The organism is Streptomyces sp. NPDC051664 (assembly GCF_044453545.1).
GTDB lineage: Bacteria > Actinomycetota > Actinomycetes > Streptomycetales > Streptomycetaceae > Streptomyces.
Genome location: NZ_JBITCU010000017.1, coordinates 56,829 through 145,404, shown reverse-complemented (window position 1 = coordinate 145,404; position 88,576 = coordinate 56,829). Strand labels below are relative to the sequence as shown.

The following is an 88,576-nucleotide window of genomic DNA, read 5'->3' as shown; positions in this document are numbered from 1 at the left end:
GCTGCGCCCCGCCCATACGCTACCGTGCTGGTGCGCGGGGGCTTATTATACTTATACGCGTGCTTAGGTGGGCGCCCCGCCACCGCGCCGGGGGCCCGGGCCTCACTGCGTGTCCTGGCGGTTCGACACCTCAGCGGGCCCGTGCCGCCTGCGCCGCCGACACCGAGGCCCAGGGCACGGGTCACCCCGAACCGCCCACCGCGGACTTCCGGCTGCTCGGGGTGGTGCTCTCACCCCACGTGCCCGGGGGAATCCTGGTCCGGCTCGCCCCGGCGGCCGTCCAGAATGCCGTCGACCACCTCGACGGCGAACCGCTTCGCGACTATGTCTCCTGACTCGGCTCGGCGAGCAGCCCGACGTGTGGCCACCCCGGCCGGGCGGCGGAACGGCCGCCTGCCGCAGGCCGCGAGGAGGTCACCCAGCCGTGGCGCACGCTCCACGTGCCACCGTCGGTGCTCGCGCCGCGCAGACCGTCCAGGACGTCTTCTCCGGCGAGCGCGAGCAGGCGGGTGTCCTGAAGTGAGGCGAAGGCAACCGTGCGGCCAGGGGCCCAGTCCGTGCTCCGGCGCAGGCGGCGGGCCAGTTGGGCGAAGCCGAGCGGGGCGGCTGCGACCACCCAGGCATCAGGTGTCTCACGGGTCAGCCTCGTCGCGGGGCGTAGCCAGGAAGCCGCCGACTCGGGCCAGTCGACCACAGCCAGGACCGTTCCGCCGCCGGTCCGCCAGGCGGCGCTGAAGGCTTCGGCCGCCGTTCCGGACGCGTCGTCGCGGCTGTGACCGACGGACACGGTCTCGATGCGGGACCCGGGGTACCTCAGCAGCCCGATGAGTGCGGTGAGTTCGGCCTCGGTGTGCGGGGACGGGAGCGGCAGGTCGCCGTACTCGGCGAGATCCGAGGCGGGGATCAGAGGTGAGCGGTGCTGCTTCCGCTCCTCGCGGGTGTCCATGGTGGATGCGCTCTCCCGGTTCTGTTTCCAGCGGGCGTACGTCGCGGGCAGGCATACCGCGCAAGGCCGGTATCCGGCCGTGATCGCGGTGGTCTCGTCCGGGAAGAAAACCCGACGCGCGACATAGTGGCCGCGGGCGATGGCCCGCAGGGCGGAGGGGCAGTCGAGCCGGCCGTACAGGCGTCCGCGCCGGTGCCCTCCGAGCGTGCCAGGGGTGGTACTCCGATACGGCAGTCCGTCTGCGCCGAGCAGGGTGTACACGCGCTTCAGGCGGCATCGTGGAAGACCAGGCCCAGTGCATGGCGGCGGCCGGAGCGGACGGTGCTGACCCCGTGCCGCATCGCACCTGCCGACCAGCCGCGTCTGGTGGCCACCGGGCGGTCGCGCGTGGTGAAGATCAGTCCATGGCCCTGATCGAGGACGTTCGTGGTGCCGCGTGACTGGGCGCGCGGACGCTGCTCGACGAGCAGGAACTCCCCGCCGGTGTAGTCGGTGCCGTACACGTCGAGACCGATCACGACCTGGAGAGGGAAAAGCATGTCGCCGAACACGTCGCGGTGCAGGGCGTTCCAGTCGCCTTCCTCGTAGCGCAGCAGGATCTGGGCCGAGCGGTTCTGCCCCGCCTCGTGACACATGGCCACCCATTCCTCCAGGGTGTCGGGCCAGGGTGCGGGGCGGCCGAGCCGAGCGGCCCAGTCGCGGGCGATGGCCAGCAGGTGCGGGTAGAGCGCGGCGCGCAGTTCGGCCACCGGCCGGGGCAGGTCATGGGTGAAGTAGCGGTACCGGCCGGAACCGAAACGATGGCGTGCCATGTCGACCGTCGTCCGGAACAGGTCTTCCTGGTCGTAGAGTTCGCTGATCTCGGCGCACTGGGCGCGGGTGAGGAGGCGTGGCGTGAGTGCGCATCCGTAGGCGTCCAGTTCCTCGGCGAGGTGCGCCCAGTCGGCCGTGTCCACTTGTCCGCGGGTGCGGGCGACGTCGGTCTCGGTGCTCATCGGTGTGCTCCGGTAGGGGTGTGGGCCGCGCTGCCGCCGTCGGCGGTGGCCGCCCGTCGTCAGATGAGCGTCGGCTGCAGTGCGCCCTCGTGCGTGAGGAGCTGCACCTTCCGCTCCACGCCGCCCGCGTAACCCCGCATCGAGCCGTCGGCGCCGATCACGCGGTGGCAGGGGCGCACCAGCAGCAGGGGGTTGGCGCCGACCGCCCCGCCTACGGCCTGCACCCGCTCACGCGGAAGGCCGAGCCGTTCGGTCAGCTTGCCGTAGGTGGTGGTGGCGCCGTACGGGATGGCATCCAGGGCGCCCCACACCTGCTGCTGAAATTCGGTCCCGGTGGGCGTGAACTCCAGCTGGAACATGGTTAGTTCACCTGCGAAGTACGCCCGGATCTGTCGTACGGCCTCGGTAAAGGCGGCGTCGTCGCACCGCCGGTCCTTGCGGACGACGGGAGCCTTCTTCATGCCCTGCACGGACAGTGAGGTGATCGCCGTGCCACCTGGTGCGGTGCCGGACTCCTCGCCCATCAGGAGCAGTTGGCCGAGCGGGCTGTCGATCACGGTGTGGACCCTCATGGTCGTGGTCCCTTCGTCTGGATGTTTCCGTTCTGCTCTCACAGCCTGAGGTTTTCGGGCGTGAGAAGCTGGCGGTAATCGGACGCCACGCTGGGAGCTGTCGTATGGGCCGAACTCCACGGCAGCGAAGGGGCTCGTCGCGACGCCCCTACATCGCTGTGCGATGCCACGCCGAGCCGACCCGCTTGCAATCGTCTGTGCCGTTTCAGCAAGAGGGCGGGCAACGAGATCGACTTCGGCGTCCCGTGGGTCTACAACCACCTCGGGCAGCCGTGGAAGACCCAGCAGGCCGTGCGCTCGGTCGCCACCACTCTCTTCAGCCCCACCCCCGACGGTGTCTACGAGGTTCCGCTGACGGTCCGTGGAACGGCGGACAAGGGTCCGCTGCACCTCTCCGCGATCGTGCTGGTCGCCCCCGCGGGCAGCCTGGCCGCCCCGTATGACAACACCGGTTCGTCCGACGACGCCGACCGCGGCCGGGGTGATTACGACGGGGACGGCAGTAGCTACTCCCGCCAGGCACTCGCTGCCGCAGGCCTCGACGGAGGGGCCCGGCTCGAGGCTGCGGGCACGTCCTTCGTCTGGCCGGCAGCCCCGCAGGGCAGCCCCGACAACGCGGTCGCAGCGGGTCAACGGCTCGAACTCACGGACCGGGCCGAGAACGCGGAGAAGCTGCTGTTCGTCGGATCCGCCACCCACGGTGACCAACGGGGTAGCGCGACGGTGACCTTCACCGACGGCACCACTGCTGCCACCGACCTGTCGTTCGGCGACTGGACGCTGCCGGGCGGCGGAACGGACCCGGTGTTCGACAACACGGTTGTGGCCCGGACCGATCACCGCAACGAGTCAGGGGGCCGCGGGCCTGCCGTGTATGTGTTTGCGACAGCGCCCTTCTCCGTGCCTGACGGAAAGCGGATCAGGAGTGTGACGCTGCCCGACAACGCCAACCTGCACGTCTTCGCCGTCGGACTCGGCTGAGCGGCGAGCGCCCCGTCGGTGAGTGCGGGCCGGGAAGTCGGGTGGGCCGTCGGCCCGTGCCGTGCCCGAGCCGCATGAAGTAGTGACGTGAAGGGCGCCTGGTGGGCATCGACCCAGGTCAGGCGCCCTTCTCTCACTCCTGGGCGCTGGACGACGAACCGTTGGTGCAGAGCCGGCGGGATGTCGTCAGGCGACCCAATGCGGCCGTCGGGTGGCGGACGAAGGTGGAAGGCCGTCGGCGAGCGCGGTGGCCATGCGGCGCACGGCCTCGCGCAGGGTGTCGGGAGGCGTTGTGTACGGGATACGGAGGCGCTGTTCGAAGATGCCGGGGTCGGTGGCGAAGTAGGCGCCACCCTCGATCCGCACCCCGTAGTCCAGGACGCGCTCGGCCAGCGGTGAGGCGATGGGCTCGCCCAGGTCGACCCACAGCGAGAGACCGCCGGGCGGCAGCTGCCAGGTCCACTGCGGGATGTGCTCGGTCAGGGCGGCAGCCAGCGCGGTGCGCTGCTCGCGCATGCGTTCCAGGCGTGGCGGCAACAGCTCCCCGGCCCGAGGCAGCAGGGCGAGGGCCAGGAGCTGGTCCAGGACCGAGCCGCCCATGTCGGTGGCGATCCGTTGGCCGGCGAGCTCGGTCACCAGCCGCGACGGGGCTCGCAGCCAGCCGATGCGCAGACCGCCCCAGTGGGTCTTGCTCATCGAGCCGATGGTGATGACCTGGCCGGTCCCACCGGGCGTGGCATGGGCGGCGAAGGGCAGCGGGGCCGGAACGTCGAGGGCGAGGTCGGCGAGGGTCTCGTCGATGACCAGCCACGTGCCGGAGCGCTGAGCGGCGCGCAGGATGCGGACGCGCTCCTCATCGGGCATGAGGCAACCGGTCGGATTGTGGAAGTCGGGGATCAGATAGGCCAGTTGGGGAACCGCTTGGCGCAGGGTCGATTCGATGATCTCGATATCCCAGCCGGTATCGGCCACCGGGACCGACACCGTGCGGAGGTGGGCGCGGCGCATGGCCTCCAGGGCGTTCGGGTAGGACGGATTCTCGACCATGATCCGGTCGCCAGGCCGGCACAGCAGCGCCAGGACCAGCGTGAGTGCGTGCTGGGCGCCGGAGGTCAGCAGGATCTGTTCGGGCACGGTGGCCAGGCCGCGCCGAGTGAAACGCTCGGCGATGGCGGCACGCAGTTCCGGAAGACCGTAAGGGTGGTAGCCGGGCGTGTGAGCGTGTTCGGCCAGCCGAGGGGCCACCTGGGCGAGGGCATCGACGAGCGTCTGTTCCGGCAGACCGGGGGCGGCTCTGGCCAGGTCGATCGCGGTGTCCTGCGGTCCGAGGAGTCGGGTGATGCCACTGGGTGTACGGCCTTCCGGCAGGGCCGTCCAGGTACCGGAGCCCTGACGGCTGTGCGCGTAGCCGCTCTCGCGCAGCAGGTCGTACACGGCGGTGACGGTGGCCCTGCTGATGTTCAGAGCGGTGGCCAGCTCCCGCTCGGCGGGCAGTCTGACGTGCAGCGCGATCCGCCCGTCCAGGATCAGCGCGCTGATCGCCCCCGCCAGGTGACGGTAGGCGGGCCTCATTCCCGTCGGGTCGGGCAGCAGCGCGGCGAGCTGTCGGCTCCCCAGGGTCCGGCCGGTGCGGTTCACCCGGTCCACTGGCTGGAACGCATTCGAATCGGCCATACCACTCTCCCCGGATTGGCCGTGTTGTCTGGGCCAATCACTGTACAGACTCGCCGCCTGTGGCCCTGAGCCACCCGAACTCGCTGGAGGCGACTGGTATGGAGCAGAAGAACACGGACCGCTGCGAGCGTGAACTCCGGCGCCGTCACGAGGAACGCACTGCCGCTCCACCGGTGCCCATGACGCGCCCGTCTCCGCCGTCCCTCACCTACGTCCCCATCGCTGAGCACCTGCGGGGGCGCCTTCCCCAACTGTTCGTCGGCCTCGCCCTGTACGGATTCAGCCTCTCGCTCATGGTCCGCGCCTCGCTGGGCGTCAACCCCTGGAGCGTCCTCAACGAGGGTCTGGAGCACCACACCTCCCTGAGCTTCGGCACGATCACGGGCGCCGTCGGTGTTCTCGTGCTCCTGCTGTGGATCCCGCTCAGGCAGAGGCCGACGTTCGGCACCGTCGCGAACATCGTCGTCCTGGCGTGCTCATCCGACCTCGGCCTCCTGCTCATACCCGAGCACCTCGGCCTCCCTGCCCGGGTCGGCCTGCTCGTCGGGGGTGTCTTCCTCAATGGGTTGTCCGTCGCCGTCTACGTCGGCGCGCGCTTCGGCCCCGGCCCGCGGGACGGGTTGATGACCGGCGTGTCCGCCGCGACCGGGCGTTCCATCCGGCTCATCCGCACCCTGATCGAGATCACCGTGCTCGGCGTGGGCTGGCTGCTCGGCGGGAGCGTGGGCGTCGGCACGGTGCTGTACGCACTCGCGGTCGGCCCGACCACGCAGCTCTTCATGCCGTGGTTCGCCTACCGGAGCACTGCCGAACGCGCTGCGGCAGAAGCGCGATCCGGGAGGGTGACGCCGACTGCACCGGTCAGGGCTTGAGAGGGACGCCCGGAAGCGCTGAAGAACGGTGACTCAGTGACTCCTGCTCGGGGCGATGCGCCGTATCTGTCGTCGCGCGCCCGCCGGGGATTACGGGACAGCCCATAGCCTGGAGCCCGTTGCGAGAGTGCGTGCCCGAGATTTCCTGGGGCGGCTCATAGACATGAATACTTCCTGGAGGCGTTGATGGCCGTTCGCCGTGTCGTGCCCAACATCCAGTCGGAGACCGTGCGGGAGAGCCGCGACTTCTACGGTCTGCTGGGCCTCGAAGAGGTCATGAACCACGGCTGGATCATGACGCTTGCCTCTCCGTCCGCTCCGACGGCACAGGTCAGCTTCATGACGAACGACAAGACCGCACCGGTCGTGCCCGACATGAGTGTCGAGGTGGACGATGTGGACGCGGCCTACGCGGTCGTGCGTGACAGCGGTGCGGAGATCCTGCACCCATTGCAGGACGAGGAATGGGGAGTGCGCCGGTTCTTCGTCCGGGACCCCAACGGTCGGGTCGTCAACGTGCTGGGCCACCGATAGGGGCATCGCGGCTGCCGCTCCTACGACCGAGCGGGTCGCCCCGAGGAACTGCCGCACCACGGAACCGGTGCTTCCCCGGCGCACGGTCTGCCGCAGCCAGTGCCCTTCCTGGCCCGTCGGTCTGCGAACCCGGATGGACCAGCATCGTTCGCGTCGGCCGCCGGCAGGCATTAGGACAGAGATGACGGGTGGCAGGGAGGAGTGGGCCGGGATGCAGATCGTTGTCGACCTCAATCGCTGCCAGGGGTATGCGCAGTGCGTCTTTCTCGCACCGCAGGTGTTCGAGCTGCATGGCGAGGAGGCCCTGATGTTCACGCCGACCGTGCCCGACGATCAGCATGAGCGCGTCCGTCGGGCCGCGGTGGCCTGTCCGGTACAGGCCATCCTCGTCGGCGAGCCGGCGGGCGACGGCGCTCCGTGAGCGGCGTCGGCCGGATCGTCGTCGTCGGTGCGTCGCTGGCCGGTCTGCGCGCCGCCGAGACGTTGCGTGACGAAGGCTTCGCCGGATCGCTGACCCTTGTGGGGGAGGAACCCCACCCTCCTTACGACAGACCACCGCTGTCCAAGCAGGTGCTGCTCGGGCGGGTGCACGCGCATGACGTCGGGCTGCCGAGCCGCCGCGAGGTGGACGCGCGATGGAAGCTCGGTGTCCGTGCCGTCGGGGTCGACCCGATCGCGAAGCGGGTGATCCTCGCCGACGGCGAAGAGCTTCCCTTCGACCGGCTGCTGATCGCCACCGGAACCCGGGCCCGACCGTGGGCGAACTCCGACGAAGCCCGCCTGGACGGCGTACTCACCCTGCGTACGAATGACGACGCGGCCCGCCTCGCCGAACTCCTCGACGCAGGACCGCGCCGGGTCCTGGTGATCGGCGCCGGATTCATCGGCTCGGAGATCGCGTCCGCCTGCCGGGAGCGTGGTCTCGAGGTAACGGTCGCCGAACGCGGACCCGCGCCTCTCGTCGGCGCGCTCGGCGGGACACTCGGCAGTTATGCGGGGCGGCTGCAGCGTGCACACGGGGTCGACCTGCGCTGCGGCGTGACCGTCACCGCTCTGAAGGGCAGCGACGGCCGGCTCACCGGCGCCGAGTTCTCCGACGGCCGCCGGATCGACGCCGATGTCGCCGTGGTCGCGTTGGGAGCCATCCGCAACACCGAATGGCTTGACGGATCAGGCCTGGCCGCGGGCCCTGGAGGCGTCGCCTGCGACGCGGGGTGCCGCGCCTTCGACATGTACGGGATCGTCACCGACGATGTCTTCGTCGCCGGAGACGTGGCACGCTTCCCGCATCCCCTTTTCGAGTACCAGATGCTCTCCCTCGAACACTGGGGCAACGCGGTTGCACAAGCCGAAGTGGCGGCCCACAACATGATCAGCCCGGGACCACGCAGGCGCCCGCACCTGTCGGTGCCCGCCTTCTGGTCCAGCCAGTTCGGCCTCAACATCAAGACCGTGGGCGTACCGACCTTCTCCGATCAAGTGGTCATCGCCCAGGGCTCGTTGCGCGAGGGCCGGTTCGTTGCCGTCTACGGGTACCGGGGACGTGTCACCGCGGCGGTCAGTGTGAACCGCGCCAAGTGGCTGGAGCACTACGAGTACCTCATCGAGTCGGCGGCACCGTTCCCACCCGCCCCCGGTGCCGCCGACCGGTCCGGTTCGCCCGCGCCCGTCCCCTCCGACGTGCCGTCCCCTCAACTGCTCTCGCACGGTCCGACCGTGGCTCTCACCGGTCATCTGCCGGACCGGCACCTGATTCTGGTGCGGGCCGAATCACCCCCGACCGCCGCCCACGCTCGATGAGGAGCCCCACGCATGCCCCCGGACACGCTCTTTGAACGCATCACCGACTACGCGAACCGCGCCGACCCGTATCCGCTCTACGCAGAACTCCGCGAGAACGGCGTGTCACGACAGGGCGACGGCAGCTACCTGGTGGGCACCTACCACGAGATCGCCGCCCTGCTCCACGACCCGCGGATCAGTTCGGACCTGCGTAACCGAACGGATCCGGACCCGCTGCTGGCGAGGTCGGACGACATGCCGCCGGCCTTCATCGGCGTCGACGACCCCGAACACGACCGGCTCCGCCGCATCGCCATGCGTCCTTTCGGTCCGCCGCACTCCCCGGGACGGATCGACGCCCTGCAGGGCGACATCACCCGGATCGCCGAGGAACTGATCCAGGCGTTCCGGGGAAAGGACCGGATCGACCTCGTCGACGACTTCGCCTACCCGCTGCCCGTCACCGTGATCTGCGGGCTCCTGGGCGTGCCCCAGGAAAATGTGCCCCGCGTCCGTGCCTGGACGAACACGATCATCGCCGGCTTCGACTTCAGCCACGGGGAGGACCCGGAGCAGCGTCGGCAGGCGGCCATGGAGGCGCGGGACGCGATGGCGCACTATCTGGGGGACCTCGCCGAGGAGCGGCGTGGCCACCCGTCCGGCGACATGCTCTCCGCCCTGGCCAACGACGAAGGACCCGAAGGCCGTCTCACCCAGCCGGAACTGATGGCCACAGCTGTACTGCTGCTCATCGCCGGGCACGAGACGACCGTCAACCTGATCACCAACGGCATGCTCACCCTCCTGCGCCACCCCGACATCCTGGCGAAGTTGCGCGCCGCGCCCGAACTCATGCCGAGGGCCGTGGAGGAACTGCTGCGCTACGAGCCCCCTGTCCAGTTCCTCCCGCAGCGCTCACCGCTCACCGACATCGACGTCGCGGGGGTCACCATCCCCAAGGGTGCCTCTCTGATCCTTGTGCTCGCCTCCGGCAACCGGGATCCCCTGAGGTTCGACGACCCGGACCGTTTCGACCTGATGCGTGATGACAATCAGCACTTCGGCTTCGGCAGCGGCATCCACAACTGCTTCGGCGCCCCGCTCGCCCGTGTCGAGGCACAGATCGCACTCAGTGCGCTCGTGCGCAGCCTCGACGACCCCCGCCTGGTCGAGGACCCACCCCCGTACCGGCGCAGTCCCGTGCTGCGCGGTCCCCGCCATCTCGTGATCCAGCACGCCGCAGGAACGTAGGCGGCAGGTCGCTGTGGCTCAGGCGGAGCAGTGATCGTGATTGTGGGCACGGGGTACCGGAAGCGCTCATGCCACCAGGGGGCGGTCGCTCGGGGCGACGGGGGCCGGCAGCTCTGTGGAGCCGCTCAGATAGCGGTCCGCTGCGGCCGCGGCGGACCGTCCCTCTGCGATGGCCCACACCACAAGGGACTGGCCACGTCCCGCGTCGCCGGCGATGAAGACCCCGTCCCTTCCGGCACGGACCATCCGCTCGGGGCTCCGGGCCCGCTCCGCCGTTTCGGCGGCGAAGTCGGCATCCCGGGCGAAGTTACCCCGGTCGTCCAGCGTGAGCGCGAGCTGCTTCATCAGACCGGTGCCCCGTTCGGGCCCGTGGAAGCCGAGCGCGAGCAGCACCAGATCCGCCGAGATCACGTGCTCGGTGTCCGGCCGCGGCCTTCTGTCCTCGAGTTCCACTTCCGCCAGGCGCAGGCCGCGCACGTGGCCGTGCCGGTCCCCTTCGAGACGGAGGGTGGCGGAGGAGAAGATCCGCGGATCCGTACCCTCCCGCTCCCGGCCCTCTTCATGGGCGTGGGAGATCCGGTAGACCTTCGGATACGTGGGCCAGGGCTCGGTGTCCCGCCGGACCTCGCCGGGCTCCGGATTGATGTCCAGCTGCACCACTGACGTCGCGCCCTGACGCAGGGCGGTGCCCAGACAGTCCGAACCGGTGTCCCCGCCTCCGATGATCACCACGTGCTTGCCCTCGGCTGTGACGGGGGACGATACGTAGTCGCCCTCCCCGACCCGGTTGGCGAAGGTCAGGTAGTCCATGGCCTGATGAATGCCGTGCAGCTCACGGCCAAGGACAGGCAGCTCCCGCTGTCCCCTGGCTCCGACGGCCACGACCACCGCGTCGTGACGTCTTGTGAGCTCGATGGCGTCGAGATCGCCGCCGACGTCCACACCCGTGCGGAACTTCGTGCCCTCCGACCGCATCTGCTCGATGCGGCGGTTCAAGTGCTGCTTCTCCATCTTGAACGCGGGTATGCCGTAGCGCAGCAGTCCGCCGACGCGGTCGGCGCGCTCGTAGACGGCGACGGTGTGACCGATGCGGGTGAGTTGTTGTGCTGCCGCCAGTCCGGCCGGTCCGGAGCCGATGATGGCGACGGTCTTCCCGCTGAGCCGCTCGGGCGGTCGCGGTGGCGCGTATCCGCGCGCCCAGATCTCGTCGGCGATCGCCTGCTCGACGTTCTTGATCGTCACCGGATCGGCATTGATGGTGAGCACGCAGGCGTCCTCACATGGGGCCGGGCACAGCCGCCCGGTGAACTCCGGGAAGTTGTTCGTCGCGTGCAGTCGCTCGGCGGCTGCCCACCAGTCGTCCTTCGCCGCGTACGCGTTCCACTCGGGGATCAGATTCCCCAGCGGACAGCCGCTGTGACAGAACGGTATGCCGCAGTCCATGCAGCGCCCCGCCTGCTCGGACACGAGCGGAAGCCGTGCCTGCCCCGCATAGACCTCGTTCCAGTCGCCCAGCCGTTCCTCGACGGGGCGCGCCGGAACGGGCCGACGGGGAACTTTGAGGAAGCCGTGGGGGTCGGTCATGCTCCGCCTCCATCGCCCAATTGCGGTGTACCGGCGTTTTGCTCAGCCTACGCCTGGTTCATGCCTCTTTCATCGGGCTTGTGGTACGGCTACTCGAAGCGTGTGGTGTCGCCTGCTCCTCGGCGTAGGATCTCCGCTTCGCCTTCGGAGAAGTCGATGACGGTGGTCGGTTCGGTGCCGCAGTCTCCCGAGTCGACCACGGCGTCCACCACGTGGTCGAGCCGCTCCTTGATCTCCCAGCCCTGCGTCAACGGCTCGTCCTCGTCGGGAAGGAGCAGCGTGCTGGACAGCAGCGGCTCACCGAGCTCGGCGACCAGGGCCTGAGCGACAGCATGGTCGGGAATACGGACTCCGACCGTCTTCTTCTTGGGGTGCAGCAGCTGGCGCGGCACCTCCTTCGTCGCGGGGAGGATGAAGGTGTAGCTGCCGGGCGTGGCTGCCTTGATCGCGCGGAACACATCGTTGTCGATGTGCACGAACTGGCCCAGCTGCGCGAAGTCCTCGCACACAAGGGTGAAGTGGTGACGATCGTCGAGGTTCCGGATCGACCGGATGCGGCTGATGCCGTCACGGTTGCCCAGCTGGCATCCCAGGGCATAACAGGAGTCCGTCGGGTACGCGACGAGCGCACCGGAGCGGATGCTGTCAGCCACGCTGCTGATGGCGCGCCGCTGAGGATTGTCGGGGTGCACGTCAAAGTACTTTGCCATCCGCCGAGCCTATGCGATCCGGGCAGCCGCGGTCAGGGACCGGATCGCAGCGGCGAGGTGGCCGGCCCCTCCGGCGCTTGAGCTTTCACGCTCCCGGTGAGGACCGGCTGCTACCGTTGATGGCCTCCATCATCTTCACTTGCCCGTTCTTGCGGTTTGCCGGCTTCTCCGTCTGCCGGGAATTCCTCGATACGTGCCGCACATCGAGGAAGGCTTCCATGACGCGCCCAGCTCGCACGAACGCCCCGACGGGTGAATTCGCCCTGCCGGATACGATCACCCCGGCCCTCCCGGCGGCGGCGTCGTTCGCCGACCTGGACCTGCCGCTCGCCCTGCTGGAGACGCTCACCGGCCTCGGCGTGAACCACCCGTTCCCGATTCAGGCGGCGACGCTGCCGAACTCCCTCGCGGGCCGGGACGTCCTGGGCCGGGGGCGTACCGGATCGGGCAAGACTCTGGCTTTCGGCCTGGCGCTGCTCACGCGGATCGCACGCCGGCGTGCGGAGCCGAAGCAGCCGCTCGGGCTGATCCTCGTCCCCACCAGGGAGCTGGCCCAGCAGGTCGGCGAGGCGCTCACTCCGTACGCCCAGGCTCTGCAGCTGCGGATGGTCACAGTGGTCGGCGGCATATCGATCGGCAGGCAGGCCGGTGCGCTGCGCGCCGGGGCCGAGGTCGTCGTAGCGACCCCCGGACGCCTGCACGACCTGATCGAGCGCAAGGACTGCCGCCTGGACCGGGTGCGTATCACCGTGCTGGACGAGGCCGACCAGATGTGTGACCTGGGCTTCCTGCCCCAGGTCACCGAACTGCTCGATCAGGTGCGCCCCGACGGGCAGCGCATGCTGTTCTCGGCGACCCTGGACCGCGATGTCGACCTGCTGGTCCGCCGCTACCTCCACGACCCGGTGGTCCACTCGGTCGACCCGTCGGCGGGGGCGGTCACGACGATGGAACACCACGTGCTGACCGTCCACGGCGCCGACCGGTACGCCGTCACGACCGAGATCGCGGCCCGCGACGGCCGGGTGCTCCTGTTCCTGGACACCAAGCATGCGGTCGACCAATTGACCAAACACCTGCGGGCCAGCGGTGTCCGTGCGGCCGCGCTGCACAGCGGAAAGTCCCAGCCCCAGCGCACGCGCACCCTCGCCCAGTTCAAGAACGGTCAGGTCACCGCGCTGGTGGCCACCAATGTCGCCGCCCGGGGCCTGCACGTGGACGACCTCGACCTGGTGGTCAACGTCGACCCGCCCAGCGACCACAAGGACTATCTGCACCGTGCAGGGCGCACCGCCCGTGCCGGTGAGTCCGGCAGTGTCGTCACCCTGGTCCCTTCGAGCGGGCGCCGAGAAATGAGCAGGCTCATGGCTGACGCCGGCATCACGCCGAAGATCACCGCGGTGCGCTCCGGCGAGGCGGAACTGAGCCGGATCACCGGTGCCCGGACCCCCTCCGGCGTTCCCCTCGACGGCGGTCCCGCCGCAGCGCGCCCGAAGAGCGGCAACGCGCCGTTCCGCGGCATGGGGACCCCCCGGGGTGAAGCCGGGCGCACCGGTGGCGGGTCGCGCCGGGGCGGTGATGCCCGCAAGATGGCCGAGGCCCGCAGGGCCGCACGGGTACGCCGCGGCTCCGAGTAGGCGCCTGACGGTAGAGGTGCATGTCAGGCGCCACTATCGGGTCTGTAGGGGGCAGGGGAGCCCGGCTTCTTCGGGCAGTGCGACACGAGGAGATTCTTCGTCTGCCGGCGGTATATGTGGCGCATCCGCGCCGAGTGCGATAGGCGGCCGCTGAACGCGCTACGTCGAGTGACTCGGGCCAACCGTCAGTTCCAGAGCCGGTATGTCACTTCTCTCGGCATGTGCGGCGGCCTGTGGCCGGTGTAGACGAGGTGCAGCTCGGTGTAGTGCCGTTTCCCAGGATGCTTCTGCCATGACTCCGGGCGGTCGAGCCTGACGGCCACCGGGTAGGAGTGGAACTTGCCCGCAGCACAGTAGGGCCGGCAGTCGTTCAGCACGTTGAGCCCGCTGCCCGTCGCGAACTTCGGTTTCCAGGCCGACCACCGGAGCGCGGTGAGGATGCTGTTGCCGTCCCCGCAGGCAATCAGGAACGTGCCTGGGCGTGCTTGAGGGTCCGAGAAGCAGTCGACGACCACGGTGTCGGGCGACTTCGGCTTTGTGGAAGCCGAAGCCGGTACGACTGCTGTTGCGAGAGATACCACGGCACAGATCAGGACCGCTGTCTTCAGTTTGAGTCTCTGCATGTCCGCTCCCCAGCAGTCGCTCTCCGAGCCCATGAGGCCTCGCGTACGCCCGACCCGCTACGCGGTGCGGGCCGCGGAAACCGGAGCAGGCGCCTGACGGCTCTTCCGGCCTCTCCTCAACGGATGTTCCGCTATCGACGCTACGGCCGCGCCCGGGGACGCACCACCCACACAGATAACAACTTCGCAAAGTAGTAAATATGCACCCATATGCATCGGCCGGGCCTGGGAACGGGTCTCCCCGGCGGCCGGCCGACATGGGGACTGCAGATCGGACGGCGCTCGATCGTGTTCTGGCGTCCGGCTGAGGGCTGTCCGTGAATGACCTCCGAGTCATCGGATGACCTGCTCGTTCATCTTCCGCTCGACGAGCGGTGGCGTTGTGCAGGGGGCGATACCGATCAAGGTATGGGCGTATCCCGAATTCGGCCCTTGAACCTCCCGCGACGGGAGGTTCTAGCGTGGTCGACGTGATCGGGAAGGACGCCACCGGACGTCGGTGGAGCATCGGAGACCTTGCACACGCGAGCGGGCTGACCGTGCGCGCGCTGTACCACTACGACGAGATCGGCCTGCTGAGCGCAAGCGAGCGAACTGCCTCAGGGCATCGCCGCTACAACGAAGGTGATCTGCGGCGGCTGTACCGGGTCCGGGCGCTGCGTGCACTCGGACTGTCGCTGGAGCAGATCGCGGGCGTGCTCGAGGACTCGTCGGACGATCTGGTGACGCTGCGAGGCCTACTGACCACTCAGCTTCGCAACCTGCAGGAGCAGGCCGAACGCATCGACCGGCTCAGTAACCGGATTCACGGGTTGGTGCGTCAGCTGGACGAATCGTCGATGCCCGATCCGGATCAATTCATGACGACCTTGGAGATGATCTCGGTGTACGAGACCGGTTTCGCGCAGGAGCAGCGGGAGCAACTGGCCGAGCGTAGGGCCGAACTCGGCCCTGACGCCGTGGAGGCGGCCAAGAGCCGATGGGCGGAGCTGGTCGAACAGCTCCTCGGCCATGTGCGGGACAGCACCCCCGTCGATGATCCGCAGGTGCAGGACCTCGTCCGGTGCTGGGATGAACTGGGCGCCACGTTCCACGCCGTCGGCGAGCCGGGCGAACAGACCAAGGCCGCAGCGCGACGCATGTGGCAGGACAACAGCGCCGAACTCAGCCGGAGTCTGCCCTGGCCCGCTGACCGGATGACCGCTCTGGTCGACTATCTGGAACGGGCGCGGCAAGCTCGCTGACCGGTCGGCCCCGGCGACACAAGTGGCCGAATCCCAATGGCTCATAGGAGATACCGTCCACCCGGCCGACTTGCGCTGATTCTCAACCCTGCGTGCAGGGCGCGCGGGAAGGAGGACGTCAGGATCCAGTGCCACCTGCCGGAACCAATGTCAGGATCCCGATGAAAGATCGCATGCATGTCCTGGCACGGAACGGCGAAGACCGGCACGCTGGACGCATGACGAACAACACCGACCAGGCCACCATGCGCGCGATCAGTCAGGACGCCTACGGAACCCCGGACGTGCTCAGGGAAGTCCGGCTCCCCAAGCCCGTCCCGGGCCCGAGTCAGGTTCTGGTCGCCGTCCGGGCGGCCGGCGTCAACCCCACCGACTGGAAGCACCGGGCGAACCGTATGTTCCTCGACCGCCTTCCACTCGTTCTCGGCTGGGACGTCTCCGGGGTGGTCGAGGCCGTCGGCTACGGGGTCACCCTCTTCAAGCCGGGCGACGAGGTCTTCGGCATGCTGCCCTACCCGTACGGTGTCGGCTCCCACGCCGAGTACGTGACCGCTCCCGCCCGCGCCTTTGCCCATAAGCCGACCGGCATCGATCACGTCCAGGCGGGCGCACTTCCGCTCGCCGCCCTCACCGCCTACCAGGCACTCGTCGACACCGCCGAAGTCCGGGCCGGGCAGCGCGTCCTCATCCACGCCGCGGCCGGTGGCGTAGGCCACCTCGCCGTGCAGATCGCCAAGTCCCTCGGCGCGTACGTGATCGGCACCGCGAGCGCGCCCAAGCACGACTTCGTACGCGAGCTCGGTGCGGACGAAGTCATCGACTACCGCACCGTCGACTTCGCCGACGCAGTTCAGGACATCGACATGGTCCTCGATCCCCTCTCCGGCGAGACCCGCGCCCGCTCCCTCGACGTACTCCGCCCCGGCGGCATCCTCGTCTCCCTCCTGAACGGCGGCTCGCCGCAGGAGGCGGCCAAGGCAGCCGAGCTGGGCATCCGCGTCGAGACACTCCTCGTCGAGTCCGACCACGCGGGCATGAAGGCGATCGCGGATCTCGTCGAGGCCGGCTCTCTCCGCGCCCACATCGAGGCCGCCTTCCCCCTCACAGATGCGGCCAAGGCCCACGCGCTGGGGGAGACCGGCCGAACGACCGGCAAGATCGTCCTGGTCGTGGAGTAACCCAACGGGTCGGCCCGGTACTGCCGGGCCGACCGTGCTCGTCCTGTCCTTCAGGACGGCGGGTGCCGGTCCTGGTCGGTGTTCAGCCAGAGCCGGACGAGGTCACGGCGGCGCGCCGGCTCCGGGTGGTCCACGTACTCGGTGCGGCTGTGCAGGGTGACGTGGTTGTTCAGGAACTGCATGTCGCCCGCGCGCAGGTCCATGGCGAGTGTGAAGCGGCGATCGTTGTTGAGGCCGTCGAGCAGCTCCATCGCCTCCAGTTGCGCAGGGGTGAACGGTGGCACGTGGGCGCCGCGCAGCGCCGAACGCATGTAGTCGGGGCCGTAGGACGTGGACAGCCGCCCTGCACTGTCCACGGTGTAGACGGGGCTCGCATAGAAGCTGTCGGGGCCGTCTCCCGAGCGCCGGTCGCGCCACCACGGCCGGTACAGCACCTCAGCCAGGTCGGGGCGGGTGCGCACGACCTCGTTGTGCACCGCGACCGAGCTGACGATGCAGCTGAGCCCGCCGGACTTCGCCGGCCGGATGCACAGCAGCGCGACGACGTCGTTCGGGTCGGCGTGGTAGCCGAGCCGCCCGCTGTGCTGGTAGCTGTAACTCGTCGAGCCCGACGGGGCGACGCCCAGGTCGCGTACGTGTTGCACGTGCTTGCCAGGACCCTGTGGGACGGTGCGGCCGATGTGTCGGCCCACTCCCAGGGCGAGGATCTCGCATTGCTGCTCGCTCAGATCGGCGACGGGCGTGTCCTGCAGCAGCACGAAACCGCGGCCGTCCATCAGCTCGTCGACGAGGCGGTGGAGCATGGGGCCGAGCGTCGGCAACGGGAAGTCCTCGCGTGAGAAGTCGGCGAGTCCGAGGCCGGCGGACTCCACGGCGCCGACTGCGGCGCGCAGTTCGGCCTGATGGACGGCGCTGAGCTCGACCCGCCAGCCGTCGCTGGCGGCGACCTCGGCGCCGCACCAGCCGCCCGCTCCGCGCACTTCCGCGATCACTGTCATGCCGACCCCGATCCTGAACCCGGGTACCCCGCGGGCACTCTCCTCGACGCGTGCTTCCTCGTCGGCAACGATCGTAAAAGGCTCCGAGTGCCCTGGCGGCTCAGGTCGGCACCGGCGTCCGCCAGGAGGCTGACGAGCGTTCCGACGCCTGTACGCGGAGAGGTGGTCACCGGATCTTCCGGTGACCGCCTCCGACGCGTGGCGGAAGCGGCGGGCGAGAGACGGGGCGTCTGCGCGACCGGCGTGCCGAGCCGATCCGGCTGAGGGAGCATGCTGCTGGGGTCCGAAGACGAGCGATGATGTGACCGGCCGGCCGGTCGCCCGCATTGTCTTCCGGGTGATCTTCCGCCCGCGGACGGGTGTCGGAAACCACGCCCGGCCGGCCGGTGCACAGGCTGTTCGACCAGGATGAGTCGGTTCTCAACGGTGGCCGGAGCCGATCCGCGTCAGAAAGGAAATCTCCATGGATGAGCAAGGTGAGCGTTTCGACGTCGTCGTACTCGGAGCAGGCCCAGGCGGATATGTCGCCGCCATTCGAGCAGCCCAGCTGGGCAAACGCGTCGCCGTTGTCGAGGCCAAATACTGGGGCGGCGTCTGTCTGAACGTCGGTTGCATCCCGACCAAAGCCCTGCTTCGTAACGCCGAGCTGGCGCACATCGTCACCCGCGAGGCCAAGACCTTCGGCATCAAGGTCGAAGGGCAGGTTTCCTTCGACTACGGCGAGGCGTTCCGGCGCAGCCGCCGTGTCGCGGACGGCCGGGTCAAGGGTGTCCACTACCTGATGAAGAAGAACGGGATCTCGGAGATCAGCGGCCGTGGCACGTTCGTGGACGCGCACACGCTCGACGTGGCCCTCTTCGACGGCTCGACCCGGACGATCGGCTTCGACCACTGCATCATCGCCGCCGGAGCGACTCCGAAGCTGCTGCCAGGGACCCGTCGTACCTCACGCGTGGTGACGTACGAGGAGCAGATCCTTGCGGAGGACCTGCCTCAGTCCATCGTGATCGCGGGCGCCGGGGCCATCGGCGTCGAGTTCGCGTATGTCTTGCACAACTACGGTGTGAAGGTCACCGTCGTTGAATTCCTGGACCGGATGGCGCCGCTGGAGGACGCGGACGTCTCTGCCGAACTGGCGCGGCAGTACAGGAAGTTGGGCATCGATGTGCTCACCTCCACCCGCGTCGACTCGATCGACGAGTCCGGCCCGCAGGTCCGCGTCACGGTCATCGGCAAGGACGGCGCACCACAGGTTCTGGAGGCCGACAAGGTTCTGCAGGCGATCGGCTTCGCACCGAACGTCACCGACTACGGCCTGGAGAGCACCGGCGTACACCTCACCGAGCGCGGGGCGATCGATATCGACGGCCGCTGCCGTACATCCGTACCGCACATCTTCGCGATCGGAGACGTCACCGCAAAGCTGATGCTTGCGCATGCCGCCGAGGCCATGGGCGTGGTCGCGGCCGAGACCATCGCGGGAGCCGAGACCATGGAGCTCGACTACCCGATGATCCCGCGTGCCACGTACTGCCAGCCGCAGGTTGCCAGCTTCGGCTGGACCGAGGCGCAGGCACGCGAGAAGGGCTTCGACGTCAAGGTTGCCAAGTTCCCCTTCACCGCGAACGGCAAGGCTCACGGACTGGGCGACACGACCGGCTTCGTGAAGCTGATCAGCGACGCGAAGTACGGGGAGATCATCGGCGCCCACCTGATCGGCCCGGACGTCACCGAACTGCTGCCAGAGCTCACCTTGGCCCAGCAGTGGGACCTGACGGTCCACGAGGTGGCTCGCAACGTCCACGCGCACCCGACGCTGGGCGAGGCGGTCAAGGAGGCCGTGCACGGGCTCGCCGGGCACATGATCAACATGTGAGAAGGCGGCGTCACACGTTGCCCCCGGACTCCGTCGGCTCCCTCGCCAGGGGCCGGGGAAGACCATGAATCCGCCCCGGACGGCACCTCGCCCGGCGGTGGCTGCAGCATGCCCGCCTTCTGTAACCTCCCGGTCGGGCGCGGCGGCTCCCCGCCAGTCGTAGGCGTGGTGGCCGGAGCCGACTTCGTGCACCTGCCCTTCGGGGAGCCGGCGACTGTCCGTGCGACCCCGCGCCGCGCCATGCGGCCCACAACGCTTCGGGTGCCGCAGGAGCGCCTCCGGGATCAGAACCCGAGGTCGCTGAGACCGGGGTGGTCGTCGGGGCGGCGACCGACCGGCCAGTGGTACTTGCGGTCCGTTTCCTTGATCGGCAGGTCATTGATGCAGGCGTGCCGTACGGCCATCAGCCCGTTCTCATCGAATTCCCAGTTCTCGTTGCCGTACGAGCGGTACCAGTTGCCGGAGTCGTCGTGCGACTCGTATGCGAACCGCACCGCGATCCGGTTGCCGTCGAACGCCCACAGTTCCTTGATGAGCCGGTAGTCGAGCTCGCGGGTCCACTTGCGCCTCAGGAACTCGACGATCTCGTCGCGTCCCGTCACGAACTCCGCCCGGTTGCGCCAACGCGAGTCCTCCGTGTAGGCCAGGGAGACCTTCTCGGGGTCACGTGTGTTCCAGCCGTCCTCTCCCTGGCGGACCTTCTCGATTGCGGTCTCCCGTGTGAACGGGGGGACGGGCGGGCGTGCGGTCATCACTGCTCCTTCAGGACTGGGCGCTCTGACTTCGACGCTAGGGCTGCCTGTACCCGCCTGCCAGTCGACCGCACCCGCATCGCATGGCGATTCACGTCATCAACATCGTGCCGGCCGGCCTTGCCGGGGCCCGCCAGGGGAGTCATGGTGATCTGGGTGAATTCGGTACCGATACAGCATTGCGTGCTCGTTCACGCGCTGAGGACGGCTCCGGGGCCGTCAGCGCAGCAGACGGATCTCCGACAGCGGCAGGCGCCACTCGCCCAACAGCACGACAGGAACCGGCGACCCGAAATCGCGGAGGAGGGGCGCAGCGAAGCGCCCGGTGCTGCGCGTCGGCGTGGCGAAATCAGTTGACGGCCGGGCTCCTGGGGCATTTCTTTGGCGGATGGTCAAGATGCATGCTGATGAGACGGACATCGACGCAGACCTCGTCAGGCGGCTGGTCGGTGGACGGTTTCCGCAGTGGGCGGATCTGCCGGTCGAGCGGCTCACCTCCGGGGGCACCGTCAATGCGGTCTACCGGCTCGGCGACGCACTGACCGTCCGGCTTCCCCTCACGGAGGGCGGCGCCAAGGATCTCGATCGGGAGCAACGGTGGCTGCCCGAGCTCGCTCCCGGTCTGCCCGTCACTGTTCCGACCGTGGTCGCAATGGGGGAAGCCGCCGAGGGATATCCGTGGGCCTGGTCGGTGCATCGGTGGATCGAAGGCGAAAGTCCGGTCGAGGACCACCTCGACGAGCCCGAGCTCCTCGCGCGCGATCTGGCCGAGTTCATCAAGGCCATGCGAAACACCCACGTCGAAGGCGGGCCCCGCGCCTACCGAGGGTCTCCGCTGGCGAAGGTCGATGCGCAGACGCGCGCCGCGATCGAGAAACTGCGCCACACCGACGAAGATTTCGACGCCGGCGCGGCCGTGGCTGCCTGGCAGGACGCGCTCGCCGCGCGGCCATGGAGCGCAGCACCCCGCTGGGCACATTCCGATCTCATGCCGAGCAACCTGCTCGTCGCCCGAGGCAGGCTCACCGCCGTGCTCGACTTCGCCACCGTCGGCGTCGGGGACCCCGCCTGTGACCTGATCCCCGCATGGAACCTGCTTCCGTCCTCGGCCAGGGGCGCGTTCCGGGACGCCGTGGACGTCGACGACGCGACATGGGCGCGTGGCCGCGGCTGGGCCCTGGCCATGGCCGTCATCCAACTCCCGTACTTCCGCAACACAAACGCGATCATTTCTGCCAATGCCCGCCACGTCATCCGCGAGGTACTCGCTTCCCAGGGCGCTGATCGGCAGGGCACACGAAGGTGACGGACCCGCCAGGGACCACGTTGAATCATCCGTTTCGAGGCATCCACGAGCGGCGGCCGTCGAGTTGTGCGACCGATGCGACAGCAACCTGCTGCCCGGCCGTTTCGCCGCCGGAGGCACGACAGGGACTCTGCCGGCTCACTGACACCGAGTGCCTCGACCGCCTGCGCGAAGCCACTCGGACGAGATAGTCGCTGCGGGGATCCTCACGTTCGTCACCTGTCAGGGGAGGATGGAGTCGACGTATCCCCCGTCCGCGCGCACGGCGCCGCCGGTCGTGGCGGAGGCGAGGTCCGAGCTGAGATATACAGCCATGTGTGCAATCTCTTCCGGCTCGATCAGTCTCTGCAGGAGCGACTGAGGCCGGTGCTTGACCATGAACTCCCGCTGCGCTTCGTCCCAGGGAAGACCGGGGTCGACGAGTTGGTACACAAAATCCTCGACGCCGCGGGTGTGAGTCGGCCCGGCGATGATCGAGTTGACGGTGACTCCGGTACCGGCGGCGTCCTTGGCGAAGCCCCGCGTGACAGCGAGCAGAGCCGTCTTCGACACGCCGTAGTGGATCATCTCCACCGGGGTGACCACAGCCGCATCGCTTGCGACGTTCAGGACACGCCCCCAGGAGCGGTCCTTCATGGCGGGGAGATAGGTGCGGATCATCCTGACAGCGGACAGCACGTTCACGTCGAAGTACTGACGCCACGCATCGTCGCTGATCTCCAGGGCAGGGGTCGCCCCGAAGATGCCCAGATTGTTGACAAGGATGGCGACGTCCGGGGCTGCTTCGGTGACCTGCCGGGCGCCGTCGTCGGTGGTGATGTCGCCGGGCGCAGCGATGAAGGAGTCACGGTCCGTCTCCTGCCGCAGTTTCTCGATGGCATCGTCCACGGACTGCGGGCGGCGGCCGTTGACAGCTACGCGGGCGCCGGCCCGGGCCAGCCCCGAGGCAATGGCAAAGCCGATACCTTGCGTGGATCCGGTGACGAGCGCGGTCTTGCCGGTGAGATCGATGAGCACGGTTCCTCCTCGGACACGTGGGTGGTGCGACACGGCCCGCCGCCGACAGTCGGTGCGACGGTGTTCGGATGCCGGCAGCAGCCGGCGAGCGTGCGACGGGCGAACTCATCCGCCCAGGTGTTCGGGGGCGCCGCCCATCGGCCTTCACGTATCCGCTGATTGAAGCTGTCGGGGTCGGGGCCGGTTCGGGTGCCGCAGTCGAGGGCGGTGGTGACGGCGGTGGCGGTTTCCTCGTCCGGAATGCGGAAGACGCCGAAGCCGAGCTGCGGCATCACAACACCGTTGTCGAGCGTGACGTTCGGAGTGGGAATGCTCATGGCACCGATCCTTCCGCGTCGAGGATCGGCAACGGCGTCATGGCGCGTGCAGGGGATCGGGAAAGACCCTGAAGGGTGACGGCAGGCCTCGCTCAGGGCCACCCGCAGGACCCGTCGACCGGTCCCCGTGGCGGCCCGGCGGACCCGATCGCCTGATGGAGAGCGGTGTGTCGGCCCGTCGACGGGGCCGACACACCCTCGGACCATTCAAGGTGGGGTGAGGACATCGTCGGATCGCGGGGAGTTGGACCGAGATGAGTGTCGAGCGGGTGGGAGTCGTCGTCCACCAGGGCCGCCCCGAGGCTGTTGCCACGGCGCGCGTCGTACGCGATTGGTGTGCGGGTGAAGGCATTCCGTGCACGGACATCGACGTGTGGCGCGACGACGAACGTCGGCGTGGTGGGCGGGAGGAGGCCGATGTCGCAGGCAACCCTGATCTCATTGTGACGCTCGGCGGCGACGGGACGTTTCTGCGCGGCGCCAGGATCGCTGCCAAGACCGATGGCGCCGTTCTGGGGATCGACCTGGGCCGGGTCGGTTTCCTGACCGAGGTGCCGGCCGAGGACGTCGTACGGGCGCTCGACGCCGTCCACCGCGGAAGGGCGGCGGTCGAGGAGCGCATGCTGCTGACGATGAGGGCCTCCCGCGTACTCGAGGTGCCCAAGGACATCGACGCTCTGATGGGCTACGGACGACGCCCGATGCTGCCGCCACCTCAGGTCGACCGGGACGCGGAGGCCGGGGCGGAGGGCTGGGGCGTGGCTTTGGATGTCACCGCTCTCAACGACGTCGTCGTGGAGAAGCTGGCCCGTGACCGGCAGGTGAGTCTCGGCGTCTATATCGGCGGCCGGCTCCTCGCCTCGTACTCCGCCGACGCCGTCATCATGGCCACCCCCACCGGGTCGACCGCCTACAGCTTCGCCGCAGGTGGTCCGGTGGTCTCACCCCGCATGGATGCCGTCATCTTCACACCCGTCGCGCCGCACATGACATTCGACCGGACGGTGGTCGTAGCGTCGGATGAACCGATCGCGGTCCGGGTCCTGCCCCACTCGGGACAAGGCGCGGTGACGATCGACGGCCATCTGCGTGGCGTGCTGGACGCCGGGGACTGGCTCGGGGTGTACGCGGCACCGCATCGTCTGCGGGTCATCAGACTCGGCCCGCATGACTTCTACGGGCGGCTGCGCACGCGTCTTCGCCTCACGGATGCTCCGGCCACGGCCGCCTACGGGGAGAGCGCACCGCTCTTCCGTCCCGACGGCCCGGTTCCGCGCGACCTGGCCCATCTTCATTTGCCTCTGGCGGACAGGGACGCGGCGGGCGGTGGTTGAGGCGGGCCGGGGGACAGTCGTCGGGTGAACTCCCGGTGACGCGGGGCGGTGAGGCGTCAGTGGCAACCGGGGGTGTGGCGATTCGATGCAGACGAAGGCGAGAAAGGCTTCGGATTCCCGTTCGTCGCGGGGCGCGGGGCTTCTGACCGTCAGGTGAGGGTGCGTTCGACGAATCCGGGGTGCCGAACCAGCAGGACGACCTCGCGCATCGGGTGCCGCCTTCCAGGACCGCCGGGTGCTCTTGGCTTCCGAGGCAACACTCTCCTGTGCCGCTGGGCAACGCTGCCGGGGAGCCGCTGCATCAAGGCCGGCTTTCGGCCCGTCGGGATCACGCACGGTGACACATGCGGTCCCGACGGGCCCCGGATCGGCTCACGGCTGATCGATCTCCACCCGGGCGCGCCGAACGGCCGGCGTGGCGTCAGGACGGGGGCGTGGCCGCGGGTTCACCTGCTTCCGCGCGGGCTCGCCCGCTCGCGCCGTCGCACTCGAGGTCCCCGAGGTCGATCGAGTCCGCCATCGCCTGCATGCCCTTGTCGTTGGGATGCAGATGGTCCCCTCCGTCGAACGTCGGCAGCAGCCGCTGCGGGTTGTACGGGCTGCGCAGGACCTTGTCGAAGTCCGCCACCGCGTCCACCGCGCCGCTGGTGCGGATCCACTCGTTCACCTCCATGCGTACCGCATCCCCCTGCGGATCCCACTCCGACCAGCCCTGGTACGGGAGGACAGTGGCGCCGACGACGCACTTCCCCGCCGCGTGCGCCCGGTCGATGATCCGGCGGTAACCCGCCGTCAGCGAGGCCGCCGTGACACCACTGTGGGACTTGATGTCGTTGACGCCCTCGAACAGGACCACCGTGCGCACCCCGGGCAGCGACAGTACGTCGCGGTCGAGACGCGTGAGCGCGCTCTGCCCGGCGCCGTCCACCAGGACCTGGTTCCCGGATATCCCCGCGTTGGCCACACCCTGCACCGTGGAGCCCGGCGCCCCGTGCAGCCGGCGCGCCAGGAAGTCGGGCCAGCGCAGGTTCTTGTCGGTGGTGGACTGCCAGCCGTCCGTGATGGAGTCGCCGAGGGTGACCACGGCGCCGGCGCCGGTGTCCACGCTGACCGCGTCGAGGTAGAACCACGAACCGAGCTGTTCCGTGTACGCGCCGTCCCGTTCCTCGGCCGCGTGGTCCCCGGTGGTCGCGTACGACGTCTGCAGAGCCATCCCGTGCCCGGTGGCGGGACCGCCCGCCGTCCGTACGTACAGGCTGACCGCGAGATCGCTGCCGGCCTCGGTCCTCCCGGGCAGTGGATCGCTGTAGCGGATCTCGCCCGGCGCCAGGGTCACGGACGCCGCCCGGTCGAAGCGCAGCTTCCTGTTGGAGCCCGCGACCAGCCGGGCACCACTTTTGCGCAGCCCGGCGTATGCGCTGCCGATGACCAGTGGCCGGTCGCCGAACGCGTTGGACACCCGGATGCGCATTCCGCTGCCGCCCGCGCTGGTCCGTACGACCAGACGGTAGCTGCGGTCGGACGGGGCCTCGCCCAGCCGGTCCGCGCTGGCCGCCCAGGTGACCACCGACCGGTCGGGCACGGGAGGTGCCGCCGCGGTGGCGGAGGAGGCGTGGGCGGGGGCGAGAACCGTGGCGGTGAGGGCCACGACCGCGATCAGGGCGCGGTGCGCTGCGTGGCTCATCGGAAGTTCCGCAGCGTGATGGATTCCCCGGAGCGGAGGTCGACGTCGTGCGAGATGCCGCCTGCCGTCACCGTCGTCCTGCGCCCGCCGACACTGCGGACGGTGGCCTCGCGAACCCTGCCGTCGCGCCAGCTCAGGTCGACTACGAAACCGCCTCGTGCCCCGATGCCGGTGACCGAGCCGGACGGCGTCCAGGCTGCGGGCAGCGCGGGGAGCAGTTCGATGTGTCCGGGGCGCGAGTGGAGCAGCATCTCGATCACGGCGGCGGCAGTGCCGAAGTTGGACTCGATCTGGAAGATCCCACGGCCCTTCCCGGTCTCGTAGATGTCGAACAGATTCATCGCGCTGCCGTTGCTCCCGTCGACGGACGGCCGCAGATTGGTGACCACCAGCTGATACGCGTTTTCCGCGTGCTTCAGTCGCGACCAGCACAGGGACCGCCAGGCGTTCGCCCAGCCGAAGTTCTCCATCCCCCGCGCGGTGAGGAGTTCGGTCGCGCCCTTCACCAGGGCCGCGGGCGACGCGTCGGGCCGGATACGGTCGCCCGGGAACAGGCCCACCAACGGGGAGAGATGGCGGTGAGTGGTCTCGCCGAGGTTGTCCGGGGACATCCATTCCTGGAGCCAGCCGGTCGTCGGGCTGACCTCGGGCATGTACAGCCGCTCCTGGAGCCCGGCGATCGTCCTGCTGTACGCGGCGTTCCTGCCGAGCAGCGCACTGGCCTCGCGGTAGTGCGCGAAGAGATCCCGCACCAGTTCCTGGGCGTAGGTGATGCCCTTCGCGTCCTGAGGGCCGTGCTCCGGCGACCAGTCCTTGTCGGCGACGAGGACCTCACGTTCCTTGCCGGTGTCCGCGTCGGTGACCGTCATGGTCAGCAGCCGGGTCTCCCAGAACTCGCAGGCGCCGTGGAGGAGCGGGTAGATCTTCGCGAGATGCTGCCGGTCCTGGGTGTACTCGTAGTGCTCCCACAGGGTGTTGCTCAGCCAGGCATTGCCCGACGGGTGCCACCACCAGCCCAGGCCGCCGTAGATGTTCGTGGAGTACGCCACGGTCCAGCCGGCGATTTTGCCCGAGGAGTTGCGGAACCGGTTGCGCGGATCGTTGAACAGGCTCTGGGTGAGTTCCGTCCAGACCGGAAGCTGGGAGAGGCAGTAGTCGGTGAACGCGTCGAAGTTGCTGGAGAGCGCGGTCCGGTCCGCCATCCAGTAGTTCATCTGGATGTTGATGTCGGTGTGGTAATCACCCATCCAGTCCGGGTCGTTGCCGTCCAGCCATGGGCCCTGGAGGGCGACCGGAAGGCCGCCCCGAGAGCTGCTGATCATCAGATAGCGGCCGAACTGGAGGTACAGCGCTTCGAACTCCGGGTCGGGCTCGTCCTGCTGGGTACGCGCCTTCAGCCGCTCCCAGGTGTCGAGCGACCGCTGCTCGGCCGTGGAAGGGCCCAGCGAGATCTGCATACCGTCGAACTGGTCGCGGTAGTCGGCCACATGGGTGTGCAGCAGGGTGGTGGGTGAATGGCGCACGGCGGTCCGCACCTTGGTCCTGGCGAGTGCGGCCGGGTCGAGGTCCGGGTCCCGGTAGCCGGCCTGCGCGTCGGGGGAGTAGTTCGTACCACCGCTGATCACGACTGTCAGATCCGCGCACCGGGTGAAGACGATCTTCGAGCCCTGGGTGGTGACCGATCCGCTCATGCTGACCGCGGTGACCGCGGCGCCGTAGCGGAGCCCGTTGGTGAACTCGGCGCCGAAGGAGAGGCTGTCGTGCGCGCCGTCCGCCGATGTCGTTTCGTCGTGCGTGCCGTCGAGCGAAACGGTGCCGGTGTAGTGACCGCCACCGCGTTGGGAGAACTGCACGACGATCACGTCGTCCGGCTGACTTGCGAAGACACGGCGCTCGAAGGACACACCCGAGCGGATGTAGCTGGAGGTCACCAGGCCCTGGGCGAGATCGAGCTCGCGGCGGTAGCTGTTGACCGTGCCGAGATCGTGCTCCGGGATATCGACCGTCACATGCGCCAGCTGGGTGAGGCTGCCGAAATCGGTTCGCCCGTAGGGGAATTGCCCGTCCTGCTCCAGTACGTCATTGATCCCGCCGGTCCACATGGCGGCGTCGGAGACGAAGAGTAGTTCGTGCGAAGGGTCGTTGCCGACGAGAGCGCCGAGCCGGCCGTTGCCGACCGGCAGCGCCCGCTCCAGCATCGTCTTCTCGCCGGCCGGTGCGCGGTACCACATCCGCGTCGTCGAACCTTGGCCCTCGGCAAGCATCGGCGACGTGGTGGGGCGCTTCGGCGGGGCGGTGGCGGCGAAGGCGGGGAGGCCGCCGAGAGCGGTGAGCGATCCGACGGCGGCGGCGAGCGAGAGCACGCGACGGCGGCTGGTGCTGGTGCTGGGCTGCGCAGGGGTGTGCGGATGCTGGTCGTTCACGGGACTACTCCATTCCTGCGGACATGGGGGAGGGCGCGGTACGGCATCGGGAAGCCCGGGCGGGAGCGCGGACAGGGGTAGCACGGGACGGGGGCGCGCCGATCAGGACGCGCCCCCGGATGTGGTCGTGCGGCGGGACTACCGCAGCGGAACGTCGATCTTGTCGATGTCGGGTGAGTAGCCCGTACCGCTGTCGAAGGTGACGGTGTTGCTGCCCGCCTTCAGCGTGACCGGCACACTGATCGTGTCGGCGGCTCCCCAGCCACCGGTGGACGGGAACGCCGTCGCGACGGGCGCCTTGCCGTTCGCGGACACGCCGATCGACCGAGGATCGCCCGACGTGTAGGCGACGTTGATCAGGTAGCGGCCGGCCTGCTTGACGACGACCTTCGTGAACTGGAGCGTGCCGCCCAGATACAGATTGCCGATCTTCTTCGCGCCCGAGCACTCGGCGCAGTCGGCGACGGACGCGGAACCGGTCAGGACGTTCTCCGGGGACTCCGCCTCGTACGCCGTCGTCTTCAGCGCGGGGCCCTGCGGGGTGACGGTGAACAGACGCGAGCCGTGGGCGGGCAGGGCCTGGGTGATGCCGTCCTTGTACCGGCCGAGGTTCTCGCTGTTCCACACGTCACGTACGGATGCCTGGCCTGTGAAGCCGAGCGCCGTCCAGTCCGCGGTCACCGGGGCGGCGGAGTCACCCTGGTTGAACAGGGCGACGGTGTAGCTGCCGTCGGGGTTCTCGGACGCCCAGACCTGCTCGTCGCCGACCGAGGTGACGGGCTTGGCGGGCCTGCCCGGCTGCTGGTTGATCCTCAGCACGTCGCGGTTGGTCATCAGCGACAGGCCGTAGTCGTCGATCTGGGTGAGGTCGTCCCCGCTGAACAGCGGCGACTTGGCGATCGCCCACAGCGTCATGTAGCTCTGCCGCTCGGCCTTGGTCAGGCCGCTCATGGCGGCGCTGCCGACATTGACCGAGTCGAGGTCGTTCCAGCCTCCGGGGCCGGCGTACCGCGTCCACCCGGGAGTGTCACGCCACCGGTCCTCTACGGAGTTCTCCCACGACACCAGCGTGTTGCAGTAGCACTCGACATCCGTGTCGACGCGCCATCCGTTGGACGTCGCCTTCCAGTCCTTGGCGTAGTTGATGTCGAGCGACCAGGAGATCTCCAGATGGATGGGCCGCCCGGTGCTCTTTATGGCCTTCTGCCAGGCCGCGACGTCCGCGCGGTTGTCGTAGTTGTCGCCGCTCTTGAAGGATCCGGGACCCACGCCGTCGAGCTTGAGGAAGTCGTAGCCCCAGTCGGCGATCAGCTGCGCCTGCGAGTCGACATACTTCTGGGCGCACGGCTTCGAGAAGTCGATCTTGTACGAGCTGTCCCAGCCGTTGGTCGTCCGCAGATCGCTGTAGACGATGTCACCGGTCGTGCAGTTGTCGGTGTTCCAGATCGGCAGCTTGCCCTCGCCGTATCCCTCTTTCTCCAGACCGACGGGCAGATAGATGCCGGCCTTGAGACCCTTGCCATGGATGCGGTCGGCGACCGCCTTCATCCCGCTCGGGAAGCGTTCCTTGTCGGCCTTCTGTCGCCCGTACGCGTCGAACTCCGGCGTCCAGTCCCAACCGCGCCACCAGCCGGCGTCGATGTTGATGTACTCGTAGCCGTACTTCTTGAGCTTGGAGGCCAGGGCGTCCGTCTGCTTGTTGACATTGGCTTCGGTGAGATAGCTGTAGTTGCCGTTGGGGTTGATCCCCGGGTACGAGGTGGTCTGGAGGCTCCAGCTGCTCCAGCCCATGTACGGCTTCTCGGCCAGGCCGTCCTCGCCGGTGCCGGCCGCGCCGGCCACCGCGGTGGTGGCGACGGGGGAGGTGGCGGGGGTCTCGGACGGGGCAGCCTGCGCCGTCGGCACGGCGACTGCCAGGCCGGCGGTGACGGCGAGTACCAGCGCGGAGCGCAGGGCTCTCGCGGCGGGGCGGGTGGGTGACCGCATGAGAGGGGACCTCTTTGCTTTCTCGGCGAAGGGATTCGGCAGTGGTGCGGTGTTCCGGTTGCGTGCAGGGCAGGGCAGGGCTGCGCAGCGCGGGACAGGGTTCGCTACTTGCCCGAACCGAGGGTGAGCCCGCTGATGAACTGACGCTGGAGCGCGAAGTACACGAGCAGCGTCGGGATCGCGGTCATCAGTGCGCCGGCCGCGATGAGGTTGGGATTGGTGAAGTACTGGCCCTGGAGGTTGGCGAGTGCGGAGGTGATCGGGCGTTTGTCGCCGGTCTCGATCAGGGCGAGTGACCAGAAGAAGTCGTTGTAGATCCAGATCGATTCGAGGGTGGCGAGCGCCGCGAACGCGGGACGGCACAGCGGCAGCGCGATCTGGAAGAACTGGCGCCACACCGGGGCGCCGTCCACCAGCGCCGCCTCCGTGATCTCTTTCGGGATCGTCCGCATGTAGTTGCTGAGGACGAAGGTGCAGAAGCCGCACTGGTAGGCGATGTGGATGACGATGATGCCCCACACCGAGTTGTAGAGCAGGAACGAGTCGCTCATCCAGCCGGGCAGCGGGATCAGCAGGTAGAGCCGGTACAGCGGAGTGATCAGCACCTGGGCGGGGAGCAGGTTGCCCGCGGTGAAGAGCATCAGCAGGACGACGTTCCAGCGGAAGTCGAACCGGGAGACGAAGAAGGCCACCGCGGCGGAGAAGAGCAGCGTGCCGAGGACCGCCGGAACGGTGATCAGGACGGAGTTCCAGAAGAAGTGCGGCATCCCCGACTGGTGCCAGGCGTTGCCGAAGTTCTCGAAGCCGAGACTGTGCGGCAGGGAGAGGTAGCCGTGCCTGCTGGTGTCCGAGTAGGGCCGCAGCGAGGTGTACACGGCCCACAGCAGCGGAACGAGCCACAGGAAGGCGATCCCGCCGAGCAGCACATGCCGTCCGGTCTGTCGCCGCGGGCGCGAAGGCCCCGCGTCCGGGAGCGCCGCGCGGCGGCTGCGCGGGCCGGCGGCCGGCGGTGTGACGGTCGCGGTCACTGGTCCTCCTTGCGGAAGGTCTGGGCAAGGAAGGTCCCGATGGCGAGCAGCGAGACGATGAGCAGGACGACCGCGAGTGCGGAGCCGTAACCGATGTGGCTGGACTCACCGATGATGTTGTCGGTGATCAGGAGCGAAAGGAGCTCCATGCCGGGCTTGCTGCCGACACCACCACCGAGCACGTAGACGATGTCGAACGCCCGCAGCGACTCCATGACGGTGACGACGAGAATGATGATGTTGACCGGCTTGAGTGCCGGGAAGACCACCCTCAGGAACGTCTGGCGTCCATTGGCGCCGTCGAGCGAGGCCGCTTCCTTCAGCGCGGGGTCGAAGCCCTTCAGACCGGCCAGATAAAGGATCATGATGTAGCCGGTGTGCCGCCAGGCCGAGGCGATGAGGACGGCCCACAGATTGAGGTCAGGGTCGCCCAGCCAGTCGATGTGGTGGCCGGGTGCCACCCCGTTCAGGACGCCGTTGAGAAGTCCGTTGTCGGGGTTGTAGATGATCTCCCAGATGAAGCCGACCACGGCGAGCGAGAGCACCATGGGCAGGAAGATCGCAGTCTGGTAGAAGCGGGTGAACCTGATCTTCCGGTCGAGCTGGTACGCGAGGAAGATGCCGAACGGGGTGGGCAGCAGCGCCGTGAACAGCAGCCAGACGACGTTGTGCTGCACCGCGGGCCAGAACGGCGGGTAATTGGTGAAGATCTCCTGGTAGTTGTCCAGGCCGACCCAGCGGATGTCGCTCGGTTCGATGCCGTCCCAGCTGGTGAAGGACAGTCCGACGGAGGCCAGGGCCGGCAGCCAGACGAAGACCAGCAGGGCGAGCAGCGGAACGCCGACGATGACCGTGAGGAAGAGACGGTCACCGCGGCCGAGCCGCAGCGGCCGGGGGCGGGCACGCGGCGCGTCGGGGAGCGCCGGGGCGGGCGCCCGGGGAGGGGCGGCGGGAGGCGCCGAGCGTACGGAGGACATGGTGAACCTTCCCGGGTCCGGATCAGGCCGTGAAGAAGCGTGAGCGCTGGGACTCGATCTTCTTCAGCAGGGCCGAGCCGTCGTCGGGGTGGCTCAGCCACTGAGCCAGACCCGGCAGCACGACGGTGGAGACGAAACCCGGGTCGCTGTCGCGGTCGCCGAACTGCGTGATGTGTTTCGCCGAGGCGATGAGTTCCGCGGACTTCTTCTGCAGGGCGTTGTAGGAGCCGGTGTCCGCAGCGGAGTGGACGGCGACATTGCTCGGGTCGGCTCCCATGTACAGGTTCTCCGCCTGGGCGCTGCCGAGGAACTCGAGGAGGCGGGCCGCGCCCTTCTCGTTCTTCGGCTTGCGACTGAGCATGAACCCGTCGGTGGGTGCCTCGACCGTGTCCTGGCCGTGGGCTGCGTCGATCTCCGGGAAGGCGAAGAAGTCGATGTCCGCGCGCAGCTTCTCGTCGGTGATCTGCTGTCCCAGGAACAGCCCGATGACCGCCATGCCGGACTTCTTGTCGAGCAGTGACTGAGCGGCGTCCTGCCATGAGCGGCCGCCCGCGCCCTGCTGGTAGTAGGGGCTGAGCTCACGCCACAGGTCCAGGGTCCGGCTCGTACGGCGGTCGGTCCAGGAGACCTCACCCCGCATGAGCGACATGTGGAAGTCGTATCCGTTGGCCCGCAGATTCAGGTAGTCGAAGGCGCCGAGGATGGACCAGCTGTCGCCCCCGCCGTATCCGGAGGCGATCGGCGACAGGCCGTCCTTCTTCATCTGCTTGGCCAGAGCGGTGAATTCGCTCCAGGTGCGGGGCGGTTCGTACCCGCGCTCCTTGAACACGCTCTTGCGGTAGAAGACGGCCCACGGGTAGTTGTACAGCGGGACGAAGTAGTACTTGCCGTCCTCGCCCTTGGAGAGCTGCTTCGCGGCGTCGCTGAAGCCGGAACCTATGGTGTCCCAGACGTCGTCGAGCGGCCGGGCGAGCCCCTTCTTGGCGAAGTACTGCATGCGGTAGCCGGCGAACCAGGTGAAGACGTCGTCCGGGGTGCCCTGAAGATAGGTGGAGATGCTCTTCTGGAACGTGTCGTGGTCGACGGTGTTCGTTTTGACCTTGAGACCGCTGTCCTTGGTGAAGGCACTGGTCACCGCCGCGTAGGCGGACTTGGGTGTGGCATCGGCTCCGTTCGATCCGAAGGTCACCGTCTTCGGGTCGGCCGTAGGACCGCCGCCGCAGGCCGTCAGCAGCGGCGCGGCCAGTGCGGCGGCGCCGACTCCGAGCGTGCCCCGGACCACCGTGCGGCGGCTGGGATCGGTGACGGGCGACAAGATGCGGCTCTGCATCGTCATTACTGCTCCTCAAACGTGTTCTGTACCGATGAAGGACTGGATCGCGGTCGCCGCCGCCCCACGCGCCCATTCCTCGAAGGGCAGCGGACGTGTCATCACGTCGCACTGGGCGGCGGTACCGAAGGCGGCGGCGGCGAAGGTGTCGCGGATCTGCTCGGCGAACAGGTCGTACGCCGCCAGGCCCTCGCCCGAGATGATCACCCGCTGGGGTCCGAGGACATTGACGACGGCCCCGATGGCCCGTCCGATGGCCTCCCCGGCCCGTGCGTACACCTCCCGGGCCCCGGGATCGCCACGGTGCGCGAGTTCAAGGGCCTGCGCGGAGTCGGTGACCGGCAGTCCGGTCACCTCGCCGACCCGGCGGATTATGGCGGCGTCACCGGCGATGGCTTCCACGCACCCGGTGTTGCCGCAGTGGCACGGCGGTCCCTGCGGGTCGATGGACAGATGCCCGATTTCGCCGGCCACCCCATGCGCACCGGAGACCACTCTGCCGTGCACCACAAGACCGCAGCCGATGCCCGCACCGACGGTCACCAGTGCGAAGTCCGGCACTCCCACCCCGGCCCCGAACCACTGCTCGGCCACCGTCAGGGCCCGGACGTCGTTGTCGACCGTGACGGGCAGTCCCGTCACGGCCTGCGCCAGCTCGGCGAGCGGCACGTCGCGCCAGTCCAGGAACGGTGAGTAGCGGACAACTCCGGCGGCGCGGTCCACATCTCCGGACACCGCGAGACCCATGCCGCTCACCCGCACCCCGAACCCGTCGGCCTCCGTGAGGAGTTCCTGCACGAGCGCGGCGGTCGAGGAGAGCACGGCGCCGGGATCACGGGTGGTGATCCGGACGTGCCGGGCGACCCGGATGCGGCAGCACAGGTCGGTCAGGACCGCGATGATCTCGTCCCCGGTGACCTTGACCCCGATGAACAGCGCGCGGCCGCCGTCCACCCGTACGAGGTTGGCGGGCCGCCCGAGAGACGGCAGTGCCTCCTCGTCCACGCCCTCGACCAGATAACCGGCCGCCATCAGGGGCCGTACGGCCTTGGTGACCGCGGCCGGTGAGAGGTCGGTCCGCCGGCCGATCTCGGCCCGGGTGAGCGGGCCGTGGGACAGCGTGGTGGTGAAGACCAGAGAAGCGGCCGGCGTCGGAACCGGAACTGCCTCGGTAGGGGGCGACGAGTGCATGGCCGAAACGTAGAGGGTGTTCTTTTCTGCTGTCAATAAAAGAAACAGGCTCTTTCGAAATCTCAACTCAGCATGCGAGAAGCTTGCAAATCCCATACCGCCCCAGGGGGTTGACAGCTGATCAAAGGCACAGTTGGCTGCCGACTGCCTTCGCGGCGCAACCTGAACGTGAGGATCAATGTCTGTGATCGCCTTCGCCTCCGACACCGGGGTCTGGCTGCTCTCCACCCCGCACACCTCGTACGCGCTACGGATCGATGCGACGGGAGCGCCCTGCCACCTTGCGTGGGGACCCGCGCTGACGCTTGAGGAGGTCCAGGAGTTCGTCACTGAGCCGGCACCCCCGGCCAGCAGCTTCGAGGGACGGCCGTCCGTCGGTGACGAACTGCCCGTCGACGGCGGACCGCGGTACGGACCCCCCTCGCTGCAGGTCCGCTTCGCCGATGGCACCCGCGCCTTCGAATGGCAGGCCACCGGGCACCGCGTCCACGAGCCGGCGCCGGGCTCGGCCGAGCTGGTCCTGGAGTTCCGTGACCGCCTCCACCCCCTTCGGGTGGCACTCCACTACCGGGTCCACGATGACAGCGACGTCATCGAACGCTGGACCGTGCTGCGGAACGACGGCGACGCCCCCGTCGCACTCCAGCGCGCGGACTCCGCCGCCTGGACCCTGCCGCTCCGGGACGACTACCGGCTGAGCCACGTCACCGGCCAGTGGTCGGCCGAGACCCAACTCCGCCGGGACCCGCTGCCGTTCGGCGAGACGGTCCTCACGAGCAGACGAGGTATCACCAGTCACCACGCGAACCCCTGGGTGATGCTCGACGCGGGCGACGCGACCGAGAACCACGGTCAGGTGTGGAGCGCGGCGCTGGCCTGGAGCGGCAGCTGGCGCATCACCGCGCAGCGCACCCCCGACGGCCGTGCGGGCTTCACCGCCGGCGCAGGCCATGAGGGCCCGTCCCTCCCGCTCGGCCCCGGTCAGGAATACACCACCCCTGTCCACGCCGGCCTCTACTGCGAGGGCGGCTTCGGTGCGGCCAGCCGGGCCTGGCACGCGTACACCCTCGCCCACGTACTGCCGCACCCCCAGGAGATCCGGCCGGTCCTCTACAACTCCTGGGAGGCGACCGGGTTCGACGTCGACGAAGCGGGTCAGAAGGCGCTGGCCGCCCGGGCCGCGGCGCTGGGCGTGGAGCTGTACGTCATGGACGACGGATGGTTCGGGGCGCGCCGCAGCGAAGAGGCCGGACTCGGTGACTGGACGCCGGCCCCGGACCGCTTTCCCGGAGGGCTGGCCCCCCTGGCCGAGGAGGTGCACCGGCTCGGTATGCGCTTCGGCCTCTGGGTGGAGCCGGAGATGGTCAGCCCGGACAGCGACCTCTACCGCAAGCATCCGGACTGGGTGCTTCACTACCCTCATCGCACCCGGACCGAGCTGCGCAACCAGCTGGTCCTCAACTTCGCCCGTCACGACGTCGCCGAGTGGGCGTACGGCTGGCTCACCCGGCTGGTCGGCGACCACGGCATCGACTTCCTGAAATGGGACATGAACCGCGCGTTCAGCGAAGCCGGCTGGCCGGACCGGGCGGACGGGCCCGACGAGGTGTGGACGACGTACGTCCACCACCTCTACGACGTCATCGACCGGCTCCGCGCCGACCATCCCCGCCTCCGCATCGAGGCGTGCGCCGGCGGCGGAGGGCGGGTGGACCTGGGCATACTTTCCCGCACCGATCAGGCATGGCCCTCGGACAACACCGACGCCGCGGACCGCGTCACCATCCAGCACGGATACAGCCAGATCTACCCGGCACGGACCATGGCCGCCTGGGTGACCGATGTCCCCAACCAGCTCACCGGCCGTTCCGTCCCCCTGCGCTTCCGTTTCCATGTGGCGATGGCCGGAGCCCTGGGCATCGGCGGCGACCTCTCCCGTTGGTCCGACGCCGAACTGGCCGAGGGCGCCGGCCTGGTCGCCGAGTACAAGCGGGTACGTCACCTCGTACAGCACGGCACACAGCACCGGCTGCGGGCCCCGGTGGACGACGGACCGGCCGCGACGCAGTACATCGACGCCGACGGCAGCGAGACACTCCTGCTCGTCTGGCAGCGGACACCACGTCATGGCAGGCCGTCACGTCCGCTCCGGCTGGCCGGCCTCGATCCCGCCGCCCGCTACCGCGACGCCCGCACCGGCACGGTCCACTCCGCGACGGTGCTCCGGGAGTACGGGATACAGCCCGAGATGCCGCCCGGCGACTGGGCGAGCGTGGCGGTGCACCTGATCCGGGTTCCCTGACCGGTCAGCGGTGGGGGAGGGGCAGGCCGGTGACCTCCCATGCGGCTCCGGCATCGGTCAACCGGACCCGTCGCAGATGCCGTCCCGCAACGAGGCGGGGGGCCTGTCTCATTCCGGGGGCGCCGTCGTCATCAGGATCAGGGGGACGCCGTGGCAGGGGCGCAGTTGCAGCCCGCCGTGTTCGGCGCCGTCGGCCGAACCTGCCAGTACGGCCGCGAAGTCCGGGCCCTTGGTGAGCGATCCGACCAGGTGGTGGGGGTCGGTGGAGGCGGCGACCCGGCCGCGCGCGTTGACCAGGCGGGCGGGTCCCGGCAGGCGTTTGAGCAGGGGCATGGCGACCGCTTCGAAGCGCCGCAGGTAGACGTCGGCGGCGGCCACTCCCATGAAGCGTCCCCCGATCGTCACCGGCGAGGAGAGTGTGAGGCTGTACTCGTCGGAGCAGAGGTAGTCGACGTATGGTCCCGCGACCGCCCGCTGTCCGGTGTCGCGTGGCAGGGTGAACCAGTCCCAGTGGGTGTAGTCGGAGTACGCCGAGTGCTCCGGGTCCAGGTCGAGCAACAGCGGATGCACGGCACCGTCCACGGTGGTCTGCCACCACTCGAGCCACGCCGGTACGTCGTCGAGCAGTCCTGGCGCCGCCACGAAGCCGATCCCCGAGACCAGGTCGTACTGGGCGAGACAGGAGTGCAGGCCGGGACGGAGCGCGGCCAGATCGGCCGAGACCGGCCGACGGCCGTCCGCTACGGCCGAGGCGAGCACCGCCTCGGTGTCCGTAGCGGTCCTGCCCACAGCGTCGAAGACGCCTTCGAGCGCGTCTTTGACACGGGCGGCCGCGTCGGCGAGTGCCGGCTCGTCAAGTACCGCCGATCCGGCGCTTGCGAGACGGGGACTGCTGCCCATCGGGGCCCTCCTTCGGACGGGGACCGCGCGCACTGTCGGCCGAGCCGAGGCGGAGTTCGATCAGGCGCGCCATGGAGGCCTGCACGCACTGTTCGGCCAGGGCCCGGGCACGGTCATCCGCCCCATCATGCACGGCCGAGATTACGGCGCGGTGACGATCCGCTGTGTCCTCGAGGTGCCCGTCCTCGCAGAGTACGAGACGCAGAAGTGCCCCCACTTCGGTCTGGAGAGTGACCTCTTCCCTGGTCAGCCGGGCGGACTGGGCGGCGGCGGCCAGCTCGACATGGAAGCGCCCGAAGATGCGGCTGCGCGCCCCCGAGTCCTTGGCTTCCACCAACTCTCCCAGAGATCTCTGCAGTTGCTGCAGATCCTCGGGCTCGGTGCGCTGGGCCGCGAGCCGCGCCGCGGCACCCGAGACGGCTGCCCAGTGGTCGGCGAGATCGCGGAGTTCCTCGGTGCTCCAGTCGGAGAGGCGGGCGAGCAGCCGGTCCTCCGCAGGACCGTCGGGCACGGTGACGAAGCTGCCTCCGCCACGGCCCCTGCGGGTGGTGACCAGGCCCCTTTGCCGCAGTGCCATCAGGGCTTCCCGCAGGGTCACGGTGGAGACGCCGAGCTGGGCGGCGAGGTCGGACTCGCCGGGCAGCTGCTCGCCGTCGGCGAGCAGTCCGAGATCGATGGCGTCACCGAGCCGCCGCACGACGGCATCCACGCGGGCCAGGGTGTCGACGGGCGTGAAGACGACTCTGCGGGCGCCGGGTCTGTCTCGATTCATGATCACCACCTTGCCAGTTGACCAGGCTTTTACCTTAGCGGGGCCTTGAAATTAGAACTATGACTTCATATGTTTACGGCCAACTCCCGACAGCACCAGAAAGGTTCCCCCCATGGAGGGAATGGCCATCCGGTTGCAGAACCTGCGTAAGTCCTTCGGCCGGACAGAGGCTGTGGCCGGAGTCGACCTGGAGATCGCGGACGGCGAGTTCTTCTCCATGCTGGGGCCGTCCGGCTCAGGCAAGACCACAGTGCTCCGGATGATCGCCGGCTTCGAGGCTCCCACCAGCGGAACCATCGAGCTCGCAGGCTCCGACGTCACCCGTCTGGCACCCTTCGAACGCGACGTGCACACCGTCTTCCAGGACTATGCGCTCTTCCCGCACATGACCCTGGAGCAGAACGTCGCCTACGGCCTCAAGGTCCGCAAGGTGCCCAAGGCCGAGCGTCTGAAGCAGGCCAGGGAGGCTCTGGCGAGCGTACGTCTCGCGGACTTCGGGACGCGTCGCCCGTCCCAGCTCTCCGGAGGCCAGCGTCAGCGGGTGGCGCTGGCCCGCGCCCTGGTCGGCCGTCCGAAGGTGCTGTTGCTCGACGAGCCGCTGGGCGCCCTCGACCTCAAGCTGCGCGAGCAGATGCAGGTCGAGCTCAAGGCGATCCAGCGCGAGGTCGGCATCACCTTCGTCTTCGTCACGCACGACCAGGAGGAAGCGCTGACGATGAGCGACCGGATCGCGGTCTTCAAGCAGGGCCGCGTCGAACAGATCGGGACCCCGGCCCAGATATACGAACGTCCCGCCACCCCGTTCGTCGCGGGCTTCGTCGGTACGTCGAACCTGCTGACCGACGACGCCGCGGAGCAGGTCGTCGGTGACCGGGGAACGTACAGCATCCGGCCGGAGAAGATCCGCCTGCTCAAGGAATCCGCCGTTGCCGACGAGCCGCAGCACTCCAGTGCCACCGGAACGGTGGCGGAGGTCGTCTACCTGGGGGACGCCACCCGCTTCCTGGTGGACCTCGACGCAGGCGGCCGGCTCACCGCCCTCCAGCAGAACCTGGAGACCTCCTCCGAGGACGTCGCCGCCTTCCGTGGCTCCCGGGTCACGCTCCAGTGGCACCGACGGCACAACTTCCAGGTCCCCGAGGCCCGGTGAGCGCACACACCCGCACGACCCGTCCCCGCCCCTTCCCTCCCGTGGAGAACCCTGTGCGTCTGAACCGAACGTCCCGAGCAGCGGCCGCGCTCGGCGCCCTGCTCCTCGCCACTGCCTGCGGTTCCTCGGACACCGCCGCTACGTCGCCCGGCGGCAGCGACTTCACCCCGCCCAAGCTCACCGCGCAGAAGACCCTCGGCAAGACGGAGGGCCAGGTGAACCTGATCGCGTGGGCCGGATACGCCGAGGACGGCTCCAACGACCCGAAGGTCGACTGGGTCACCGACTTCGAGAAGCAGACCGGCTGTCAGGTCAACACCAAGACCGCGGGCACCTCCGACGAGATGGTCAGCCTGATGAAGACCGGTCAGTACGACGCGGTCTCCGCCTCCGGTGACGCGGCGCTACGACTGATCGCCTCCGGCGACGCCGCGCCCGTCAACACCGAGTTGGTGCCCAACTACAAGGACGTCTTCGCCGGGCTGAAGGACCAGCAGTGGAACTCGGTCAAGGGTGTCTCGTACGGTATCCCGCACGGGCGCGGCGCCAACTTGCTGATGTACAACACGAAGAAGGTCTCCCCGGCGCCCGACTCCTGGTCCGCGGTTTTCGACAAGTCCTCGGCGTACAAGGGGAAGGTCACGGCGTACGATTCGCCGATCTACATCGCGGACGCTGCCCTGTACCTGATGAAGACCGAGCCGTCCCTCGCTATCAAGGACCCGTACGCCCTGGACCAGAAGCAGTTCGACGCCGCCGTCGACCTGCTCAAGGAGCAGAACGCGGACGTCGGTGAATACTGGAGCGACTACCTGAAGGAGGTCTCCGCGTTCAAGAGCGGCGACTCGGTGGTCGGCACCAGCTGGCAGGTGATCCTTAACACCGCCCAGGCCGAGAAGGTCCCGGTCAAGGCCGTCCTCCCCAAGGAAGGCGCCACCGGCTGGTCCGACACATGGATGATCTCCGCCAAGGCCAAGCACCCCAACTGCGCCTACAACTGGATGAATTGGATCATCTCTCCGAAGGTGAACGCCCAGGTCGCCGAGTACTTCGGTGAGGCCCCGTCCAACGCGAAGGCCTGCACGCTGACCGCGGACAAGAACCACTGCACCACCTACCACGCTGCCGACGAGTCGTACTGGAAGGACGTCCACTTCTGGACCACGCCCATCGCGCAGTGCGTGGACGGGCGTACGGACACCAAGTGCGTGCCGTACACCAAGTGGGTCCAGGCCTGGACCGAGATCAAGGGCTGAGGGTCACCTGTCCATGACCACCACCGCGCCTGCCGCCGGACCCGTCCGGCGGCTCGCCGGGACCCTGCACCGCCGCCCCCGGCTCCAGCTGTCCCTGCTGCTCTCCGCGCCACTGGCCTGGCTCGCCCTGGCCTACCTCGGCTCGCTCACCGTGCTGTTCCTCTCCGCGTTCTGGACCACGGACTCCTTCACCTCCAACGTGGTGAAGATCTGGAACACGGACAACTTCACCGCGCTGTTCACCACCGACGTCTACCGTCAGGTCGCCCTGCGCAGCATCGGCGTGGCCCTCGCGGTCACCGCGCTGTGTGTAGTGATCGCCTTCCCGATCGCCTTCTACACCGCCCGCATCGCGAACCCCAGGCGGCGGCCGCTCCTCGTCGTGGCGATCCTCACTCCGCTGTGGGCCAGCTACCTGGTCAAGGCGTATGCCTGGCGGCTCATCCTCGCCCAGGGCGGTCTGCTCGACTGGGCGTTGAAGCCACTGGGACTCGAAGGGCCCGGCTACGGGCTGACCGCGACCGTCCTGGTGCTGACCTACCTGTGGCTGCCGTACATGATCCTGCCGATCCACGCCGGACTCGAGCAGCTCCCGGCCAGCCTTCTCGACGCCTCCGCCGACCTCGGCGCCCGCACCGGCCGGACCTTCCGCTCCGTGGTGCTGCCGATGATCCTGCCGTCCATCGCGGCCGGCTCGGTCTTCACCTTCTCACTCAGTCTCGGCGACTACATCGCCGTACAGATCGTCGGCGGAAAGACGCAGCTCATCGGCAACCTCATCTACTCCAACATCACCCTGGACCTGCCGCTGGCCGCCGCACTCGGCACCGTGCCCGTCGTGACCATCGTGCTCTACCTGCTCGCGGTGCGCCGTACCGGAGCCCTCAGCAGTCTCTGACCCCTCTCCTTCACCTCCGTATCACGCACAGCGAAGGCCCCCGATGAATCTCTCCCGCCCCGCGCGCGTCACACTGCGCATCGCCGCCGGGCTCGGCTTCGCGGTGATCTACGTCCCGCTGCTCCTGGTCCTCGTCAACTCCCTCAATCCGGACCGCAGTTCCGGCTGGCCGCCACCCGGCCTCACCTTCGACTGGTGGGTAGCCGCCTGGCACAGTTCGGGCGCCCGCGACGCGCTGTGGACCTCGGTCAGGGCGGGGCTCGGCGCGACCGCGATCGCCCTGGTCCTCGGCACGCTCATCGCCTTCGCCTGCCAGCGCTACAAGTTCTTCGGACGCGAGGCCATCTCCTTCGTGGTCGTCCTGCCGATCGCACTGCCGGGCATCGTCACCGGTGTCGCGCTCAACACCGCTTTCCGTACGGTCCTCGAACCGCTCGGCGTGGGTCTCGGAATGTTCACGGTGATCGTCGGCCACGCCACCTTCTGCATCGTGGTCGTCTTCAACAACGTGATCGCCCGGCTGCGCCGGATGCCCGGATCGTACGAAGAGGCCGCCATGGACCTGGGGGCCCACACCTTCCGCACGTTCGTCGACATCACCTTCCCGCTGGTGCGTTCCGCGCTGGTAGCGGGCGGACTTCTCGCCTTCGCCCTGTCCTTCGACGAGATCGTCGTGACGACCTTCACCGCCGGGCCCGGCGTCCAGACCCTCCCCGTCTGGATCTTCTCCAACATGGCCCGCCCCCAACAGGCCCCTGTCGTCAACGTCGTCGCCGCCGTCCTCGTCCTGTTGTCCGTCATACCGATCTACCTCGCCCAACGGCTGTCGTCGGACACCGCCTCCGGCAGCCGCATCTGACAGGAACGACCCCCATATCCCAAGGGATCACTGGACGTACGTTGGGATGCCGGCCGGGAACTACGCCCGGCTCAGCCCTCGCCCTGTCCGCGGTAGAGATCGAGTTCGCCGTCGAGTTCGAGGGCGAGGACGGTGGCGTATGGATCGCAGACGGTCGGTGCGTTGACACGGACGACGCCTGGTACGCCGCGGCTGGGGAATCCTCCTACGACCCGGTGGTCGAGCTGCTCGCCGGTGCCGAGTGCGGAGATGTTCTTGACGGTGTTGCGCAGGCCGCGGAGCTCGACGAAGACACGGGGCGCGTCGAAGCAGACGAGGAAGAGGGTGCGGCGGTCCTTGGAGAGCATCGACGGACCGTAGTGGTGTCCGTAGGGAAGGCCGGCTTCGGTGGGGTACACGGCCTCGCGGTTGCGGCGGATCCAGCGGCCGAGGCCCTCGAGTCGCTGGGCGTGATCAGGCCGGATTCTGCCGTCCTCCTTCGGGCCGGTGTTGAGCAGTAGATTGCCGCCGTGGCCGATGGTCTCCGCGAAGACACGTACCAGCTCGCGCACCGACTTGTGGTTGACGTCCTGGGGCTGGTATCCCCACATGTCGCCGATGGTGTAGCAGAGTTCCCACGGCCCTTCGGGCCGCACGATCGGCACGCCGAGCTCAGGGGTGGCGTAGTCGCCGTGGCCGAGCATCCGGCCGTTGAGCACGGTCCGGGGGTTCAGCCGAAGGATCTCCTCACGGAGTTCCTTCATCCGCCACTGCCGCTCGTCGCGCTCCCAGGTACCGTCGAACCACAGCAGATCGGGCCGGTATCCCTTGATCAGCTCGCGGATCTGCCCACGGTGCACGGTCTCCAAGTAGCGCTCCCAGCGCTCGGGGTCCTCCTGGCCGGGCGCCGGCATCGCACGGCGGTTGTCGACCCATGGCCTGTGCAGCTGCGCGGGCCGGACGCTGGGGTAGTCGGGATGGCTCCAGTCGTTGTGCGAGAAGTAGAGGCCGACGCGCTGGCTCTGACGGCGCAGTGCTTCGGCGAAGGGGCCGACCAGATCGCGGGCGGCCGGACTGCGCCGAACGACCGACAGGTCCGTCTGCCGGGTGTCCCAGAGCGCGACGCCGTCGTGGTGCTTGGTCGTCAGTACGGCGTACTTGGCGCCGGCCCTGGCAAAGAGCTTCGCCCAGTCGTCCGGATGGTAGTGCGATGCGGTGAAACCTCCCAGCTGCTCCATGTACTGCTCGTGAGAGATGTCCCCGCCGAAGAACGACCAGGACTCCGCGACCCCCTGGACCGCGTAGATCCCCCAGTGGACGAAGATCCCGAGCTTGGCCTCGGGAAACCAGGGTTGCATCGTCACGCCGTACGCTCCAACTCGTTGCGGAGCACCGGGTGGGCGAACGGCAGGCCGGCCGCGTACCGGGCGATCTCGTCGACCGCCGAGTCGGCCATCCGCTGCACCTCATTGCCGAAGGAGCCGGCGAAGTGCGGGGTGAGCAGCACATTGGGGAGTTCGTACAGAGGGGATTCTGCGGGCGGTACCTCGGGCGCGGTGACATCGAGCACGGCGTTCAGCCGCCCCGACACCAACTCCTCCGTGAGCGCCTCCTGTTCGACGAGCGAACCGCGCGCGGTGTTGATGAGTGTCGCGCCGTCCCGCATCAGACCGAGCCGGTGGCGGTCGATCATGTGGCAGGTCTCCGGTATCTCGGGGGCGTGCACACTGACCACGTCGGAGGTCTCGCAGAGCTCGTCGAGCCCGACGGAGAGGACCCCGAGCGCGGCGGCATCGGCAATGCTCAGATGCGGATCGTGGACGATCACCTCCAGGTCGTACGGGCGCAGCAGCTCGACCACCCGCCGGCCGATGCGAGAGGCGCCGACGATGCCGACGGTCCTGCGGTAGTTCCCGACGTCGGGGAAGGCTTTGCGCCAGTCGTGTTCCCCGCGGATCCGGCGGTAGGCCTCACGCACCTCCAGCAGGCGCTTGTTGGAGAGCAGCACCGCGGCCACGGTGAACTCGGCGACGGGCAGCGCATTGGCTGCCGCCGCCGAGGAGACGAGGATCCCGCGTTCCCAGCACGCCTCGGTGACATGCGACTTGACCGTGCCGGCCGCGTGGACCACGGCCCGCAGCCGGGGCGCTGCGGTCAGTACGTAATCGTCGACAGGAGGGCAGCCCCAGAAGGTCAGCAGCACCTCGGTGTCGCGCAGGGCCGAGAGCGCGTCTGCCTGGGAGAAGTCGTCGACGATGAGCCCCTGGTCCACCTCCGCCGTCTGCGCGAGCCGGCGAAGCGTGCGTGGACTGAGAAGCGTGGTGGTTACGGAGGGGTCCATCGCCAGCAAGGTGCGGGGGCGGCGGTGTGGCTGCGGACCCGGGAAGGGGGACTCGTCGGAGTCCGTGGTCGGGGCGGTCATGCGCCGACCCTAGGGATCGTCATTTCGATCGTCAAGATCGAATGATCGAAGAAGCGAAAATAGATTAGATCGATCTCCGTGATCGCCGGAGTAGTCTGACCTGTACGAATGACGTCCCTAACAGCGTGGGAGCCCGGTGTGCGGTTCACGGTCGACGAACGCCATGGGCGGATCCTTGAACTGGTCCGCCGGCATGGCAGCCTGCGGGTCACCGACCTTGCGCACCATCTGGGCATGTCCACGGTCACTCTGCGCCGCGATGTGGAAGCTCTGTCCACCGCGGGGCGGCTGGACCGGACGCGGGGCGCGGTCTCCTGGCCCGGCGCAGCGGCCGCCGCTTCCGTGCAGGGGCCGCATCTGATCCCGGAAGCGGGCCCGACGGACCTGGCCGACGGCGCAGGTGTCACCCTTGGCCTGGTGGTGCCGCAATCCCGGTACTACTTCGGAGAGATCATTCGAGGTGTGCGGGAGGAGGTCGAGTCGGCCGGCGGCCGACTCGTGCTCGGTTTCTCGGGCTATATCCCCGGTCAGGACGAGGAACAGGCGCGCAGGTTGCTGGACTCGGGCATCGACGGGCTGCTGCTGACTCCGGGCTGGATGCGGGACGGCTCCGAGGAGGACGCCCCTGACCTCGACTTCGGCGTTCCGACCGTCATGCTCGAACGCCGTGCGGCCGCCGGCACGCAGGCCGCCGAGTTCGACTTCGTCTGCTCGGACCACTACGCGGGAGTCGGGCTTGCGGTGCGTCATCTCGTCTCGCTCGGGCACCGCGACATTGCACTGTTGGCCGGCGGCAGTGCGACGGGGGTGCAGGTGCGGGACGGGTACGAGGCGGCGCTGCGGTCGGCGGGGATCGCCCGGCCGCCGATCGACCCCATTGATCTGTACGTGGGCGAGCTCGACACGGGCTACCTCGAGCGGGCGGCGAAGAAGCTGGTCAAGGCCGTCGACGCAGGGAAGGTGAGTGCGGCAGTCGTGCTCAGCGACACGGATGCCATCCTCCTGCTGCAGATCCTGCGCAGCCTCGAGCCGCAGCTCCGGATACCGCAGGACCTGGCGATCATTGCGTACGACGACGACGTGGCGGCCCTCTCCGACCTCCCGCTGACGGCGGTCGCACCGCCGAAGTACGAGGTCGGCCAGGAGGCCGTGCAGCTGCTTCTTCGGCGTGTGCGGGAGCGTCGGCAGGGGCAGCGGGCCGCTTCGAAACGGCACCTGGCCCTGCTGCCCGAGCTTCGTGTACGGCAGTCCTGTGGCGCCGAGTTGAAGAGCTAGTTAATTCGATCGAAATGATCGAAGGATCGAAACTTCGATCCTGACCCCTTGACTGCGATCGGAACGCTCGCCAGTATTCGGAACATCGCCGGAACGTCGGCGAAATTCGGAGCGCGCGGCGAGCCGCTCCTCTGCTCCCGTATCCCTCACGCGCCATGCCCCTTGGGCCGACGTGTGCCTCGAATCGGGCGCAGAGCACGCCGGACGCCATGGAGAGGGGAGCCGCATGTCGGTCGCAGTCAAGGAACCGGAGGCGCGCCGGCGAACACCGGTAGCCCTCGGCCGGCCCGGGAAGGAGAGCCGGCACACCGTCGGCCTCTGGACCCGGATACGCAGGGACCGCGCGCTCCTGCTGCTGATGGCGCCGGGTGTGCTGTTCTTCCTGGTCTTCCAGTATCTGGCGCTGTTCGGGAACGTGATCGCGTTCAAGGACTACATGCCGTTCCTGGGGGTGAAGGACAGCCCGTGGGTGGGTTTCGCGAACTTCCAGACGCTGTTCGGCGAGCCGGCGTTCTGGCATGCGGCGTCGAACACTGTGGTCATCTCGTTGGCGCAGCTCGTCTTCTACTTCCCCGTTCCGCTGGCCCTGGCCCTGCTGTTGCACAGTCTGATCCAGGGGCGGGTGCGCAAGTTCGTCCAGAGTGTGGTGTATCTGCCGCACTTCATCTCGTGGGTGATCGTGGTCGCTCTCTTCCAGCAGGTGCTGGGAGCGGACGGCGTCCTGAACGGTGCGCTGGGCGGATCCGACGGTCACTTGGTCGACGTCATCGGCAATCCGGACCTGTTCAAGCCCCTGATGGTGCTGGAGCTGATCTGGAAGGAGTGCGGCTGGGGCACCATCATCTTCCTTGCCGCGCTGGCCCAGGTCGACGGGGGTCTGTACGAGGCTGCGGCTCTGGACGGTGCGGGCCCGTGGCGCCGGTTCTGGCACGTGACACTCCCGGGGCTGCGTGCGGTGATCTTCCTGCTGCTGATCCTGCGCCTCGGCGACATCCTCTCGGTCGGCTTCGAGCAGATCCTGCTGCAACGCGACGCCTTCGGCCCCGACGTGTCCGAAGTGATCGACACCTATGTCTTCTACCACGGCATCCGCGACCAGAACTGGGGCGTGGCGGCCGCCGCCGCCCTGTTCAAGGGCGTGATCGGTGCCTGCCTGGTCTTCACCGCGAACAAGATCGCCCACCGGATGGGCGAGCAGGGGGTGTACCGCTGATGAGCGCTGCTGCTTCGGAGCACGCCGAGCGTCCGGCCTGGATGGAGAAGCCGAAGCCGGTCACCCAGGGGGTCAAGGGCCTGGCCCTGGTCGTCACCGTCCTGGTCGTGGTGGTCCCGTTCTGGGTCTTGATCGCCACCAGTTTCGCCCCGGACGAGCAGGTGATCGCCAACGGCGGCTATGCGCTCTGGCCGCACGAATGGACCTTCAGGGCGTACGAACTGGTCTTCTCCGGTGGGCAGATCCCACGGGCGCTCGCAGTTTCCGGGCTGGTCACCGTGGTCGGCACGGCGTTCAGCCTGGCGTGCACCGTGATGCTGGCGTACGCCCTGGCCCGGCCCGGTGTCGTCGGCGGCAAGCCGGTGATGCTGATGGTCCTGTTCACCTTTCTCTTCCCGGCCGGAATGATCCCGAGCTTCCTCGTGGTGAACGGCATGGGGCTGCGCAACACCTACTGGGCCCTGTTCCTCCCCGTCCTGATCAGCGCATTCAACCTGGTGGTGATGCGCGGCTTCTTCCAGGGCATCCCGGCCGAGCTCTTCGAGTCGGCCAAGATCGACGGCGCCGGTGAGCTGCGGACCCTGCTGACGATCGTCCTTCCCCTGTCCAAGGCGGTCGTCGCGGTGGTCGGACTCTTCTACGCGGTCGGCTACTGGAACGACTTCTTCCGCGCGATCCTCTACACCGACCAGGCGACGATGTGGCCACTGCAGACCTGGATGCGCACCTATGTGGTGCAGAGCCAGAACAGCCTGATCCAGGTCCAGGGCGGCGTCAGTGAGCAGATCCAGTTCGCTCCGCAGACCGTGAACATGGCTGTCGTGGTGCTCGCGACGGTGCCGATCCTCTGCGTATACCCCTTCATTCAGCGCTACTTCACCAAGGGCGTCCTCACCGGCGCCATCAAGAGCTGACTGACTCCCGCTCCCCCCTCACCGTTGACCCACCCCACCCCGCCCTGTTCGGGGCTCCTCATGAAGGATCGGTTCGTCATGTCCTCTGGTATCTCCCGCAGATCTGTCCTGCGCACGATTGGTATCGGCACTGCACTGGCTGCCACCGGCGTCTCGCTGTCCGCGTGCTCCAGCTCCAGCGGCGGCAGTGCTCTTGGCAACGAGGGCAAGAAGCTCGCGCCGTGGCCGACCTACACGCCTCAGCCCGATGCGCCGAAGCCGGACCTGGCCCCGACCGACAAGGGTGTGCAGCCGGGCTTCCTCTCGTATCCGAAGGAGCTGAAGCAGTCGGTCGCCGAGAAGCCGGGCGACGGCACCAAGGTGACGGTGTGGACGATCACGTGGGGTGCGCCGCCGAAGGCGAAGGAGAAGCACAAGCTGTGGCAGGCGTTGAACAAGGAACTCGGTGTCGACCTCGACCTGGTCGTGGTGCCCGCGATGGAGAGCAATCAGAAGTTCGCCACGCTCGTCGCCGGCGGTGATCTGCCGGACATCATTGCTGTGTCGGCCAACCTGCCCAACCCGACCGAGCTGATCGCCGCCAAGTGCCAGGACCTGACCGAGTTCGTCTCCGGGGACGCCATCAAGGAGTACCCGAACCTGGCCGCCATCCCCACCTACGCCTGGAAGGCCGCCGGCCGGATCGGCGGCAGGCTCTACAAGCTTCCGGTCGAGCGCTCCCGCATCGGGCACTCGCTCTCCGCCAACCTGGAACGCCTCAAAGAGGCCGGGATCTGGGTCCCCGAAATCGGCGGGATCGCGGTCGACGACTTCACCAAGGGCATGCAACAGATCTCCGGCCGCAAGAAGTGGGCCATGGGCGTGGCCGGCCTGGGTGCCTTCGGCTTCAACTCCATCGTGCCCGCCTTCGGCGCCCCCAACCAGTGGGCGATCAAGAACGGCCAGTTCACCAGCTACCTCGACACGGACGAGTTCAAGGCGGGCATCGAGCAGCTGGCCAAGTGGCAGAAGGCCGGTGTCTTCCGTGCCGACCCGCTCTCCCACGACGCCACGCTTGGCACCGACTTCCAGACCGGTATCACCGCCACGGTCTCCCGTGCCAACGCTGACTTCTTCGGCAACGCCGTCGCCATCAAGGACGGCTTCACGCTGGAGACCGTCCGCCCGTTCAAGCCGTCCAACGGCGCACAGCCCGGCCACTGGTTCTCGCCCGGCGCCGACTACCAGACCGTCCTGAAGAAGGCTCCCAAGGACCGCATCAAGCTGCTGCTGCGGGTCCTTGACTACCTGGCCGCACCGTTCGGCACCAAGGAGTACGAGCTGATCAACTACGGTGTCGAAGGAACCCACTTCGACAAGCGTGCCGCCGACGGCAGCCCGGTGCTGAACGAGCTTGCACTCAACGGCGACAACAAGGACACCCTGGGTGTCGGCTTCCTGGCCTGCCCCCAGCAGGTGATCTTCCTGCCCGCCTCCGTCCCCGACGGGGCCGACCTCGTGAAGCGTCGTCATGCCTTCCAGTCCGAGATCGCCGAGGTCGGCATCGCCGACCCGTCGGTGGGGCTGCTGTCCAAGACCTGGAACGCCAAGCTCAACGAGCTGATGCTGCTCAAGGAAGACACGATCAAGGCAATCATCATGGGCCGCAAGCCCCTCTCCGCCTGGGACGCCATGGTCAAGGACTGGAAGGCCAAGGGCGGCGACAAGGCCGCCGACGAATTCGCCAAGGAGTACGCCGCCGCCCAAAAGGCCTGACCCCGCAGACCAGGTGGGGCCCTCTCCCGACCCCCCTCCCCGATCGGGGGAGGGCCCCACCTAACCCGCTCACTCAGGTCCCCCAGAGGGCTGTCCGTGATGTCTTCGAACGGGCACGACCCCACCGTCACGCTCGTCGTCGCTCTCGGCTGAGCCGCCAAGGGCGAGGGGCCGGCCCACCAGGGTGGTCGGCCGCGATCTGAACGCCCAAATACGGCAGGCCCGTTCCCTCTACGGGCTCGCTTTCCCGCAACACAAGGAGGAGACAATGCAACGACGCAAGGTCCGATCCGTCCAGCACGCAGCCTTGAGCGCCCTGCGCATACGCACGTTGGCTGCCGCGGCAGGTCTTCTGGCGGCGACGCTCACCGTCCCAAGCGCCACCCCCGCGCAGGCGGCCGGTTTCGTCGATCCCGACACCCCGGTCGGCGTCCGGCCCAACGGCGGCAGCTCCCACGCAACACTCGTCTTCAGCGATGAGTTCTACGGCACCTCGCTCGACAGCTCCAAGTGGTCTTCGGTGGATTCGAAGCGCCGGGACGGCGAGTACTTCGACAGCTGGTGGAAGCCGTCGAACGTCAAGGTCAACCCCAACCCCAATTCCATCAACGGCGGCAACCTGTGGATCTCGCTGTCGAAGCTCAGCGACACCGAGTACGCCACGGGTGAGATCGAGGGCCGGGGAAAGTTCGAGTTCACCTACGGCACCGTCGAGTGGCGGGCGCAGATGCCGCCCAACAACGATCTCTTCGGCGCCCTGTGGATGATGCCCCCCGGCGGTGTCAACGGCGTGGACGGCACGGCCCGCGACGGTGGCGAGTACGACGTCATCGAAAGCACCTCCGCGTCGGACAGCTACGGCAACACCATCCACTACGACGGCTACGGTGCCGACCACAAGGCCTCATCGGTGTCTGTCAACTCCCCTGGCCTGCACAGTGGTTACCACACCTACACCGTCGAATGGCGGCCGGACCGGATCATCTACCGGTACGACAGCACCATCGTGCGGGACATCACCGACCCGAAACTCATCAGCCAGGTCCCCATGTTCCCGGTGATCTCGAGCGAGTCCGCCGAGTGGGCCGCCGGCTCCATCTACGACGCCCCTCTGGACTACCGCTCCAACATGTACGTCGACTACATCCGCGTCTGGCAGTAGCGCCAACCGCTTTGACAGCAGCGGCGGTGTGCCACGGACCGAAGCCCGTGGCGCACCACCACTGCTCGCCCCCAATCCCTTCGGAGGCCCACATGACAATGACGTCCTGGTCCCGCCGCGGTTTCCTCGGCGCCACAGTAGGTGCTGCCCTGGCGCTCACCCTCGTCCCGGCTTCTCCCGCCTTTGCCGCCGACGAGTACGACACCCTGCGTCTGAGATGGCGGGAGCTGCTCCTCGGCACCGGGATCGACGCCTCGGATCCGCTCTTCGTCTCCCGCCTGGCCACACTGGGCACGCAGGCCACCACGTACCGCTCGTCCATGGCTCCGTCGAGCACCTCGCTGTGGGTCGATCTGCCGTACTCCTCGGTGGGCGGGGACCCGGTCACGGGCAGCTTCAACCGGCTCAAGACCATGGCGCTGGCCTGGTCCCTGCCCGGCACCGGGCTGACCGGCCACGCCTCGCTCGCCTCCGACATCGTCGCCGGCCTGGAGCATGTGCACACCAATGTCTACAACGCCTCCTTCACCCTGCCTTCCAGCAACTGGTGGTGGAACGCGGAGATCGGCGCCCCGCAGGCACTGCTCGACGCCTGTGTGCTGATGTACGACAAGCTTTCGGCCGCGCAGATCGCCAACTACTGCGCGGCAATCGACCACTTCCTGCCCGAGTCCGAGCTGACGTCGTACTCGGGGCACAGCACCGGTGCCAACCGGGTCGACTTCTGCCGGGTCTTCGCCCTGCGCGGTGTGGTCGGCAAGACCTCCGCGAAGATCGTCTCGGGCCGGAACGGGCTCTCCCCGGTCTTCCCGTACGTCACCTCCGGCGACGGCTTCTACACCGACGGCTCGTTCATCCAGCACACCAGGATCCCGTACACCGGCTCCTACGGCGCGGTGCTGGTCAGCGGTCTGGCCTGGATATTCGCTCTGCTCAAGGGCTCCACCTGGGACGTCACCGACGGCAGCAAGCAACTGATGCTGGACGCGGTCGAGGACTCCTTTGCGCCGTTCCTCTACAACGGCGTATTCATGGACAATGTCATGGGCCGGGCGATCAGCCGGGGCCTGTCCGCCACCAGCACCAACGGCTTCCCCAGCAGCGACCACTCGCGCGGCCAGGGCGCCATGGCCGCCATCCTCATGCTGGGGATGGGTGCGAGCTCCACCGAGCAGGCCCGCTGGAAGGGCCTGGTCAAGGGCTGGCTGCAGCGCGACTACTTCCTCACCCTGGAGAACAACCTCTCCCTCGATGTCGCCTCGCTCTCCCGGTTGAGGTCGGTGCGCGACGACGCCGCGGTGGCGGCGGTGGCGGAACCGAGCGGGCACCGGCTCTTCGCGGCGATGGACCGCGCCACGCACCGCCGTCCCGCCTGGGCCGCCACACTGTCGATGTGCTCGGCGCGGACCGCGTTCTACGAGTTCGGCAACCAGGAGAACAAGCGCGGCTGGCACACCAGTTCCGGAATGCTGTACTGGTGGAAGGACGTCACGCTCGGGCAGTTCTCCGACGCGTTCTGGCCCACCGTCGACCCTTACCGGCTGTCCGGAACCACCGTTTCCAAGAAGGCCCTGGCCGACGGCGCGGGCGGTGACTTCGGCGGGCCGGCGCCGACCTCCAGCTGGGCGGGCGGCGCCACTGACGGCACGTACTCGGCCATCGGCATGGACATCCGCGGACTACAGTCCACCCTCGCCGGACGCAAGTCCTGGTTCTTCCTCGACGATTCGATCGTCTGCCTGGGCGCCGGGATCGGCTGCGCGGACGGCACCGGGGTCGAGTCCATCGTGGAGAACCGCAACCTCGGTGCATCCGGCACTCACACCTTCACCGTGGACGGCACTGCGCAACCGTCCACGCTGGGCTGGTCCGCAACGCTGACCGGCGCCAAGTGGGCCACTCTCGCCGGCATGGGCAGCTACGTCTTCCCCGGCGGCGCCACGGTCAAGGCGCTGCGCGCCGAGCGCACCGGCGCGTGGAGCGACATCAACAACGGCGGCTCCGCCACTCCACTGACCCGCCGCTACCTCACCCTGTGGTTCGACCACGGCACCAACCCCAGCGGCGGCAGCTACTCCTACATCCTCATGCCCGGCGCCGACGTCTCCGCCGGCTCCGCGCGGGCCGCTGACACCAACTGGCTGACGATCCTGGCCAACTCGGGCAACCAGCAGGGCATCCGGGTGCCCTCCCTCGGCTACACCGCGGTCAACTTCTACGGCACCGGCACGATCGACATGTTGACCTCCAACGGCGCAGCCAGCGTCATGACCCGGGAATCGGGCACCACCGGCACGCTGTGTGTCTCCAATCCCACCAAGACTGTGACCAGCCTCGACATCACCTGGAACCGGCCGGTCTCCGCCGTGGTTTCCAAGGACTCGTCCGTGACCGTCCTGGCCGCCGGATCCTCGCTGCAACTGCGTATCGATACCAGCGCCAAGACCGGCGCCACTCACAAGATCACCGTCACCCTCGCCTGACCCCCACAGACCGCGGTCACGCTGGGCGGAGGCAGGCCCTCCGCCGCGGACAGCGGCCCGACTGTCCGCTCCTCACCGACCGGCCCGGAGGAGTAACACCCCTGTCACTCATACAAGGAGGTCTGAGCGCGCACCCCTATGACGTTCACCGCTGCCGTCGCCGCAGGGCTGCTGGCCACCACACTGCTGTTCACACCGCCCGCGGACGCCCTCATCAGCCAGGTGCCGATGTTCCCGATGATCTCCCACGAGGCCGCCGAGTGGGCGGACGGCAGCATCTACGACGCCCACCTCGACTATCGCTCCAACATGTACGTCGACTACATCCGCGTCTGGCAGTAGAGAGCACCCCCTCACGTCAGCAGTATTCCCCCCACTCCAGGAGGAGGACTCTTGCAAAGTCGCACGGTCCGATTCATCCCCCGCGCCCTGCGCGCACGCCTGTCCCCACTCGCCGCAGGCGCCACCGCGATGATGCTGCTCACGGCGACGCCCGCCCATGCATCGGTCATCTGGGACGGTGACGCGTCCAATGGATCCGGTGTCTTCGCCGATGTTCTCTGCGACTCCCCGAACTACCTCTACACCACCGACTGGAATGACGGTCGCGGAGACATCTTCGGCTTCGTCAACAAGGCCGGCCAGGTGCGCTGCGAAGGACACAGCGTACGAGTAGGGGGTTCGGAGTACCAGTTCACCGGCGGCAAGACGTACTGGTTCGGCTGGGAGTCCCAGACCCTCACCGGCGACATGGGCACGGTCTTCCAGTGGAAGTCCAACGGCACCGGTGAGCAGCACCAGCAGAACTACCCCGTGATCATGATGGTCCTCGGGAACCAGCTCCGCGTCTGGTACGTCGCGCCGGGCGAGGAGTGGATCGGTGTCGGCAGCGGTGCCTGGACGCCCGGCGCCTGGCACAGGATCAAGCTGGGCATCAATGCGCAGTCGTCCACCACCGGTTCGTTCCAGGTCTATCTGGACGGCAGCCTGATCGTCGATCAGAAGAACGTGCGGACCTGGGACGACCTCGGCAACAAGCCCCGCTGGGGCTCGTACGACTCCAATGTCACCGACACCGACCAGGTCAACTGGATCAACGGTCTGAAGATGGGCACGACCAGCAGCGACGTCTAGGGCCTCTCGTTTGGATCATGCTGGGCTCGCCGGGTCTGGCACGCATATCTGCCGCGTTGTCGTCAGTCGCCGAGGCTCCGCGTGGGCTCGTTCCTCCGCCTTGCAGCTGCACGCACCAGACCTCGCTCCCTGATCCAGCCTGATCCAAACGAAAGACCCTGGCCCGAACCCCCAAGACGTGGGCCCGCCGTCGGCGGCGGGCCCACTCCACCCTCGGCACGTGTGCTCCCACCCGCGCCGTGGTTTCGACTTCCCACCGGAGGAAAGCCCGTGTCCAGATCCACCTCGCCGCGCCTGACCCGGATCGCCATAGTGGGCGCGGCCCTGGCGGGCACCCTCGCTGTGGCCGTGCCCGCACCCTCGTACGCCGCCGAACTCATCACCAACGGCGACTTCGAGCAGGTCGCCGCAGACGGCAGCGTTGTCGGCTGGCCGCAGAGTGAGAACAGGGCCAGCGGCCACGCCACGATCGTGGACGGCGCGGGCCCCGACGGCAGCCGGGCCCTCGCCCTCGACCTCGGCGACCCGGGCGACAAGGCCGCGGTCGGTCAGGACATTCCCATCGCCGACAGCACCACGTTCCAGGCGTACCGGATCACCTTCGACGAGCGCGCCGTCGGTCTCTCCGGCTACGGCGGCGACCTGTGGGCCCGCAACTTCGGCCACGACGCAATCGTCGGCCGGATCACCGGCAACACAGGCTGGCGCAAGGCCGACGCCGTCGTCCTCGCCCGGCCCGGCGCCAAGGCCGTCAACCTGCTCCTCGCCCTCGAGCAGACCACCGGCCGCATGCTCATCGACAACGTCAAGGTCGAGCACATCGAGGGCAACGCCGTGGGGGCCAACATCCAGCCCACCGGCGCCGTCCAGCTCACCTGGCACTTCGCCGCGATCGAGGACACCCCGGCCTCGTACCAGGTGCACCGATCGACCCACGCGGACTTCACCCCGAGCGAGAAGACCCTGATCCGCGAGGTCCCCAACGCGTGGACCGCAGAGGACGGTTCGGCCCGACCCGGTCAGCGCTACACCTACAAGGTCGTCGCTCTCGCCGCGGACGGCACGAAGCTGGCCACCACCTTCCCCGAGACCATCACCATGCCCTCGGCCTTCTTGGACGAGCAGCAGACGAATGTGCTGACGGCGACCGAGGACGGCGAGGGCGCTCGCCTCGCGTGGCGGCTCAAGGCGGGCGCCAGGGGCCCGGTGACGCTGTACGAAGGTGGCCCCGAGGTCGCCGACGGCAAGCTGCACAAGGCCCGCAAAGTCTGCACGTACGGCGGCCACGGAACCATCGGCGGTGTCACGCTGCGGGGCGGGGAGCGCCGCGGCGCCACCGGTTTCGCAGTCGTCGGACAGGGCGGCAAGGTCCTCGGCACCGCGAGCCTGGCGAGCCTGCAGCACCCGCGGATGGGGGTCACCGACGACAAACTCGTCGCCATCCGCGCCGCGATCCAGCAGGACGGTACCCCCAAGTCGACGTACAACAGCATCGTCAACCGGGTCGCCAAGGGCCTGCCTGGCTACAACTACCGCCCGGGCGAGGCACAGGCTTCCTGGGCCCAGGACGCCGCCCTCCTCTACCAGGTCAGCCAGGACCCGGCCTATGCCCAGACCGCCTACGACGCGCTCATCGAGTCCGGCCGGACCATGCCGTTCATCAACGGCACCGCGTACTCCGGGTCCGCGGCCCTGGAGACCGCCAACGCCGCAGGGCCGCTGGCCGCCACGTACGACTGGGCGTACCCGAGCTGGACACCCGAGCAGCGCGCCGAGGCACAGAAGGTACTGCAGCGCGTCGCCGCCTATCTGGAGGTCTCGTACCACCCGAACTTCGACCTGCCGACCAAGCAGAGCAACTGGACCGCCGTGGTGCGTGGCGCAGAGCTGTCCCTGCGGCTCGCCGTGCGCGGCGACGGTCCGTTCGATCTTCAGGAGTACCGGATCCCGCAGCTGATCGATGCGCTCGGCCGGCACCTGGACACCGCCTATACCGACGCGGGCTGGGACCAGGAGGGCGCGGACTACTTCAGTTACGGACTCGGCGTCGGAGCGCCCGCTGTCGTCGGCTCCATCGACGCCGGAATCGGGGCACTCAAGGCGAAGTGGCAGCGGCCCGCATTCGCGAATCTGGTGATGCACAGCGCCTCGGCGCAGGCCGACAACGCCCGGCTGCAGTGGGGTGTCTCCACCACCACCGGTGCGGTGCCCATCCCCGGCCTGATCTTCACTCAGGTGCCCGCCGATCAGCGGGCGGCGTGGCTGTGGCAGTACGAGAAGACGGTCGGCGGCGGTGGCGGTGCCTACGGCCTGCTCAATTACCCGTACGGGGTCACTCCGCGGGACCCCGACGAAGGCCCGGCGGCCGTGCGTTCGGCGCTCTTCGATGACCACAGCGGCTCGTACCTCTTCCGCAGCCGCTACCAGGACAAGGACGACGTCCTGGTCGGCGCTCAGAACCGCAACGACACCCATATCGGCTGGGGAGGATTCGACACCTTCGCTCTGTCGCTGGTCGGCCAGGACGTGACCTGGGCCCGGCAGCCGGCCAAGGACTACGCCAAGCGGGAGCTGTTCTCCAAGCCGCTGATCGACGGCTTCCCCGAGATGCGCAGCACGGACAGCATCGCGGGCAAGGGCGAGACCCTGGAGTCCCGGGCCTACGCCGGCCAGGGCGGCGGTTACGTCTCCCTCGACGGACACCTCAACTACGAGCTGGCCAAGGCTCACCGCGACCTGGCGGTCGATCTGCGCCCGGTCGGCGGGGCAGATTCCGTCATTGCCGTGCACGATGAGTTCGCGGACTCCGCCTCACACCGTTACGACTGGCAGTTGGCTCCCGAGGCCGGCACGACGATCACCTTCGGTGAGGCCGAGTCGGGTGCGAAGACCTTCCTCTTCAAGAAGGGGGAGGGGTACCTCAAGGGCTGGATCCTCGCCCCCGAAGGCGCTGAACTCTCAGTGGAAAAGGGCGCGTTCAAGGTGACCCGCAGTGGCACGGACTCCGACTTCAAGATCGTCCTGGCCGTCGGCAAGGGCACTCCGCCCACGGCCACCACATTCGGTGATGCGCTGACGCTCGGTGACACCACCTATGACCTCGGCAATCTCAAGGGTTTCAGTCCGGCTGGGGGCTGACCGAACTCCGCGGGAGCCGCTGGTACCTGACGATCGGCGGCTCCCGCGGTACTAGGCCGGCACGGTCTCACTGCGCATCGGCAGGTTCGAGGCGCACTGACACACAGGGGCTCGTTTCCCTCCACGTTCCACCGGCCCGCCGTCGGCGGCGGGCCGGTGTTCCCCCCTCAACCAAGGAGGACAGTTGCAGAGTCGCAGAGTCCGATCCCGGCTTCGCGCACCACGCATCGCGAAGCTCATCCGCAGCGTCGCGGTCCTTGCCGCAACGCTGCTCATAGGCGTGCTACCGGCCCTCAGCAGCCCGGCGTCGGCCGCGGCGAGCTTCCCCGTCTTCGTCAATGAACGTGGCGCGAACCGGCCGACTTTGGAGCAGTACGGCTCGACCCGCTCCACGGTCGTGTACGACGTCTTCGCCTTCACCTGCGACACGGCAGGCTGCTATTCCAACGGCGGGGCGCTCCCGTCCGAGGCCACGTACGAGGCCAAGGTCAAGGAGTACATGGGCGCGAGCCAGTTCGGTGGCGCGGCCACCGCTCCGGTCGTGCTCGACTTCGAGTCGATCGAGCTCACCCAGGTGCCTACGGGCCAGGCGGCGACCAACGCGTACAACCTGTGGCGGCAGCTGCTGACCTGGACCCACACCGCCGCGCCCTCGGCGCCGGTCTGCCACTACGGCTACGACTGGCAGACTCGCAACCAGGACCTGATCAAGCAGTTGCACACGGACAACCTGCTCAACTGCTTTGCACCGCGCGCATACTTCAACGACGGTCAGACATTGGCCAGTTGGGACAGCACGCTCGACAGCTCCATCGCCCGCGACCGGGCGATGGCACCGAGTCACCCGATCTACCCGTACGTCAGCCCAACGGCGTTCCCCTCCGAGACCTATGTGGCCGGCAACACCTGGGCGCACATGTTCGCGCAGGTGAAGGCCAAGACGGAGGGTGTTGTCATCTGGGAGCCCAGCGCCAGCAACGCCAATGCCTGCCCATGGATTTCGCAGCATTCATACGAGATGGGAGTCATCACCAACACCGGCAGCAGCGGCCCGCTCACGGCCACCGCGTCACCGCCGAGCGGCAACTGCACCGTGACCCGCGGGACCACCATCACCGTCCCGGTCACCATCACCAACACCGCCACGTCCACCACCGCCGCCACCCAGATGCAGAGCTTCGCCGACACCCTGGGCTTCTCCGGCAGCTGGCAGTACTGGAACGTGCCCTCGCTCGCACCGGGCGCAAGCTGGTCGACATCACTGCCCATGGCGATCGCATCGACCCAGACCGCCGGCACGGCGCTGCTGCACATCCGCACCGGCCTCAGCGACACCCGCTGGGCGGTGATCGTCCAGTGACCGTGGTCCGAAGCATCCGGTTCGAGAGGTAGGCGTTCGTACCGGACGTGACGGTTCCACCGCCACGAGCTCCGTTCAGATCTGCGGAGCTCGTGGCGCGTCGGGCGGCCGTCGGGCAAGGCCGTCTCGGGGCGCCCGGACCGGCAGTGGACAGAACTGCCGGCCCGGCCGGTCCAGCCGCGCGGCCGGCGTGGTCAGGCCTGACCGGTGTCGAACCGGCTGACCTTGCCGTCCTCGATCGTGAAGGCCCACGTGGTGCGCATGGCGCCCCAGGTGTCGTTGCGGTACCGGGCGACCAGGGACAGCCCGTCGTCCGTCTGGGACTCGACCTCCATATGCCCGTTGGAGGAGAAGACCTCCCGCTCGGTCCACTCGTCCAGGTCCCGCTCGGACCCGTCGTCGGACATAGTCGCGGCGGGGGCGAGAGCAGCCCGGAAGGCGTCCCGGTCATGTGCGTTGACCGCCTCCACGAGGGCGCGGACGGCGGGCTCGGTCAGCTGCGAGGTCGGGATCATGAGGTTCCTCATCCCTGTGTTTCCTGTTGTGCATGGGCATTCCTGTCATGCCTGGTCGTCGAGCCCCGCGCGGTACGCGATCCGCGCGGCCTGCACGCGGCTGTCCGCACCCAGTTTCGCGAGGATGCTGCTGACGTGGCCCTTGACCGTGCCCTCGGTCATGCCGAGCGCCGAGGCGATGTCGGTATTGGTCAGCCCGCGTGCGAGCAGCCGCAGCACCTCGTGCTCACGCGGGCTGAGGGAGGCGATTCTGCTCTCCTCTTCGGGGTCGGTCCGCGAGGCGCGGTCCGCCAGGCCGTCCACCAGACGGCGGGCCACGGGTGGGCCGAGCGCGGAATGACCGCCGTGCACGTCGCGGATGGCGCGTAGCAGGTCGTCGGGCGGCGTGTCCTTGAGCAGGAAACCTACCGCTCCGGCGCGTAGCGCGACCCGTACGGACTCGTCCTCGTGGAATGTTGTGAGCATGAGGATCCGTGGTGGGTGCGGGAGGTTCAGAAGGCGTGCGATGGACTCGAGTCCGTCGAGCCTCGGCATACGGACGTCGAGAAGGACCACGTCCGGCTGGAGCTCCCCGGCCCGGGTCACCGCCTCCTCGCCGTCGACGGCTTCGCCGCACACTTCGATGTCGGGGCTGGAGTCCATGATCCAGGTCAGCCCGCGGCGCGTGATTTCGTTGTCGTCGGCGAGCAGGACACGGATGGTCATGACACTCCTCGTCGATGGGGAATGAAGGCCGACACGAGGAATCCGTCGCCGTCCGGCCCCGCTGTGAGTGTCCCGCCAAGGAGCTCGACGCGCTCGGTCAGGCCGACGAGCCCGTGCCCGCCGCTCGGCAGGTCCGCCGACGGGTGACCGGTCGGCGCGCCGTTGCCGACGCTGACATGCACCCCGTCGCTCCGGCAGTCCACGTCGATGCGTACTTGAGCGCCCGGCGCGTGCTTCGCGGCATTGGTCAGGGATTCCTGGACGATCCGGTGCACGGCGCGCTGCACGGGCGCCGACAGGGTCTCGGGGTGGCCGTTGACCTGCAGCTGAACCGATTGGCCGCGTTCGGTCGCATGGGCCACGATCCCGGGCAGCTGGGCGACGTCCGGCTGCGGTGTGGTGGGGGCCCGGTGGACAGGATGGCCCACGGACAGCACGCCGAGAATCTCGCGCAGCTCCTCCAGTGCCTGGCGGCCGTCGGACCTGATGAGCTCGGCGGTACGGACCACATCCGGATGACCGGCCGCGGGGCCCACCTGCAGCGCGCCCGCTGCCAGCACCATGTTGCTGACCCGGTGGCCCACCACGTCGTGCATCTCGCGGGCGATGGCCGCGCGCTCCTCCGCCCGCGCCCGCTCGTCGAGGACGAGATGTTCGCGCTCCAGGTCGGCCACGCGTGCCTGTGTAGTGGCCGTCAGATCACGCCGCACCGCGACCACGTACCCGACAGCCAGCGGGCCGAGGATCAGTGCCAGTGAGTACGCCGCCTCGCGCACCCCGGCGTCCGGCAGCCCGCCGCGCAGTCCGGCGATGCCCGCGGCGAAGCCTGCCACGGTGTACGCGGCGAGGATCCGCGGTCGGCGATGCACTGTGCCGATTGTGTACATGGCGACCGCCAGTGCGGCCGGCGTGAACGTCATGACATACGCGACGAGCACCACGGCGGCCACCAGGTCGGGGCGGCTCCTGCGCCACCACAGCGTGGCGCCCACGGCGCCCGATGCAGCCGCGATCACGGGCGTCGGCAGCCCTGTGAGCAGCCCACTGGACGGCTTGACCCAGGAATCGACGACACCCAGGGCAATGGCTGTGACGGTGACCAGCGCATCCACGCGACGCGGCGACCAATGGGACCTTTCCTGCGCGCGCATGCCGTCACCGTAGATCGGCGGTGGCCCGTCCGGCTCGGCGACGAGCTGGCCCGTTAACCCGTTCGGGCCGTCGGCAGGCCCGCGGCGCGGTGCCGGGCGACGATGGGTACGTGAGGCACACGACATGATCACGGTTCTGCTCGCGGACGACGACCCGGCGGCACGGCAGGGGCTCCGCACGATCATCGACTCGAGCCCGGACACAAGGGTCGTCGCCGAGGCATGGGACGGCCGGTCGGCTGTCGACCAGGCACGGCGGCTGCTGCCGGACGTCGTGGTCATGGACGTACGGATGCCGGGGGCCGACGGTATCGCCGCCACCCGCGAGCTGCGCGAGCTGCCCACACCGCCCGCCGTGCTGATCCTTACGACGTTCGGCCTCGAGGAGTACGTGGAACAGGCGCTGAAGGCGGGCGCGTCCGGTTTTCTGATCAAGGACACGCCGCCCGCCGAGCTGCTGAGCGCCCTACGCGGCCTCGCCGAGGGACACGCCGTCTTCGCTCCCGAGGTCACCGGTCAGGTCATCGATCTCACCACCGGTGAAGTCCAGCCACCCACCGACTCCGAGTACGCCGAGCTCATCGCTTCCCTGACTGAACGTCAGGTTGCGGTGCTCCGCTTGCTCGCCCTCGGCCTGTCCAACGCGAACATCGCCACCGAACTCGGCATGACCGAGGGCACGGTGAAGGGGCATGTGACGCAGTTGCTCGCGCGGCTCGGGGTCACGAACCGCGTGGCGGCCGCCCGAATCGCCTACCGGGCGGGACTCTCCACAGGGGACGTCTGACCTCGACCCACCCCCGTCGAAGGTGAGGGGCGCACCCGACGAAAGGCGCGCCTGGGCACGATGTGCGCCGGGCGACGATGAAAGCGTTGCCCGTACGCGAGGTGTCTGTCCACCCTGCGCACGGCTGCCGGGCGGCGCTGCCCGGACCGGGGGAGACCACCTTCCCCGCGCGGAGTCGCCCCTTTCGCCCCGTGAGCCACACTGATGGAGACCTTGATATTGATGCAGCACCCTTCTGCCCAGATGGCGCGCAGGACCTGGTTCCTGGCCGTCGGCGCCCCGCTCTGTCACCACATGGCTGCCCTCGCGGCTCCCGCACTGGGGCGCACCTTGATGGTGCAGCGTGACGCCCCTGCCGCAGTGACCGAAGGCCTCGTCCTGTCTGGGCTCGACGCTGGATTCCTGCGGCCGACGGTCGACTCGGAACATGGCGTCGCGCATGTGGTGCGGGCCGTCGACCTGACGCAGGCGCTGGCAGTGCAGGAACAGGTGGCCGCCGTGCACGTCGTGTCACCCAGCCGGTGCGGGGCGGTGGCGGACATCCCTGCACTCGCCGAGGCTGCGCACTCGGCCGGAGTTCCGCTGATGGTCGACGAGACGTGGCGGGAACCTCTGTGCGGAGTCCACCCGGACCTTCCGCCCGGTGCGCTCGCACAGGGGGCGGACCTGGTCGTTGCCGGCCACGTCCCGTTCGGGGAGGAGACGTCGGGGGCGGTGCTGCTGCGCCTGGGGCAGGGTCCGCAGGCGCAACGGCTGGAGTCCTCGGTGGACAAGGCGTTCGACTTCGTGCGGTCCATGGCAGGCAGCGGGGATCCGGAGCGGGCCCGTGCGGTGCTGCCGCCGGCACGCGACGGGGTACAGGCTGCCATCGATTCGGCGGAACGGATCCGGGATGCGATACGTGGACAGGGGAGGTTCGCGCTCGTCGGCGATGGTTTCGGACGCTTCCCGGAGATCGCTGCCGCCGACCCGCTCCGTATCGCGGTCGACACCGGGGCTGGCGGCATCTGCGCGTACGACGCCCGCAGCAGGCTGGCCCACGGGCATCGCATCCGGGTCGAGGCCGTCACCGGATCGGTGATCGTTGCGTCGGTCGCCGCAGCATCCGCGTCCTGCGCGGAGCGGTTCATCGATGCCGTTCACGCACTGCCGTCGCCGCGGCCTGCGGCTCTTGCGGCGCTGCAGGTTTCCCCGCCCACCCCCGGACCTTCACAACTGACCGTCCGTGAGGCCTACTTCGCAAAGAGCCGGGCGGTTGCCGCGGCCGAGGCCGTGGGTCGGCTGTCCGCCTCCGCCGTGACGGCCTGCCCGCCGGGCGTGCCGGTCGTCCTGCCCGGCGAGGTGATCACCGCGCAGACGGTGGCCTTCCTGGCGCTGGTGGCGGCATCGCCGTCGGGCCGGGTCCTGGGGGCGGCAGCCGCCGATGCCACCTTGTTGCACGTGGTGGAAGAGTAGTTTCCGACGCGCTGCCCGCCGCCCGGCGTCCGGTGGCCCCGCGTATGTCGTCGGCTGACGCGCTCGCTCACGGTGTCCTGCCGCGGCTCGTGCGCTGTGGGACCGGACGACCGCAGGGCGGGACGGCTGGACGCCGCCCGCTGCTCGCTTACCTTGCCCGGCGCAGTGGACGCTCCCTCGCTGGTAGGTTTTCATCGTGCGTACCGCTGCCATGACCGGCTCCCTCGTCCAGGTGTGCCTGGACGAGCCACCCCGTGTGGCGAGCGTGGGCGTCGGCGTGCATGGGACCGGGAGCCTTCGCGACGTATTCCGGCTGCCGGATCTGTGGCAACTGCATCTGTACCGGTACGCAGGCGAGCTCACCGTCGACGGTGTGGTGCATGCGATCCGGCCGGGGCACGTGAGCCTGGCGCCGCCCGGTGCGTTGGTGCAGTACCGCTACCGGGGGCGATCCGAGCACCTCTATGCGCACCTGGAACTTCCTCAGTCCGGTGAGCAGTTGACCGTCCCCCTGATGCAGAACGCCGGTGCGGAGGCGCCGATGCTGTCCGGTCTGCTGCAGCAGGCCGTCGCGGTGGCTCCGCGCAGCCGGGCCCGGGCCTCCGCCGAGGTGTGGGCCGCCCTGTGGCGGGTTGCCGAGCTCGCGGCGCCCCGCGGCGGGGGTACCGAGCGGGCGCACAGTCCGGTCGCCGTGGCAGTCGCCCATGTCGAGGCCCACCTGGCAGGGCCGCTGTCCGTGCCCGAAGTGGCGGAGGCCGCCGGGGTTTCGCACAACCACCTCATCCGGTTGTTCCGGGCGGAGACCGGCGGCACCGTCGTCGCGTACATCCGGCGGCGCAGGATGGAGCAGGCCCGGCATCTGCTCCGCGAGTCGACGCTGTCGATCCCCGCCGTGGCGGCCTCGGTAGGCATCGGCGATCTGCAGGCCTTCAACAAGGCGTGCCGGCGCGAACTGGGCGCGTCGCCGCGCGCGATCCGTGCCGGCGGCTGACATCAGTCGCGGCCGGCGCCCTGGTACAGGTCCAGCTCGCCGTCGAGCTCCACGGCCAGCACGGTGGCGTAGTCGTCCACATCTGCGCCCGTGGGGGCGTCGATCCACTGAACTCCGGGCACTTCGCCGAGGCCGCCGATGACCCGGTGGCCGAGCTCGGTGCCCGAACCGACCACGCTCACACGCTTGACCGGGGTCCGCAGACCGCGGATGGCGATGGTCTCGCGCGGTGCGTCGAAGCAGATCAGATAGAGGGTGCGGCGGTCCGCGGACAGGGTGCTCGGACCGTAGTGATGCCCCGCTGGGAGCCCGGCCACCGTGCCGTACACGGCGCCGCAGTGCTTGGCGATCCAGCCGCCGAGCCCTTCGAGGCGCTCGACCTGCTCGGCCGGAATCGTGCCGTCCTCCTTCGGGCCGACATCAAGAAGCAGATTGCCGCCCATTCCGATGGTCTCGGCGAAATAGCGCACCAGCTGGCGCACCGACTTGTGGTTGTTGTCCTGGTGCTGGTAACCCCAGGAGTCGTTGACGGTCAGACACAGCTCCCACGGCCCGTCCGGGGTCTGCAGCGGCACGCCTTGCTCGGGCGTGGCGTAGTCCCCGTAACTGAGCATCCGCGCGTTGAGAACGGTGTCCGGGTTGCCCGCGAGGATCTCCTCGGAGAGCTCCCGCATCTTCCACTGTTCCTCGCTGCGCTCCCACTCGCCGTCGAACCACAGCAGGTCGGGGCGGAAGCGCTCGACGAGCTCGGTGACCTGGGCATTGCGGTACGCCAGGAAGCGTGCCCAAGCCTCCGGGTCCTCCGTGCCGGGCGCGGCCGAGGCGTAACGGTTACCGGCCACCTCCTCGTTCGGTGGGTCGGTGTGCACCGTGCTCGCGTAGTCGGGGTGGTTCCAGTCCGAGTGCGAGTAGTACAGGCCGACCTTGAGGCCCTGCTCGCGCAGCGCGTCGGCGTACCCGGCAAGGAGGTCGCGGCCGGCGGGCGTGTGCCGCACGACATTCAGGTCGCCCTGCTCGGTGTCCCAGAGGGCGACGCCGTCGTGGTGGCGTGCGGTCAGCACCGCGTACTTGGCGCCCACGCGCGCGAACAGGTCCGCCCAGGCCTTCGGGTCGTACTTCGAGGCGGTGAAGCGGTCGAGCTGCTTCATGTACTGCTCGTGCGGGACCTTGCCGGTGTAGAACGACCAGGACTCGGGGACGCCGTCGACGGCGTAGATCCCGTAGTGGATGAAGATGCCCAATTTGGCATCGGAGAACCAGGGCTGCATTGACATGCGATCACGCTAGGCAGGGGTGCCCCGTCCGCGCGTGGGGCGCAGTCACCATTACTGGTCTGTTTTCACCTTGTGAGTGACTTGCAGGAGCTCGCTCCGGGCTGCAGACTCCCGGCCGGATCGACTGGCCGGCCGGGTTCCGTGCCGAACGCCGTCCAGCCCTCTGTGCCGTAGCGGTGACAACGCCGCCGCGCTTCGGTGATGTCGGCCAGGACCTCTGACTGACGGCATCGGGCGTCCGGGCACGGCCGTCGCGCCGCCGAAAGGGCGGTGGCGCCGGCCGGTCCGGTCGACGACCGAGCTGTGCGGGATCACAACTTCCCGTTCCTGAGCGGCGAATTAATGCGACGTCAGTTGCCAAACTGACCATTGGTCTTGACCAATGACCTTGTTCGTCGAAACGATGACGGTCGATCCCACCCCCCATGTGACACTTCTGCGGGAGAACCCGAACCCATGCGCATATCCACGTCCGCCGCTGTCCTCACGCTCGGCGGATCCCTCGTCCTGGGCCTGGCCATGCCCTCGTCTGCCCAGGCAGCGCCCCGTGACGCGGCCGGCACCTGCTCCACCGATGCCTTCGGAATCGCCGCCCACTACGGCGAGTTCGTCCTGGGAGACGACACCCACACTCCCGATGCCGAAGGCGCAGTCGCGGTCGGCGGCGACGCCGACTTCACCGGCGGCTTCAGCATCGGCCACGAACTGACCGATGCCGAGCTTGCTGCCCTGCCCGGCCGCGCAGCGCTCGTGGTGCGCGGCACCACCGAGACGGGCTCCTCCTTCACCGTGGTGGAGCAGGGGAACGCCGTCGTGGGCGGCGACATCAACGGCGGGAACACCATCGAGTTGAAGAATGGCTCGCTGAGCAAGAATGCCCATTTCATCGACTTCGAAGGAGAGTTCGCGAAGCTTCGCGCACTGTCCACGGGTCTCGCAGCCGAGCCGATGACCGCGGACGCGAATGTCACCCCGAAGACCGACGGAGGCAACACTGCGCTGACGCTCACAGGCAGCCACAGCGACCGCAATGTCTTCACTGTCCCGGCCGTCGAACTGATGAAGGCCAAGGAGGTGTACATCCGGGTGCCGAGCGGTGCGACCACCGTCGTCAACGTCACCGGAGACACCTACGACATGGCGAAGGCAGGCACCACCGGCTTCTTCCTCGCCGCTGATGACGGAAAGTTCATCCTGGACGACAAGTCGCAGAGTGCGGGCAACGGCGCCGTGCGCGCCAATCTGCTGTGGAACTTCCCGGATGCCACAACGATCACCAAGCACAGCAACGCAGCCTGGCCCGGCACCGTCCTGGCCCCGCAGGCGCACTTCGAACTCGGTTCCGGTGCACCGATCAACGGCTCGCTGCTCGTCGCGTCGTTGCACGGCACGGGTGGTGCGGAGGCACACCACTACCCGTTCAACGGCTGCCTGGCGTCCGTCACTCCGACGTCGGCGCCGAGCGGGACACCGTCCGGAACTACGGCGGTCCCGGGGGCAGCGACCCCCTCGGACTCCCCGTCGCCGACCGGCTCGCAGACGCCCGGCGCCACCCCGTCCGCGTCCGTCAGCCCGCCCCCGGCCGACGGCGGGCTGGCCACGACCGGCGCGAACGGCACGGTCCCGATGACGATCGGCGCGGGCATCGTGCTGGTGGCGGGCGCGGGCATCGTCCTCGTCACCCGGCGTCGCAAGGCCGGTGCGCGCACCTGACGCGCCGCAGCCGTCCCGGCAGGGTGGGCGACCGCGCCTGACGAGGACGTCCACCCGCGGGGCAGGGCGCTCGGAGATCCGCTCCGGGCGCCTCACCCTCGTGCTCGATCCAGGCCTGTCGAGTTCGCTGCCTGAGCGTTCATGACTTGGCCCGCATGCCCGCCGGTTCCGCGTCCCGCGCCAAGCTGCGCCGTGCACAACCGTCCCGTGAAGGCGCTGACCGGCCTTGAGCAGCTGGTGCGCGCTCTCTTCTTCCGGCCTGCCGGCGTGGCCGGGACGACGACGCAGGAAGAGCCACCGCCGACGGGTCGTTCAGTGCCTTCGTACATTCGGTGCCGGGACCAGACGGACGACAGTGTTGAGTACATGGTCGATCACGTCGCGCGAGGGCTTGTCCGTGAGGTTGGTGAGCATCCGGGCCAGGGTGTTGAGCAGAAACGGCGATCCCATGACGTACCGGTTGAGGATCGGTTGGAAGCCCCAATGGCTGAAGACGACGTCGGCGGCCGCGTTGCCGAGACGGTAGAAGCGCCCCCAGCGGCGGTTCATCTCGACAGGGTAGCCGTGCAGTACTCGCTCCCGCCCGGGGCCCGCGGGAAGGGCGAGGGCGAGCGCGGCGCTCTCGGCTGCGACTTCGCCGGCTTCCATGGCCTGGCCGATGCCCTCCCCGTTCCAGGGGCTGATCATGCCTCCGGAGTCGCCGACCAGGAGGAGCCCCCGCGTGTAGAGGGGATGACGATTGAAACCCAGGGGCAGCGCCGCGCTCCGGACAGGGCCCTCGGCGTTCTCCTCACGCAGTCCCCAGGCGTCAGGAGTGCGGGCCAGCCACTGGTCCAACGTGGTCCGCAGGTCCGCGGTGCCGTGCCGCCGGTGAGGCAGCGCACCGAGCCCGACGTTGACGCGTCCGTCTCCCATGGGAAAGATCCAGCCGTACCCCGGGAGGTAGTGATCGCTCCTTGGGAAGCGGAGATCGGCCCACAACTCCAGGTACTCCTCCTGCGACCTTTCCGGGCTGCGGTAGTAGCGGCGAGCGGCTGTCGCGATCTGCCTGCTCCTGTCCCGCTGCAGGCCCATGGCGAGGGCGAGGCGGGCGGAGGCGCCGTCGGCAGCGATGACGATCGGTGCGTGGAAGGCCACCGGCTCCTTCGCTCCGGCCGTGGCGGTGACGCCGGTGATGCGGCCGGCGCGGTCGGTCACGGGTCGGGGCACCTTCACGCCGCTACGCAACCGTGCTCCGGCTCCAACGGCGTGGCGGGCGAGGATGTCGTCGAAGTCATGCCGACTCCGCGAGAGGCCGAAGTCCGGGTAGCGCCCCAGGGCCGGCCACTCGATGTGCACCTGATGCTCACCGGCCACCCATCGCATACCGCGTGAACGCGTCCACCCGGGAGCCTTTATGTCGATGCCCATCCGGATGAGCTGGTACACCGCCCGCGGGGTCAGGCCGTCCCCGCACACCTTTTCCCGGGGGAAATGGGCCTTGTCCAGGAGCAGGACATCGATGCCCGCCTTGGCGAGGTGGAAGGCTGCGGACGAGCCCGCAGGCCCCGCCCCCACCACGATCACATCGGCTTCTTCGCCCGAGCCGTGGACGGAGCGATCGTCCGGCGGGGACTGCTCTGGCGTCGTTTCCCGCATAGGGGACCCCTTTCTTGGGACAGCCGGTGCCGCACCGAGGACGGCAGCCCGGTACGTCATCATCGATCAGGACGAGCCGGTGCGGAACCTGGCCGGATGTCCGGCCGCGCCCCGGAACACTCCGGTTCACCTCGGCCGATCTCTTCGGCACACTCGCGATCTCAACGGCGTGACCACGACGACAACTTCGACCACTCCCGACCGGGCGGATCAGGTGTGCGCGACCCGTCCTCAATCATGAGGACGCCGGCACGATGGCGGGGCTCGAGATCGTCAAGTAGCGTGCCGGCGCCCCGCAGCATCAGGGCGAAGCACCACCATCGAAGCCGACGACGGGGGGACGAGCTCGTCGCGACGAACCGCAACGTCAGGCGCGTACGGTCTCGGCACGGACGTTGCGACCGGCTGCTTCGCCGGGCGCTGTTGCGATCGTTGAGTGCGGCGCGCGGTACCGGCGGCTCACTTGTCGTGAGGTGGTGGGCAGGGTCAGCTGTCCGGGAGCCGTCGGCGACCACCGAGGCGAGGAGCAGCCGGTCGGCGCAGAGGACCGCCGTTCGGGGTCAGCTCGCCGGGCGCCCCGACTCTTCCTCTCTGTGGATGGTCAGTTCGCCGTCGGCGACGTCGATCCGGAGACGGCTGTGGGGCTGCAGGCTGCCGTCGAGCAGCATGCGGGAGAGCCGGTTGTCGACCTCGCGCTGGATCGTACGGCGCAACGGGCGGGCGCCGTATTCGGGCTGGTAACCACGTTGGGCGAGCCATTCGACAGCAGCCAGGGTGACATCGACGGTGACGTCCTGGGCGCGGAGCCGGCGTCTCGAGTCGTCCAGCAGCACGTTGGTGATCTGCCGTAGCTGCTGGTCGGCGAGTTGACGGAAGATCACGATCTCGTCGATGCGGTTGAGGAACTCCGGCCGGAAGTGTTCGCGCAGTGGGCGCAGCACCCGCTCGCGGCGGGCCTGCTCGTCGGCGTCCGTGTCGCCGGCACCGAAGCCCATCGCGCCGCCGCGACCGGTGATGGCCTGCGAACCGAGGTTGCTGGTCATCACGATGACGGTGTTCTTGAAATCGATCGTGCGGCCCTGGGAGTCGGTGAGCCGCCCGTCGTCGAGTACCTGCAGGAGGATGTTGAAGACGTCGGGGTGTGCCTTCTCTATCTCGTCCAGGAGCAGCAGCGAGTAGGGGTTCCTTCGTACCGCTTCGGTGAACTGTCCGGCCTCCTCGAAGCCGACGTAGCCGGGGGGAGCGCCGACCAGGCGGCTGACGGTGTGCCGTTCCTGGTACTCGCTCATGTCGAGACGGATCATCCGGTCCTCGCTCCCGAAGAGCGCCTCCGCGAGCGCGCGGGCGAGTTCGGTCTTGCCGACGCCGGTGGGGCCGAGGAAGAGGAAGCTGCCGATCGGGCGGCTGGGGTCGGCCAGACCGGCCCGCGAGCGCAGTACGGCGTCGGCGACGGCGGTCACCGCTTCGTCCTGGCCGATGACGCGCTTGTGCAGATGTTCTTCCAGGCCCAGCAGCCGGTCCCGCTCCTCCTGGGTGAGGCTGCTGACGGGAATTCCGGTCTGGCGGGACACGATGTCGGCGATGTCTTCGACGGTGACCTCGGCGACATGACTGCGGGGTTGCTGTTCGTGGTTTCCCTCGGCGATCCGCTGCTCGAGGTCGGTGAGCCGATCGCGCAGCTCGGACGCCCGCTCGTACTGCTCGGCGGCGACGGCCTGGTCCTTGTCCCGCGTGAGTTGCTCCACTTCGCGTTCCAGGGCGCGGATGTTGGTGCCGCGGGTGGAGGAGCGCAGCCGGACCCGTGCGCCCGCCTGGTCCATGAGGTCGATCGCCTTGTCGGGCAGGTAGCGGTCGGTGAGGTAGCGGTCGGACAGCTCGACGGCGGCGAGCAGTGCCTCGTCGGTGTAGCGGACCTGGTGATGGGCTTCGTAGCGGTCCTGGAGACCCCGCAGGATCTCGACGGCGTCCGCCGGGCTGGGCTCGGGGATCAGAACCGGCTGGAACCGGCGGGCGAGCGCGGCGTCCTTCTCGATGTAGCGGCGGTACTCCTCCAGCGTGCTGGCTCCCACGACATGGAGTTCGCCACGGGCCAGGGCGGGCTTGAGCATATTGCTCGCGTCCATCGGGCCGCCCTCGGAGCCGCCGCCCGCCCCGACGACGGTATGCAGTTCGTCGATGAAGATGACGAGCTCGCCGGAGTGGGCGCGGATTTCGTCGATGAGGCCGGTGAGCCGTTCCTCGAAGTCCCCACGGAAGCGGGTACCGGCGACGACTCCTGAGAGGTCGAGCTGGATGACACGCCGCCCCAGCAGGATGTCGGGCACGTTGCCGTCCGCGATGCGCTGGGCCAGTCCCTCGACGATGGCGGTCTTGCCCACTCCGGCCTCGCCGATCATGACGGGATTGTTCTTGCTCCGGCGGGCGAGGACCTCGATGGTCTGCTCGATCTCCTCGTCACGGCCGATGACCGGGTCAATGCGGCCCTCCCGGGCCAGGTCGGTGAGGTCGCGGCCGAACTTGTCCAGGTTGGGGGTGTTCCGCTCGGCCGGGCCGTGACGCTGGCCGGTGCTGCCGGGTACGGGTGCGAGGCCGTCCCGGGCGCCGGCGGGCGGCGAGAAGTGCGCTGCGTTGAGCATCTGCCCCGCTGCGGAGTCGCGGTTGGCGGCGAGTGCCACCAGTACGTGTTCCGGGCCGATATAGGAGGCGCCGGTGGAGCGCGCGATCTCATGGGCGTCGAGGAGAGCGCGCTTGACCGCCGGCGTGACGGCGATGAAGTTGCGTGGCGGCCCGTCCCCGGCCTGCCGGTCGATCTCGGCGGCGAGCGCGTCGGGATCGGCGCCCGCCCGCGAGACCATGCGGCGCGTCGGCTCGGCGGAGAGCGCGGCCCGCAAGAGGTGCTCCGTGTCGAGGTCGGTGCTTCCGTGCTGGGCGGCATAGGACGCGGCGACGGTGACGAGTTGCCGTGCGGGCTCGCTCAACAGCCGGCTGAAGTCGATGCGCCGCGGGTCGGGTGGCTCGTCACCCTGTCCGCTGCCGAGAAAGTGCGAGAGGAAGTCTCCGAGGGGGTCCGGACCGTGGTCCTCGGGACCCTTCTGTCCGTCGGTCATGAGTATCCGTCCCCGTGGCCCGGCCGGACCGGGCCACGCTGTCTCAGTGCACGTGAAGCCGTGTTGGACGCGGTCCCGCAGGTCCGGCGTCACCTCAGATCGCCGCAACCCCACTTGCCCCAATTTAGACGATATGGGAGCTGTGTGTCGGCCAAGCGGACCAAGGGGCGGCGGGGCCGCAGGGGTGCCTGCCGCGTCTCGATCTGCTATTTCCGGTGCATGGGATGGTCGGCGTCCGAAGGGAGGACCCTTGGGGGTGTCCGCCCCCGCACCGCAGTGCATCCATCCGGAGGCGCGCCGCATTTCCTAATAGTGCACGTGTTCGAATGCGAGGTATGCTGCAGATATGGCATCGCACCAGCTCCAGGGATCCCTGTTCGATCAGAGCGACGACGTGCGCCTACGCCCACTGGACGGGCTCCGCAGAACCGAGCTCGGTGACGGAGCCTGGATCGACCTCCTCCCGGGTTGGCTTGGTGGCGCCGACGCCCTGTTCGAACAGCTGGCCACGGATGTTCCCTGGAAGGCCGAGCGGCGGCAGATGTACGAGCGGGTCGTGGACGTCCCGCGTCTGCTCGCTTTCTACAGTGCCGGTGAACCGCTGCCGCACCCCGTCCTCGACGAGGCGCGGCAGGCACTCTCCACGTACTACGCCGCCGAGCTCGGCGAACCCTTCACGACAGCCGGCCTGTGCCACTACCGCGACGGACGCGACAGTGTGGCCTGGCACGGGGACCGCATCGGCAGGGGGGCCCGCGAGGACACGATGGTCGCCATCCTCTCCGTGGGAGCGCCCCGCGACCTGCTGCTGCGCCCGTGCCGCGGCGGTGATGTCGTCCGGCGGCCGCTCGGACACGGCGACCTGATCGTGATGGGCGGCTCCTGCCAGCGGACCTGGGAGCATGCCGTCCCCAAGACCGCGCGGGCCGCGGGAGGGCGCATCAGCGTCCAGTTCCGGCCGCACGGGGTGCAGTGATCCGTCGCCTCGACGATGCCGGGCTTCAGGCGTGAGGGAACTGACGGTGTGCCCTCTTGCCGATGTCGTTCAGCCGACGCATCAGGCGACCTTGGATGTGGGGTGACCGAGGGCGCATCGAAACGCCATCACCTCGACCGAGGCCTGGGTGACTCGGCGTTCGTGCAGACGGGCTGACGGGAGGTCCGGTCCGATCGGTCAAGGTGTCCTGGACACCTTGTTCCAGCTCGTCCACGGTGTTTCGCCGTCTGCTGAAGGGCTCCGGCGATGCCGTCGTCGGAGCCCTGTCTGTGTGCAGGCGATGGACGGCCTGAGGGGCCGCAATTTCGTCAGCAGCCGGGCGAACGTCAGTGGGGGCACCGGCTGCCGGTTTCCAATGGTTGGCGGGTCAGGCGTCGGACTTGGAGCGGGACCGGGCGGCGGGGCGGCGCAGTTCTTCGTTGATGCGCTGGGCTTCGTCGAGCTGGTCTTCGAGGATGATGATGCGGCAGGCCGCCTCGACCGGGGTGCCCTGGTCGACGAGTTCACGGGCGCGGGCGGCGATTTTCAGCTGATAGCGGGAGTAGCGGCGGTGGCCGCCTTCGGAACGCAGCGGAGTGATGAGACGGGCTTCGCCGATGGCCCGCAGGAATGCGGGGGTCGTACCGAGCATTTCGGCGGCCCGGCCCATGGTGTAGGCGGGGTAGTCGTCGTCGTCGAGACGGCCGAGCGGATCTTCTGCGGTCATTTGCACCTCTGATCGGGGAACGCGTCAGGGGGCCCTGGTGCCGTACGGCACCAGGGCCCCGAGGGATTTGAACACCATCTGCCGGCCTACTGCGGTGCCGACCTGTCGTTTCCGCACCGGCACCCGGGAGATGGGGGCGAGTGCGGGGATCGCGGATACGTGACCGTGGGACCACCTTCCGTTCCGGGACTGCGGTACCCGGGCCGTTTACGTCCTCGCCCGGGCGATCCTGATGGCGTCTGCCTCCTTCTCGTCTTTCTGATCCATTTGCTTGCTACTGCGGTTTGCGTACCGCTGACGGCCCCGATGGGCCGCCCGGCCCGGCAATCAGCGAGGGGACCCCTGGATACTTCCGGCCCCGCCACTCCACTGCCGTGCCCCAGCCTCCTTCTGTCCTGCATACGCGCCAGTTCGTCTCTGCCGCGCTGTGCTGACTTCTTGGCTACAAGAAAGACGCTAACTCCGACAAGCGCGCATGTCTACTTCCGCCACGACAGATTTTCTACGCGGGGAAATGGTGGAGATCTATCCCTTGCGCCGACTCGAAACCGCAGCGGGAAGCGCGATGGAGGGGTGTGATGGCTGAGGGAGCGAGCACGCTGCCTGACACGGAAGGCTGTACGCCGATACAGGTGGTGCGTACGCGCTCCGGCCTGATCCGGGGCTGACATCCCGGGAGCATGCGCCGCCGCGGACGAGGGACACAATGAGGTATATGGGTGTCCAGCGCGCATCGATGGACCGCCTCCTGCAGCAGCCGTCGGGCCGCAGGCTGGTGGCGATGCCGCTCGCCCTGATCATAGTGATCACTGTGGTGGACATCCACTCGCCGGCCGATGTCCACCTGGGGCCGCTGCTTGTCATCGCGCCCGCACTCACCGCCTCCTTCGCCGGACCATGGCTGACTGCGGCAATCGGCGTTCTGGCTGTGGTCGCTCAGGTATTCATCGCTGTTCTCCACGGCGGGCTGGGCACGTCCAACCACATTGCGCAGATGGCCGCCCTGACCGTGCTCTCCGCTTTGGTGGTTTTCGTCTGCTACGTGCGGGAGCGGCGCGGTCGCCAGCTGAGCCGGGCACGATCGGTGGCCGAAACGGCACAGCGAGTTCTGCTGCGGCCTCCGCCCCGCCGAATCGGGCCGTTGCGCGTGGCCTGGCTTTATCTGGCCGCCGAGGACGAGACCCAGATCGGCGGCGACCTGTTTGCGATCGCCCGCACGGCCCATCCCGGCACGCGGGTGATCATCGGTGACGTCCGCGGTAAAGGCATGGCCGCCATCGGTGAGGCATCGGTGGTGCTGGGCGCGTTCCGTGAGGGTGCTCACCGGTGCGCAACGCTGCCCGATCTCGTGGCGGCACTCGAGGAGAGCTTCTGCCGGAACCTGGAGGATGTGGCCGATACCAAGCACGACCCCGGCGAGCACTTCATCACCTCCCTCATACTCGACATTCCCGACCACGGCTCACGGGCCCAGGTGATCAACTGCGGCCATCCCCCGCCCCTGCTGGTGCACGATCACCAGGTGACGGCCCTGGACTCGCGCCGCCCCGCACCCCCGCTGGGTATGTGCGGACTGCCCGTCTCAAGCCACCTCGTCGACCCGTTCCCCTTCGAACCCGGCGACATCCTCCTGCTCTACACCGACGGCGTCATCGAAGCCCGCTCACCGACCGGAGCCTTCTACCCGCTCGTCGAACGCGTCGCCTCCTCCTTCGCCACCAGCCCCGATGCCCTGCTGCGTGACATCCACGACGACCTGCTCGCCCACGTCGGCGAGCAACCCACCGACGACGCCGCCCTCCTGGTCATCGAACGCACCGCATCCCACCACCTCCACCGGCCGCATCTGGAGTGAGCCTGCACCGTGGGCTTCCCGGCCGGTCAGGACCCGCATCGTGGCGCCGCCCGCCGAGCGCGTAGGACCCTCGGCCGACGGGCCCATTCCCAGCCCCTGCGTCGGTCCGTGTGGCTGCCCGATTCGCGATGAGTCAGGTGACGCGCAGTCCGCCGTCGACGAACAGGTCGAGGGCGTTGACGCCGGTGTTGCGGAGGACGAAGTCGGTGGCATCGACGACCTCCGCCGTGGTCACGAGGCGTCCGATAGGGGTACGCGCCAGGTGGGGGTGCTCGGGTGCGTCGTGCCACTTGGCGCTGTCTCCCACGACGCCCGGGTGGATCGCATTGATGCGGTGGGGCGCGATTTCCACGGCCAGGGTTTTCACCAGGCCGGTGATGCCGCTGTTGAAGGCGGTCACCATGGTGGAACCGGGGTAGGGGCGTTCCTTGGCCAGGCCACCGAAGAGCACGACCGACGCGCCGGGGTTGAACCGCTCACGTAGGGCTCGCACGGTCTCGGTGTAGCCCACCAGTTTGGTGGTCACTGACTCGATGGCTGCGGCGATATCGAAGTCTGCGAGGGAGTTGACGCCCTGTTTGATGGCGGTGATCACCAGGTTGTCGACCGCGCGCACTTCGCTGAGCGCGGCGGCGATCGTCTCCGGCTGCGACAGGTCGACGGCCAGGCCTCTGGTCAGGCCGCCGATTTCGCCGGCCACCGTGTCGGCGTGTGCCGTGGTGCGGCTGGTGATGAGGACAGTGTCGCCACGGTCGGCGAACCGCTGGGCTACGGCGCGGCCCAGTCCGCTGCTTCCTCCGACGATGATCGAGGTGGTCACGATCCAGTGGTCCGTTCAGGTCGACGGGTGGCTGACAAGGATTCCGTACAAGCAAGGAGGCCCGGGACCGGGACGCCCCGTACGGGCTACGACGGCGGCCTCCTCAGGTAGTCGACGGCGGCGAGGTCGTCGTTGTCATGGCCGGCCGCGACGGTAGCTTGCAAGCGGTCCCGGACGGCCTGGAGCAGAGGGCTGGGGGTGGCGGCTGCCGCGGCCAGTTCGATGTCCTTGAGGGCGAGTTGCACCGCAAATCCCGGCGCGTACGAGGCGTCGTCCATGACGCCTACCTTTTGCAACTCGTACGGCATGGCGAGCGGGCCCGCCTCGAGCACCCGGACAAACGTCGCGTGGTCGACGCCGAGAGCGTCGCACAGTGCAAGGACGTCGCTCATGGCGACCGTCGAGGCAGCCATCCAGGCGTTGACCACGAGCTTGACGGCGCTGCCCTCGACCTCCGTCCCGACGTGGAGCACGGACGAGCCGAGGTCGTCGAGCAGGGGACGCGCCCGCGAGAGGACGTCCTCGGCGCCGGCAACCAGCCAGACAAGCTTGCCCTGCAGAGCGGGAGCGGTGCTTCCCGAGACCGGGGCGTCGAGGTAGGCAACACCGTGATCACGAGCCAGACCGGCCAGCGCGCCGGCGTACCTTGGCCCTACCGTGCTCGCCTGTACCCAGACGGCATCGTTGTCGAGCCGACCGATGGCATCTGACATGACCTGGGTGACCGCATCGCCGTCCCGGAGCACGGTGACGACGACGGACGCGCCGGAGACCGCGTCTCCCACCGCCCTCACTGCCGTGACCCCGGCAGCGTGGTCCGCCGCCGCACGAGCCCTCTCCTCCGTCCGGTTCCACAGACGTACCTCGTGGCCGGTTGCTCCGAGCCGCGTTGCCATCGCGGCGCCGAGCGCGCCTGCTCCGAGAACAGCGACAGTGGAAGCGTGAGACATGAAAAGCACTCCTTGCCTGTTTTCCCCCGTGCCCATGTTCCGCCGGCAACCCGAGTCCGTCCTGGCAAGGACCGTTGTCCAAGGGCTGTCCCGCAGATGATCCAAGCGGCTGCTCGCTGTGCGGCGTGCTCGGGACCGTGATAGGTGCGTCGCGGGCTCAGCTCACCGCCACGCCGTAGGGGCTGTCGCCGAGGGTGACAGTCGCGACGACCTTGTGGGAATGCGGGTCGATGACCGTGAGGGTGCCCGCTCCCTGGTTCGTGACATAGATCGCCTCGTTGGTGACCTCCAGGTTGAACGGGTCGGTGCCGGGAGGGCCCAGGGAGATGGTTCCCACGACGTGGTGGTTGCCGATGTCGATCACGGATACGTTGCCCGGGCCGAGAACGGCGGTGTAGGCGAAGCGGGCGCCGGGCCCGATGGCCGTGTCGAAGGGGCCCTCGCCGACGGGCACGGCGGTCGCCTTGCCGGAACGGGTTCCGACGACGAGGACGCGCGCTGCCACCTCGTCGGCGACGTAGGCCGACTTGCCGTCCGGGGTGATGGCGACGCCCACCGGGGAACGCCCTGCGGAAAGCTTCCGGGCGACCCGGCGCGTGCTGGTGTCGATGACCGACAGGTTGCCGGACCCGGAATTCGCCACGTAGGCCGTACCGCCGTCAGGACTGAACGCCACGTTCACCGGGGACTTGCCGACCGGGATGGTCGCGGTCACCCGGTTGGTTCGGGTGTCGATCACCGAGACGGTGTTCGAACTGCCGTTGGTGACGTAGAGGGACTTGCCATCGGGGCTGAGCCCGACACCGGTGGGGCTCTTCCCGACCGTCACGGTTTTGACGATCTTGTTGTTCTTGGTGTCGAGGACCGAGACCCGGGCCGAGCCGCTGTTGGCGATGTACACGTGCTTGCCGTCCTTGGCGACCGCGACGCCTTCGGGTGCCACGCCGGCCGGTACGGTTGCGACGACCTTGTAGGTAGCGGCGTCGATCACCGAGAGCGTGTTGTCCTGCTGGTTCGTGACATACACGTGGCCACTGGCACCGCCGTGAGTGGGCGCTGCCAGCCGAGGGGAGTCCTTGTGTACCGGGGCGGTGATGGGCGTACAGGAGATCAACAGGCCCCCGATGCCCGCCGCGAGTACCGGTCGGAGCGTTCTGCCGGGTCGCCGACGGCCGCTGCCGACTCGGGTCCGCTGGGCAGAGAACATCTCGCCTCCTGTGCGCGTTGCGATGGTTCGGTCCAGGGCCGGGCGAGGCGGCTTCTCGCCGACGCCGCCCGGTGACAGGGAAGGATCAGGCCAGGAGCCCGCGGGCGTAGTAGTCCTTCTCGTCCCGAACACCGGGCAGCGCGAAGAAGTAACCCCCGCCCCGTGGACTGATGTACGGCACCAGTGCCTCGCCTTCCAGCCGGGTCTGCATGGTGGTGTAGGTGTTCAGCTTCCGCTGGAAGCAGACGAATGCATGCCCCATGTCGAGTTCCGGCGGGTTGGGGCTCCGGTCGTAGTCGTAACTGCGACGCAGGATGGTGCTGGTCGCGAAGGTCTGCGGAGTCTGGGGATTGGCGAGGCGGATGTGAGAATTCAGCGGGGTGATCAGACCCTGCGGGTCGTTGGTGTAGATCGGGTCGAGGAGATCCGTGGCGTTCTCGTCGGCGGCGTACATGGGTGCGCCGCTCGCCTTGCGGCGGCCGAAGATCCGCTCCTGTTGAGCAACGGGCACCTTCTGCCACGCCTCGATGAAGAAGTGCACGATACGCACCACGTGGTACGTGCCGCCTGCGGCCCAGCCCGGTTCGCCGCTCTTCGGCTGGACCCAGACCACCTGATTCATCTGGGCCTCGTCGGAGAGGGTCGGGTTGGAGATTCCGTCCTTGAAACCGAACCAGTCACGCCGGACACCGACGGGACGCTCCGGATTGCGCTGGCCGTCAATGCGCCAGCGCAGCTTCATTGCTGATTTGGTGTGGGTCAGGATGTCGAGCAATGCGTGCACCGTCGTGTCACGGTGATCGGCGCAGATCTGGATCAGCAGGTCGCCCTGGCTCAGTTCGGGGTCCAGGCTGTCATGGCGGAAAGGTTTCATCGTGGTGAGCTGGACCGGCTTGCGCTTGCTCAATCCGTAGCGGCTGTCGAAGAGGGACGCGCCCACTCCGACTGTCAGGGTGAGACCGTCCGCCACGAACGTGGGTCCCATGATGCCGTTGTCCGACGGCGCTGCGGTCCGCGGCACCTTCGGTGGCCTGCCGCCCGCCGTGAGGAAACGGGCTCGCGAGGTCAGCGTGCGGAAAAGGCCGGTGAGCTTCGCGCGGCTGGAGGCGGTCACATCGAACGAGACGAAAATTGCGTCCTGCTGGGGCAGGGTGGCGATGCCTGCCTGGTGGTAGCCATGAAACGGAATCGTGCGGGATTTCGGTTCCGCCTTGATTTCGACCGTCGGGTCGGCACTCGCCGGACTGCTGCCCAAGACGGTCGCGCCCGCCGCTCCGGCCAGGCCCGCGGCGGCGCCGTGAAGAAACGACCGCCGGACAAACGCACTCGCCGGGCATCCTTCGCCGCTCCACCCTTCCTCCAGGGTCGCTGATGTCTCGTGAGCCATGGTTCCCCTCAGGCAAGGATCCAGGCGGCAAGTCGTGCGGTGCCGCCGCGATCGGATTCCGTGAGCCGGCCCCGGCCCACAAGGCGCGCGACCGCGGGCGGCAGCCCAACCAGCGTCGGGATTGCCGCCAGTTACATAAATGTTTCGTAAAAGGTAATTTATTGGACGTGCGCGCTCGCGCCACTGGAGAGAGGCCGTTCGGTCAACCCCTCCATCGCCGACACGGATCTGAGGTCGTGGCCCGTCGAGCGCTTGGCGGCGAGAGCAGCCCTGCTGGCGCGTTGAAGGCGTCGTAGTGCAGCGCGGCCGTCCGTGCCGGTAATGACGTCGGTCTGCTCGTCCAGTGCGGTGAAGATTTCCTCGGCCAGGCGCTCGGCCACTAGGGGTCGTGAGTCGGATCAAGCTGTCGACGACGCCCTCATAGGCGAGGTCGACCGAGCGGGTGGCCCGGCGATGGTGCGGTCCAGCGGCGTTCACAAGTCGCTCGCCCCGATTGCTTCGCCTGCCTGCCCCTCGTTGCCAGAGTCTGGATACCAGCCCGCTGACATGCGACACCGGACCGCGAACCGGGCGCTCGCCCGCGTTCCGGCAGACCGAAGCCACTCAGCGCAGTACCGCTGCCAGCAGGTCGGCCCCCAGCGCCGTCAGATCGGGCAGATTGAGCGTGTAACGGACGTAACGACCGTGCCGCCGGGCCGTGAGAAGGCCTGCGCGGCGCAGGACAGCGAGGTGGCGGGAAACCTCCGGGGGTGAAAGTTCCCAGGCGTGGGCTAGCTCACCGGTGGTGTGCGGGCCACGGGCCAGGGTGCGCAGCAGCCGCAGCCGTACCGGATGTGCGAGTGCCTCCAGCCGTAGCGTGACCGTTTCCAGCGATGCCGGCTCCGATGGACTCGGCTCGGCCACGGGGTACTGCACCACTGGCTGCCGGCCGGGCGCGTGGACCGCCACCAGGTGCGGGCGGCCGAAGACACTGGGGATGAAGGTGACCCCGGTTCTGTCGGCGGCGGTTGCCTTGTCCTGCAGCTTGTCCACGATGATGCAGTCGCCGTCCGGTGCCAGGGTGACTGCGCCGGAGACCGATGCGAGTGCCGCCCCGATGCCCTGGCGCTTCAGCAGGTCGTTCTTCAGGCGCAGGTCGGTGGCGAGTTGCACGGCGACGCCCGTCCAGGCGGCGTCGAAGAAGGCCTCGGCGCACTGTTCGAGGGTGTGGCGCACCCGCGCCCGCACGGCTGCGGGGTCCGCGAGCAGCCGTTCCGCGAAGGCCTCTTGGAGCGCGCCGCGGGCCTGGGCGAGGTCCAAGGCTCGCTCGCGCGCCGCCGCGTCGGCGAGCGGTGACGGCGCGGCGAAGTGGACCCGGTTGCTGCCGCACGTGGTAATGAGCGCGGCGGTCACATAGGTTTCATCATCGATCCGGTCTACATCGTCCAGCTCCTCGGCGAGGGTCGGCCGCGGACGAGCGGGGACCAGGAAGTCGGCTCGTGAGGAACGCCAGAGGAACTCCGCCTCCCTGAGCCGCTCGGCCAGCTCCGGCCGCAGCCCAGCCCAGACGTCCCCGGCCCAGCCGGCGAGCTGCGGGTGATGCGGGGGTTCGGCCAGCACGTGCAGCATCGCGGTCAGCTCGGCCAGCGGGGAGGCAGCGAACCGCAGGCGCCCGGACGGCAGGCCGCCGATATCGATCCTCAACGTCATCCCCTCATCATCGCTGGTCGGATGGCCGACGACCGCGTCGATTGACGGTGTCCGTCAACCGACATAGTCGGCCCGGCAGTCGAACGCACCGTTGACGCCATGGCAACCACCACCAAGCTCCAGCCGCGCGCCCTCGTCCGTGCCTCCGGAGGCCCCCGCTATGCCGTCGCCCTGGCCGTGGACGCGCTCGGCACCGGCTTGTTGCGGCCCTTTCTGCTGCTCTACGGGGTGTCCGTGCTGAGGCTGTCCGCGCCGGCCACCGGCATCGCCATGACGGTCGGCGTCGTCGTGGGTCTGGTGTGCATGCCTGCGGTGGGCCGCTGGCTGGACCGGGGCGCCCGCAGTGCGGTCGTGGCGGCGGCGATGCTCGTGCGGGTGCTGGGCGTGGCGCTGCTGCTGGCCACCCCGGCGGGGCACGCGGGGCTGTTCGCGGCGGCAGCGCTCTTCCTCGGCATCGGCAATCAGGCGTGGCCGGCCGCCCACGCGGCTGTCGTGGCCACGGTCGCCCATGGTCGGGAACGCGACGCCGCGCTCGCGGGAGGCCGCGCCCTGCGCAACGCCGCCCTGGGCGTGGGCGCCCTCCTAGCCACCGCGTGCCTGACGGGCGGCACCACCGCGTTACAGGCGCTGGCAGCCGTCACCGGGCTCGCCTACCTCACTGCGGCAGCCCTGGCATGGTCGGTGCACCTGCACACGCATCCGGCCGCTACCCCGGCCGAGGACAGGACCGATGGGCCCTCACCGCGGATGCGCGCGCTGCTGGCCGCCAACGTGGTCTACGTCTTCTGCCTCAACGTCCCCGAAATCGCGCTCCCTCTGGTCCTGGCAACCCAGTTGCACGCATCTGCGGTGTGGTCGGCAGCCATCTACGTGGCCAACACGGTGCTGGTGGTCACCCTGCAGGTTCCGGTCACCGTCCTGATGTCCCGCTTCTCCCGGCGGACCGTGCTGGCTCTCGCCGGCGTGGTACTCGCCGCGTCCTACCTCGGCTTCCTCGCGGCTACCTCACTGGGGCACGGCTGGGGTGCCCCGGCCGTCGCCACGGTGTCCGTGGTCTGCACCATCGGCGAGATCATCTATGCCGGCAACGCCACTGCGCTCGTCACCGCCCTCGCCCCGGCCCATGTCCTGGGACGCGCCCTCGCCCGCTTCCAGCTCTCCACGGGCTTCGGCCTCGCCGTCTCCCCGGCGGTCATCACCGCTCTCGCCTCCCACAGCTCAGCTGCCCTCTGGGGCAGCCTCGCCGCTGCGACGCTCCTCTCCGCCGCCGCCGTTGCCACCGAGAAGGATCAAAGAACGCGACTCAGCGGTTGCTGCCGCCGGGCGCGAGGAGGCTCGTGAGCTCGGCCATCGCTTCGGCCACCGAAGAGCGATTTGCTCGTCCAAGAGGGCCGCGCCTCCGTCCGAGTACCGGGTTGGGTGGGTAGGACGCAGAATTCGTTGCCCTCGGGGTCTGCCATGACCACCCAGCTTCGGTCTGAGCCCTGGCCCACATCCGCCTTGGTGACGCCCAGGCCGAGCAATCGGGTCACCTTGTCCTCGGTGCTGCCGCAATGAACAGCAGGGCGGGCGACATCTGGTGGGCCCGAACATCCTCAACGGTCGGCACCCAGGATCCGATCTCGACCTTGCCCTCGCTCCGGTCGATCACCTTGAAGTCCAGAACCTCGCACCAGAAGGCCGCGAGTCTCTCCGGATCGTGGCAGTCAACGGCCAACTCGGTGAACCTACTTGTCATGACTCTCAAAGCCCCCTGGTAGGAACAGGTCTGCGAAGAACTGGTTCCAGGCATCGAGAGGTTTCACGCGTTGTGCAACGCTGACCATGTAGACCTCCCTCGGTGATTCAATTTCCGTCGGTCGGCGACAGTGCTGTGACACGGAATTTTCCGTAGTTCCGTCACAGTTGGCGCTGCGGCAGGGATGACCAAATATTCCTCGTCAGTCTCCAGTTGACATGCAGTGTCCCGGTGGGAGGCTTGAACTGATTGCCCGGCGGGGCGTATCCGCTGCGCTCACTGATGCAGCCGGAGAGGCAACGGAACCGGTGCCGGATCAGCCATTGGCGTCGTAGGGCACCCCGTCGAGTTTCTCGCGTCAATTTTGAGTGAGTATTTTGCGAAACCCCTTGGATGCGTCGGGAAGTGCATACAAACGCTCTCATAGTCACAGGAGTTCTGCGTACGCGTTTCATGTGGCGCATGCAAGGTAATCGCAGTTGATTCATTCGTAAATTTTGTTCTTTCCCTCGACATTCGGAAAAGTCGGACAGGAGGAGAGAATCCCCATGAAGGCTCTGGTGTATGACGGGCCACGTTCGGTGAACGTGCAGGACGTGCCGGACGCGAGGATCGAGCGGCCGACGGATGTGCTGGTGAAGATCACTTCCACCAACATTTGCGGGTCGGACCTGCATATGTATGAGGGGCGCACGGACATGGAGACGGGGCGTGTCCTGGGCCACGAGAACATGGGGGAGGTCATCGAGGTCGGCGACGGCGTGGATCGTGTGCGGGTGGGGGACCTGGTCTGTTTGCCGTTCAACATCAGCTGCGGGTTCTGCCGCAACTGTGACAACGGTCTGACGGCCTTCTGCCTGACCACGCCGGTGGACCCGACGATGGCCGGTGCCGCATACGGCTTCGCGGGAATGGGCCCCTACAACGGCGGTCAGGCGGAGTTCCTGCGGGTTCCGTACGGAGACTCCAACTGCCTGGTGCTGCCGGAGGATGCGCGGGAGAAGCAGACCGACTACGTGATGCTGTCCGACATCTTCCCGACCGGCTGGCACTGCACGGAGCTGGCCGGCGTGCAGCCGGGCGAGACCGTCGTCGTCTACGGCGCGGGCCCGGTCGGTCTGATGGCGGCGCTGTCGGCAAATCTCAAGAGCGCGGCGCGGGTGATGGTCGTCGACCGTCACCCGGACCGGCTCGCGCTCGCAGAGCAGATCGGTGCGATTCCCATCGATGACTCCAAGGCCTCGCCGATCGACCAGATCAACGAGCTCACCAACGGTCTGGGGGCGGACCGTGGGTGTGAGTGCGTGGGCTACCAGGCGCACGACCTCCAGGGTGTCGAGCACCCGAACCTGACGCTCAACAACTTGGTGCACTCGGTGAAGTTCACCGGGACGATCGGGGTCGTGGGTGTCTTCGTACCGCACGACCCGGGGAGCCCGGACAAGCTCTACAAGGAGGACGGCGAGGTCGCCTTCGACTACGGCCTGTACTGGTTCAAGGGCCAGTCGATGGGGACCGGTCAGGCCAACGTCAAGGCATACAACCGACAGCTGTGCGCCCTGATAGAGCAGGGCAAGGCCAAGCCCTCGTGGATCGTCTCCCACGAGCTGCCGCTGGACCAGGCCCCCGCCGGTTACCAGCACTTCGACGCCCGTGACGACGGCTGGACCAAGGTCGTCCTCCACCCCGACGGCTCGAGCTGACCCACGGGCCACCCGTGGGCAAGGTCCGCCCGCCGACATCGGGCAGACGCTCGCATGACCGAGAGTCCGGTGCCAGGGCCGTCGTCGGCAAGATCATGACCATCGCCGACGGCGGCGCCCCTAGCACCGGACTCACCCGCCTCTGGCTGCCGTCGCACAGCTGAGGAGTGGAGGGCTCGCACGCGCGGTTGGCGGGACTGAGTGTCTCGTCGGAGGGGCGTATCTCGCGTCGACTGCGGGCGGATTGTCTTGGGTCGAAGGTGGGGCGAGCTGGTGCCGGACCGGCGGGTGTGCACCCGGGGCCGGACTCTCACTCCGAGTGGCGCCGGTGCCCGGGCCGGGGCGATTGTGGTGCAGAGGACCTGGTGAACGAGGACGCGCACCGTGATGAGGACGATCACGGCGGTCCTCCACCGCGTAGGCGAGGTGAAGAAATCATCTGCTGCCGTGGGTTCCGGGACAGGCCGCGTTACCCGCATTCGGCATGACCGCCGGATCCCGTGGACGGGAGAAGACCGATGAGCGGAAGGCTGACAGGCAGGAAGGCCCTGGTCACCGGTGGCGCACGAGGGATCGGCGCGGCTGTGGCGCGCAGGCTTGCCGCAGACGGGGCAGACGTGGCGATCAACTACCGCAGCAGCGGCGACGCGGCCGAAACGCTCGCCGCCGAGATCAGCGCCGACGGACGCCGCGTGGTCGTGATCAAGGCGGACGTCAGCGATCCGGATCAGATCCGGCGGCTGGCCGATGAGGCCACCGAAGCTCTTGACGGGCTCGACATCCTGGTCAGCAACGCCGGAATCGAGTACTTCGGCAAGCTGGACGATGTCACCCCCGCCGACTTCGACCGTGTCTTCGCCATCAACACACGAGCCCAGTTCTTTGCCGTACAGAACGCCGCACGGCATATGGGCGAAGGAGGGAGGATCGTACTGACGTCATCGCAGAGTGCCCACAAGGCGGTTTTCTACCACGCCCTTTATGCGTCGAGTAAGGCCGCAGTCGAATGCATCGCGCTCAACCTCAGTCCCGAACTCGGCCGGCGCGGCATCACCATCAACGCCATCGCCCCCGGGGGTACCGTCACCGACATGTCCGCTCACGCGGCTTCCCACTACGTCCATCCCGACGTCGACACTGATTTCCACACCCTTATCCGCACCGCCAGTTCACTCGGTCGGATGGCCGAGCCCTCCGAAATCGCCGCGGTCGTCTCGTTCCTGGTGTCGGACGACGCATCGTTCATCACCGGCCGGACCATCCAGGCCGACGGTGGCTGGTTCTGACCCAGGAAGGGCATGGCCGTGCGTTGGGGAGTATCAGGTGGTTGAGATCCACAGTGTCCGGCAGGTCGAGGGTGCTCATGCAAGCGGATGCCGTCTTCCAGGATTGAGGTAGAGCAATGACGTACGTCGCCCAGGACCGCCCACGGATCGGATGGGTCGGTGCCGGCCGCATGGGCTTCCAACTCGCCGCCCGACTGCTGGACGCGGGGCACGACGTAGCCGTCTACAACAGAACCCGGTCCAAGGCCGCACCGCTGGCGGAACGGGGAGCGATGCTCGTCGACCGACCGGCCGATCTGGCCGACCGGGATGTCGTCTTCACCATGGTCTCCGCCTCACCCGACCTGGAGGCGGTCACCACGGGCCCCGGCGGCGTGCTGAGCTCGCCGGATGCCGCTCCGGGGGTGCTGATCGACAGCTCGACGGTGTCAACCCGGATGTCCGCGCTGATCCGCAGCGAATCCGCCAAGCGTGGGACCGAATTCCTGGCCGCCCCGGTGAGTGGGAACCCGAAGGTGATCGCCGCAGGGAAGCTGACTGTCGCGGCCTCCGGCTCGCGCGAGGTGTTCGGCCAGGTCGAGCCGTTGCTGGCTCTGCTCGGGCGCGGGGTGACCTACGTTGGCGAGGGCGAAACCGCCCGGCTCGTCAAGATTGCGCACAACGTCTTCCTCGGTGTCGTCACCCAGTCGCTCGCCGAGATCACGGTCCTCGCAGAAAAAGGCGGTGTCAGCCGTGCCGCCTTCCTGGAATTCCTCAACGACTCCGTGATGGGCTCGGACTACACCCGCTACAAGTCGCCCGCGCTGGTGAACCTGGACTTCACACCGACGTTCACCATGCCGCTGCTGCGCAAGGACCTCGACTTGGGACTGTCCGCAGCCCGCGAGCTGGAGGTACCCATGCCACTCGCCGCCGCCACCGCTCAGCTCGTCGCGGGTGCCATCGGCGCGGGGCACGTCGACGAGGACTTCGCCACCTTGATCCTCGAACAGGCCAGGAACTCCGGCATCACGCTGAACCCCCAGAACGTGCCCGTGGACGACGGTCTCTCACCGCAGGCATGACCTGCCGACCGGCGCCACCGGCGGGATCCAGGCGCCGGGCGTTCCGGGGGCGACGTCGGTGAGC

The 88,576-nt window shown here is 68.4% G+C and carries 72 protein-coding genes and 2 pseudogenes (1 of these 74 running past the window's edge); 38 read left to right on the top strand and 36 right to left on the bottom strand.

Annotation, left to right across the window (positions count from 1 at the left end):
* The first annotated feature begins 59 nt into the window (after window positions 1-59).
* A complete protein-coding gene (locus ACIA8E_RS27690; RefSeq protein WP_399302015.1) occupies window positions 60-335 on the top strand; it encodes a hypothetical protein in 276 nt (91 codons plus the stop codon).
* On the opposite strand, the gene ACIA8E_RS27685 is transcribed toward ACIA8E_RS27690, so the two are convergent.
* The 3 genes from ACIA8E_RS27685 to ACIA8E_RS27675 are packed head-to-tail and all read right to left on the bottom strand — an operon-like array spanning window position 323 to window position 2,513.
* Complete coding sequence (locus ACIA8E_RS27685; protein WP_399302014.1) at window positions 323-1,207, bottom strand: hypothetical protein; 885 nt, start codon at window positions 1,205-1,207, stop codon at window positions 323-325. The two genes, ACIA8E_RS27690 and ACIA8E_RS27685, sit on opposite strands and share 13 nt — an antisense overlap.
* 5 nt (window positions 1,208-1,212) lie before the next feature.
* Complete coding sequence (locus ACIA8E_RS27680) at window positions 1,213-1,941, bottom strand: 2OG-Fe(II) oxygenase (protein ID WP_399302013.1); 729 nt, start codon at window positions 1,939-1,941, stop codon at window positions 1,213-1,215.
* 59 nt (window positions 1,942-2,000) lie between these two features.
* Window positions 2,001-2,513, bottom strand: a complete 513-nt coding sequence (locus ACIA8E_RS27675; RefSeq protein WP_399302012.1) for a methylated-DNA--[protein]-cysteine S-methyltransferase — start codon at window positions 2,511-2,513, stop codon at window positions 2,001-2,003.
* 90 nt (window positions 2,514-2,603) lie between these two features.
* Between ACIA8E_RS27675 and ACIA8E_RS27670 the strand changes: the two genes are divergently transcribed.
* Window positions 2,604-3,494 carry a glycoside hydrolase domain-containing protein gene (locus ACIA8E_RS27670; RefSeq protein WP_399302022.1) on the top strand — a complete coding sequence of 297 codons (891 nt, stop codon included), beginning with the start codon at window positions 2,604-2,606 and terminating at the stop codon, window positions 3,492-3,494.
* Window positions 3,495-3,680: 186 nt separating this feature from the next.
* On the opposite strand, the gene ACIA8E_RS27665 is transcribed toward ACIA8E_RS27670, so the two are convergent.
* Window positions 3,681-5,168, bottom strand: coding sequence for a PLP-dependent aminotransferase family protein (locus tag ACIA8E_RS27665; RefSeq protein ID WP_399302011.1), 1,488 nt, complete (start codon window positions 5,166-5,168; stop codon window positions 3,681-3,683).
* A gap of 179 nt (window positions 5,169-5,347) precedes the next feature.
* Here ACIA8E_RS27665 and ACIA8E_RS27660 point away from each other — a divergent pair, with 179 nt between their 5' ends.
* The 5 genes from ACIA8E_RS27660 (at window position 5,348) to ACIA8E_RS27640 (ending at window position 9,607) form a co-directional block, all read left to right on the top strand.
* Window positions 5,348-6,040, top strand: coding sequence for a YitT family protein (locus ACIA8E_RS27660; RefSeq protein WP_399302021.1), 693 nt, complete (start codon window positions 5,348-5,350; stop codon window positions 6,038-6,040).
* Between the two features lie 186 nt (window positions 6,041-6,226).
* Window positions 6,227-6,574 (top strand): VOC family protein, encoded by a 348-nt coding sequence (locus ACIA8E_RS27655; protein ID WP_399302010.1) that lies wholly within the window; start codon window positions 6,227-6,229, stop codon window positions 6,572-6,574.
* Between the two features lie 211 nt (window positions 6,575-6,785).
* A complete protein-coding gene (locus ACIA8E_RS27650) occupies window positions 6,786-6,995 on the top strand; it encodes a ferredoxin (protein WP_399302009.1) in 210 nt (69 codons plus the stop codon).
* Window positions 6,992-8,374 (top strand): NAD(P)/FAD-dependent oxidoreductase, encoded by a 1,383-nt coding sequence (locus ACIA8E_RS27645; protein WP_399302008.1) that lies wholly within the window; start codon window positions 6,992-6,994, stop codon window positions 8,372-8,374. The genes ACIA8E_RS27650 and ACIA8E_RS27645 overlap by 4 nt, the downstream gene beginning before the upstream one ends.
* Before the next feature lie 12 nt (window positions 8,375-8,386).
* Window positions 8,387-9,607 (top strand): cytochrome P450, encoded by a 1,221-nt coding sequence (locus ACIA8E_RS27640; RefSeq protein WP_399302007.1) that lies wholly within the window; start codon window positions 8,387-8,389, stop codon window positions 9,605-9,607.
* Between the two features lie 66 nt (window positions 9,608-9,673).
* Here the strand turns inward: ACIA8E_RS27640 and ACIA8E_RS27635 are convergent, their stop codons facing one another.
* Complete coding sequence (locus ACIA8E_RS27635; protein WP_399302006.1) at window positions 9,674-11,191, bottom strand: glutamate synthase subunit beta; 1,518 nt, start codon at window positions 11,189-11,191, stop codon at window positions 9,674-9,676.
* Between the two features lie 89 nt (window positions 11,192-11,280).
* Window positions 11,281-11,901, bottom strand: a complete 621-nt coding sequence (locus ACIA8E_RS27630; protein ID WP_399302005.1) for an L-threonylcarbamoyladenylate synthase — start codon at window positions 11,899-11,901, stop codon at window positions 11,281-11,283.
* Window positions 11,902-12,119: 218 nt separating this feature from the next.
* Between ACIA8E_RS27630 and ACIA8E_RS27625 the strand changes: the two genes are divergently transcribed.
* Window positions 12,120-13,538, top strand: coding sequence for a DEAD/DEAH box helicase (locus tag ACIA8E_RS27625; protein WP_399302004.1), 1,419 nt, complete (start codon window positions 12,120-12,122; stop codon window positions 13,536-13,538).
* A 185-nt stretch (window positions 13,539-13,723) separates the two neighbouring features.
* Here the strand turns inward: ACIA8E_RS27625 and ACIA8E_RS27620 are convergent, their stop codons facing one another.
* Window positions 13,724-14,161: a hypothetical protein gene (locus tag ACIA8E_RS27620; protein WP_399302003.1), complete on the bottom strand. Its 438-nt coding sequence runs from the start codon at window positions 14,159-14,161 to the stop codon at window positions 13,724-13,726.
* 461 nt (window positions 14,162-14,622) lie between these two features.
* Between ACIA8E_RS27620 and ACIA8E_RS27615 the strand changes: the two genes are divergently transcribed.
* Both ACIA8E_RS27615 and ACIA8E_RS27610 read left to right on the top strand, forming a co-directional pair.
* Window positions 14,623-15,405, top strand: coding sequence for a MerR family transcriptional regulator (locus tag ACIA8E_RS27615; RefSeq protein WP_399302002.1), 783 nt, complete (start codon window positions 14,623-14,625; stop codon window positions 15,403-15,405).
* 245 nt (window positions 15,406-15,650) lie between these two features.
* Window positions 15,651-16,583, top strand: coding sequence for an NADP-dependent oxidoreductase (locus ACIA8E_RS27610; protein ID WP_399302020.1), 933 nt, complete (start codon window positions 15,651-15,653; stop codon window positions 16,581-16,583).
* Window positions 16,584-16,633: 50 nt separating this feature from the next.
* Here ACIA8E_RS27610 and ACIA8E_RS27605 read toward each other — a convergent pair whose 3' ends face one another.
* Entirely contained in the window at window positions 16,634-17,581 is a 948-nt protein-coding gene (locus tag ACIA8E_RS27605) for a TauD/TfdA family dioxygenase (RefSeq protein WP_399302001.1), read from the bottom strand.
* Window positions 17,582-18,044: 463 nt separating this feature from the next.
* Between ACIA8E_RS27605 and lpdA the strand changes: the two genes are divergently transcribed.
* Complete coding sequence (gene lpdA, locus ACIA8E_RS27600) at window positions 18,045-19,457, top strand: dihydrolipoyl dehydrogenase (protein WP_399302000.1); 1,413 nt, start codon at window positions 18,045-18,047, stop codon at window positions 19,455-19,457.
* Between the two features lie 284 nt (window positions 19,458-19,741).
* Here the strand turns inward: lpdA and ACIA8E_RS27595 are convergent, their stop codons facing one another.
* The gene (locus ACIA8E_RS27595; RefSeq protein WP_399301999.1) at window positions 19,742-20,209 is read right to left on the bottom strand and encodes a DUF1348 family protein; all 468 of its coding nucleotides are present in this window, start codon (window positions 20,207-20,209) and stop codon (window positions 19,742-19,744) included.
* Window positions 20,210-20,606: 397 nt separating this feature from the next.
* Between ACIA8E_RS27595 and ACIA8E_RS27590 the strand changes: the two genes are divergently transcribed.
* The gene (locus ACIA8E_RS27590) at window positions 20,607-21,515 is read left to right on the top strand and encodes an aminoglycoside phosphotransferase family protein (protein WP_399301998.1); all 909 of its coding nucleotides are present in this window, start codon (window positions 20,607-20,609) and stop codon (window positions 21,513-21,515) included.
* Between the two features lie 222 nt (window positions 21,516-21,737).
* Here the strand turns inward: ACIA8E_RS27590 and ACIA8E_RS27585 are convergent, their stop codons facing one another.
* Together ACIA8E_RS27585 and ACIA8E_RS27580 are read right to left on the bottom strand one after the other, a co-directional pair.
* Window positions 21,738-22,532 (bottom strand): SDR family NAD(P)-dependent oxidoreductase, encoded by a 795-nt coding sequence (locus ACIA8E_RS27585; protein ID WP_399301997.1) that lies wholly within the window; start codon window positions 22,530-22,532, stop codon window positions 21,738-21,740.
* Window positions 22,533-22,714: 182 nt separating this feature from the next.
* Window positions 22,715-22,849: pseudogene (locus ACIA8E_RS27580) on the bottom strand (aldo/keto reductase); the annotation flags it as partial.
* A gap of 254 nt (window positions 22,850-23,103) precedes the next feature.
* Between ACIA8E_RS27580 and ACIA8E_RS27575 the strand changes: the two are divergent.
* Window positions 23,104-24,183 carry an NAD(+)/NADH kinase gene (locus tag ACIA8E_RS27575; RefSeq protein ID WP_399301996.1) on the top strand — a complete coding sequence of 360 codons (1,080 nt, stop codon included), beginning with the start codon at window positions 23,104-23,106 and terminating at the stop codon, window positions 24,181-24,183.
* A gap of 421 nt (window positions 24,184-24,604) precedes the next feature.
* On the opposite strand, the gene ACIA8E_RS27570 is transcribed toward ACIA8E_RS27575, so the two are convergent.
* The 7 genes from ACIA8E_RS27570 to ACIA8E_RS27540 form a co-directional block, all read right to left on the bottom strand.
* Window positions 24,605-25,867: an SGNH/GDSL hydrolase family protein gene (locus ACIA8E_RS27570; RefSeq protein WP_399301995.1), complete on the bottom strand. Its 1,263-nt coding sequence runs from the start codon at window positions 25,865-25,867 to the stop codon at window positions 24,605-24,607.
* The gene (locus ACIA8E_RS27565; protein WP_399301994.1) at window positions 25,864-28,290 is read right to left on the bottom strand and encodes a glycosyl hydrolase family 95 catalytic domain-containing protein; all 2,427 of its coding nucleotides are present in this window, start codon (window positions 28,288-28,290) and stop codon (window positions 25,864-25,866) included. Before ACIA8E_RS27565 ends, ACIA8E_RS27570 begins: the two co-directional genes overlap by 4 nt.
* A 138-nt stretch (window positions 28,291-28,428) precedes the next feature.
* Entirely contained in the window at window positions 28,429-30,276 is a 1,848-nt protein-coding gene (locus ACIA8E_RS27560) for an alpha-galactosidase D (protein ID WP_399301993.1), read from the bottom strand.
* A 104-nt stretch (window positions 30,277-30,380) separates the two neighbouring features.
* Entirely contained in the window at window positions 30,381-31,304 is a 924-nt protein-coding gene (locus ACIA8E_RS27555) for a carbohydrate ABC transporter permease (RefSeq protein WP_399301992.1), read from the bottom strand.
* Window positions 31,301-32,281 carry a carbohydrate ABC transporter permease gene (locus tag ACIA8E_RS27550; protein WP_399301991.1) on the bottom strand — a complete coding sequence of 327 codons (981 nt, stop codon included), beginning with the start codon at window positions 32,279-32,281 and terminating at the stop codon, window positions 31,301-31,303. The genes ACIA8E_RS27555 and ACIA8E_RS27550 overlap by 4 nt, the downstream gene beginning before the upstream one ends.
* Window positions 32,282-32,303: 22 nt before the next feature.
* On the bottom strand, window positions 32,304-33,617 hold the full coding sequence (locus ACIA8E_RS27545; RefSeq protein WP_399301990.1) for an ABC transporter substrate-binding protein: 1,314 nt from the start codon (window positions 33,615-33,617) through the stop codon (window positions 32,304-32,306).
* A gap of 9 nt (window positions 33,618-33,626) precedes the next feature.
* Window positions 33,627-34,802 (bottom strand): ROK family protein, encoded by a 1,176-nt coding sequence (locus ACIA8E_RS27540; RefSeq protein WP_399301989.1) that lies wholly within the window; start codon window positions 34,800-34,802, stop codon window positions 33,627-33,629.
* Between the two features lie 178 nt (window positions 34,803-34,980).
* On the opposite strand from ACIA8E_RS27540, the gene ACIA8E_RS27535 reads away from it, so the two are divergent.
* The gene (locus tag ACIA8E_RS27535; protein WP_399301988.1) at window positions 34,981-37,104 is read left to right on the top strand and encodes an alpha-galactosidase; all 2,124 of its coding nucleotides are present in this window, start codon (window positions 34,981-34,983) and stop codon (window positions 37,102-37,104) included.
* Window positions 37,105-37,212: 108 nt separating this feature from the next.
* Here the strand turns inward: ACIA8E_RS27535 and ACIA8E_RS27530 are convergent, their stop codons facing one another.
* Window positions 37,213-38,004 (bottom strand): cache domain-containing protein, encoded by a 792-nt coding sequence (locus ACIA8E_RS27530; RefSeq protein WP_399301987.1) that lies wholly within the window; start codon window positions 38,002-38,004, stop codon window positions 37,213-37,215.
* A complete protein-coding gene (locus ACIA8E_RS27525) occupies window positions 37,958-38,776 on the bottom strand; it encodes a FadR/GntR family transcriptional regulator (RefSeq protein ID WP_399301986.1) in 819 nt (272 codons plus the stop codon). Before ACIA8E_RS27525 ends, ACIA8E_RS27530 begins: the two co-directional genes overlap by 47 nt.
* A gap of 112 nt (window positions 38,777-38,888) precedes the next feature.
* On the opposite strand from ACIA8E_RS27525, the gene ACIA8E_RS27520 reads away from it, so the two are divergent.
* From ACIA8E_RS27520 to ACIA8E_RS27505, 4 genes are read left to right on the top strand one after another with little or no spacing between them, the layout of a single operon-like run.
* Window positions 38,889-39,926, top strand: a complete 1,038-nt coding sequence (locus ACIA8E_RS27520; RefSeq protein ID WP_399301985.1) for an ABC transporter ATP-binding protein — start codon at window positions 38,889-38,891, stop codon at window positions 39,924-39,926.
* Between the two features lie 53 nt (window positions 39,927-39,979).
* The gene (locus ACIA8E_RS27515; protein WP_399301984.1) at window positions 39,980-41,182 is read left to right on the top strand and encodes an ABC transporter substrate-binding protein; all 1,203 of its coding nucleotides are present in this window, start codon (window positions 39,980-39,982) and stop codon (window positions 41,180-41,182) included.
* Between the two features lie 13 nt (window positions 41,183-41,195).
* Window positions 41,196-42,080: an ABC transporter permease gene (locus ACIA8E_RS27510; protein ID WP_399301983.1), complete on the top strand. Its 885-nt coding sequence runs from the start codon at window positions 41,196-41,198 to the stop codon at window positions 42,078-42,080.
* Between the two features lie 43 nt (window positions 42,081-42,123).
* Window positions 42,124-42,939, top strand: coding sequence for an ABC transporter permease (locus ACIA8E_RS27505; RefSeq protein WP_313940708.1), 816 nt, complete (start codon window positions 42,124-42,126; stop codon window positions 42,937-42,939).
* Window positions 42,940-43,010: 71 nt separating this feature from the next.
* Here ACIA8E_RS27505 and ACIA8E_RS27500 read toward each other — a convergent pair whose 3' ends face one another.
* The gene (locus ACIA8E_RS27500; RefSeq protein WP_399301982.1) at window positions 43,011-44,282 is read right to left on the bottom strand and encodes an alpha-L-fucosidase; all 1,272 of its coding nucleotides are present in this window, start codon (window positions 44,280-44,282) and stop codon (window positions 43,011-43,013) included.
* Window positions 44,279-45,340, bottom strand: a complete 1,062-nt coding sequence (locus tag ACIA8E_RS27495; RefSeq protein WP_399301981.1) for a hydroxyacid dehydrogenase — start codon at window positions 45,338-45,340, stop codon at window positions 44,279-44,281. The genes ACIA8E_RS27500 and ACIA8E_RS27495 overlap by 4 nt, the downstream gene beginning before the upstream one ends.
* 108 nt (window positions 45,341-45,448) lie before the next feature.
* Between ACIA8E_RS27495 and ACIA8E_RS27490 the strand changes: the two genes are divergently transcribed.
* The 10 genes from ACIA8E_RS27490 to ACIA8E_RS27445 all read left to right on the top strand — a co-directional run bounded on the left by ACIA8E_RS27490 (window position 45,449) and on the right by ACIA8E_RS27445 (window position 59,774).
* Window positions 45,449-46,615, top strand: a complete 1,167-nt coding sequence (locus ACIA8E_RS27490; RefSeq protein WP_399301980.1) for a substrate-binding domain-containing protein — start codon at window positions 45,449-45,451, stop codon at window positions 46,613-46,615.
* Between the two features lie 226 nt (window positions 46,616-46,841).
* Window positions 46,842-47,828 (top strand): ABC transporter permease, encoded by a 987-nt coding sequence (locus tag ACIA8E_RS27485; RefSeq protein ID WP_399301979.1) that lies wholly within the window; start codon window positions 46,842-46,844, stop codon window positions 47,826-47,828.
* Complete coding sequence (locus tag ACIA8E_RS27480) at window positions 47,828-48,742, top strand: carbohydrate ABC transporter permease (protein ID WP_399301978.1); 915 nt, start codon at window positions 47,828-47,830, stop codon at window positions 48,740-48,742. The genes ACIA8E_RS27485 and ACIA8E_RS27480 overlap by 1 nt, the downstream gene beginning before the upstream one ends.
* A 78-nt stretch (window positions 48,743-48,820) precedes the next feature.
* Window positions 48,821-50,497 carry a sugar ABC transporter substrate-binding protein gene (locus tag ACIA8E_RS27475; protein WP_399301977.1) on the top strand — a complete coding sequence of 559 codons (1,677 nt, stop codon included), beginning with the start codon at window positions 48,821-48,823 and terminating at the stop codon, window positions 50,495-50,497.
* Window positions 50,498-50,765: 268 nt separating this feature from the next.
* Complete coding sequence (locus ACIA8E_RS27470; RefSeq protein ID WP_399301976.1) at window positions 50,766-51,659, top strand: family 16 glycosylhydrolase; 894 nt, start codon at window positions 50,766-50,768, stop codon at window positions 51,657-51,659.
* A 98-nt stretch (window positions 51,660-51,757) separates the two neighbouring features.
* The gene (locus ACIA8E_RS27465) at window positions 51,758-54,142 is read left to right on the top strand and encodes a polysaccharide lyase 8 family protein (RefSeq protein WP_399302019.1); all 2,385 of its coding nucleotides are present in this window, start codon (window positions 51,758-51,760) and stop codon (window positions 54,140-54,142) included.
* A gap of 138 nt (window positions 54,143-54,280) precedes the next feature.
* Entirely contained in the window at window positions 54,281-54,484 is a 204-nt protein-coding gene (locus tag ACIA8E_RS27460; RefSeq protein WP_399301975.1) for a hypothetical protein, read from the top strand.
* Between the two features lie 51 nt (window positions 54,485-54,535).
* Window positions 54,536-55,276: a heparin lyase I family protein gene (locus tag ACIA8E_RS27455; RefSeq protein WP_399301974.1), complete on the top strand. Its 741-nt coding sequence runs from the start codon at window positions 54,536-54,538 to the stop codon at window positions 55,274-55,276.
* A 270-nt stretch (window positions 55,277-55,546) separates the two neighbouring features.
* Entirely contained in the window at window positions 55,547-58,414 is a 2,868-nt protein-coding gene (locus ACIA8E_RS27450) for a hypothetical protein (protein ID WP_399301973.1), read from the top strand.
* A 184-nt stretch (window positions 58,415-58,598) separates the two neighbouring features.
* Window positions 58,599-59,774, top strand: coding sequence for a hypothetical protein (locus ACIA8E_RS27445; RefSeq protein ID WP_399301972.1), 1,176 nt, complete (start codon window positions 58,599-58,601; stop codon window positions 59,772-59,774).
* 194 nt (window positions 59,775-59,968) lie between these two features.
* Here the strand turns inward: ACIA8E_RS27445 and ACIA8E_RS27440 are convergent, their stop codons facing one another.
* From ACIA8E_RS27440 to ACIA8E_RS27430, 3 genes are read right to left on the bottom strand one after another with little or no spacing between them, the layout of a single operon-like run.
* Complete coding sequence (locus tag ACIA8E_RS27440; protein WP_399301971.1) at window positions 59,969-60,301, bottom strand: nuclear transport factor 2 family protein; 333 nt, start codon at window positions 60,299-60,301, stop codon at window positions 59,969-59,971.
* 33 nt (window positions 60,302-60,334) lie between these two features.
* Window positions 60,335-60,994, bottom strand: a complete 660-nt coding sequence (locus ACIA8E_RS27435; protein WP_399301970.1) for a response regulator — start codon at window positions 60,992-60,994, stop codon at window positions 60,335-60,337.
* Entirely contained in the window at window positions 60,991-62,145 is a 1,155-nt protein-coding gene (locus tag ACIA8E_RS27430; protein ID WP_399301969.1) for a sensor histidine kinase, read from the bottom strand. Before ACIA8E_RS27430 ends, ACIA8E_RS27435 begins: the two co-directional genes overlap by 4 nt.
* Window positions 62,146-62,269: 124 nt before the next feature.
* On the opposite strand from ACIA8E_RS27430, the gene ACIA8E_RS27425 reads away from it, so the two are divergent.
* The 3 genes from ACIA8E_RS27425 to ACIA8E_RS27415 all read left to right on the top strand — a co-directional run bounded on the left by ACIA8E_RS27425 (window position 62,270) and on the right by ACIA8E_RS27415 (window position 65,378).
* The gene (locus ACIA8E_RS27425) at window positions 62,270-62,932 is read left to right on the top strand and encodes a response regulator (RefSeq protein ID WP_399301968.1); all 663 of its coding nucleotides are present in this window, start codon (window positions 62,270-62,272) and stop codon (window positions 62,930-62,932) included.
* 222 nt (window positions 62,933-63,154) lie between these two features.
* The gene (locus ACIA8E_RS27420) at window positions 63,155-64,387 is read left to right on the top strand and encodes an amino acid decarboxylase (protein WP_399301967.1); all 1,233 of its coding nucleotides are present in this window, start codon (window positions 63,155-63,157) and stop codon (window positions 64,385-64,387) included.
* Window positions 64,388-64,598: 211 nt separating this feature from the next.
* On the top strand, window positions 64,599-65,378 hold the full coding sequence (locus ACIA8E_RS27415) for a helix-turn-helix transcriptional regulator (RefSeq protein WP_399302018.1): 780 nt from the start codon (window positions 64,599-64,601) through the stop codon (window positions 65,376-65,378).
* A 2-nt stretch (window positions 65,379-65,380) separates the two neighbouring features.
* On the opposite strand, the gene ACIA8E_RS27410 is transcribed toward ACIA8E_RS27415, so the two are convergent.
* Window positions 65,381-66,652 carry an alpha-L-fucosidase gene (locus ACIA8E_RS27410; RefSeq protein ID WP_399301966.1) on the bottom strand — a complete coding sequence of 424 codons (1,272 nt, stop codon included), beginning with the start codon at window positions 66,650-66,652 and terminating at the stop codon, window positions 65,381-65,383.
* Window positions 66,653-67,108: 456 nt separating this feature from the next.
* Between ACIA8E_RS27410 and ACIA8E_RS27405 the strand changes: the two genes are divergently transcribed.
* Window positions 67,109-68,365 (top strand): choice-of-anchor A family protein, encoded by a 1,257-nt coding sequence (locus tag ACIA8E_RS27405; protein ID WP_399301965.1) that lies wholly within the window; start codon window positions 67,109-67,111, stop codon window positions 68,363-68,365.
* 312 nt (window positions 68,366-68,677) lie between these two features.
* Here ACIA8E_RS27405 and ACIA8E_RS27400 read toward each other — a convergent pair whose 3' ends face one another.
* Both ACIA8E_RS27400 and ACIA8E_RS27395 read right to left on the bottom strand, forming a co-directional pair.
* The gene (locus tag ACIA8E_RS27400; RefSeq protein WP_399301964.1) at window positions 68,678-70,003 is read right to left on the bottom strand and encodes a geranylgeranyl reductase family protein; all 1,326 of its coding nucleotides are present in this window, start codon (window positions 70,001-70,003) and stop codon (window positions 68,678-68,680) included.
* Window positions 70,004-70,563: 560 nt separating this feature from the next.
* Window positions 70,564-73,110 carry an ATP-dependent Clp protease ATP-binding subunit gene (locus ACIA8E_RS27395; RefSeq protein ID WP_399301963.1) on the bottom strand — a complete coding sequence of 849 codons (2,547 nt, stop codon included), beginning with the start codon at window positions 73,108-73,110 and terminating at the stop codon, window positions 70,564-70,566.
* Between the two features lie 346 nt (window positions 73,111-73,456).
* On the opposite strand from ACIA8E_RS27395, the gene ACIA8E_RS27390 reads away from it, so the two are divergent.
* The gene (locus tag ACIA8E_RS27390) at window positions 73,457-74,086 is read left to right on the top strand and encodes an alpha-ketoglutarate-dependent dioxygenase AlkB (RefSeq protein WP_399301962.1); all 630 of its coding nucleotides are present in this window, start codon (window positions 73,457-73,459) and stop codon (window positions 74,084-74,086) included.
* 388 nt (window positions 74,087-74,474) lie between these two features.
* Here the strand turns inward: ACIA8E_RS27390 and ACIA8E_RS27385 are convergent, their stop codons facing one another.
* Entirely contained in the window at window positions 74,475-74,813 is a 339-nt protein-coding gene (locus tag ACIA8E_RS27385) for a MerR family transcriptional regulator (protein WP_399301961.1), read from the bottom strand.
* Window positions 74,814-75,528: 715 nt separating this feature from the next.
* Here ACIA8E_RS27385 and ACIA8E_RS27380 point away from each other — a divergent pair.
* On the top strand, window positions 75,529-76,668 hold the full coding sequence (locus ACIA8E_RS27380; protein ID WP_399301960.1) for a PP2C family protein-serine/threonine phosphatase: 1,140 nt from the start codon (window positions 75,529-75,531) through the stop codon (window positions 76,666-76,668).
* A gap of 133 nt (window positions 76,669-76,801) precedes the next feature.
* On the opposite strand, the gene ACIA8E_RS27375 is transcribed toward ACIA8E_RS27380, so the two are convergent.
* The 5 genes from ACIA8E_RS27375 to ACIA8E_RS27355 form a co-directional block, all read right to left on the bottom strand.
* The gene (locus tag ACIA8E_RS27375; RefSeq protein WP_399301959.1) at window positions 76,802-77,488 is read right to left on the bottom strand and encodes an SDR family oxidoreductase; all 687 of its coding nucleotides are present in this window, start codon (window positions 77,486-77,488) and stop codon (window positions 76,802-76,804) included.
* Window positions 77,489-77,574: 86 nt separating this feature from the next.
* Complete coding sequence (locus ACIA8E_RS27370) at window positions 77,575-78,438, bottom strand: NAD(P)-dependent oxidoreductase (RefSeq protein WP_399301958.1); 864 nt, start codon at window positions 78,436-78,438, stop codon at window positions 77,575-77,577.
* Between the two features lie 157 nt (window positions 78,439-78,595).
* Entirely contained in the window at window positions 78,596-79,645 is a 1,050-nt protein-coding gene (locus ACIA8E_RS27365; RefSeq protein ID WP_399301957.1) for a cytochrome D1 domain-containing protein, read from the bottom strand.
* 85 nt (window positions 79,646-79,730) lie between these two features.
* Window positions 79,731-80,900, bottom strand: coding sequence for a Dyp-type peroxidase (locus tag ACIA8E_RS27360; RefSeq protein ID WP_399301956.1), 1,170 nt, complete (start codon window positions 80,898-80,900; stop codon window positions 79,731-79,733).
* 735 nt (window positions 80,901-81,635) lie between these two features.
* Window positions 81,636-82,721 carry a DUF5937 family protein gene (locus ACIA8E_RS27355; RefSeq protein WP_399301955.1) on the bottom strand — a complete coding sequence of 362 codons (1,086 nt, stop codon included), beginning with the start codon at window positions 82,719-82,721 and terminating at the stop codon, window positions 81,636-81,638.
* Between the two features lie 99 nt (window positions 82,722-82,820).
* On the opposite strand from ACIA8E_RS27355, the gene ACIA8E_RS27350 reads away from it, so the two are divergent.
* The gene (locus tag ACIA8E_RS27350) at window positions 82,821-84,062 is read left to right on the top strand and encodes an MFS transporter (RefSeq protein WP_399301954.1); all 1,242 of its coding nucleotides are present in this window, start codon (window positions 82,821-82,823) and stop codon (window positions 84,060-84,062) included.
* Here the strand turns inward: ACIA8E_RS27350 and ACIA8E_RS27345 are convergent.
* Window positions 84,011-84,459 (bottom strand): annotated as a pseudogene (locus ACIA8E_RS27345) (VOC family protein). The gene ACIA8E_RS27350 and the pseudogene ACIA8E_RS27345 overlap by 52 nt on opposite strands.
* A gap of 548 nt (window positions 84,460-85,007) precedes the next feature.
* Here ACIA8E_RS27345 and ACIA8E_RS27340 point away from each other — a divergent pair.
* The 3 genes from ACIA8E_RS27340 (at window position 85,008) to ACIA8E_RS27330 (ending at window position 88,512) form a co-directional block, all read left to right on the top strand.
* A complete protein-coding gene (locus ACIA8E_RS27340; RefSeq protein ID WP_399301953.1) occupies window positions 85,008-86,162 on the top strand; it encodes a glutathione-independent formaldehyde dehydrogenase in 1,155 nt (384 codons plus the stop codon).
* 518 nt (window positions 86,163-86,680) lie between these two features.
* Window positions 86,681-87,448, top strand: coding sequence for an SDR family NAD(P)-dependent oxidoreductase (locus ACIA8E_RS27335; RefSeq protein ID WP_399301952.1), 768 nt, complete (start codon window positions 86,681-86,683; stop codon window positions 87,446-87,448).
* A gap of 116 nt (window positions 87,449-87,564) precedes the next feature.
* Window positions 87,565-88,512, top strand: a complete 948-nt coding sequence (locus ACIA8E_RS27330) for an NAD(P)-dependent oxidoreductase (protein WP_399301951.1) — start codon at window positions 87,565-87,567, stop codon at window positions 88,510-88,512.
* Here the strand turns inward: ACIA8E_RS27330 and ACIA8E_RS27325 are convergent.
* Window positions 88,498-88,576: the 3' portion of a hypothetical protein gene (locus ACIA8E_RS27325; protein WP_399301950.1), read on the bottom strand. The gene runs 53 nt beyond the window's last position; 79 of the gene's 132 nt are visible here — the last part of the coding sequence; its start codon lies off the right edge, out of view; its stop codon occupies window positions 88,498-88,500. The two genes, ACIA8E_RS27330 and ACIA8E_RS27325, sit on opposite strands and share 15 nt — an antisense overlap.

Bases quoted from the DNA above. Each gene is read 5' to 3' on its own strand.
- ACIA8E_RS27680 (WP_399302013.1), bottom strand. From the start codon at position 1,941: ATGAGCACCGAGACCGACGTCGCCCGCACCCGCGGACAAGTGGACACG.
- ACIA8E_RS27675 (WP_399302012.1), bottom strand. From the start codon at position 2,513: ATGAGGGTCCACACCGTGATCGACAGCCCGCTCGGCCAACTGCTCCTG.
- ACIA8E_RS27665 (WP_399302011.1), bottom strand. From the start codon at position 5,168: ATGGCCGATTCGAATGCGTTCCAGCCAGTGGACCGGGTGAACCGCACC.
- ACIA8E_RS27660 (WP_399302021.1), top strand. From the start codon at position 5,348: ATGACGCGCCCGTCTCCGCCGTCCCTCACCTACGTCCCCATCGCTGAG.
- ACIA8E_RS27655 (WP_399302010.1), top strand. From the start codon at position 6,227: ATGGCCGTTCGCCGTGTCGTGCCCAACATCCAGTCGGAGACCGTGCGG.
- ACIA8E_RS27650 (WP_399302009.1), top strand. From the start codon at position 6,786: ATGCAGATCGTTGTCGACCTCAATCGCTGCCAGGGGTATGCGCAGTGC.
- ACIA8E_RS27640 (WP_399302007.1), top strand. From the start codon at position 8,387: ATGCCCCCGGACACGCTCTTTGAACGCATCACCGACTACGCGAACCGC.
- ACIA8E_RS27635 (WP_399302006.1), bottom strand. From the start codon at position 11,191: ATGACCGACCCCCACGGCTTCCTCAAAGTTCCCCGTCGGCCCGTTCCG.
- ACIA8E_RS27630 (WP_399302005.1), bottom strand. From the start codon at position 11,901: ATGGCAAAGTACTTTGACGTGCACCCCGACAATCCTCAGCGGCGCGCC.
- ACIA8E_RS27625 (WP_399302004.1), top strand. From the start codon at position 12,120: ATGACGCGCCCAGCTCGCACGAACGCCCCGACGGGTGAATTCGCCCTG.
- ACIA8E_RS27620 (WP_399302003.1), bottom strand. From the start codon at position 14,161: ATGCAGAGACTCAAACTGAAGACAGCGGTCCTGATCTGTGCCGTGGTA.
- ACIA8E_RS27610 (WP_399302020.1), top strand. From the start codon at position 15,651: ATGCGCGCGATCAGTCAGGACGCCTACGGAACCCCGGACGTGCTCAGG.
- ACIA8E_RS27605 (WP_399302001.1), bottom strand. From the start codon at position 17,581: ATGACAGTGATCGCGGAAGTGCGCGGAGCGGGCGGCTGGTGCGGCGCC.
- lpdA (WP_399302000.1), top strand. From the start codon at position 18,045: ATGGATGAGCAAGGTGAGCGTTTCGACGTCGTCGTACTCGGAGCAGGC.
- ACIA8E_RS27595 (WP_399301999.1), bottom strand. From the start codon at position 20,209: ATGACCGCACGCCCGCCCGTCCCCCCGTTCACACGGGAGACCGCAATC.
- ACIA8E_RS27590 (WP_399301998.1), top strand. From the start codon at position 20,607: ATGCATGCTGATGAGACGGACATCGACGCAGACCTCGTCAGGCGGCTG.
- ACIA8E_RS27575 (WP_399301996.1), top strand. From the start codon at position 23,104: ATGAGTGTCGAGCGGGTGGGAGTCGTCGTCCACCAGGGCCGCCCCGAG.
- ACIA8E_RS27570 (WP_399301995.1), bottom strand. From the start codon at position 25,867: ATGAGCCACGCAGCGCACCGCGCCCTGATCGCGGTCGTGGCCCTCACC.
- ACIA8E_RS27560 (WP_399301993.1), bottom strand. From the start codon at position 30,276: ATGCGGTCACCCACCCGCCCCGCCGCGAGAGCCCTGCGCTCCGCGCTG.
- ACIA8E_RS27550 (WP_399301991.1), bottom strand. From the start codon at position 32,281: ATGTCCTCCGTACGCTCGGCGCCTCCCGCCGCCCCTCCCCGGGCGCCC.
- ACIA8E_RS27545 (WP_399301990.1), bottom strand. From the start codon at position 33,617: ATGACGATGCAGAGCCGCATCTTGTCGCCCGTCACCGATCCCAGCCGC.
- ACIA8E_RS27540 (WP_399301989.1), bottom strand. From the start codon at position 34,802: ATGCACTCGTCGCCCCCTACCGAGGCAGTTCCGGTTCCGACGCCGGCC.
- ACIA8E_RS27535 (WP_399301988.1), top strand. From the start codon at position 34,981: ATGTCTGTGATCGCCTTCGCCTCCGACACCGGGGTCTGGCTGCTCTCC.
- ACIA8E_RS27530 (WP_399301987.1), bottom strand. From the start codon at position 38,004: ATGGGCAGCAGTCCCCGTCTCGCAAGCGCCGGATCGGCGGTACTTGAC.
- ACIA8E_RS27525 (WP_399301986.1), bottom strand. From the start codon at position 38,776: ATGAATCGAGACAGACCCGGCGCCCGCAGAGTCGTCTTCACGCCCGTC.
- ACIA8E_RS27520 (WP_399301985.1), top strand. From the start codon at position 38,889: ATGGAGGGAATGGCCATCCGGTTGCAGAACCTGCGTAAGTCCTTCGGC.
- ACIA8E_RS27510 (WP_399301983.1), top strand. From the start codon at position 41,196: ATGACCACCACCGCGCCTGCCGCCGGACCCGTCCGGCGGCTCGCCGGG.
- ACIA8E_RS27505 (WP_313940708.1), top strand. From the start codon at position 42,124: ATGAATCTCTCCCGCCCCGCGCGCGTCACACTGCGCATCGCCGCCGGG.
- ACIA8E_RS27495 (WP_399301981.1), bottom strand. From the start codon at position 45,340: ATGACCGCCCCGACCACGGACTCCGACGAGTCCCCCTTCCCGGGTCCG.
- ACIA8E_RS27490 (WP_399301980.1), top strand. From the start codon at position 45,449: ATGACGTCCCTAACAGCGTGGGAGCCCGGTGTGCGGTTCACGGTCGAC.
- ACIA8E_RS27485 (WP_399301979.1), top strand. From the start codon at position 46,842: ATGTCGGTCGCAGTCAAGGAACCGGAGGCGCGCCGGCGAACACCGGTA.
- ACIA8E_RS27480 (WP_399301978.1), top strand. From the start codon at position 47,828: ATGAGCGCTGCTGCTTCGGAGCACGCCGAGCGTCCGGCCTGGATGGAG.
- ACIA8E_RS27475 (WP_399301977.1), top strand. From the start codon at position 48,821: ATGTCCTCTGGTATCTCCCGCAGATCTGTCCTGCGCACGATTGGTATC.
- ACIA8E_RS27470 (WP_399301976.1), top strand. From the start codon at position 50,766: ATGCAACGACGCAAGGTCCGATCCGTCCAGCACGCAGCCTTGAGCGCC.
- ACIA8E_RS27465 (WP_399302019.1), top strand. From the start codon at position 51,758: ATGACGTCCTGGTCCCGCCGCGGTTTCCTCGGCGCCACAGTAGGTGCT.
- ACIA8E_RS27460 (WP_399301975.1), top strand. From the start codon at position 54,281: ATGACGTTCACCGCTGCCGTCGCCGCAGGGCTGCTGGCCACCACACTG.
- ACIA8E_RS27440 (WP_399301971.1), bottom strand. From the start codon at position 60,301: ATGAGGAACCTCATGATCCCGACCTCGCAGCTGACCGAGCCCGCCGTC.
- ACIA8E_RS27435 (WP_399301970.1), bottom strand. From the start codon at position 60,994: ATGACCATCCGTGTCCTGCTCGCCGACGACAACGAAATCACGCGCCGC.
- ACIA8E_RS27430 (WP_399301969.1), bottom strand. From the start codon at position 62,145: ATGCGCGCGCAGGAAAGGTCCCATTGGTCGCCGCGTCGCGTGGATGCG.
- ACIA8E_RS27425 (WP_399301968.1), top strand. From the start codon at position 62,270: ATGATCACGGTTCTGCTCGCGGACGACGACCCGGCGGCACGGCAGGGG.
- ACIA8E_RS27420 (WP_399301967.1), top strand. From the start codon at position 63,155: ATGCAGCACCCTTCTGCCCAGATGGCGCGCAGGACCTGGTTCCTGGCC.
- ACIA8E_RS27415 (WP_399302018.1), top strand. From the start codon at position 64,599: ATGACCGGCTCCCTCGTCCAGGTGTGCCTGGACGAGCCACCCCGTGTG.
- ACIA8E_RS27410 (WP_399301966.1), bottom strand. From the start codon at position 66,652: ATGTCAATGCAGCCCTGGTTCTCCGATGCCAAATTGGGCATCTTCATC.
- ACIA8E_RS27405 (WP_399301965.1), top strand. From the start codon at position 67,109: ATGCGCATATCCACGTCCGCCGCTGTCCTCACGCTCGGCGGATCCCTC.
- ACIA8E_RS27400 (WP_399301964.1), bottom strand. From the start codon at position 70,003: ATGCGGGAAACGACGCCAGAGCAGTCCCCGCCGGACGATCGCTCCGTC.
- ACIA8E_RS27395 (WP_399301963.1), bottom strand. From the start codon at position 73,110: ATGACCGACGGACAGAAGGGTCCCGAGGACCACGGTCCGGACCCCCTC.
- ACIA8E_RS27390 (WP_399301962.1), top strand. From the start codon at position 73,457: ATGGCATCGCACCAGCTCCAGGGATCCCTGTTCGATCAGAGCGACGAC.
- ACIA8E_RS27385 (WP_399301961.1), bottom strand. From the start codon at position 74,813: ATGACCGCAGAAGATCCGCTCGGCCGTCTCGACGACGACGACTACCCC.
- ACIA8E_RS27380 (WP_399301960.1), top strand. From the start codon at position 75,529: ATGGGTGTCCAGCGCGCATCGATGGACCGCCTCCTGCAGCAGCCGTCG.
- ACIA8E_RS27370 (WP_399301958.1), bottom strand. From the start codon at position 78,438: ATGTCTCACGCTTCCACTGTCGCTGTTCTCGGAGCAGGCGCGCTCGGC.
- ACIA8E_RS27365 (WP_399301957.1), bottom strand. From the start codon at position 79,645: ATGTTCTCTGCCCAGCGGACCCGAGTCGGCAGCGGCCGTCGGCGACCC.
- ACIA8E_RS27355 (WP_399301955.1), bottom strand. From the start codon at position 82,721: ATGACGTTGAGGATCGATATCGGCGGCCTGCCGTCCGGGCGCCTGCGG.
- ACIA8E_RS27350 (WP_399301954.1), top strand. From the start codon at position 82,821: ATGGCAACCACCACCAAGCTCCAGCCGCGCGCCCTCGTCCGTGCCTCC.
- ACIA8E_RS27340 (WP_399301953.1), top strand. From the start codon at position 85,008: ATGAAGGCTCTGGTGTATGACGGGCCACGTTCGGTGAACGTGCAGGAC.
- ACIA8E_RS27335 (WP_399301952.1), top strand. From the start codon at position 86,681: ATGAGCGGAAGGCTGACAGGCAGGAAGGCCCTGGTCACCGGTGGCGCA.
- ACIA8E_RS27330 (WP_399301951.1), top strand. From the start codon at position 87,565: ATGACGTACGTCGCCCAGGACCGCCCACGGATCGGATGGGTCGGTGCC.